This window comes from Streptomyces sp. DF42, from assembly GCF_058267695.1.
This window is the reverse complement of record NZ_CM177859.1, coordinates 6,151,842-6,264,859: the sequence shown is the minus strand read 5'-3', so window position 1 is coordinate 6,264,859 and position 113,018 is coordinate 6,151,842. Positions and strand designations below refer to the sequence as shown.

Genomic DNA, 113,018 nt, shown 5'->3' with positions numbered 1-113,018 from the left:
GCACGACGTTCTCGTCCTTGAAGGCGCGGATGACCTGGCAGATCGCGTCGGACTCACGGATGTTCGCAAGGAACTTGTTGCCCAGGCCCTCACCCTCGGACGCGCCCTTCACGATGCCGGCGATGTCGACGAAGTCGACCGTCGCCGGAAGGACCCGCTGGGAGGAGAAGATTTCGGCCAGTTTCGTCAGCCGGGCGTCGGGGACGCCGACCACGCCCACATTGGGCTCGATCGTGGCGAACGGGTAGTTGGCCGCGAGCACGTCGTTCTTGGTCAGGGCGTTGAACAGGGTCGATTTGCCGACATTCGGCAGACCGACGATTCCGATCGTGAGCGACACGTTGCGACTTCCCGTACGTGAGAGACATCAGGGGACTGGGGCTGTGGGCCCGGTCCTTCTTCGGTGCGCGGGCGGGCCGATCCACCAGTCTACGGCGTACCGGTCGCCGCTCCGGCGCCCCGTCGAACGCTTGGCCAAGCTCGTCCCATCGGCGTGTCTGATGGGCGATTGGGCACATAAGCCGACCTAAGTTGGTCGGGTGGAGCAACACAGGTCGCGACCCCCGCACAACGGAACGCACCGTGGCACGCACCCGCTGCCGCCACAGGCGAGGCGCGAGGGAAGGGGCGGCGGTGCGGACGGCGGCGGGCGGCCTGCCGCACAGAGTCCCGCGACCGCCCGTCCCGCGGATCGGCCGTCGGGGGCACGCCGGCCGGGTCCGCCGCTGTTCGAGGCGGTGCGGCGGATGCCCAACCCGCGGCTGACCGGGTTGGGAAGCGGTCTGTTCTGCGCGGCGCTGATGTTCGTGCTCGGATGTCTCGACCAGCTGCTGTTCGGGGCGTCGCTGACCTTGTACGGCCTGCTGTTCCTGCCGGTGTGCCTGCTGACCGCGATCTGGACACGCAAGGGCGACCTGTTGACCGCCCCCGTCGTCGTACCGATCGCCTTCGCGGTGGGCCTGCTCCCCGTCGCCGACAGCGGCGGCGGGCTGCCCGGCAGGCTGATGGGTCTGGTGACGGCGCTGGCCACCCAGGCCGGGTGGCTGTACGGGGGGACGCTGGTCGCGGGTGTGATCGCGACCGTACGGAAGGTGGTCCTGCTGCGCCGCCGGACCGACCGGCACCGTCCCCCCGCGCGCTGACGCGGGTCCTGGGCCTGTTGCGAAAGTGGCGTCTGCCGCGCGACGCCCGGCACGCACTCTCGCCGCACCGCCCTAGTGCCCCGAGCCGTCCGCCGCGTGCATCGCCGCTCCCACGATTCCCGCGTTGTTCTGCAGCTGGGCCGGGACGATCTCCGCCTTGATGCCCTCGATGAAGTGCAGGAACTTCTCGGACTTACGGCTGACGCCGCCGCCGATGACGAACAGCTCGGGCGAGAACAGCATCTCGACGTGGGCGAGGTACTTCTGCACGCGGTGGGCCCAGTGCTCCCACGTCAGCTCGTGGTCCTCCTTGGCTTTGCTGGAGGCGCGCTTCTCCGCGTCGTGGCCGTGCAGCTCCAGGTGGCCGAGCTCGGTGTTGGGCACGAGGACGCCGTCGGTGAACACGGCGCTGCCGATGCCGGTGCCGAAGGTCAGCAGGATGACCGTGCCCTTGCGGTCCTTGCCCGCGCCGAAGTGCACCTCGGCGACGCCCGCCGCGTCCGCGTCGTTCACCACCGTCACCGGGAGGCCGGCCAGCCGCTCGCTGAACAACGCGCGCGCGTCCGTGTCGATCCAGCTCTTGTCGACGTTCGCCGCCGTACGGATGGTGGCTCCGCCGGTCACCACACCGGGGAAGGTGAGGCCGACGGGGCCGGTCCAGCCGAAGTGGTCGACGACCTGCTTCACGCCGTCGGCCACACCGTCGGGCGTCGCCGGTTGCGGAGTGAGCACCTTGCAGCGCTCCTGGGCCAGGTCGCCCTTGTCCAGGTCCACAGGGGCGCCCTTGATCCCGGATCCACCGATGTCAATGCCGAAGATCTGCATGGCTCTACGTTACGGCGTACGACTGACAGTCACTCGCGCGAGGTGCCCGTTCGCTCCGCGATCAGGGCCGCGGCCTCGTCGCGCAGATCGCGGCGCAGCTCCTTGGGCAGCGAGAACGTGATGGACTCCTCGGCCGCCTTGACGATCTCCACGTCCTCGAAGCCGCGCTGCCCGAGCCACTCCAGGACCTGCTCGACCAGGATCTCGGGGACGGAGGCGCCGGAGGTGACGCCGACCGTGGACACGCCCTCCAGCCAGGCCTCGTCGATCTCGTCGGCGAAGTCCACGAGGTAGGCCTCGCGGGAACCGGCGAGCTTGGCGACCTCGACCAGGCGCTTGGAGTTCGAGGAGTTGCGGGAGCCGACCACGATCACGAGCTCCGCCTCGGCGCCCATCTGCTTCACCGCGAGCTGGCGGTTCTGCGTGGCGTAGCAGATGTCGTCGCTGGGCGGCGAGATCAGCTGCGGGAACTTCTCCTGCAGCGCGTCGACGGTCTCCATCGTCTCGTCGACGGAGAGGGTGGTCTGGGACAGCCACACGACCTTGGAGGGGTCGCGGACCTCCACCTTGGCGACGTCCTCGGGGCCGTCGACGAGCTGGATGTGCTCGGGGGCCTCGCCGGAGGTGCCGATGACCTCCTCGTGGCCCTCGTGCCCGATCAGGAGGATGTCGTAGTCCTCGCCCGCGAAGCGGACGGCTTCCTTGTGGACCTTGGTGACGAGCGGGCAGGTCGCGTCGATGGTGGCGAGCTTGCCCCGTGCGGCCTCCTCGTGGACGACGGGAGCGACTCCGTGCGCGGAGAACATGACGATGTTCCCCTCGGGGACCTCCTCCGTCTGCTCGACGAAGATGGCGCCCTTCTTCTCCAGGGTCTGCACGACATACTTGTTGTGCACGATCTCGTGCCGGACGTAGATCGGAGCCCCGTACTGCTCCAGGGCTTTCTCGACGGCGATCACGGCGCGGTCCACACCCGCGCAGTAGCCACGGGGAGCGGCGAGCAGGACACGGCGGCCAGGCGAAGCAGTCATGCGAACCATCGTAAGGCCGTGTCAGGCGAGTCGAAGATCGCGCCCCTGGGGAGACCGGTCAGGGAGCGGGAGGGGTGGGGAAGGACACGACGGGCGAGGCTCCGGCGAAGGCATGGTGTCCGGCACCGGCGCGGCGGCGCGCACCACCGGCGAGGCGGACGGCCTGCGGCGCTGCCTGGGCTTCCGGGATCCGGTGGTCTACGCCGCCCCTGCCCGGGACGGCCTCGCCCTCGCACGCCGGACGGGCTGAACTGTCGGTGTCGGCCTATACGCTCGCGGCATGGCTCTCAACACGTCCGCGGAAGCTCCGCTGCCCGTCGGTGAGGTGTCGCGGCTCATCGGGGGATGGATCGACCGGCTCGGTGCCGTCTGGGTCGAGGGGCAGATCACCCAGCTCTCGCGGCGGCCCGGTGCCGGCGTGGTGTTTCTGACGTTGCGTGATCCCTCGCACGACATCTCCATCAGCGTCACCTGCTACCGGCAGGTGTTCGACGCGGTCGCCGATGTCGTCAGCGAGGGCGCGCGGGTCGTCGTGCTCGCCAAGCCCGAGTGGTACGCGCCGCGTGGGCAGTTGTCGCTGCGGGCCGCCGAGATAAGGCCCGTGGGTGTCGGCGAACTCCTCGCCCGGCTGGAGCAGTTGAAGAAGACACTGGCCGCCGAGGGACTGTTCGCACCTGAGCGGAAGACGGCGCTGCCCTTTCTTCCGCAGCTCATCGGGCTCGTCTGCGGCCGCGCCTCCGCCGCCGAGCGGGACGTCCTCGAAAACGCCCGGCACCGCTGGCCCGCCGTCCGCTTCGAGGTGCGCAACGTCGCCGTTCAGGGCGTGCACGCCGTCCCTCAGGTCGTGCAGGCCGTGAAGGAACTCGACGAACTCGCGGACGTGGACGTGATCATCGTCGCGCGCGGCGGTGGCAGCGTGGAGGACCTGCTGCCGTTCTCCGACGAGCAGCTCGTCCGCACCGTCGCCGAGTGCCGTACGCCGGTGGTCTCCGCCATCGGGCACGAGCCCGACACCCCGCTCCTGGACTACGTGGCCGACCTGCGCGCCTCCACCCCCACCGACGCCGCCAAGAAGGTCGTACCGGACGTGGGCGAGGAGTACGAGCGGGTTCGGCTGCTGCGCGATCGGGCACGGCGGTGCGTCGAGGCCGTCGTCGAGCGGGAGGAGCGCGGGCTCGCGCATGCCCTCGCGCGGCCCTCCATGGAGGATCCGCACCGGATGATCGACGAGCGGGCCGATCATGTCGCCTCGCTGCTCGACCGCTCCCGGCGCACGCTCCGGCACCTCCTCGACCGCGCCGACTCCGAGCTGACGCACACGCACGCGCGCGTGGTGGCCCTCTCCCCCGCCGCCACCCTGAAGCGCGGGTACGCCGTGCTGCAGAAGGCCGACGGGCATGTGGTCCGCGACCCGGCCGAGGTCGATGCGGACGAGACGCTGCGGGCGCGGGTCTCCGAGGGTGAGTTCTCCGTACGAGTCGACGCATAGGGTGGCCGGATGACCAGCAAGGTGGCGGAAGAGACGCTCGGCTACGAGCAGGCCCGGGACGAGCTGATCGAGGTCGTACGGCGGCTGGAGGCGGGCGGCACGACGCTTGAGGAGTCCCTCGCGCTCTGGGAGCGGGGCGAGGAGCTGGCCAAGGTGTGCCGGCGCTGGCTGGACGGGGCGCGGGCACGGCTGGACGCGGCGCTGGCCCAGGAGGAAGCGGCCGCGGAAGAGTCCGGCGAGTAGCCGTACCGACGGTGATCTGCTGTGAGGCGGATCACCACGCCCAGAATTTCGTTGAAGCTTTAACTTCCCTCGTTCTTCGCGTACCTTCGTGTCGTCAGCCTATCCGGACCGCGGTCCGGTTGTAGCCCGGATGCCACCCCGAGGAAGTTCACGCATGTCTCTCGTCCTTGACCCCGCCGCCCAGGACCTGCTGTTCCGCGAGGCCCGTACCGCCAACACCTTCACCGACGAGCCGGTGACCGACGAGCAGGTCCAGGCGATCTACGACCTGGTCAAGTACGGCCCGACCGCCTTCAACCAGTCGCCGCTGCGCATCACCCTGGTCCGCTCCGCCGAGGCCCGTGAGCGCCTGGTGAAGCACATGGCCGAGGGCAACCAGCCGAAGACGGCCACCGCCCCGCTGGTCGCGATCCTCTCCGCCGACAACGAGTTCCACGAGGAACTGCCCACGCTCTTCCCGCACTTCCCGGCCGCCAAGGACGTCTTCTTCTCCGAGCGTCCGGCCCGCGAGGGTGCCGCCGGGCTGAACGCCGCGCTCCAGGCCGCGTACTTCATCATCGGTGTCCGCGCCGCCGGCCTCGCCGCCGGCCCGATGACCGGCCTCGACTTCGCGGGCGTCCAGAAGGAGTTTCTGGACGGCGACCACACCCCGCTGATGGTCGTCAACATCGGCAACCCGGGCGAGGACGCCTGGTTCCCGCGCTCCCCGCGCCTGGCCTACGACGAGGTCGTCACCACGGTCTGAGCGGCCACCGCGCGTGACGAAGGCCCCCGGCGACCACGCCGGGGGCCTTCGTCACGCACGTACGCCTACGACGCCTTCAGCGCCTGCACCAGCTCCGTCAGCTGCTGGAACGAGCCCGTGCCCGCGACCACGGTCGTCGAGCCCTTCCCCGTGAGCACGAGGGCGTCGTAGCGGCCGCCGGTGTAACGCGTCCACGTCCTGCCGTCGATCCGCTGGGTGGCCTTGGTCGCCGACGCGCCCTGGCTGGCGTCGTCGATGAACTCGGACGGCCGCTGAGTCGACTGCTCGATCTGCACGTACTGGGCGTCGGGGGTGTGGAAGCCCAGGTGCCATGCGTCGAAGTTGTCACCCTGGAAGCGGACCGAGGTGGCCTTCCAGCCCTTGGACAGGCCCTCGGGGGCGGCCACCGGGTAGGCCGCGGCGCGGCGTGCCGTGAGCAGCTCGACGCGGTAGTCGACCGGCTTGATGTCCGGAGCCGAGTCCTCGTGCGGGATGAAGACGTAGATGAGCGCCGCCGCGATCCCGATCAGGCCCAGGGAGAGGATCATGTCCCGGACCGTCTTCTGCTTGCCGTTCGAACCTGCCACGCCTTCTATCGTCGCAGGTGCCCGGCCCGCTCATCCGTGGGGTCCCCTGCTCATTTTGTCGGACTGACGATAGAGTCGTGGATCGAACCCTCATCCGGCCGTCGTCGTATCAGAAAGGTGCGCCTCGATGACCGAGAATCATCACTTGCCGTCCGAACTCGAAGTTCCCCGCGAAGCCCCTGACCGCAACCTTGCCCTGGAACTCGTCCGGGTGACCGAAGCCGCCGCGATGGCCGCGGGCCGCTGGGTCGGGCGGGGCGACAAGAACGGCGCCGACGGTGCCGCGGTACGCGCCATGCGCTCCCTCGTCTCCACCGTGTCGATGAACGGCGTGGTCGTCATCGGCGAGGGCGAGAAGGACGAGGCCCCGATGCTCTTCAACGGCGAGCGCGTCGGTGACGGGACCGGGCCCGAGTGCGACATCGCCGTCGATCCGATCGACGGCACGACGCTGACGGCCAAGGGCATGCCGAACGCCATCGCCGTGCTGGCCGCCGCCGACCGCGGGTCGATGTTCGACCCGTCCGCCGTCTTCTACATGGACAAGCTGGTCACCGGCCCCGAGGCCGCCGACTTCGTCGACATCGACGCGCCCGTGTCCGTGAACATCCGCCGGGTCGCCAAGGCGAAGCGCTCCACGCCGGAGGACGTCACCGTGGTGATCCTCGACCGGCCGCGGCACGAGGGGATCATCAAGGAGATCCGGGAGGCCGGCGCACGCATCAAGCTGATCTCCGACGGCGATGTCGCCGGTTCGATCTACGCGCTCCGCGAGGGCACCGGCGTCGACATGCTGCTCGGCATCGGCGGTACGCCCGAGGGGATCATCTCCGCCTGTGCGGTGAAGTGCCTGGGCGGGACGATCCAGGGCAAGCTGTGGCCCAAGGACGACGAGGAGCGGGCGCGGGCGATCGACGCCGGGCACGACCTCGGCCGGGTGCTGACCACCGACGACCTGGTGTCCGGGGAGAACGTGTTCTTCGTGGCGACCGGGATCACCGACGGCGAGCTCCTGCGGGGTGTGCGGTACCGCTCGGAGACCGCGACGACCGACTCGATCGTGATGCGGTCGAAGTCGGGGACGGTGCGCAGGATCGACTCCGAGCACCGGCTCAGCAAGCTGCGGGCCTACAGCGCGATTGATTTCGACCGCGCCAAATAGCTCGGTCTCCGGCGTGCGGCGGAGCCACTCGGTGTGCGGAAAAGGGGCGCCCCCTGGTGCGGTAGGGGGCGCCCCTTTCGCGTGCGGGGGGCCGGTCAGCCGGCGGCCGGTATGCGATCCACCCGCGCCGTCTTCTTCAGTTCCATCTCGCGGCGGCGGCGGCGGGCCAGGACGACGCGGCGCTCGGCGGCGGTGAGGCCGCCCCAGACGCCGTAGGGCTCGGGTTGCAGCAGCGCGTGCTCGCGGCACTCGACCATGACCGGGCAGCGGGCACAGACACGCTTGGCGGCCTCCTCACGGGAGAGCCGGGCGGCTGTGGGTTCTTTGGAGGGGGCGAAGAACAGGCCGGCCTCGTCGCGCCGGCACACCGCCTCGGTGTGCCATGGAGCGTCTTGGTCCCTGTCCCGCACTGGCACCCGCTGGGCCAAAACGGCAGCTACCTGCAGGGACGAATGCGGCGGTTGCAGCACGGTCTACTCCTGACGACGGCTTCGCGAGCGAGCGACGATGCAGCAAGGCCTACCCGCTGTGCGCGTGCCTATGCACTGAGTTCCCAACCGCTGGGTTTCGGGTGCTCGGGCACGCCGCCGCAATCCCGGCCGGGGTGAACCGATTCCCCGGAAGCACGGCCGGATTCACAACCGTCAACGATCCAGATGTTTGCGCAAACTCCTGTCGACCTTGTGCTGGACACGGTCGAGGATGTCGGCGAGGAGCTTGCCGCGCTTCGGCCGCGCCTCGACATTGCCGAGGACGGCCCATCCGTCGACGTAGACGACCGGGGCGTCCGGATCCGTCGAGTCGAGGGTGTCCACCTCGAAGTTGCCGAGGACGCCGCCGCCGGTGCCTCGCAGCGACACGTTCTCCGGGACTCGGACCTCGACGTTGCCGAAAACGGAGATCGCCTTGATCACGACCTGCTGGTACTCGAAGAGCGCCTCGCTGAGGTCTATCTCAACGGTGCCGAAGATCGCGTGCGCGTGGATACGGCGGCCCGCGCGCCAGCGGCCCTTGCGGGCGGCGCTGCTGAACACCGCCACCACATGGTCGTCGGGGTCCGCCGGGATCGCGCCCACCGTGGGCCGGTTCGGGGCCGCGGCGAAGGCGGGGGCCGCGCGGTGCCGGTGGGCGACGGGCAGGTCCCGTATGAAGACCTCCAGCTCGCCGACCGTCTTGGCGGCGAGCGCACCCTCCACCCGCTCGGCGTGCTCGTCGGCGGTCAGGCGCCCCTCGGCGAGGGCGTCGCGCAGGAGGTCGGCGATACGGTCGCGGTCGGCGTCCGAGGCACGCAGGTCGGCCACCGCGGGCGCGGGTTCGGTGTGCTTGTGAAGGTCCACGGCAGCAGCGTACCGAAACGCGATAGATCGCGACTACCCCCGTTCGGGCCTGTGGAAAACCCACACGGATCTCGAACTGAGCCTTACCTCACAAGCTCCCTGTCGGCGGCAGGTTCTACGCTGGTGAGCGCCCGCCAACGTCGGCGGGCCGTCGTCTGTCGAGTGAGGAATGGGCTGCGATGCCTGAGTTCGCGTACACCGATCTGCTCCCCATGGGAGAGGACACCACCCCCTACCGGCTGGTGACCGCCGAGGGTGTCTCCACCTTCGAGGCCGACGGGCGGACGTTCCTCAAGGTGGAGCCGGAGGCGCTGCGCAAGCTCGCCGAGGAGGCCATCCACGACATCCAGCACTACCTGCGCCCGGCCCACCTCGCCCAGCTGCGGCGCATCATCGACGACCCCGAGGCGTCGGGCAACGACAAGTTCGTGGCCCTGGACCTGCTGAAGAACGCCAACATCGCGGCCGCCGGCGTGCTCCCCATGTGCCAGGACACCGGCACGGCGATCGTCATGGGCAAGCGCGGACAGAACGTGCTCACCGAGGGCAGCGACGAGTCGGCACTGAGCCGCGGGATCTACGACGCGTACCTGAACCTCAACCTGCGCTACTCGCAGATGGCCCCGCTGACCATGTGGGACGAGAAGAACACCGGCTCCAACCTGCCGGCCCAGATCGAGCTGTACGCCACCGACGGCGGCGCCTACAAGTTCCTGTTCATGGCGAAGGGCGGCGGCTCCGCCAACAAGTCCTTCCTGTACCAGGAGACGAAGGCCGTCCTGAACGAGGCCTCCATGATGAAGTTCCTGGAGGAGAAGATCCGTTCGCTGGGTACGGCCGCCTGCCCGCCGTACCACCTGGCGATCGTCGTCGGCGGTACGTCCGCCGAGTACGCGCTGAAGACCGCCAAGTACGCCTCCGCGCACTACCTGGACGAGATTCCCGCCGAGGGCTCCGAACTCGGTCACGGCTTCCGGGACAAGGAGCTGGAGGAGAAGGTCTTCGAGCTGACGCAGAAGATCGGGATCGGCGCACAGTTCGGTGGCAAGTACTTCTGCCACGACGTGCGGGTGGTACGGCTGCCGCGGCACGGTGCTTCGTGCCCCGTCGCCATCGCCGTGTCCTGCTCCGCCGACCGGCAGGCCGTCGCGAAGATCACCGCCGAGGGGGTCTTCCTGGAGCAGTTGGAGACGGACCCGGCGCGCTTCTTGCCGGAGACGACGGACGAGCACCTCGACGAGGCCGGTGCCGTCGTCAGGATCGACCTCAACCAGCCGATGGACGACATCCTCGCCGAGCTGACCAAGTACCCGGTGAAGACCCGGCTTTCGCTCACCGGCCCGCTGGTCGTGGCCCGCGACATCGCGCACGCCAAGATCAAGGAGCGGCTGGACGCGGGCGAGGAGATGCCGCAGTACCTGAAGGACCACCCGGTGTACTACGCCGGCCCGGCGAAGACCCCCGAGGGGTACGCGTCCGGTTCCTTCGGGCCGACCACGGCCGGGCGCATGGACTCCTACGTCGAGCAGTTCCAGGCCGCCGGCGGCTCCAGGGTGATGCTCGCCAAGGGCAACCGGAGCAAGCAGGTCACGGACGCGTGTGACGCGCACGGCGGCTTCTACCTCGGCTCCATCGGCGGGCCGGCCGCCCGGCTCGCCCAGGACTGCATCAAGAAGGTCGAGGTCGTCGAGTACGAGGAGCTCGGCATGGAGGCCGTCTGGAAGATCGAGGTCGAGGACTTCCCGGCGTTCATCGTGGTCGACGACAAGGGCAACGACTTCTTCCAGGATCCCGCTCCGGCTCCGACGTTCACGTCGATTCCGGTACGGGGGCCCGGGCTCGCGTAGTGCCTTTCGGGGCGGCCGGGGACGGAACTCGCCCCCGCCGCCCCTGCCCGTCCCGCCCCGTCCCGTCCCCAGGGGCTCCGCCCCTTCGCCCCCGCTGGGGCTGCGCCCCGGACCCCGCTTAGGCCCGGACGGCCTCGTCCTCGAACGCCGGACGGGCTGGGTGGTCGGACCCGTGCGGCCTCGACGGCCTGGTGCTCGGACGGCCGGCGGCCTGGAGGGCGCCGCGTCCGCGCGGCGGGTGTGAGATGTGCGTCACAGGGGCCGGTCGGGGTGTGGGCCGGAACATCCCCACCCTCCCGTTCGCTATACGGGCATGACCGAATACCGCATCGAGCACGACTCCATGGGCGAGGTCCGCGTCCCCGCCGACGCCAAGTGGCGGGCCCAGACCCAGCGTGCCGTCGAGAACTTCCCCGTCTCCGGACAGCGCATCGAGCGCGCCCACATCGAGGCCCTCGCCCGCATCAAGGGCGCCGCCGCGAAGGTCAACGCGCGGCTCGGCGTGCTCGACAAGGACATCGCCGAGGCGATCCAGGAGGCCGCCGGGGAGGTCGCCCGGGGAGACTGGGACGAGCAGTTCCCGATCGACGTCTTCCAGACCGGTTCCGGCACCTCGTCGAACATGAACACCAACGAGGTCGTCGCCACCCTCGCCACGGAGCGGCTCGGCAGGGACGTACACCCCAACGACCATGTGAACGCGTCCCAGTCGTCCAACGACGTCTTCCCCTCCTCCATCCACATCGCCGCCACGGCCGCCGTGACGCGGGATCTCATCCCGGCTCTGGAGCATCTCGCCGGCTCGCTGGAGCGCAAGGCGGAGGAGTTCGGCGATGTCGTGAAGTCCGGGCGGACCCATCTGATGGATGCCACGCCCGTGACTCTGGGGCAGGAGTTCGGGGGATACGCGGCGCAGGTCCGGTACGGCGTCGAGCGGCTGTACGCCTCGCTCCCCCGCCTCGCCGAGCTGCCCCTCGGCGGGACGGCGGTCGGGACCGGCATCAACACCCCGCCCGGGTTCTCCGCGGCGGTCATCGCGGAGGTCGCCCGGGTCACGGGGCTGCCGCTCACCGAAGCCCGCGACCACTTCGAGGCGCAGGGCGCGCGGGACGGGATCGTCGAGACGAGCGGGCAGCTCAGGACCGTCGCGGTGGGGCTGACCAAGATTGCCAACGATCTGCGGTGGATGGCCTCCGGACCCCGGACGGGCCTCGCCGAGATCGCTCTCCCCGACCTCCAGCCCGGGTCCTCGATCATGCCCGGCAAGGTCAACCCCGTCATCCCCGAGGCCGTGCTCATGGTCGCCGCCCAGGTCATCGGGAACGACGCGACGGTGGCCACCGCGGGCGCCGCCGGCAACTTCGAGCTCAACGTGATGCTGCCGGTCATCGCAAGGAACGTCCTGGAGTCCGTCCGGCTGCTGGCGAACGTCTCCCGGCTGCTCGCCGACCGCACCGTGGACGGGATCACCGCGAACCGGGAGCGGGCGCGCGAGTACGCCGAGTCCTCGCCCTCCGTGGTCACGCCGCTCAACAAGTACATCGGGTACGAGGAGGCCGCCAAGGTCGCCAAGAAGGCACTCGCCGAGCGCAGGACGATCCGCCAAGTCGTCCTGGACAGCGGGTACGTAGAGCGCGGCGACCTCACACTGGAGCAGCTCGACGAGGCGCTGGATGTCCTGCGGATGACGCATCCGTAACCTTTCGCCGCGCCCCCGTGAACCGCGACGCGCAGCGCAGCGTCGTATGCCTGTGGCACCTAATATCTCTTCATGGCGGACGGTGGAGCGGTGAGAGCGGAAGTGGAAGCGGGCGGATCGACGGGCTTCTGGGCCGCCGGGACCCAGATCCTGTGGCGGTACCGGGAGAACGGCGGCAAACGCTGCCACATCGCCCGCCCCGTCACCGTCGTCCGCGACGACGCCGACGTGCTCGCCGTCTGGCTGGCGCCCGGCACCGAGTGTGTGAAGCCGGTGCTGGCCGACGGCACGCCCGTGCACGTCGAACCGCTGGAGACCCGCTACACCAAGCCTCGCACGGTCCAGATCGACCGCTGGTTCGGCACGGGCGTGCTGAAGCTGGCCCGGCCCCGCGAGCCCTGGTCGGTGTGGCTGTTCTGGGAGCCGGGCTGGCAGTTCAAGAACTGGTACGTGAATCTTGAGTCACCGCTGGTGCGTTGGGACGGCGGGGTCGACTCCGAGGATCACTTCCTGGACATCTCGGTGCACCCGGACCGCAGTTGGCACTGGCGGGACGAGGACGAGTTCGCGCAGGCCCAGCGGGACGGACTGATGGACGCCCGGGTCGCCGAACGGGTGCGGGAGGCGGGGCGGTCCGCGGTGGAGGTGATCCGCGCCTGGGGCCCGCCGTTCTCGGACAGCTGGCAGCACTGGCGCCCGGATCCGTCCTGGGCTGTACCGTCTTTGCCGGAGGACTGGGACCGTACGCCCGCGCACGTGTCCTCATGAGACCCTTGATGCGCCCCCGGTCCACAACCGTAGGATCGTCCTCCACAAGTGTTCAGAGGTCGGTGCGCAGCACCGTCGTTGAGGGGCGGTGTTCGGGTGACGGGTGGGCACGCAGCAGCAACTCCCGGAGCCCGCACTGGGCTTGACCGATCGTCACCGAGGGGCGGCAGGACGTGAGCGAGGGTTACGACGGCGGCGGCGCTGCTAGCCGCAGACGGTTCACCGACGGCACAGAAGCAGCCTCTGACCACGCGGGAATTCCGTTCCGGGGACACGTATTCCGGGTATCGGGATTCCTGCGGGACGAACTGCGCACCCGAGGCGCAGCCCCGGACGGACGGATTCGACACGCGTGACGGAGCACCCCATGTCCTTCGAGCGCCCACAGCCGGGCGCCGCCCCCGCGGACCCCCGCGGGGCGCTCCTGCACACCCCGACGCCGGCGCCCTCCGCCCCCGCAGCCGCCTTACCGGCACAGGGGCGCACCGGGGAGACACCGTCGACGCCGGGTACGGCCACGCCGTGCAGCAAAGGAAAGGATCCGGCCTCGCCCCCCTCCGACATCACCGGCCCCGAGCACTCGCAGCCCGCCGCCGTAGAACCGGGCACCCATCGCCCGCGCCCCGTGCCCGAGTCCATCCCGGACCAGCCCGGCACCCAGCAGGACCGGACGCAGGACGCCGGCGGCCAGGAGCGGCGTACCGGGCAGGGGCTGCTTCCCGGGCGCCCCACCCCCATGCGACGGGACGGCGACCGGCTGCGCTTCGTGGGCGCCGCGACGCGGCGGATCGCCCGCGGCATCGACCTCGACGAGATCGTCATGGGGCTGTGCCGGGCGACCGTGCCGACCTTCTCCGACGCGATCCTCGTCTATCTGCGCGACCCGCTGCCCGTCGGCGACGAACGCCCCACCGGCCCGCTGCTGCTGCGTCTGAGGCGCACCGACCGGATTCCGGCCGAGCGGGACACCGAGGGCGGGTTCTCGCCGGCCCTGCAGCCCGAGCCGCACGAGGTCTCGGGGCTCCACACGGTCGGCGCCGAGCTGTGCGAGGTGCGGCCGGGCAGCGCGCTGGCCGACGTGCTGCGCGGGGTGCGCCCGGTCTTCACGGACGCGCCCGCCGCCCGCGCCGCCCTGCCAGAACTCCTGGGCGAGGGTGGAGAGTTCGCCGTACCCGGCGGGCAGCGCGCGATCCTCGCCCCGCTGCGCGGCCGGCGCCGTGTGATCGGCGCCGCGCTCTTCCTGCGCCGCCCCGAGCGCATCGCCTTCGAGGCCGACGACCTCCTGGTCGCCGCCCAGCTCGCCACGCACAGCGCGCTCGGCATCGACAAGGCGGTCCTGTACGGCCGCGAGGCGTACATCGCCGACGAGCTGCAGCGCACCATGCTCCCCGAGACGCTGCCGCGCCCCACGGGCGTACGCCTCGCGTCCCGTTATCTGCCCGCCGCCGAGACCGCGCGGGTGGGCGGCGACTGGTACGACGCCATCCCGCTGCCGGGCAGCCGCGTGGCCCTCGTCGTCGGCGACGTGATGGGCCACTCCATGACGTCGGCGGCCATCATGGGCCAGCTGCGCACCACCGCCCAGACCCTGGCCGGACTGGACCTGCCTCCGCAGGAGGTGCTGCACCACCTGGACGAACAGGCGCAGCGCCTGGGCACCGACCGTATGGCGACGTGCCTGTACGCGGTCTACGACCCGGTCTCGCACCGCATCACGATCGCCAACGCCGGCCATCCGCCGCCGGTCCTGCTGCACCTGGGCGGCCGCGCCGAGGTACTGCGGGTGCCGCCGGGGGCGCCGATCGGTGTGGGCGGCGTCGACTTCGAGGCCGTCGAGCTCGACGCGCCGGCCGGGGCGACCCTGCTGCTGTACACCGACGGGCTGGTGGAGTCCCGTCTGCGGGACGTGTGGACCGGGATAGAGCAGCTGCGCGAGAAGCTCGCCGCGACCGCGCAGCTGACCGGACCCGACCATCCGCCGCCGCTGGAGGCCCTGTGCGACGAGGTGCTCGACATGCTCGGCCCGGGCGACCGGGACGACGACATCGCGCTGCTCGCCGCCCGCTTCGACGGGATCGCGCCGAGCGACGTGGCGTACTGGTTCCTGGAGCCCGAGGACGCGGCGCCCGGCCGGGCCCGCCGGCTCGCCCGGCACGCGCTGTCCCGGTGGGACATGGAGGACCTCAGTGACTCCGTGGAGCTACTCGTCAGCGAGGTCGTGACCAACGCGGTGCGGTACGCGACCCGGCCGGTCACGCTTCGTCTGCTGCGCACCGACGTGCTGCGGTGCGAGGTCGGCGACGACGTGCCGCAGCTGCCGCGCCTGAGGCAGGCGCGGGCGACGGATGAGGGTGGGCGTGGGCTCTACCTCGTCAACAAGCTGGCCCGGCGCTGGGGGGCGACACGGCTGAGCACCGGGAAGGTGGTCTGGTTCGAGCTGGGCAGGAGCGCTCCGCAGGGCTGAACCACCGTTTCGAAGGCGCGAAGGGCGCCCGGCATCTGCCGGGCGCCCTTTCTTGTCGCTTGCCGCTGATTGTTCGGGTTACTGCCGACTATCCCGTCGCTGATAGTTGTCCCGGTTACTGCTGGCCGTTCGGGTTGAGCGGATCCACCGGGCCCTGTCCGTTCGTCGGCGTCGGCGGCGGCGTCCGTGAGGGCGTCTGGGACGGCGTCTGCGACGGCGTCTGGGACGGGGTCTGCGACGGCGTCTGGGACGGGGTCTGGGACGGTGACGGACTCGTCGGTGCCTGCGACGGCGTCGGGCTGGGCTTCTTCGTGGGCGTCGGCGTGTACGTCGGCTGCACGGCCGCGCCCTGCGTGGTGTTCAGTTCGAACTTGAGGCCCGTGGCGGAGACGCCGAAGGTGTACGCCGCCCAGATCTGCGCCGGGAAGGTACCACCGTTGACGCGGGGCAGTCCGCCCGCCTTGTACATCGACACCTGCGCGAAGGTCTTGTGGTTCTCACCGAACAGGCCGACCGAGGTGACCAGGTCGGGCGTGAAGCCGGTGAACCAGGCCGAGCGGTTCTCGTCGGAGGTACCCGTCTTGCCGGCGACCTTGCGGCCGTCGCGGTTGGCGTTCTCCTGCACCGACCGCTTGGCCGTACCGTCGTCGACCACGCCCGTCAGCACCGAGGTGACCGTGTCGGCGGCCTCGGGGCTGATGACCTGGTCGCCGATCGGGTTCGGCAGGGTGACCGAATGCCTGCTGTTCTCCACGGACTTGATGATGCTCGGGGTGACCTGCTTGCCGTGGTTGTCGAGGGTCGCGTAGACGCCTGCCATCTGCAGCGGGCTCGCCCCCATGGTGCCGAGGGTCTGGGCAGGCACCGCCCTGAGGTTGGCGGTGTCCATGCCGAGCTGGCCGCCGACCTTGAGCACCTTGCGCATGCCGACGTCGACGCCCATCTGCGCGAAGACGGAGTTGACGGACTGGTTCATCGCCGTCTGGACGGTGATGGGGCCGTAGTTCTGGTCGTCCTCGTTCTCGGGAGCGAAACCGACCTTGGCGCCCTTGTCCACGACCTGGCGCTTGCTCGTGCCGTCGTAGATCGTGTTCGCACCGATGGCCTGGCCGGTCTGTGTCTCGGCGGCCCCGTCCAGTGCGGCGGCGAGGATGACCGGCTTGAACGTCGACGCGGGCTGGTAGTCCGTGCGGGTCGCGTTGTTGCGGTAGTGCTTGTAGTAGTCCCGCCCGCCGTACATCGCCACGACCGCGCCCGTCTTCGGGTTCACGGACGCGGCACCGGCCTGGACGTCCGCGTCGACCGAGCGCTTCTTCGGGTCGAGCTTGCTGATCAGCTGCGCCTTGGCGGCCTTCTCCAGCGCCGTCTGCTTCTTCTTGTCGATGTTGAGCGTGATGGTCCAGCCGCCCGCCTTGACCATGGTCAGGGCGTCGTTGAAGTTGTCGGCCGTGCCCTGGGTCACCAGCCGCCTGGCCAACTGGTTGTTGGCCGCGTCCACCAGGTAGCCGGTCTGGCCGCCCATACCGGGCGCGGCCTTGGGGGCCAGCGGCGTCGGGAACTTCATGTTCTCGCGCTCGGTCTTGTCCAGCCAGTCCTCCTCGACCATGTTGTCGAGGACGTAGTTCCAGCGCGCCTTGACCAACCGCCGGCCGGTGTCGGACGCGATCGCCCAGTCGTACTGGTTCGGCGCCTGGAGGAGCGCGGCGAGGTAGGCACCCTGCTCGACCGTGAGCTTCTCGGCGTCGCGGTGGTAGTAGGCCTGCGCCGCTGCCTGGATGCCGTACGCGCCGCGGCCGTAGTAGCTGGTGTTGATGTAGCCGGCGAGGATGTAGTCCTTGGACTTCGTGCGGTCCAGCTTCAGGGAGATGACCAGTTCCTTCAGCTTGCGCGTGACGGTCTGGTTCTGCGTCAGGTAGTAGTTCTTGACGTACTGCTGGGTGATCGTCGAACCGCCCTGCGCGCCCTTGCCGGACAGCGTGTTGAGCAGACCGCGGGCGGTGCCCCTGAGGTCCACGCCGTTGTCCTTGTAGAAGGTCTTGTTCTCGGCGGCGACGAAGGTGTGCTGAACGGGCTTGGGCACCTTGGCCAGGTCCACGATCTCGCGGTTGCGCTGGCCGTCACGGGTCAGCAGCGAGCCGTCGCCGTACTTGTAGACGTTGCTCTGCAGCGTGGCGTCGGAATTGCCGCCCTTGGGGATGCTGATCATCATGTACAGCGCGACGAACGCGCCCATGCCGAGCAGGCACAGCCCGAAGAAGGTTCCGACGATCTTCTTCCAGGTGAACAGCCGGCGTATGAAGCTCCTGCCGTCCTTGCCCGTCTTGCCCGCCTTGCCCTTGGCCCTGCCCTTGCCCTGGGCCGCCCGGCGTGCCGCGGCCCGACCGCCGACGACCGTGACCGGCTCCTCCGCGGACGCGGTGGATATGGATGCCGTGGACGAGCGCGTGGGCGCCGCGCGGCGGCCACCGCGCTGTCGCGCTCGTCTGTCTTCCGCTCGTCCCATGAGTCCGATCCGCTCCGCTTCGTTCATGTGTGCCCACACGTCACACAGGTTCGCCGCTCAAGTCAGCTCAGAAAGCTAACACCGGGACATGTGGCAAAGGTCCGTCGATCCGGCCTTTTGTGGACGTGACAATCAGCACCCGCCCCAACGGAACCGACGGCCGAGGGGGGTTCAAGGTTGCCCCAGGGGGTAAAGTGATATCACTTAGCTAGTTCAGTGCTTTCACGGAAACGCACCGCGGGAGCGCACCACGAGAACGGGGGCCACCCATGTCCGCACACGACTCCACACCCGCCGCCGACGTACCCGAGATGCCCGCACCCCGCGTGCGGGAGACGGCCGCGCACAGCATCGGCGGCGCGCTCGCGCTGCTGCTCGGGCTGCTAGGCCTGCTGGCCGCGGTCGCCCTGTTCGTGGCCGCCTCGGTGAACCCCGGCTTCGCCGTCGGCGGTGTCGTCGTCCTGGTCGCCGCGGTGATCTCGCTGCGCGGGCTCAACACCGTGGCGCCGGGTGAGGCCAGGGTCGTGCAGCTCTTCGGCCGCTACCGCGGGACGATCCGCCAGGACGGGCTGCGCTGGGTGAACCCCTTCACCTCGCGCACGAAGATCTCCACTCGCGTGCGCAACCACGAGACCGCCGTCCTCAAGGTCAACGACGCCTACGGCAACCCGATCGAGCTCGCCGCGGTCGTGGTCTGGAAGGTGCGGGACACCGCGCAGGCCACGTTCGAGGTGGACAACTACCTGGATTTCGTGGCGACGCAGACGGAGGCCGCGGTACGGCACATAGCCATCGAGTACCCCTACGACGCCCACGAGGAGGGCGGGCTCTCGCTGCGCGGCAACGCGGAGGAGATCACGGAGAAGCTGGCCATCGAGCTGCACGCGCGCGTGGAGGCCGCCGGTGTCCAGATCATCGAGTCTCGCTTCACGCACCTCGCGTACGCTCCCGAGATCGCCTCGGCGATGCTCCAGCGGCAGCAGGCGGGGGCGATCGTCGCGGCCCGGCGGCAGATCGTGGACGGCGCGGTGGGCATGGTCGAGGCGGCGCTCGCACGGATCTCCGAGCGGGACATCGTGGAGCTGGACGAGGAGCGGAAGGCGGCGATGGTGTCCAACCTGATGGTGGTGCTGTGCGGGGACCGCGCACCGCAGCCCGTCCTCAACACCGGGACCTTGTACCAGTGACGGAACCTTCCGAGAGCTCCTCGGCCAGGCGCCGGCCGCAGCAGCGCAAGCAGGTGCTGCTGCGGTTGGACCCTTTAGTGTACGACGCGTTGGCTCGGTGGGCCGGTGACGAGTTGCGTTCCGCCAACGCGCAGATCGAGTTCTTGCTGCGGCGGGCCTTGAACGAGGCGGGGCGGCTGCCCGGGGAGGCTGGGCCACTGCCTCGTCGGGGTCGCCCTCCCGGAGGCCCCACCCCCGGACCCCCGTCGGCCTGACGGCCTCGTCCTCGGACGCCGGACGGGCGGGGATGCCGATCCGGCCTCCGAAGCGCGGGACGGGTGCCGGAAACACCGAGGCGGCCTCCAGTGCGCCGGACCCGCGGGATTGCGGGCGTCGTTAGTAGCAGAACCGTGACAATCCGCGCCCACCTGCGCACTCCCACCCCCCGCCACGGTCTAGACACGGTGCGTATACACAGGGCGTATACATCCGCGTAGAGTCCTTGGCATGTCCATCGGTCACACTCTCCTAGGGCTCCTGGAGTCCGGGCCCCGCCATGGCTACGACCTCAAGCGGGCCTTCGACGACACGTTCGGTCACGACCGGCCGCTGCACTACGGCCAGGTCTACTCGACCATGTCCCGCCTGCTGAGGAACGGGCTCGTCGAGGTCGACGGCATCGAGGCCGGAGGCGGCCCCGAGCGCAAGCGGTACGCGATCACCGACGCCGGGATCACCGACGTGGAGCGCTGGCTCGCGACACCGGAGACGCCCGAGCCGTATCTGCAGTCCACGCTGTACACCAAGGTCGTCCTCGCGCTGCTCACCCACCGCAACGCGGCCGACATCCTCGACACGCAGCGCTCCGAGCACCTGCGCATGATGAGGATCCTGACCGACCGGAAGCGGAAGGGGGACCTGGCCGACCAGCTCATCTGCGACCACGCCCTGTTCCACCTCGAAGCCGACCTGCGCTGGCTGGAACTGACCGCCGCGCGCCTCGACAAACTCGCGGAAGCGGTGACCCGATGACTCCCGCAGGTTCTCTGCTCGTCGCGGACGAGCTGCGCAAGGCCTACGGGCCGACCGTCGCCCTCGACGGTGCCGAGTTCTCCATCCACCCCGGTGAGGTCGTCGCCGTCATGGGTCCCTCCGGGTCCGGCAAGTCGACCCTGCTGCACTGTCTCGCCGGGATCGTGACGCCCGACTCGGGATCGATCACGTACAGCGGACGCGAGATGGCGACCATGAGCGACGCCGAGCGCAGCGCGCTGCGACGCTCGGAGTTCGGGTTCGTGTTCCAGTTCGGGCAGCTCGTGCCGGAGCTGACGTGCGTGGAGAACGTCGCCCTGCCGCTCAGGCTGAACGGCACCCCCCGCAAGGAGGCCGAGCGGACCGCGCTGACGTGGATGGAGCGGCTCGAGGTCGACGGCCTGAGGAAGAAGCGGCCCGGTGAGGTCTCCGGCGGTCAGGGGCAGCGCGTCGCCGTCGCCCGGGCCCTGGTCACCAGTCCCCGGATGCTGTTCGCCGACGAGCCGACCGGCGCGCTCGACTCGCTCAACGGCGAGCGCGTGATGGATCTGCTCACCGACGCCGCCCGGTCCACCAACGCCGCCGTCGTCCTCGTCACGCACGAGGCACGGGTCGCCGCCTACTCGGACCGCGAGATCGTCGTACGGGACGGGAAGTCCCGGGACATGGAGCGGGCTGTATGAACGTACGGCAGTGGGCCGACGATCTGGCCATGGGGCTGCGGTTCGCCTTCGCCGGCGGGCGTGAGGGCTGGACCCGGGCGCTGCTGACGGCCGTCGGTGTCGGGCTCGGCGTGGCGCTGCTGCTGCTGACGACGGCGATACCCAGCGCACTGTCCGAGCGCAACCACCGCTCCAACTCCCGCGACGACTTCACGTACAGCGGGAAGGTGCTGCCCAGGGCGGACGACACGCTGATCGTCGCCAGCACCGACACGACGTTCCACGGCGCGGACGTACGCGGCCGGCTCCTGGAGCGGGAGGGGTCGCGGGCGCCGATGCCGCCGGGCGTCGCAAAGTTCCCGGCCAAGGGCGAGATGGTCGTCTCGCCGGCGCTGAAGAAGCTGCTCGCGTCGGACTCCGGCAAGCTGCTGCGGGGGCGCATCCCCTACCGCGCCGTCGGCACCATCGACGACTCCGGGCTGATCGGGCCCGCCGAACTCACCTACTACGCGGGCGCCTCGGGCCTGGAGAACCATCTGGCCGGCGGCCGCATCGAGCGCATCAACTACTTCGGGCCCTCCTCCGGGAACCGCGATGACGCGCTGGACCCGATCCTGATCCTGCTCGTCACGATCATCTTCGTGGTGCTGCTCCTGCCCGTCGGTGTCTTCATCGCCGCGGCCGTCCGCTTCGGCGGCGAGCGCCGCGACCGTCGGCTCGCGGCGCTGCGGCTGGTCGGCGCGGACGGCAGGATGGCCCGCCGGATCGCGGGCGGCGAGGCGCTCGCCGGGGCGCTGCTCGGGCTCGTCCTCGGCACCGTCTTCTTCCTCACCGGACGTCAGCTGGCGGCCCTGCTGGAGGTACGGGACATCAGCGTGTTCCCGAGCGACCTGAACCCCTCGCCCGCGCTCGTCGCCCTCGTCGCCGTCGCCGTACCGGCCGCGGCCGTCCTGGTGACGCTGTTCGCGCTGCGCGGGGTCGTCATCGAGCCGCTGGGCGTGGTGCGTACGGCGAAGCCGCCGCGGCGCCGGCTGTGGTGGCGGCTGCTGCTGCCGCTGGGCGGCCTCGCGCTGCTCTACCCGATGATGGGGCAGGGCAACTCCAACGGCGACTTCAACCAGTGGATGGTGATCGGCGGCACCGTGCTGCTGCTGATCGGCGTCACCGCCCTGCTGCCGTGGATCGTCGAGGCCGTGGTCGCCCGGCTGAACTCGGGCTCGGTCTCCTGGCAACTGGCCGTCCGCAGACTGCAGTTGAGCAGCGGCTCGGCCGCCCGCATGGTCAACGGCATCGCGGTCGCCGTGGCCGGCGCGATCGCGCTGCAGATGCTGTTCGCGGGGGTCGAGCAGGACTACACCAAGTGGACGAAGAACGACCTCGACCGGGCGCAGGTGGAGATCTCCGTGCGCGGTGACGTCCCGCTGTCCGAGGTGGACCGCAAGCTCACCGGGACGGAGGGCGTGAGCCGGGTGACGGCGATCTCGCTGGGCTCGGTCGGGACCGCGCCGAAGGACCCGGACGACGAACTGGAGATGGCCGCCGGCAGCTGTGCGCAGCTGCGCGAGCTGGCCCGGCTGGCGTCCTGCCGGGACGGCGACGTCTTCCGCATCGTCGGCGACGAGTACGGCAGCAACACGAAGAAGTGGGTCACCGCGGGCCGCACCCTGTACTTCGACCCGGCGTACAGCGGGGCGTCCCACCACACGGCAGCCTGGAAGGTGCCCTCCGGCGTGAAGACGGCGGCACAGCGCAAGGACCCGACCGGCTATGAGCGCGGTGGCGTGCTCATCACCTCGGGCGCGCTGCCCGCGGCGGCGAACGCCGGCCTGACCCAGAAGGTGTACCTCTCCCTGGACCGGTCGATGGCGGACGCCGACGAGTACGCGCGCAACACCGCGGCTCGGCTGGATCCGCTGGCGGACGTGTTCAACCTGACGTCCGCCAAGCAGTCGCTGCAGTTCCAGTCGATCCGCACCGGGCTGTTCGTCGGTGCCACCTGCGTCCTGCTGCTGATCGGCGCGAGCCTGCTGGTCTCCCAGCTGGAGCAGCTGCGCGAGCGCAAGAAGCTGCTGTCGTCGCTGGTCGCCTTCGGAACCCGGCGCCGCACGCTGAGCCTGTCGGTGCTGTGGCAGACGGCGATCCCCATCGCGCTGGGTCTGCTGCTGGCGTCGGTGGTCGGACTGACGCTGGGCACGGTGCTGCTGAGGATGACCGGCGACACGGTGAGCGTGGACTGGGCGAGCGTGCTCTCGATGACGGGCATCGGCGCCGGGGTCGTCCTCGGCGTGACCCTGCTCAGCCTGCCGCCGCTGCTGCGGCTGATGCGGCCGGACGGTCTGCGCACCGAGTGAGAGCGCACGCGGAAGGGCCCCTCCCCGAAGGGAGGGGCCCTTCCGCGTTCTCACAGGCTGTACTCCCGCACCACCCGCCGCACTTGGGCGAACAGCATGCCCACGTTGACCGACTTGCGGCAGACGACGACGGCGACGACGTCCTGCTGCTCGTTCATGCGCACGAACAGATGGGTGAGGTTCTCGCTGTTGACCAGGATCTCCTGGAAGAAGTGGTTGTCGCTCTGCATCCCCCGGCGTTCCTTGAAGACGTCCTCGATCATCACGACCGTGCGGCCCTGGAACAGGTCGAGGGTCGCGCCCGCCAGCAGGTCCAGGACCTCGGGCGGATGGTTCTCGACGGTCTCGTACGACAGCAGCATGCCGGTGGACATGTCGACGACGCCCGAGGCGACACAGTCGGGGGCGTCGGTACGGAGAGATTTGACCAGGCCCATCACCTGATCGGAGAAACCGGTGGCCATACGCTTCGTCGCCATCCCTTCAGACTCCTTCTGCCGTTGTGTGCCGGAGGATCGAGCCGATGCGATCCAGAGCGGGCCCGGTCGCCCGGTGCAGGCCGTCGACGTCCAGGCCCTCGTCGCCCAGGACGACCATCAGCGCGGTGTCGCCGACGGCGTAGAAGGCGGCACAGCCGTGGCTGCCGTAGGTCACGGTCTGCCGCAGGGTGCCGCGCGCGGTCGCCTGGGCGGTGCGGCGGGCGAGGCCCAGGCCGGCCGCTGCCAGGGCAGCGAGGCCTTCCGGGTCGATCGAGTCGGCGGTGTCGGCCGCGATCAGCAGCCCGTCGGACGCCGCGACCGCGGTATCGGTGATTCCAGTCACCTGCTCCCGCAGACCGCGCATTTCGAGCGCCAGAGCTTCACGATCCATGTGCTCAACTCCCCTATTTCTCTTCGCATTTCTCGTCGTATGTCGCTTCGCATGTCGTTTCGCATGGTGTTTCGGATCTGTTCGGCCTGTTCATTTCGGGGTTCCGTTCCGCAGGCGGAAGAAGCCGTTCGATCTGCGGCGGGGCAGGTCGACGGGTGCCGGCTCTTCGGGCGGGGGCGGTGCGGGCGGCGGCGGGGTGCGGTGGCGGATGCCGTCGGGGGGTGCGCGGACCGGGATGGGCGCGGGCCCGGCGGGGCACTCCAGAAGCCCCTCGCCGAGCATCCGCGCGACCTCGACCGTGACGGTGTAGACGCCTCGCCCGGTACGGAAGGCGAGATCACGGGCCGTACGGCGGCCGTCGGCATGCTCGACCAGCTCGCGTCGCAGCGTGGTGAGCGGGCCGTCGAACCCCGGTGCCGGGACGGGCCGTTCGCGGTCGGGGTCGACGGGGTGGGGCAGGGCGGCGACGGCGGCCAGCTTGCGGACCGCGTCCTGCAGGAGCCCGGCGGGCGGCTCGCCCACGGTGACCGGGGCGGGCGGCTCGACGCGGGCCTCGGCACGCTCACAGCCGTCCACGCGGCCCGCGACGATCGCGAACACCGCGTCCTGCAGCGCCATCACGCACACCACCGCGAGCTGGGCGGCACCGGCGTATCCGCGGGCGATCAGCCCGGCCGCCGGCCAGCGCGCACCCCGGGCCTCCCGCACCAGCGCGGCCCACTGTTCGCCGTCCACCCGCCCGGACCGCAGCAGCAGCGCCTCCGGCCCCGGCGCCCCGGGGGATTCGGCGGCGACGACGAGTCCGTCCCTGAGGTGCAGGATGCCGCCGGGCGACCCGGACACACGCAGGACGCCGGTCCACCCCTCGCGCCCGCAGGCGGCCAGGGCTCGTGCCAGCAGGTCGAAGCCCGACATCACGCCCCCCTGTCGCATAGCGCTGAGGGAGGAAGGTGTATCAGGCCGGACGCATATTCCGGCGGGAGATTTCCGACCTGTTCCCAGGTGACGGAAGTTGAGCCCCAAGCCGGTTCAAATAGCTTTGTTCGGCGCTCATTTGACCGATTCCGGGGCGGTTTTCAGGCGGCGGCGCCTCAGGCCTTCCCGGCGTCCTCGGGGCCGTCGCCGGGGGTTGCGCCCCCGGCCTCCCCTTCGGACTCGGCTGCCTCGTCCTCGATCGTCGGACCGGTTGGAAGCGGCTGGTCGTCGCCTGCGGGATCGTGTTCCAGGGAGTACACCCTCAGGTAGCCGACCACCGTGTTCGTCACCGCCACCAGCGGTACGGCGACCACCGCGCCGCCGATCCCGGCCACCATGCCGCCCGCCGCGACCGACAGGACCACCGCGAGCGGGTGGACGCGCACCGCACGGCCCAGGATGAACGGCTGCAGGATGTGGCCCTCGATCTGCTGGACCGCGAGGACCACGAGGAGCGTCATGACCGCCGTGAACACGCCCTGGGTGACCAGTGCGACGACCACGGCCAGCGCGCCGGACGCCACGGCGCCGACGAGCGGGATGAAGGAGAACAGGAAGATGAAGACGGCCAGCGGTACGGCCATGGGGACGTCGAGGAAGTAGATGCCGAGGCCGATGAAGATGGCGTCGATCAGGGCGACGAGCACCGTGCCGCGCACATAGGCCGTCAGCGTCCGCCAGGCCCTCGGACCCGCGCCCGCGACGCCCGGCCGGGCCGCCGCCGGGACCAGCTTCAGCGTCCACTCCCAGATGCGCCGGCCGTCGTAGAGCAGGAACAGGGTCGAGAAGAACGTCAGCAGGATGCCGGTCAGCGCCTCGACCACGACCTGCACGCCCTCCAGGCCCGCGGAGGTGATCTGGTCGGTGTTCGCGCCGACCGCTTCCCGCAGGTTCTTGGCGATCTGGTTGATCTGCTTGTCGGTGACGTGGAAGGGGCTCTTCAGCAGCCAGTTGCGCAGGTCGTCGATGCCGCTCTGGATCTGGCTGGAGAGGTTGTCGATGTTCTCCATGACCTGCCAGGTCACGAACCAGCCGATCAGCCCCATGACGACGAAGCCGAGGATCGCGGTGAGGGCGGTCGCGAGGCCGCCCGGCACGCCGTGGCGCTTGAGACGGGCCACGGTCGGCTGGAGCAGCGCCGTGATGAGCAGGGCGACGACGAAGGCGAAGACCACGAGCTGGACGGCGCTGATGACCCGCATCAGCACCCATACGGTGCCCGCGAGCACCAGCAGACGCCAGCCGGCCTCGGCGGCGACGCGTACGCCCCAGGGCACGGCGTGCGCGGGGTCGGGGCGGGTGGCCGGCGGGAGTGGAGGCTCGGGGGTGCGGTCGGCGGGTGGCGGAGCCTTCACGGTCTTGCGCGGCTGAGCGGGTTCGCCGTGCCCGGCGTTCTCCCGTTCCACCTCGGCGCGGCGCTCGTCCAGCCGCTCACTCACCTCGGTGAGTCCGGCGCCGATCCGACCGAGCCACCCTGGCACTCGCGACATGATCCGTCCTCTTCCCCCGTCTTTCCCCACCACTCCCCCCTGGAGCCGTCGCGAACGACCGTACAGGGCGAAAGCCCCTCCCCCTATGACGGGGAGGGGCTGCGCAAGGTTGAGAGGTGAGGCCGCCGCCTCGCGGCTCAGTACCAGTGGTTGGCCGACCAGAACGACCAGGCCTCGCACGGGCTGCCGTACCGGCTGTTCATGTAGTTCAGGCCCCACTTGATCTGGGTGCCCGGGTTCGTCTGCCAGTCGGCGCCGGCGGACGAGTACTTGGAGGCGGGCAGGGCCTGGAAGAGGCCGTATGCGCCGGAGGAGGCGTTGACCGCGTGGTAGTTCCAGCTGGACTCGTGGTCCACGATGTTGCTGAAGCACTGGAACTGGCCGCTCGGCACCATCTGCCGTGCCATCGACTGGATCTCGCCGACGGAGTACGAGCTCTGGACCGGGAAGTCGGCGCTGCTGCGGCTGGCCGCGGCCTTCGTCCGGGCGCGCTCCTTGGCTTCCTTGGCCGCCTTCTCCGCCGCTTCCTTCTTGGCGATGGCGGTGTCCGCGGCGGCCTTGCGGGCAGCCTCTTCGGCGCCCTTCTTGGCGCTCGCGTCGGCCTGGATGGCCTGGGCGTCGGCCTGACGCGCCAGGGACACGGTCTGGACCTGGGCCTGCTGGCCCGTGGGTATGTCCGCCAGGAGCGTCGCGTCGCTTGCCGTCGCCTCGGCGTCGTTGGGCTGGGCGGTGCTGCCCGAGGCAACTCCGACAACGCTTCCGACGGCGGTGACCGCGGTGGCCGAGGCCACTGCGAATCCCCGGACCGAAATCCGGCTCACACGGTTTCCTTCCAGCATCGTCCGCTTCGGTGACCCTGGCGGACGCAATCGTGCCCCTGGCGCTGTCCTCCCAACTACGCGGTCACGGGAGGCACGGACCCGATGGGCAACTCCCCCGAGGGGAGCACCGCGTGGAGCACGGGCGGCATACGACGACGCTGTGGAGTTAGCTGTGATGCTTCTGTGGTGCCGTACCGCTGGGGGTACAGATGTGTCGTATGCGGGGCCTGACAGGACTGAGACTCTGCCGTAACCAGACACCGGGTGGCAATTCTGAGTTGCGTGTGAAAGCTCACATCCCGTTTGGCCCAGGTGATTTCGAGAAACAGCAACACGCGAAGACGCCGCCCCGCTAGGCTCACAGCCTTTGCGAGACGGCGCCAACGGGCCTGAATTACCTCAGATTTGGCCGTCCTCCAGCATTTCGGTCACAAGCGCCGCGATCTGGGACCTCTCGGACCTCGTCAGGGTCACGTGCGCGAAGAGCGGATGCCCCTTCAGCTTCTCCACGACGGCGACGACACCGTCATAGCGGCCGACGCGCAGATTGTCCCTTTGCGCCACGTCATGGGTGAGAATCACCCGTGAATTGGAGCCGATTCGGGACAGAACAGTCAGCAGGACATTCCGTTCCAGTGACTGCGCCTCGTCCACGATCACGAACGCGTCGTGCAGCGAGCGCCCGCGGATGTGGGTGAGCGGAAGGACTTCGAGCATCCCGCGCGAGGTGACCTCTTCGATGATCTCGCGGCTGGCGACCGCGGACAGCGTGTCGAAGACCGCCTGCGCCCAGGGGCTCATCTTCTCGGACTCGGAGCCCGGCAGATAGCCGAGTTCCTGCCCGCCGACCGCGTACAGCGGCCTGAAGACCATCACCTTCTGGTGCTGGCGCCGCTCCAGCACCGCCTCGAGTCCGGCGCACAGCGCGAGCGCCGACTTGCCGGTGCCGGCCCGGCCGCCCATGGAGACGATCCCGACGTCCGGGTCGAGGAGCAGATCGAGCGCGATCCGCTGTTCCGCGCTCCTCCCCTTGATACCGAACGCCTCCCGGTCGCCGCGCACGAGGCGGATGTTGCCCTCGGGCGTGACTCGGCCGAGAGCCTTGCCGCGCTCCGACTGGATCGTCAGTCCCGTGTGCACGGGAAGGTCCGAGGCCTCGGGCACATGCACGTGCCCTTCCTCGAAGAGGATGTCCACCTGCTCGCCGGGCAGGGTCAGTTCGGACATTCCGGTCCAGCCGGAGGAACCCGTGATGGCGAGCTCGGCCCGGTACTCCTCGGCGAGGAGTCCGACCGAGGACGCCTTGATCCTGAGCGGCAGGTCCTTCGACACGACCGTGACGTCGAACCCCTCGGCCTGCAGATTGCGGGCGACCGCGAGGATGCGGGAGTCGTTGTCCCCCAGGCGGTAGCCGGTCGGCAGCACGCTGGGGTCCGAGTGATTGAGCTCGACACGCACCGTGCCGCCGAGTTCCCCGATCGGGATGGGGGCATCGAGGCGACCGTACCGGACCCGGAACTCGTCGAGCAGACGAAGGGCCTGCCGGGCGAAGTAGCCGAGTTCGGGATGGTGCCGCTTGGCCTCCAGCTCTGTCACCACGACGATCGGCAGCACTACCTCGTGCTCGTCGAAGCGGTTCAGGGCGTTCGGGTCGGCCAGCAGGACGCTGGTGTCGAGAACATAGGTGCGCCGGTCAGGCATGCGGCGCTTTGTGCTGGTCACCACGGAAGGACGTACCCCCTCGGATGAGGTCGGGGAGCGACGGAGTGGAGCTGGACCGGTCGTCGGCCGCCCTGCGAGGGCCGAGAACCGGCCCTCCGCCTTTTCGTCCGTGCAGTGACCGCACGATCGAGCTGGTGCAAAGGGCCTCCCGGGCGGACGGCCCCGTGCCGTCCGCTGAGATCCGACACCCGTGGTTCGGGCATCGACCTGACTGGCTTATGCCCTCGAACTCGCGGTGCCATGCCGACGCATATGACGGCGCCCTGGTGAACTCCTGGGGGTGCGGGGGTATCGCTCCGGAAAGCGCGGCGCTTCCGCCCCACCGTGGGGCGGTCGCGGCGCCGCTCAGCAGGCGTGATGTGCGTCAGCCGCCGTAGCGGCGGTGGCGCGCCGCGTAGTCACGCAGGGCGCGCAGAAAGTCGACCTTGCGGAAGGCCGGCCAGAAGACCTCACAGAAGTAGTACTCCGAGTGAGCGGTCTGCCACAGCATGAAACCGGACAACCGCTGCTCTCCGCTGGTGCGGATCACGAGGTCGGGGTCGGGCTGTGCGCCGGTGTAGAGGTGACGGCCGATCATGTCGACGTCGACGGCCTCGGCGAGCTCCTCCATCGAGGTGCCCTTGTCCTGGGCGTCGACGAGCATCGAGCGCACCGCGTCGGCGATCTCCTGGCGTCCGCCGTACCCGATGGCGACGTTGACCAGTATTCCGTCGATGTGGGCGGTGGACTCCTCGGCCTCCTTGAGGGCGTTCCGCATCTGCGAGGGCAGCAGGTCGGGGGTGCCGACGTGGTGCACACGCCAGCGGCCGTCCGCGGCGAGGGTCCGTACGACGTCCTCGATGATGCCGAGGAGCGGGCCGAGTTCGTCCTGGGGCCGGTCGAAGTTGTCCGTCGACAGCAGCCAGAGGGTGACGACCCCGACGTCCGTCTCGCTGCACCAGCCGAGGAACTCCTCGATCTTCTCGGCGCCGGCCCGGTGACCGTGCACGGTGGTGGAACCCGCGGCCTTCGCCCAGCGCCGGTTACCGTCCATGATGACGCCGATGTGCTTGGGCACCTGAGCGTGGTCCAGGTGACCTTCCACCCGGCGCGCGTACAGCCTGACCAGCAGGCCGCGCAGCTTGTCGCGCAGGTTCACGTGATTGTCAGCCCCTCCGTACGGATCGGACAGGCGCGGCCCGGGCTCGGCGGCTCGGCCGAGGGCGGGCCCTGTCCGTATGGCGGTCCGGGATCTCCGTATGACGGTCCCCGAAGGCGAGCCTACCCCTGCGAGACCGGGCCGCCGCCAACGGGGACCGGGCGCAAGGGCTTCCACCGGGCTTCCACCACGCCGCCGCAAGGACCTCTCCCGCGCCGTGTGCCAAGGCGCCGGTGCCGGGCGCGGGGTGGCGGCGCACACACGCCGGACAGAGAAAACGGGCCGGTCCGTGGGGGGGATACGGACCGGCCCGAGGGGGGGGTTTCCACCATAACCCTTCGTAAGTGCTGCTGGCTGCATCGGCGTGCCACAACTACTCTCCGGAATCGAACGGCGACGCGCCGATGGGCACGAAGCGGCCCCCTCATGGCCGGTTCACGGCCGAAACACAGCGGATTCCAAGGAAATCGGGCGGGAAGCGGAGCAATCCGGAGCGTTTGACGTCCCCCGCGCCGCGGCCCTGCGAGTTGCCCCCACGTCCCCCAACCGGGTGACCCGGCCCGCGAACAACGGCTTGACGCAGAAAAAGCACCGCGCAGCCCCCTCCGCTGCACGGTGCCGCCCGCGCAGCTTTGCTGACGCGAATTCCTTTGGTCTGAACTTACGCGAGGCTTACCGCGGAGGCGAGCGAATCTCGATAACAATGCGGAAACCCACCGCCACCTGCGAATGTGCGAGCGCGATCCGCCGTTGATGCGTCGATTGTCCGGTACGACGCCCAGCCGGACCTCGATAGCGGACAGTATCCGACCTACTTCCGGCCTACCGTCGGCTCATGACCCTGCAGATCACGTGGAACGAGGCGAGCGCCCGCCGGCTGGAACGGCAGTTCCTGGCCACACCCGCCGGTGACGGCACTCCGGTCGCCGAGGTCGTCGGCGCGATGCTCGGCGCGCATGCCCAGGTGCTGTCCGCGGCGGAGGTGTCGGTGGGGATACGGGCCGCGGGCGCGACGCGGGCCGACGTGCGCGCCGCGCTGTGGGGCGCCCCCGCACCTGACTCGCTGGTGAAGATGCACGGGCCGCGCGGGACCGTGCATCTGCTGCCCGTGCGTGAACTGCCTTTGTGGTGTGCGGCGTTGTCCGCCGTGCCGTCGGGCGCGAGCCAGTCCGCACCGGACGTGCGGGTCACCGAGGAGCAGGCACGGCAGATCGTGGCGGCGATCGGGGACGCCCTGGAGGGCGTGTGCCTGACCGTGGACGAGCTGAGCGAGGAGGTCGTCGCCCGCACCGGTTCCTGGGCCGGCGACCGGGTGATGCCCGCGTTCCAGGACCTGTGGCCGCGCTGGCGGCAGGTGATGCACCGGGCCGGCCAGTCCGGTGCGATGTGCTCCGGCCCGAACCGGGGCCGCAAGGTGACGTACACCCGCCCGCCGCACTTCACTCCGCTGCCGCCACAGGAGGCGCTGCGCGAGCTGGTACGCCGCTACCTGCACGCCTACGGTCCGGCGTCACCCCAGAACTTCGCCAAGTGGCTGGCGGCACCGGGTGGTTGGGCAGGGAAGCTGTTCGCGGAACTGGCCGGGACGGGGGAGATCGAGGAGGTCGTGTTCGAGGGGGCGGAGGGGTGCTGGGTCGTCGCCGGTGACACGGAGTTCCCCGAGGGCCGGGTCCGCGGCGTCCGTCTGCTGCCCTACTTCGATGCCTACGCCATCGCCGCGCAGCCCCGCCGGACGCTGTTCCCGGGTGCCGCCTACCAGCGGGCGCTGGCCGGCGGACAGGCGGGCAACTACCCCGTGCTGCTGGTGGACGGTGTGGTGGCGGGGGTCTGGCACCAGCGGCGCCGGGGACGTCGTACGACCGTCACGGTGGAACCGCTCGGGCGGCTGGCGGCGCGCCAGGAGCGGGAGTTGGGCGAGCAGGCGGAGCGGGTGGGCGAAGTGCTGGAGGCGAAGGCCGAGTTGGTGATCGGGGAGGTGGCCGCGGGTCCGCACGCGTAGGGCTCATCGGTGGTGTGGCCTGCGGGCCTCGAAGAGGTGCCGGGTGCTGTGCGCGACGAACGGGCCCTCGGACTCGATCCGTTCGTGCAGGGCACGGAGGCGGTCCCCGTATGCCTCGACGGTGAAGCCGGGGACCATCCAGACCACCTTGCGAAGGAAGTGCACGACGGCCGCGATGTCGTGGAACTCGATGCGCAGCCGCTCGGCGCGCAGGTCGACGATCTCCAGGCCGGCGGCCTCGGCGCCGGCGCGTTCGCCGTCGGGGCGGCGGGCGCTGCGCGACTGGTCGGGCTGCGGTCCCAGGAAGTACTCGACCAGCTCGTACACGCTGCCCGGGCCGACGTGCTGGGCGAAGTAGGTGCCGCCGGGCTCCAGGACGCGGGCGATCTCCGCCCAGTGCGGGGTCACCGGGTGCCGGCTGCTGACGAGGTCGAAGGCGCCGTCCGCGAACGGAAGCGGCGCGTCCTCGGGCAAGGCGACGACCACGGTGCCGCGCGGGCGGAGCAGGGCCGTGGCCCTGTCGACGTTCGGCGGCCAGCCCTCGGTCGCGGCGATGAGCGCCGGGACCTTCACCGCCCGGCCGAGGGCGAACGCCAGGACCTCACCTCCCCCGGTCTGGATGTCCAGTGCGGCGGTGGCTGCGGCGAGTCGGTCGGCCAGGGCGACGGCGTATCCCCATGAGGGCCGCTCCTCCGTGGCCCGGCCCTCGAACCAGGAGAAGTCCCACCCTTCCGTGGGCACGGCGACGCCCTCGGCGAGGAGGTCCTCGAAGCTGCGGGGCCTGCCGTGGAGTCTGTCCCCGCGAAGTGTGTCCCCGCGAAGTGTGTCGCCGTGGGGTTCTTCGTGGGGCATGGGGTGGTCAGTCCTGTCAGAGGTGGGGGGTCAGAGGTGGGGGCGGGGAGCAGTTCGTGCGGGCCGCTCGTGTCGGGCACGGCCCGCACGGCCCGTTCACTTGACGAGAGGTCTGACCTCTTCTGCCACGAACCGCACGAAACCCTCGGGGTCGGGCTCGTCTCCCGTCGGCTGGAGGATCACCGTGTCCGCGCCCGCCTCGGCGAGTCGTTGTACGGCCTTGGCGACGGCACCGGCGTCCCCGGCGACACCGAGGTCGGGGACGGAGTCGAGCCCCTCGTCGGCCAGTTCGGACCGGATCCGGGAGGCGGCGTCGGGCCCGGTGGCGGCGAGCAGGTAGACGACGACCTCGTGCGGATCGCCGGCCCGCCCGGCCGACTCCCGCCCCTCGTCGATGAGTTGACGGGCCCGCCGCACCCCGTCGGCCGTGGTGGACGCGGTAAGGACGGTGCCGTCCGCGGCCTCACCGGACAGCCGCAGCGAACGCGGCCCGGTGGCACCGGCGAAGACGGGCACGGGCCCGGAGGGCGGCCAGTCGAGGCCGACGTCGTCGAGGTGGACGTAGCGTCCGTCGGTCGTGAGCCGCTCCCCGCGCAGCAGGGCGCGCAGCGCGTCGAGATGCTCGCGAAGCAAGGTCACCGGTGACTCGACACGCGCCCCGACCTGCCCCATCCAGTCCTGCACGCCGTGCCCGACGCCGACGACGGCCCGCCCCGGGAACATCCGGTGGAGGGAGGCGGCCTCCATGGCGGTGATGGCGACGTTCCGCAGCGGCACGGGAAGCAGTCCGACGCCGACCCGCACTCGCTCGGTCCAGGCGAGGGCGGCCGCGGCGGTCGAGATCCCGCCCTCCCGGAAACAGTCCTCCCACAGCCAGAGCTCCTCGAGCCCGCTCTCGTCGGCGATACGGGCGACGGCGCGCAGTCGCTCGGGCGGCAGTTGGGGCCGGAACACAGCACCGAGTCCAGTCATGCCGTCCTTCCTACCCGCGCCGAGCCGAGCGGGACAACTCCTTTACGAGGCACCGCCGGTGTCGCTTCGCTCGTACCGCAGCTGTACGACGCCGTTGCCGAAGGTGCGGCTCTCGACGAGCCGGAGGGAGGCGGCGATGTCGGCCTCCGGGAAGAGCTTCGTGCCGCGTCCGACGACGGCGGGGTGGACGCAGATCGAGTACGCGTCGACGAGCCCGAGCCGCAGGAACTCCTTGGCGACCTCGGCCCCGCCGAGCCCGAGATCCCGCTCCGACCGCTCCTTGAGCGCCCTGACCTCCTCGGGGACGACGTCCCGCACGACCGTCGTGTTCCACTCGGCCCGCTCCAGGGTCCGTGAGTACACGACCTTCGGGATGTCCCGCCAGATCGCGGCGAACTCGGCGGTGGTGGCGGAGGCGTTCGGGTCCGCGTCCGCGGTGGGCCAGAAGTCGGCCATCAGCTCGTAGACGCGGCGGCCGCTCAGCAGTGCGCCGTAGCCTCTGACCTCGTCGTTGAGGTGCTGGTGCAGTTCCTCGTCGACGCGGTGCCAGCTGATGTCGTGGTCGGGGCCCTCGATGTAGCCGTCGAGGGAGACGCCCATCATCAACACGATCTTCGACATCGGAGTCCTCGCCCTGGTTCGTCCCTCAGCGGTCGTTCTTCACCGTACGCCGTCCCTCTACGGTCACGCCCCCGCAGACGCGCCCAGCAACAGCCCCGTGAACGCGCCGCCCAGCATGAACGGCCCGAGCGGAATCGCCGACTTGCGGCCCGCCCGGCGTACGACGAGCATCCCGAGGCCGTACAGCGCGCCGTAGAGCAGCCCCGCGAAGGCGCCCGTCAGCAGGATCCGCCAGCCGTACCAGCCGAGGGCCGTACCCAGGGCGAGGGCCAGCTTCACGTCGCCGAAGCCCATGCCGGAGGGGTTGGCCAGGAAGAGGAGGAGGTAGGCGGCGCCCAGGGTGAGACCGCCGAGGAGAGCGATCGGCCAGGAGCCCGTGGCGGCGGGGAGGGCGCAGGCGACGCCCAGGAGCGCGGCGGTCGTGGCGGCCAGCGGAAACGTCAGGACGTCGGGCAGGCGGTGGACCCGGTAGTCGACGAGGGCCAGCAGGACCGCGACGGGCGCGAGGAGAACCCAGACCGCCGTCTCGGGGTGCGGGCCGCCCGCCGCGGCGGCCAGGGCGGCGCAGACGAGTGCGGTCACCGAGGCGACGGTGCGGGTGCTCGGACCGTACGTGCCGCAGGGACCGGCTCCTTCCGCGCCGCCAGGGCAGTTCGCCCGGCCCAGCCATCCCCCGTACGCACCCGCGATCAGATGGCCGGCCGGGCAGCGAGAGCTCCAGGGCTCACCCTGCTCGACCGAGAGACGGTGGGCTGCGCGGGGCAGCACGAGGCCCGTTCCCGCTCCCCAGAGGGCGGCCGCGACGATCAGGAGGACGCGCACGGCGGGACCCTATGGCCACGGCGACGGGGAGAGCATGGGCCCGTGGGCCCATGTGGGACCTACTTCCCTGCGGATACGTTCGGTTCGCACGGCAGGCCGGCAGGCAGGCCGGCTGTCAGGCAGGACATTCGGGCCGGAGGTTCCCTGGTATGGCGCGGCGGTGGCGGGACGGGCGGGGGAAGTTGGTCGTGCGGGCGGGAGGCGTGGAGGCTGCGGTCGTGGCCGTTCCGCTGGAGGTGGCCACCTCCTATCGGGCCCGTACCAAAGGCCTGTTGGGGCGGGACTCGGTCGACGGCGCCATCCTGCTCTCCCCCGCCAACAGCGTGCACACCTTCCGTATGCGTATCCCCATCGACGTCGCCTACCTCGACCGCGACCTCGAGGTCATCGCCGTACACACCATGAAACCCTGGCGGTTGGGCCTGCCCCGACTCCGTTCCCGGCATGTGCTGGAGTCGGAGGCCGGGGCGATGGCGAGTTGGGGGCTCGGGCGGGGGGTCCGGGTGGAAGTGACGGTCGACGCCTGAACGGGCCACGGTTCCCCGTCGTTCAGTCCTGAGGGCTCTCCCGCTCCCAGCGCCGCATGTCCTCGGCGTTCCCGATCCTGATGCCGAAGGTCCAGGTCGGGTCGAAGAAGAGCCAGTAGTGGGACTCGAGTTCGAGGGCGAGGCACTTGATGACGCCCTCGGCGGGGTTCGAGCGGGCGTCCGTGTACCGGCGGACGGTGGTGCAGCGGAGCCGGGACCAGCCGTCCCCGAAGAACTGCTCGCCCAAGGAGGCGTGGGCGACCTCGTCGTCCGTCTCCTCCTCGACGCGGGCGAAGAGCTCGACACCGTCCAGGGACACGGAGTCCACCAGTCGGGCCTCCAACTGGTCGTACTGGCCGACCGATTCGAGCCGCAGCGCTCCCTTCCCCGCGTCCTCGCCCCCGTCGAGCAGGACGTGGACGACGAGCGGCTGCGGACGGAACACGGAGACGGGGACCGGTTCCTCGTCCCGGTCGATCAAACCGGGGACGAGGATGTCTGTGACGTATCGCTGCCGCAGGACGTCCTCGACGCGGTCCCATGGCGTCACCACGAGAGGTTCCCCGTGCTCCGGTCCCACCACCAGCGTTCGGTCTCCGCCTGCGGGCCGGGCTTGGTCGACCTCCGGAAGTCGTCGTCGAGCCGGGCCAGGACCGTTCGCAGTCCGTCCGCGTGTTTCTCGTCGACCTCCGTGACCAGCTGCGCCAGGTCGTCCCGGGCCTTGAGGTCACGCTGGAAGAGGGTCTTGTGGTAGCGCTCGGAAGGACCCCACTGCGCCGCGGTCAAACGGCGAACGAGCCGTTCCCATACGCGCAGGCTGTAGTGGACGCGCCCTTCGGCACTCGCCGTCGTGCCCGTGGGAAACGTGGCGAGGAAGGCGTCGGAGAGAGGCGTTTCCACGAATTCGTGATCGAGGACCTCGGTGAGCATCTCGACCTTGGCCCGGGGGAGATCGGCCACCTTCCCCTCCACCGTGTCGACCCGGTACGTCGTGTCCTCGTCCGAGTCGATCGCCTCCAACCGGCATCGCACGGAACGTCCGTCCGGCGTCGCGACCCAGTAGGCGCTGTCCAGGTCGAGGTCCGGGGCGGGGTGGAGGACCGAGGTGGCCGTCCGCGCCGCCAGCCCGAGCGCGAGGTCCTTCTCCGTGCGGGCGCCGGCGGTCACGTCGTCGATGTGGATGTCGATTTCCAGCGCCAGGTCACCGGGCGGCAGCACGCGATACGTGCACAGGACCGGTGAATCCCAGCGTCGCGCGTCCTGGTCCCCGTCCGTGTCGGCGACGTCGACCGCTCCGTCCGTCAGGGCCAACAGCTCCGCCAGTGCCCGCCGCAGGCTCGACGACTCCAGCTCCGCGACAGTGAAGAGATTCGCGATCACTTGTACGTCCCGTCGTACACCTGCTTGGCCTTCGCGACCTTGTCCGGATTGTTGACGAACTTGGGGTCGCGCTGCAATTGCTGTGACTTGCTGAGATCGCCCTTGTTCCGCGCGATCTCCTTCAGGGCAGCGTATTCAATGCGGTCCATGTCGACCAAGCCCGGCCCGGACTTGGGGAAGACCGTCCCGCTGTCCTCGATTCCGTACTGCCGGCCGTTGATCTCGTAGGTGTTTCCGTCCGGCAGCAGCTTGGCGCGGCCCTTCGCTATTCCCTCGATGTCCTCGCGGACCAGGTCCTCGTTCCCCCGGAGGATCACGGTGTTGCGTTCCTTGACCTGTCCGCTGCCGGATCCGCCGACGGTGTGCCGCTTGTTCGGGTACCTCAGCGTCTTCCCGGCCGCCGGACCGGCCACGTCGTCGTCCGCCTGCCACCGGTCCGCCGCCTTGTCCGCCTCGTCGGCCTGCTTGCGGGCCTCCTCGGCCTCCTTCTTGGCGTCCTCGTCGCAGCCGTCCTCGGCGAGGACGACGTACGGGGAGCCGGACGCTCCGGCGGCGAGGACGGTGGTGCCGGTGCCCGAGGAGCCGGTGAAGGTGCCGCCCTGGCCGGCCGGGGCCGTGCCGTCGTACGGGATACGGCGGCTCGGTGCGGAGATCGTGCAGCCGCTCTGCCTGGCCTTCTTCTCCGCCTCCTCGGCCGCGTCCTCGGCCTCCTTGGCGGCCTTCTCCGCGCCTGCCACATCACCGGCCTTGGCCGCCTTCTTGGCGTCCTCCGCCGCCTTGCCCGCCTTCTCCGCGAGCTTGCCCAGCTTGCCGAGTTTGCCGAGCACGCCGATCTTCTCGGCGACCTTTCCGACGTCGTAGCCGGGGATGAAGAGCGAGCCGACGTTCCAGAGGACGGTGGTGACGGCACGGGTGTGGTTGCCGTTGTTCCACTGGTCGGCGACGTCCTTGCCGATGAACATGTCGTAGAGGACGGTTCCGCCGGTCTTCAGCGAGGAGCCGCCCCAGCCCAGGACCGCGCCCAGGTAGTCGCCCTTGGACCACTTGTCGCGGGCGTCCTTGGAGTTGTCCATCCAGTCGTGGCCGAGCTGCTTGCCGTAGTCGCCGATGCCGCTGAGCGTGTCGAGCGGGTGGCGGACCATGTCGTAGATGCCGGTCAGGTCGCCCCAGACGCCGTCGACGAAGAGGCCCTGGCCGACCTGTTTGACCTGGTTGCCGGCGCAGCCGAAGAAGGCACCGAAGCCGGAGAAGCAGCCGTCGTCCTTCTTGTCGTCACCCTTGCTGTCGTCACCGGTGTCATCGGTGCCGCTGTCGTCGCCGCCGTTGTCGTCGGTGGTCCGGGTGTCGTCTGCGGGACCGTTGTCGTTGCCGGCCGTGGTACCGCCGTCGGTCTGCTGGGGGTTGGTCTTACGGTTCCCCTCCCCGGCCGTGACGTCCGTGCCGCCGCCCGACGGAGCCGGGCAGCCCATGCCGGCGACCTTGCAGACCTGCGCCTGGATACCGCCGTAGATCTGCGTACCGAGCCCGCTGACCAGCAACGCCGTGACAATCGCGGCGACGATGGCGACAAGACCGGCGTACTCGATCGCGGTCTGCCCGTCGTCCCGGCGCCAGCGGATCATGCGGGCCAGGGAGAAGGGGCGGTGCTCGGCGCGTTCGAGCTGGGGGAGCTCGTACCAGCGGCGGCTCTCCGAGCGGAGCAGGAAGCAGAGGATGAGGACCGGCAGGACGAGCTGCATTCCGCCGCGGGCCGACCCCGCGACGAGGTTGGCCAAGCCGCCGAGGACCAGCCACACCTGCACGGCGACCAGCCCGCCCCAGACCCGGACCCCGCCCTCCCAACTCCGCCTGGCGAGCCACCAGCCGACGGTGCCTGGAGCTGCCGCGTAGGCGAGCAGGGCGAGTACGCCGCCGTCGAGGGCGTCGTACGACGTCGCGGTGAGCAGGAGGCCGAGGCCGCCGAGAACCGTGAAACCGAGGAGGGCGTGCGTGAGGACGAGGGCGGTCGAGAGAGCGGTGGGCATACTCCGGCGCCCGCCCGGCCCCGAGGACCACGCTGCCTCGAACTCCGACACTCCCCCGATCGACGCCATGACCGCCCCCTTCTCAACCGCCCGCGGTCCCCCCGCTGTTGGTCACTACTCCGTCCGAGCGTAGGGAGGGGCTGCCTGCCCGAGATGGGCCCGTGGGCCCAAATCGGTGCCCAATCAACGCCAGAGGCGCGCTACCGGAGGGATGCCGCCACCGGGCCGCGGGCTCAGCTCAGCCGAGTCGCGGCACATGGTGAGCAAGCCCGTGGCGACCATCGCCGCCGTCTGAGTTTTCCCGACCCCACTGAAGGCCAGGTGGCGGGCGGGGCCGATGCTGTTCGAAGCGCTTCGACGGTGAAGGGCCGCAAGTGAAAGGAATGTGTCTTCCTGCGCAGGGTCTTGCTGTTCAGGCGCCCCATTATTACTGTCCGCAGACGCAAGCGCTTCGACAATTCGCACCTGCGTCTGGCAGGCCCGGTGCTTGAAAGTAAGGGGACCGAGCACCGTTCCCGCAGTTCTTGAGCGCGCCACCTCGACGACACGAGCCACCCACCATTGCGAGCAGCACCGCATGCGAACGGAGCGAAGGTGTCAACACGTCAGCTGATCGACCGTCTCGGCCGCCTCGCTTTCGGCGGGGACTCCAACTGCGAGCAGTGGAAGGAACCACTTCGCCCAGGGCCGGCCATCGAGCCGATCAGTCGGCCAACTGCGCAAGCACCTCGGACGGGGCTGAGTCGCGCCGTCCCGAGCACGGACTCGCCGGCGAGCGATACCTCGCGGCGCCAGAGTCCGCCACCAGACCGGGGGGCCGGAAAAAAACCAATCGCCGTCCTTGGAGGGACACATGAGATGGCAAGCCTCTCAATCCAACAGCAGCAAGTCGGCCGGGTTCGGTCGGCTGGCCCTGATCGTCGCCGTGATCGCCGGGTTCCTGAGCTTCGCGTCTCCGGCGCAGGCCCAGGTTTCCTCCACCTGCGACCGGTGGGGTCAGTACACCCAGGGCAGCTGGACGATCTACAACAACATCTGGGGCGACAACAGCGGAACCCAGTGCCAGACCGTCAACAGCATCAAGTCCTGGTACGTCGACGCCAACCACTCCGGCGGCGGGATCAAGTCCTACCCGAACACCTCGGTCCGGCCCCAGACGCCGCTGTCGCAGTTGAACTCGGCCGGCTTCTGGTACAACACGTCGTCGGCTCCCGTCGGCGGCAGTGACCACTGGAACTGGACGAGCGACCTCTGGTCGACCAGCAACCAGGACGAGATCATGGTCTTCACCAGCTGGGCCAGCGGGATGGCAGGCGGCTGGGGACGGCAGATCGCGTCCAACGTGACCATCGGCGGCGTGCTGTACGCGTCGGTCTGGCAGGCCGATCCCGGCTGGAACGTCCTGCAGCTCATCCCCGCCCAGCAGAGCAACACCGGCACCGTCGACGCCTCGGCGGTCTGGCGATGGGCCGCGTCGCAGAACCTCCTGCGCAACACCAACTTCGACACGATGCAGTTCGGCCTTGAGATCACCTCGACCAGCGGCGTGCAGAAGCGGTACTCGCTGAACGCCTACAGCGCCTGGTGGAACAACACCTCCGGCGGCGGATCAAGCATCTAGCCGCAATACGCGCGACACGACGGTGAACTCCGTCCGCGCATAGAGACGAACGCCGGAGCAATTCCCAAACGCATGCCTTGCCGCCGGGCCTCGAACGACGAATTCCGGCGGCAAGGTTTGCGGAGTCTTCGAATGTGGGCGGGTGGAGGCGGCCTCGGGCCCGGCGAGTGGTGACGCAGCGTGTGCCCAGGCGTTGGTCGGTGGGGTTGCGGAAGCCGTGGGCGGCTCGCGCGGCGGGCTTGATCATGCGGTTGATGCCTTCGCTCTTGGCGTTGCTGCCGGAGGCGATGAACGCTTGGATCTCGGGCCACCAGCGGTCGATGCAAGCCGAAGGCGTCGTTCAGGGGGTCCAGGGCAAGGGCGTGTTCGCCATCGCTCTGCCGACCACCCCTTCCGAGAACGACGAGGCTGACACCTGACAGCCCGCGCAGGACCGGGGGCCCGTCCCCTCGCCTCTGGCGGCGTGGAACAGGCCCCGGTTCGTTCCCGTGCGTCGCACCGTCTGCGTCAGTTGCCGCTCTCGCTGCGCGGGAACGTGACCTCCACCCGGCGGTTCTTCTTGCGGCCCTCTTCCGTCGCGTTGTCGGCGATCGGGTACTGCTCGCCGTAGCCGCGCACCTCGAAGATGATGCTCGGGTCGTTCAGTTGCTGGTCGATGACTCCCTGGACCGCGTCGGCACGCTGCTTGGACAGGATGTCGCCGTGGGCGGAGGAACCGAGGTTGTCCGTGAAGCCGAAGACCCGGACCTTCGTCGCGTGCTGGTTCTTGATCTCGTCGGCGATCGCGGCGATGCGCGACTTCGCCTCGCCGCTCAGTTTCGCGCTGTCCTTGCCGAACAGCACTTCGGCCTGGAGCGCGAACGTGACGTCGGTGTTGGTGTCCTCACGGCGTTCTTCGCCGCCCTGGTCCTCCACGACGGACTTGATGTCCAGGACTTTGGGGTCGGCGAGGGTGGCGCCTTCGGGGAGTTTGAGGTCGGGGTCGTTGGCGTCGACCTTGACGGGGGCGGAGGCGGAGGCCTCGGTGCCCGGCGGGGTGCTGGGGCTTGCGTCGGCGTGGGCCGACACGGCACCGTAGAGGTTCGCGGCGACCATGACGGCGGCCGATGCGACGACCAGGGCGAGACGCGGTGGCGCCGTCCGGGTGGGAGTACGGGTCACGGCCTGCCTCACCCGGAGATCTTGATCGTGCCGCTGGAGAAGGTCGGGACCTGAAGGTCGACGTCGGTCGTGCCCGCTGGTGGGGCGGGGAACTGCATGAAGACCGGGAGTGTCTGCCCGGCTTCGAGGTTCCCCAGGCCGGTCGTCGTCAGGGGCCGTCCTTCCGTGTCGCGCAGCACGTAGTAGCGCTTCTTCCCCTTGGAGTCGACGAGGGTGGCACCACCGAGTGAGGGGCCGTGCGCGATGACCTCCGTCTCGTCACCGCTCGTCTGTGGCGGAATGACGACCGACTTGGCCCCGTCGTTCTTCACGATCCCGTTCACAGTGACGAATCCGCCGGAATCCCGCTTGGCGGAGGTGATCTGTAGGAGCAGTCCGTCCGTGCCCTTGAGTTCGGCCAGAGGTGTCTCCGACTGCCCCTCCTGCGCGCTCGGACCGGATCCACTGTCCTTGGAGGACGACGCGGACGTGTCGGGCTTCTTGTCGTCGCCTCCGCCGCCGCAGCCGGCCACACCGAGGGCCAGACCGGCCGCCACGGTCAACGCGACCATCCCCCTGCGGGCCTGCGCAGTGAACCGAATGCTCATCACTCTGCTTCCTTCGTCACTTGTCGTTCGCTTGTCAGTCGGCCAGATGGACGTCGAAGAGGTCCTCGGGTCCCGGGAGATCGGTGAGGTGGTCCGGGTTCAGGTCCCAGTACCTGCCGCCCCTGCAGGTGAGTCGTGGCAGCACGTCCTCCCCGGCTCCCTCAGCCGGGGGTTTGAACGTGCAGAGCGGCTCGATCACGGCCCGCGCGGACGCATGCGCGTAGTGGCGCTCCGTACCGGGAACGATGGATTCTCCGACGGGCTTGTCGGTCTGGACCTCGACCCGGTAGTCCAACGGGCCCGCGTCGCAGCCGGTTGTGTGTGCGTCGTTCTGCGCGGCGAATTGGTCGGCTCGCCAGCAGTATCCGACCGCTCCCTCACCGTCGAAGACGTCCTGCCACTTCGTCGGGTCGAGTACGTCCCCCACCCACATTCCCGCGAGTTGATCCCGGGTCTTCTGGGCCGCCGCGAGCGCCGCCGCGTCGGCGGCAGTCTGGGCGCCGTTCCGATTCACCGCGGCCTGGCCGACCGCGAGGTAGGCGAACGCAAGGAAGAGCAGGCCCCCCACCACCGTGATGTAGATGGGGAAGGCCTGCCCTGCGTCGCCGTACCGGCGAGGTCGGATCAAGGAGCGACCTTGGCGATCTGCGCCTGAATCTTGCCGAGAATCGTCTGCCCGAGGTTGGTACCCGTGATCGCCAGCACGATCGCCACGACCACCGCGATGATGCCCAGGTACTCGACCGCCGTCTGGCCCTTGTCGCCGGCGCGGCGCTGCATGGCCTCGACCGTCGTGTTCTTCCACCCGTTCACGCGGACCTTGGTCGCAACGGCGGTCTTCAGCATCAGGTCGCTCATGGTGTTCCCCTCCGGGTTCGGCCGGCCGGTGAGCGGCCGACTGCTGCGTCTCTGTGCCGTTCGCGTTACCGGCTTCCTCCTTGCCGGTGCCGCTTTCGACACGAGAAACGTACGGCGGAACACCTCTCCCGCCGGAGGGTCCCAGGGCCCAATCAAGGGCCCAAAACGAGGCCCAGCCCCTGCGGTGGGACCGCATGCCGGTGGTGTGGGCCCGCAGGCCCGGCTTCCCGCTCCCCCTTACCGTCATCCCCGGTCACCCCAGCCCTCGGCCTGAACCGGGTGCTGTACCGAGCCACTTGGCGGCGGCTTCGGAGCGGCTGGTGCTGTGAAGTTTCGCGAAGATGCGGTTGATGTGGTTCTTGACCGTCTTCTCGCTGATGAAGCAGGTGGCGGCGATCTGCTGGTTGTTCATGCCGGACGCGATGTGGTCCATGATCTCCGCCTCCCTCGTGCTCAGTTGGAACCGCGACCTGTCGGGAGCGACCGGACGGCCGCTCATCCATCCTGACGAGGACTGTCCCACATCCGGTTGCACTTGCGAAAGGTTTTCTGAAGAAGTTGCGGGGGCGGGACGGTGGGGAGGCATGAAAACCCGTGGTGGAGCGGGTACTTCGGGTTGCGCATACGTCGGCACTGGCGCCGAATTTCCGTATGCACTCGCATCCGCCTGGCCCAAACCCTCGGGGAGGGGCGGGCCGTCGGCCGGTCCCTGGCCTTGTCGGAGCTGGGCCAGTAGTGCGCCTGCTGCTGTCGGGCTGAAGTGGGGCCTGCCCTGCTTGGTGTCCCGTACCGCTGCCACCAGTTGGTCCGCCGTGAACTCTCCGTGGACCAGATAGCCGCCGGCGCCTCGGCGCAGGGCCTCCTGGACGATCTCGGACTCGCGGCTGTACGTGAGCATCACCACGGGGGCGATCCGGACCAGGTACGGAAGCGCCGAGATGCCGTCCACGCCGGGCATGCGGACGTCCAGGAGGACCACGTCGGGGTGGTGCAGGAGAGCCGCCTCGTACGCCTGGCGGCCGTCCGCCGCTTCCGCCACCACGGTGATGTCGGCGCGGCCGGAGAGCAGTGCGGTGAGCCCTGCGCGGACCACCGGATTGTCGTCTGCCACCACGACTTTGAGCGGTGCGGCCGGCGGGAACGCCTCGAACGGGTTCTGGGGTGGCGGCTGCTGAGGGCCGGGGTGGGGAGTCGTGTGGTCCGGCATCGGACGGCCTCCTCTCTTCTCGTGGGGGACGTGTGCGGCGTACTCGTACGGGCATGGTTCCCGTGCCTGGATGTCTATGTCGTCAGGGCCGCCAGGGGGAGCTCCAGGCGGACTTCCGTGCCCTTGGGGTGGGCGCCGCGGCCGATGCGGATGCGGGCGCCCACGGACGCGGCTCGTTCGACCATTCCCACCAGGCCGAAGTGGCCCGCCCTGCGCAGCTGTTCGAGGGTGGTGCCGGAGGGCAGGCCCCGGCCGTCGTCGTACACGCTGATGCGCAGGAGGCCGCCGTGGACGCCTGCGCTGACGTCCACTCGGGTCGGGACCGCGTGGCGGTGGGCGTTCTCCATCGCTTCCGAGGCGATGGTGAGGAGTTGGCGGGCGACGGCCGGGGGGACGGGCGGCACGGCATGCTCGCCGGTGGGCCGGTAGGCGGCCCGGACGCCGGTACGGGTGCTGAAGTCGCGGGTACGGGCGGCCAGTTCGACCAGGACGTCCGTGGCGTGGTCCGGGTCCGACTCGCGGCGCAGGTCCGCCAGGAGTTCGCGGGATTCCGCCGCGGCCCGGCGGGCGGAACGGGCGACCAGCTCCGCTTGTTGCTTGACCAGCTTCGCGTCCATGTGGGGCGCGCCCGCGGAGCCTGCCAGGCCGTCGGCCGCCAGCGCCACGCCGTGGAGGGTCTTCGCCACCGAGTCGTGCATCTCCCGGGCCAGCCGGGCCCGTTCGGCGCTCACCGCCTCCGTCACCGCCAGGCGGGCCTGCACGGTGGTCAGCGCCTGGGTCGCGGAGCCGAAGCGGAGCATGAGGTTGCGCAGGGCCGAGCCGACCGCGCCCGCGATCACGCACAGGCCCGGGAGGAGCAGGGTCTCGGCGGGGGTGGAGTGCGCGTGCTTCGAGGTCGCGTAGACCAGGAAGAGGATCAGGGACTGCAGCGACGCGAACGCGGCGGCCCCTCGCCAGCCGTAGACGATGCCTGCCAGGAGCGGGGTGCACACGCTGACGTAGGCGAGGGTGGTGTCCGGGCCCGCGGAGATGAGGAGCAGGGAGCCGAAGAGGGTGTCCAGGGCCAGGAGGGTGGGGTGGCGCAGGAGCAGGGGGCCGAAGCGTTCCCAGTCCCTGAACAGGACGTAGGAGCCCATGAAGGTGACCACTACGGCCGCGCCCACGAGGCGGGTCGCCAGGCCCGGGGAGGCGTTGAGCAGGGCGGCGGGCGCGGACAGGGCGATCATCGCCAGGCGGAAGCCGAACACCTGGCGGCACATGGCTTGCAGGGCGTTGATCTGGAGGGGGATGGCCGGGTCTTTGGCGGCGGGTGCGGGCGTCGGGGCGGATGCGGGAGTGGGGGCGGGCGCGCGGGTCGGTGCCGGTGCGTGGGCGGGGACCCGGTCTTCGGCCAGGATCGGGTCGCCACCTGTACCACCCGTGTGGGCATCGCGGTCGGGCGCGGATGGCCCCTGTGGCTCCCCGCCATGCGCCCCCTCGGCGGTCCCGCGGTCCCGCGCCTCCGCCCCGGCACCGGCACCATTGCGCCGCCCCGTCCGCGTGATCCGTACCGTCCGCTCGGACGTGCCCACGGCCGTCGCCCCGGACGGCCATGCCATCCCCCGGGGATCCGGCTGCGCGGGCATGCCGGGCAGCGGGGCGTGTGCCGGTTCCCAGCCCGGTGGCAGGGCCGGGGTCGCCGAGGTCACCGGGATGTCGGGGGCGCCCGTGCGGACGTGCGGTGGGAGGACCGTGCCCGCGGGAGGGGTGGTGATCTCCGGCGTCTTCGGGCGTCGTCGTAGCAGCCCTGTGCGTTCCTTGGTCGTGGCCATGGCCGTCGTCCCCGTTCCTACTTGCCCGTGAGCGAGCCGAAGTCCGTGCCGGAGCCGAGGATCAGCCCGGCGCCGAGCAGGATCATGGTGGCCGGGACCATGAAGGTCGTGATCATCATGGTGGCCTTGGGGACCGCGCGGGCCGCCTTGCGGCGGGCGTTCTGTGCGTCCGTGCGGCGCATGTCCTTCGCGAGGGAGACGAGCGTGTCGACGATCGGCGCGCCCAGTTCCTCGCCCTGCTGCAGCGCCGTCACGAACATCGCCACCTGTTCGGAGTCGTTCCTGCGGCGCAGCTCCGCGAAGGCCTGGCGGCGGCTCATGCCGAGGTCCATCTGGCGCAGGGTGATGCGGAGTTCGTCCGCCCAGGGGCCCTCGTACTTCGAGGCGACCCGGTCCAGTGCCTGGCGGAAGCCGAGGCCCGCGCTGACCACGACGGCGAGCACGTCGAGGAAGTCCGGCAGCGTGCGCTCGATGACGTCCTTGCGGATGCGGATCGCCGACCAGATGCCGACCTCCGTCCAGAACGCGCCGAACGCGAACAGGATGACGGCGACGACGAAGTTGCCCTTCATCAGGAAGACGAGTCCCCCCACGCCGCCCAGGAAGCCGTAGACCGCGCGGCGGGCCGCGTAGCGGTCGATGGTCAGGCCGCCCGGGTTGCCCGCGAGGTCGATCTTGCGGCGGTACCTGGCGACCATCTTGGGGCCCATCAGGCGCAGGACGGAGGGCGCGTACCGCATGCCGAGGCGGTCGACGAGCGAGTCGACCGCGCCGGTGCGGGTGGCGCCGACCTCCAGGGCGAGCGCCAGGTCGCCGGGCAGCCGGGCGTCCGCCCGGTACATACGGATGCCGGCGAAGATGCCCCACACGCTGAGGCCCGTCACCAGTGCGAGCAGAAGTCCCATGGTCGTCCTCCCTCCAGGCTTCTCGGACGTCTCAGACGTCGATACGGGACATACGGCGGATGAGGATGAAGCCGACGGCGTAGAGCGAGAAGGCGATGATCACCGCGCCCTGGCCGATCGGGGAGCCGGTCATGCGCTCCAGGGCGCCGTCCTTGACGCCGTTCATGAGGAAGAGCGAACCGACGCCCAGCACCGGCACCGCGTACGACGTCATGTTCACCTGGGAGAGCTGGGTGCGGACCTCGCGGCGGGTCTCCTTCCGCTCCTCCAGCGTCTCCGTCAGGTTCCGCAGGGCGCTGACCACCTGTCCGCCCGCCCGGTTCGACAGCACCAGGGTGGTGACGAGAACGACCAGTTCGCGCGAGGGCAGGCGCTCCGCCAGCTCTCCCAGCGCGTCGTCCATCGACGCACCGACCGCCAACTGGTTGGCCACCTTGCCGAGTTCCTCACCGGCGGGTGCCTCCAGTTCCTCCGCCGCCATCCCCACGGCCGTACGCAACGCAAGCCCGGCCTGGGTCGCGTTCGCCAGGATCCGCGCCAGTTCGGGGAGTTGGTTGATGAACTTCTCGATGCGCTTCTGCCGCTGCCAGTTGAGGAACTGCAGCGCCACCCAGATGCCCAGCAGTCCGGCGATCGGACCGAAGAAGGGGGCCAGGGATGCCTGCCCGATCAGCCACAGGCCCGCCACCGTCGCGAGCATGTAGACGAAGAACTCGCCCGGCGTGATGTCCAGGCCCGTTGCCGCCAGCCGCAGTTCCAGCTTCTTGCCCGGCTTCGTACGGCGAAGCCGGCGGTCCAGGTTGCGGAAGCGGCGCCGACGGCCGCCGACCTGGATCTGGCCGGTGGCCGAGAGGCGGTCCACCAGAGCCTGGCGCTGGGCCTTGCCCGTGGCGTACGCGTGCAGGCCCATGACCGCCAGTACGCAGGTCAGCAGGGTGATGCCGGTGGTGAGCGTGACTAGGGTTTGCAGATCCATCGTGCGGTTCCTACCTGGATTCCATGGGGACGATTACTGCCTGCCTGGCTTCTCGGGGCTACCTGGCTTCTCGGGTGGCGAGTTGGTCTGCGGACTGGGCGACGCCGAATGCCTGGGGGACGGGCTGGCTCGCCATGTAGAGGCGGTCCGCGGCCCGGCGTGGGAGCGGGAAGTACTCGAAGGCGCCGTGGATACGGCCGTCGGAGGCCATCGGCCGGGCGTTGAACCGGGCCACCGTCGCCAGCCGGTACCGCTCGCTGCCGTGGCTGTCGAGGAGCGCGACCTCGGTGATGCGGCGGGCGCCGTCGGCGAAGCGGGTGAGCTGGATGATCACGTCGATCGCGCTGTTGATCTGGTCGTGCAGTGCCTCGAAGGGGATCTCGACCTCCGACATCGACGCCAGGGTCTTCAGCCTCATCAGCGCGTCCTCCGCGCTGTTCGCGTGCACGGTGGCGAGGGATCCGTCGTGGCCCGTCGACATCGCCTGGAGCATGTCGAGGGACTCGCCGCCGCGGACCTCACCGACGACGATGCGGTCGGGGCGCATGCGCAGTGAGTTGCGGACCAGGTCGCGGATGGAGACCTGGCCCTTGCCCTCGACGTTCGGGGGCCGGGACTCCAGGCGGATGACGTGCGCCTGCTGCAGCTGGAGTTCGGCGGAGTCCTCGATGGTGATGATGCGTTCGCCTCCCGGGATCAGTCCGGAGAGGGCGTTGAGGAGGGTCGTCTTCCCGGTGCCGGTCGCGCCCGACACGATCACGTTGAACTTCGCCTGCACCAGCCCCGCCAGCAGGTACAGCATGGGCTCGTCCAGCGAGCCGAAGCCGATCATCTCCTGGAGCGTGAAGGAGCGGGGGAAGCGGCGGATGGTGAGGGTCGCGCCGGTCAGGGACAGCGGGGGGATGATCACGTTCACGCGCTCGCCGGACGGCAGGCGTGCGTCCACCATCGGATTCGACTCGTCCACCCGCCGGTTGACCGTCGAGACGATCCGCTCGATGGTCTGCATCAGCTGGTCGTGGGAGGGGAAGCGGAGGGGCAGTTGCTCGACCCTGCCGCCCCGTTCCACGAAGATCGCGTCCGGGCCGTTGACCATGATCTCCGTGATCGAGGCGTCTTCGAGGAGCGGTTCGAGGATGCCGAGGCCGAGGGCCTCGTCGACGACCCTGCGGATCAGCTGCGAGCGCTCGACCGTCGACAGCACCGGGCCCTCGCGGCTGAGGATGTGCCCGAGCACCCGCTCGAGGCGGGCGCGCCGCTCGGCCGCGGCCAGCCCGCTCATCTCCGCGAGGTCGATCTCCTCCAGGAGCTTGGCCCGGTACGAGGCGACCATGTGGCCGTCCTCGCTCCGATGGCCGTTCTCCTCGGGGGAGTTGATACGTGCCCGCAGGCTCATGGTCCGGTGCTCCTGTCGTGCCTTGGTTCCTCAGTGGTCGAGCGGCATGGTGGCGGTCTTGTGGGCCGGGTCGAAACTCCAGAAGGGGACGATCGACGGGATGTCCACGGTGGAGGTGACGGTGACGGCGCCGCCTCCGAACGCGGCCCGGCAGTTCGTGCCGTCGGCCAGAAAACCGCTGACCGCGTTCCGGCAGTCCTGCCCGTAGTCGTCCCGCAGCGAGGCACTGCGCGCCCCGGTGCGGGCCGCGGTGCCGGCCTGCTGCGCGGTGTAGGCGATCAGGCCGAGCTGTACGGCGGCCATCGCGACCAGGAGCAGGATCGGAAGGAACCCCAGGTATTCGAGGGCGACTTGGCCGCGGTCGCGGTCGCGGACTCTCCTGCCGTACGACATCTCAGTTCTTCGCCTCCTCTACGGCGCCCGCGTGACCCTTCACGGTGAACGGGAAGTTGATGGTGCCGGGGAAGAGGACGGGGACCTTGATGCTGACGTCCGAGGTGATGTAGCCGGTGCCGAACCCGCCACACCCCGCCGTCGCGCCCTCCTTCCACGCGCCCGACAACTTGTCCAGGCCCGCAGCCCTGCACTTCGCGTCGCCGTCGTACTCGGCCGCAGTCCCCGCCCGCACCGCCTCATCCGCAGCATTCCCCGCGAGCGTGAACGCGTACCCCACCAGCACGAGCTGCCACAGCGCCACCAGTGTCACGATGATCGTCGGCGTCATGCCGAGCAACTCGATCGTGACCTGGCCCCTGTCCCGGTCTCCCCGCAAGGCCCGCATCCCTATCCCCCGCTCTCCTTGCGCCGTCGAAAGCTCACCGATCCCCGGTCCCCCCGCAACCGCCCGCCCTTCTGCGCCCCCTCGACCGCCTTCACCAGCCCGAGCTCCCCCGCCAGCGCCCACAGCGCCTGCTTCACCACGCTCTTGCTGTCCAGTTCGTGGATGCGTCCGGCGTCCACCGCCCCCTGCAGCTCCTTGAAGTTGGCGGGGATCGCGGTGCCGGCGACCGCCGTGCCCGTGATCTTCTGGATGAGCGGCGGCTGGATCTCCGTGCCGCGCGTGTGCCGGTTGACGACCACCGTCGTCTCCTCCGCCTTGCGGATCTGCAGCCGGTCCCACATCCGCACCGTCCGCTTGGCGCCGCGCACCGCGACCACGTCCGGTGTCGTGACCAGCAGCGCCCGGTCGGCCATCTCCACCGCCGCCGCGCCCGCCCCGCCGAGCTGCGCGCCGCAGTCGATGACGACGACCTCGTAGCGGGAGCGCAGGGCGCTGACGATCTGGCGGGCCGACCGGTCCGTCACTTCTTCGCCGCGCTCGCCCTCGCCCGGTGCGAGCAGCAGGGCAAGGCCCGTGTCGTGCCGGAAGACGGCGTCCGCGAGCACTCTCGGCGAGATGTCCGTGATCGCCGCCAGGTCCACCACCGAGCGCCGGAACTGGACGTCCAGATACGAGGCCACGTCCCCCGCCTGCAGATCCATGTCCACCAGTGCGGTGCTGCGTCCCGACGCCTGTGCCGCCAGCGCGAGTTGGATGGAGGTGAGTGTCGCTCCCACGCCGCCCTTGGCCCCGCTCACCGTGACGACCGTGCCGCCGACACCGGTGAAGACGTCGCCCCCGGAGCCGAGGTGGCGCCGTACGCCCACCGACCACTGGGCGACGGCCTGGACGCGGCTGGCCAGCTCCTCGTAGCTCAGTGGGAGCGCGGCCAGTCCCCGCGCGCCGTAGTCCATCGCCGCCTGGAACAGGCCGGGGCTGGCGTCCGACGTGACGAGGATGACGCCCACCGCCGGGAAGCGCAGGGCGACTTCACGGATCAGCTCCAGTGCCGGGACCGGGCCGATCCGCTCGTGCACCACCACGACCTCGGGCAGTTCGTCGACCGACTCGGCGGCGAGGCGCGCGAGGGTGTCGATGAGCTGGGTCGAGTCGCCGACCGGGGCCACCGGTTCGGCGTCCGGGAGCTGGCTGAGCAGTGTGGTGATGGACCGGACCGCGTCCGCGTCACCGACTGCCGGGAGGATCCTCGTGGGCATTCCGGCCTCTCACTTGTCCTTCGCGAGCTGGTACGTCCGGTCCCGGTCGGGAACCGTGGTGTCGCTGCCGGGCGCCACCAGCGCGAGCCGGACCCGTTGGGCGAACGACTCGGCGTACGTGATGCGCTGGGCGTCGATGGTGGAGAGGGCGAAGGTGATCGGGACGGCGTCGGTGGGCTGCTGCTGGTTCTTGTCGCTCTCGCTCGGTTCGAGTGCCTTGATCTCGCCTACGTCCAGGACCTTCGCGTTTGTTACGATGATCTTGGACTGGGCGGGGTCACCCTCCCGCTCGCCCGCGAAGGTCGCGTACACGTTGACGGTGGAACCCGGCGTGATCTTGCCGGCGACGCCGGTCGCCGCATCGATCATGATGGCGACCTCCTGCTGCCCGGGTTGCAGGGCGGGCTGGTTCACGATCATGTCGCTCTGCAGCAGGGAGCCCGCCCGCAGAGTGGTGACGGCGATCTTGCCCTGGATCTCGCGGAGACTGGTGACCGCGTTCGCCGACAGCCAGCGCTTGGGCATCTTGATCTTCTCGAACTGGCCCGTTTTCAGCTCGGCGTAGGGCACCACGTTCGTCTTGACCCGGTAGGCCGTGACCTCCGGGCCGACCTTGGACTTCACGTCGCTGATGACGGAGAGGACGCCGGCGAACGCGCCGAGGGCGCAGACGACCGACAGGAGCAGGAGTAGCACGCCGCGGCGCTGACGGGAGTTCATGAACCGTACAACCTCATTGGGGATATCGGTCGAGCGGACGGGAATCGTGCATGCGGTGCGTCTGGAGGTTCAGGACTCACCCGGCGGGGATTTGGTTCTCCAGGAGCGGTGGTGTTGCGGAACAGAAGACGCAGCGGTCGCCGATGACGTCGATGCCGCACCAGTGACAGACGCCCTGCCGCACCGACGTGACCAGCTGGTACAGCACTGACAGGTCGGGGAGATAGGCGACGAACTCGATCAGCTTGCCCGTGCCCCACCAGGCCGACGACTCGGCCGGCAGCGGCACCTCCCGCAGCCCCTGGACGCTCCACTCCTTGGCGAGGGTTCCGGTGACCCAGTCCGACTGCAGCTGTCCCTTGGCGACCAGCATCCAGGTGCCGAACTCCGGTCCGGGGAGCGTGACTCCGGGGGCCATCTTCACCAACTGCGGCTCCGGGTGCGCGAGTACGCCGAACTGGCTGCCGGGCACCCAGGACTTGGCGTGCGACTTCAGGCCCACGGGGACGCGGTCGAGCCGGGCCACGGAGCCGAGCAGGGCCCCGGCGTGGATGTAGTGGGTGAGCAGCCGGCCGGCGGAGGCGAGGACTCCGGGGCTGAGGTCGCAGGAGGCCAGCTGCCTCAACTGGCGGGCCAGGACGGCCAGTCCGAGCGGGGGCAGATCCGGGCGGAACAGAGCGATACGGTCGCTCTCCAGAAGCGAGCGGATGGTGTGCAGACGTCGCTCCACCCCGCGGGAGACCGCCTGTGAGCACACGACGATCACATGCCCGTGCTGGTCGATCAGGCTCTGCAGGCCGGCCAGTGCCTGTTCGAGCGGCTGTTTGTCCAGGTCCTGCAGGACGACGGCAGGCAGGGTCCGCTCGTCCTGCGCCGGCAGCGCCATGTCGGCACTGGTCACGGCAATGGCAGTTGGCACGCGCAGCTCCCCGTGTTATGCCGTCGGTCCACCGGAGTTACTCCGGTACACCGAGATGACTTCACTGCGTGACTACCTCAGCACTGTATCCAGGCCTCTGTGACCGGAGAACAGCGTTTCTGTAGCTGGTGGGCAACTGCCGTTTCACAAGATGCGTCAAAACGGGGCAGGTTGAGCATCTTGCCGGACCCAGTTCGACACTGGGCCTCCGTTTGGGTCCTCGGGCCCACGCCGCCCGACCCCGCCCGCACCTACCGTCACGGCCATCGGCAGCTACACCGATGACCAAGGAGGGGTGCGCATGTCTCGCGGGGGAGGCATACGGCCGCGCACACGACGGACGTACAGACACGCACGACGGGCTTTCGGACCCGTAGGGGGGACGCACCGCTACGACGACCGCGGCGCGACCGGCACCGAGTATCTCGGCATGGTCGTCGTCACGGCCGCGATCGTGCTCGGCGTCTCGGCCACCGGCGTCGGGCAGACGATCTACGACAGGATCGCGGCCGAGGTCTGCAAGGTGGCCGGCGGCGGCAACTGCGGTGCGGGCGGCCCCGGTCCGGGCACCCCCCTCACCGACGCCGACTACGAGCCGGCCCTGTGCCAGGTCTCCTCGGTCACCGACAAGGCGGGCTCCAAGGCGAAGATCCTGTTCTGGGAGATCGGCAAGGAGTACGGCTTCCAGGAACAGCACCTCAAGGCGAAGACGGACGTCAATCACGACGGCAAGGTCGACGACAAGGACGAACTCGTCTATCTGACCTTCACCGACGCCGCGTCCGTCGGTGCGAAGAAGGACTTCAAACCGGGTATGAAGGTCGGCAAGTTCGGCACCGACAAGGTCGAACTCGGCCTCGGCATCAAGGTCACCAACGGCGACACCTGGGTCTTCCAGAGCCCCGACGAGGCCAAGCAGTTCCGGGACGACATCGAGAAGCTGCAGATGTACGAGATCCGGCGCGAGTCGCCGGGCGGGGCCGAGGCCAGTCTCGGCGACAGCATCGCCTACCTCTTCGGCACGGGGCCGCTCAAGGACGAGGAGGAGACCGAGAACCGGGTCAAGGATCACCTCGGCGACAACCGCAAGATCACCTACGGCAAGGTGGGCCTGGAGGCGTCCGCGTCCGCGGGCATCAAGTTCTCCGCGGCCGACGAGAAGAAGCTCAGCGCCACGCTCGGCGGCAACTTCAAGTACTCCCCCGACGTGACCTGGACGGACAACTCGTACAAGAACACCAAGTCGTACACCTACTCCTCGTCGATCGAGTACGGCACCAAGGTCGGATACGAGGCCGGCCCGGTCAGCGGCGAGTACTCGGCCTCCCGTACCCAGACCGGCACCATCACCGTCACCTACGACAAGGGCACGGGCAAGCTGGTCCGTATCGACATGACCCGTACGGTCGAGGACGGCGGCCAGAAGGACGGCGTCAAGGTCGGCGGTGACAACGGCAAGGACAAGAAGGACAAACGGGGCGGCAGCGTCGGCGAGAAGGGTACCCACAGCTCCACCGGCATCGAGATCGTCACCAACTCCGTGAGCTTCGACCCGGGCCCCGAGGGCGACAGGGACCGGGCGATCGGCGAGCAGTGGCTGGACAGCAACAACGAGCAGATCGCGACGCCGTTCCAGTACATGTTCGACGACCACGCCCCGACCGGGCGCCCCGGCGCCGACGACCCCTTCGGGCAGCTGATGTTCGACAAGGGCCGGTCGAGCAGGATGAACTACACGGGCGAGGTCAACGCGGCCGAGTACGGCTTCGAGCTGAACCTCGGCCTGAGCCTCGGCCTGTCCGTCAGCACCGAGAAGAAGTCCGAGACGCTGACCGACGCGCAGTTCCTGGGCGCCCCTCGCGGCGACAGCCGCTCCTACCTTCCCTACAGCTACTGTGCGAACTGACGAGAGGGGAGTTCCCGCTGATGAAGACCCGCCGTACGTTCCTGGCCGCCGGCCTGCTGACCGCGTTGCTCGCCGGGTGCGGAGACGGGGGCGCGAACTCCGCCTCGGTGCCCGACGGCTGGGGGACGCTGAAGACGAAGGGCGTCGATGTGTCGTATCCGAAGGGGTCCGGCGGATACGAGGAACAGAGCGGCGCCGGGCGCAGCAAGTACAACGCGGCGGCCGCCGTCCGCACCGAGAGCGGCAGAACCGTCTCCATCATCACCGTCCAACTCGACTTCACCCAGGCGAGTTCGGCCGAGCAGGCGGCGATCGCCGCCGAAGCCGGGATCCAGATGGGCGCGAGCGTCAAGGGCGAGAAGGACGTGAAGGCGGCCGGCACCGACGAGGCCAAGCGGATCGACTTCACCTTCAAGTCGGCGGGCCAGGACGACGATCCACCCAAGGGCACACCGGTCAGGGGCGTGATAGTGACGGGCCTGGACTCCTCGGGCAAGACCTTCGCGGTGCGCGTCGACGCGGTGCGGGGGAAGCTCTCGGACACGGACCTGGCGAAGATCGTCGACTCGGTGGAGGTGCACTAGCCGTGCACGTGCCGGGCGGTGGCTACGTCGTACTCGTGCTGCTCGTCGCGCTCTTCGGCGCGATCGCGGTGAAGTACGCCAGGCGGCTGGTGACCATGGCACGGGTGCTGCGCCGCGGTGTCCACACATCCGGCGAATGCGTCCGCGTGGAGACCGAGCCGTACAACCGCTCGGACGCCACCCGTCACTTCTTCGCCTTCCGTACGGCGGACGGTACGCGGGTCGAGTTCGAGGACCTCGCGGGCTGGTGGACCGATGAGGGCACGCCGGTCACCGTCACCTACGACCCGCAGGATCCGCGGGGGACGGCGACCGTCGCGGGCCGGGGCAGCTGGTCCCCGGTCCTGCAGGCCCTGGCGCTGACGGCGGGCTGCGGGATGGCGGCGCTGGGCTTCACGATCCTGCTCTGCTACGAGGCTTTCGGAGGCGGCTGATGGCTCTCATGCGTTCCTGGGCCGTGGGCGTCCTGGTTCTCGTCGTCAGCGAGTACGTCCAGATCAGCGTGGTGTACGACCACCTGGTGGGACCAGCGGGGGTCGACTCCTTCGCCGCGGCGCTGGCCCTCGTCCACCTGCCGAACCTGCTCTGCGTCGTCCTCGCGACGTGGGCGGCCGCCCGGGTGCATCCGGAGCCGTGGCGCCGGGCGCCCGCCCGCCATGTGGCGGCGGCCTGCGCGGTACCGGCGTCGGGCCAGCTGCTGGTGCTGTCGCTGCGGCCGGACCTGACGAACGTGTCCGGTCTCGCCCTCTGGATGTCGACGGGCGTGTTGCTGGCGGGCTGCTCGATGGGCCTGCTGCTGGACAGGTGGTGGGAGGACCGGGAGGCCTGAGGGCCGCCGGCCGACCCCAAGTTGGTCTGGACCTCTTGACAGAGCAATTGGTCTGGACCAACTTGTTGTCATGTCCCCACACAGACGATCCATGCAACTCTGGTCGGGAGCGGTCACCGCCGCTCTCGCCCTGTCCATGACGGGCGCGGCTCAGGCGTCCGCCGCGGACATCAACAACGCCAGGAACTCCGGCTTCGAGTCGGGCCTGGCCAACTGGACCTGTACCGCGAACAGCGGCACGACGGTCACCTCCCCCGTGCACGGCGGCACGGCCGCGCTGAAGGCGACGCCTGCCGGGCAGGACAACGCCCAGTGCACCCAGTCGGTGGCCGTCAGGCCCAACTCGACGTACACGCTCGGCTCCTGGGTGCAGGGCGGATACGCGTACCTGGGCGTGACCGGCACGGGCACGACCGACGTCTCGACGTGGACCCCGGACTCGTCGAGCTGGAAACAGCTGTCGACGAGCTTCACCACCGGGTCCTCGACCACGTCGGTCACGGTGTACACCCACGGCTGGTACGGACAGGCCGCCTACTACGCCGACGACGTGTCGGTGTACGGCCCGGACGGCGGCGGTGGCAGTGACCCGGCACCGACGGTTCCGGCCACACCCGGTGGTCTGTCGGTGCCGGGTACGACATCGTCGTCCGTGTCCCTGTCCTGGAACCCGGTCTCGGGCGCCACGGGCTACAACGTCTACCGCGACGGCACGAAGGTGACGGCGGTGACGGGAACGTCGGCGACGGTGACGGGCCTCGCGGCCTCCACCTCGTACTCCTTCCAGGTCACGGCGACGAACTCGGCGGGCGAGTCGCCGAAGTCGGCCGCGGTCACCGGGACGACCACGGCCGGCGGCACAGGCGGGGGTGGCTCGCTGCCCGCGCACGCGGTGACCGGCTACTGGCAGAACTTCAACAACGGGGCGACGGTCCAGAGGATCTCGGACGTCTCCTCCCCGTACGACATCATCGCGGTGGCCTTCGCGGACGCCGCAACGACGCCGGGCGCCGTGACCTTCAACCTCGACTCGGCGGGCCTGGGCGGCTACACGGTCGACCGGTTCAAGGCGGACATCGCGGCGAAGCACCAGGCCGGCAAGAAGGTCATCGTCTCCGTGGGCGGCCAGAACGGCACGGTGTCGGTGAGCGACTCGACGTCGGCGGCGAACTTCGCGAACTCGGTGTACTCGCTGATGCAGACGTACGGCTTCGACGGCGTCGACATCGATCTGGAGAACGGCCTCAACGCGACGTACATGTCACAGGCACTGCGCTCGCTGTCGGCGAAGGCGGGCTCGTCCCTGATCATCACGATGGCGCCGCAGACGATCGACATGCAGTCGACGTCGAACTCCTACTTCCAGACGGCCCTGAACATCAAGGACATCCTCACGGTCGTCAACATGCAGTACTACAACAGCGGTTCGATGCTCGGCTGCGACGGCAAGGTGTACAGCCAGGGGTCGGTCGACTTCCTCACCGCCCTCGCCTGCATCCAGCTCGAAGGCGGCCTCTCCCCCTCCCAGGTCGGCCTGGGCCTGCCGGCCTCGACGAGCGGCGCGGGCAGCGGCTATGTGTCACCGGCGGTCGTGAACAACGCCCTGGACTGCCTCACCAAGGGCTCGGCCTGCGGCACCTTCAAACCGTCGAAGACCTACCCCGCCCTGCGAGGCGCGATGACCTGGTCGACGAACTGGGACGCGTCGGCGGGGAGTTCCTGGTCGAACGCGGTGGGGCCGCATGTGCACGGGCTGCCGTAGCTGAGAGGAACGTGGAGCGTGCGTGCGCCCCCGCCCCGGTGTCGTGGGCGGGGGCGTCGCACATGCCGGAACCGCACGCGAGGGAGATCTCACCGGGCGCCACGGCACTACCCGCAGACCGCACACAGCCCGAGCTCGAACCACACCGTCTTGCCCGGACCGTCCTGATGGCACCCCCAGCGCCGTGCGAGCGCGTTCACCAGGAACACCCCGCGGCCGCTCTCCGAGGCGCCGGCGTCCAGCACCTGCGGGGTGCGGCGACCGGTGTCGTACACCTCGCAGCGCAGGACGCCGTGCGCGGCGGACAGGGTGAGCCGGAAGCGGCTCGCGGAGTGCAGCAGGGCGTTGGTGGCCAGCTCGCTGACGAGCAGCTCGGCCACGTCCGCGAGGTCCTCCCGGTCCGTCAGGCCCCATTGCTCCAGCTGTCTTCGGACCTCCGTGCGCGCCTCTCGGACAGCGGTGGGGCGGGGGGCGTACTCGACGCTCAAGTGGCCTGCCCGCAAAGGCGGTTGGGTGTGCGCGGCGAATTGCGGGTCGGAGTCCGGGTGGAGGCTCCCGGAGAGATCAAGCATGCTCTCAGGGTCGCCTCCCCGCGCGCACGGCACACGGGGAGGACTACCTGTTTCCCTACCTGTCCGCGGGTAAGCGGTTACCCGTACTGAAGCCGTACGGTCGACCCCTCGTCGTCGTCCCGGACGTCGACGTAGGCGCACACCTGCCGGGAGAACCAGAGCCCCTGGTCCGGATCCAGTTCGGGTGTGGGCGGGGGGACGAAGCCCGCCAGCGGATCACCGATCCGGCGTGCGGTGCGCAGTTCGCAGACGCAGGCGGGCGCCTCGCCCCACAGGCGGGCGTGGATGACGGGGCCGAGCGCGGCGGCCGCGGCGATGACCGCCTCGGTGAACAACTCCGCGTCCGCGGGCGCCAGTCCACGCAGCGCCGTCGCCCCGCGTACGGCGTCGGCGTGCGGCTGCCTGAACAGCTCGGCCCCGGCCGGGGGTAACGGCAGCGGCGCGGCGTCCAGTTCCGCCGTGAGACGGACCGGGTCCTCGTAGACGCCGGTGTCCGGGTGCGCGCGGCGGGCGGCCTCGACGACGGCCGTGCCCGCGGTGCGGGTGTCGTAGGCGCACAGGGCCGTCGTCGCCATCGGGGCGAAGAGCAGGTTGGCGAGGGCCTCGTAGCGGATCCACTCGGCGCTCTCCCGGACGGAGCGTCCCGCGCGGCCGTTCCAGACGGGTTCCATGAGGAGATGGATACGGCCGCCGGGGCCGGTGTGGGCGGCGAGGTAACCGGCGCTCTGGGCAACGGCGTTGGCGGCCGAGCCCGTGTACCACTCGGTGTGCGGGACGAGCACGGCGCTCTTCGCGTCGCCCCCGAGCGCGTCCCGCAGGAGGTCGAGCTTGTCGGGGGCGGCGATGGCCACCGGCGGGGGTTCGCCGGGGGCGCCGAGCCCTTCGGCGAGAAACGGCACGGCGGCGGCGACGAACTCGTCGTCCGCTCCGTAGACGGCCATGCGATGGTCGAACGGGGTGGGCGTGGGGGTGGGTTGTGTGCGGGGCATGGGTTCTCCTCTCAGTGGGGTCGGTCGGGGCCGGGAGGGGAGCCTGGACGTGGCTCAGCGCCGGGCCGTCACCCAGGCGGCGATCTGGCTGCGGTTGCTGAAGCCGAGCTTGCTGAGGATGCGCTCCACATGGCCTTCGGCGGTGCGGCGGGCGATGACGAGCCGGTCGGCGATCTGCTGGTTGGCGAGTCCCTGGGCGACGAGTTCGGCGACCTCGGCCTCGCGGCGGGTGAGAGCGGTGCAGGGGGTCGTACGCGTGGCGCGGCGGCTGTCAGTCCTCCGTGCCGGGGCAGGCTGTCCCGGCCGCCCGTCCTCGGTCGCGTACGCGACGATCTCCGCGAGCCCGAGGGCGCCTCCTTTCTCGTACGACCGCTCGAAGGCGGCCTGTCCCAGGGCGCCCAGCACCCGCTCTCCGCTGCTGCGCCGGATGGAGTCGAGGGCGGCCGAGCCCCAGCGGTCCCGGTCGATGTCGGCCCAGGTGCGGTCGGCGCCGCCGAGCAGGACGGCCGCGTGGGCGTGGGCGCCGGCCTCGGTGGCGATGCGGGCCAGCAGGTCGAGGGTGAGGGCGATGCCGGTGACGTCGTGGACGGCGAGTTTGAGGCGCAGGGCCTCGCGGGCATGCCGTTCGGCCTCCTTCCAGTCCCGTTTGACGGTGTGGGCGAGGGCCAGCATCCGCAGGACGTACGAGCGCACCCATTCCTCGCCGTGCTCCTCGCACAGCCGGCGCGCCCGTTCGCAGACCTCCACGGCGCGGTCGGCCTCGCCCAGGAAGCCCAGGGTGCAGGCGAGTTCGACCTGGTCGAGGCCGTACAGGCTGAGGTGCTGGCCGGGGACGCGGCCGCGGGCGACGGCGGCCTCGAAGTGTTCGAGCGCGGCGGGCAGTTCGTCGCTGAACATGCGGATGACGCCGATGACGTAGGCGGCGTGGGCGGCCTCGGCCTGGTCGCCGAGCCGGCCGGCCAGGGCGTGGGCGTCGCGGGCGCGCCGCAGGCCTTCGGCCATGTCCTGGGTGGCGGCCGCGAGGAGGCCGGACACCCACAGGCCGCGGGCCCGCTCGCGGGTCGGTCCCGGGTTGGCGTCGAGGGCCCGCTCCAGCCAGTAGCGGCCCTCGCGGGGCGCCCCGCAGGCGTGCCAGTAGAACCACAGGGTGCCCGCGAGGCGCAGCCCGGCGAGGCGTTCGCCGGGGGCGTTGAGGCTGAAGTCGAGGGCGGCCCGCAGATTGTCCTGGTCGGCCCTCAGCCGGGCGACGATCTTCCGCTGTCCGGGCCCGAACCAGACGCGTTCGCAGTCGGTGGCCCGCCGCTGTGTCCAGTCGCGCTGGCGGCGCCGGGTCGCGCTCTCCTCGCCCGCCCGCTGCCGCAGCCGGTCGAGCCCGTAGTGCCGCAGCGTGTCGAGCAGCCGGTAGCGCACGCCGTCCGGTCCCTGCTCCCTCCCCAGTACCGACTTGTCGACGAGCCCGGCGACGGCTTCCAGGACGTCCTGCGGCCGCACCCTCCCCCAGCCTCCGGCCGGGGGGACCCCCATCTCGCTTCGCTCGCCGTCCGCGCACACCGCCTCCGCCGTCTCCAGGTCGAAGCCGGCGACCAGGACGGAGGCCCGCTCCCATACCAACTGCTCCTGCTCCGTGCACAGTTCGTGGCTCCAGTCGACGGCTGCGCGCAGGGTCTGGTGGCGGGGCAGGACCGCGCTGCTGCCGGCGGTGAGGAGGCGGTAGCGGTCGTCGAGGCGCTCCAGGAGCTGTTCGACACCGAGGACGCGCATGCGTACGGCGGCCAGTTCGATGGCGAGCGGGAGACCGTCCAGGCGGCTGCACAGGCGGGCCACGGCGGCCCTGTTGTCGGCGGTGAGCCTGAAGCCGGGGACCACTGCGGCGGCGCGGTCGGCGAAGAGGGCGAGAGCGGGGTGGGCGTCCGGTGCGCCGAGGTCGCCGTCCGGGTCGGGGACGGGTAACGGCCGTACCTCCATGAGGTGTTCCTCGGTGAGGGCGAGGCGGTGCCTGCTGGTGGCGAGGATGCGGATGCCGGTGGTGCCGCGCAGGACGGCGGCGGCGAGGTCGGCGCAGGCCTGCAGCAGGTGTTCGCAGTTGTCCAGGACGAGCAGGAGGCGCCGGTCCCTCACCTGCTCCACCAGCGCGTCGAGCGGCGGCTGCGCGGAGTGGTCGTGCAGGCCGAGCGCGTCGGCGGCGGCGAGGGGCACGAGCGCCGGGTCGTGCAGTCCGGCCAGGTGCACGAAGCGCACGCCGTCCGGGAAGGCGCGCTCGACGCGGGCCGCGACGCGTGCGGCGAGGCGTGTCTTGCCGACGCCGCCCGGCCCGGTCAGCGTCACCAGGCGCGCCCTGGCGAGCAGTTCGCGGCCTTCGGTCTGTTCGCCGCGCCGGTCGACGAAGCTGGTCGTCTCGACCGGCAGGTGACGGTCCCGTCGCGGCGCTGATCCGCCCATGATCAGCCAGTCCTCTGGAGGGGTGGGGTCGAGAATCCGGAGGGCCCGAATCCTCTCGCGCGAACCTTCACTCTGCTCGGTTTACGGCATATATGCACGCGCCGGTCACACCCGCGAGTGCACTTTGCCGGAGGCCTGTGCGCGGGTTACGGGCATGCGTACACTGCGCGGCCGACGACCGAAAGGTCCACGCCCCGGCCCCTCGGACCGGGGAAAGGCTCTAGTACTGCGGCTAGTTGGCGTCCTTGGCCGAGGCGTTTTTGGCCGAGGCGTCCTTGGCCGAGGCGTCCTTGGCCGAGGCGTCTTCTTCCTCAGCGCCCTCTACCTCAGCGCCCTCTTCCTCAGCGCCCTCTTCGAAGTAGGCGTCGAGGACCGCGTCCAGCTCTTTTTCCCACTCGTCGAAGCGCGCGCGGGCCATCGCCTCGATCTCGATCGGGTACCAGCGGCGCTCGGGGGTGTGGACGGTGATGGTGAACCGCTTGCCGAAGCGCGGGGATTCGGTCTCCACGGCGCCGATCTCGTCCCAGCGGAACTCGCACTCCTGGTCGTCCAGGGTGAGCCGTACGCCCTTGTGGTCGGCGACGATCTTCGCGCGTCGGTCGGACGCCTCGAAGACGGGGCCTTCGGGGGCCTCCTCACCGTCCGCGGAGGCGTCGCCGTCGGCAGAGTCCTCGTCGGCGGCCGGTTCTCGCTCCGCGGCCTCGGTCTTCACTCCCTCGGGCTCGGCGTCCTCGGACTCGGACTCGACGTCCTGCGCCTCGACCTCCTCCGGTTGCTCGGACGCGGGTGAGGTGAGCCCGGGGATGAATGCCGGGTCGAACCCGGCGCCCTGCACGGGCTCGCCCTTCAGGGGCTGGCTGCTCGATCCTATGCGCTGCTCCACAGCGGGCAGTATGGTCGAAGATCCTGTGCCCGGCACAGCCAGCCCCTACTTCGTTATCAGACGCCTACACGAACACGCCCAACATCGCGGCGCGCTACGGCGGGAAGACCGCTGGAGCGTACGCGGCCGGAGCGGGCGGTGAGCAGCCCCGCGATCGCCTCCGGCACCACCGGAGCGACGTCGGCACCCTCGTCCGGACCTTCCGCCGCCGCCTCACCACGAGCCCGGGTGAGTACCGGGCCAGGTTCCACCCCGGCCCGGCCCGACCTCCTACACGAACAGGCTCACCACACCCGCCACCACGAACCCCGTCACCGACAGCACCGACTCCAGCACCGTCCACGTCTTCAGGTTGTCCCGCTCGCTCACCCGCCGCAAGGCGAGCGCGGGGCGGGCAGGTGGCGCAACCCTGCCGCACCAGCGGCAGACGGAAACGAGAGACCGTACTCAAGCCGAGCCCCTGACGCTCTGGTGATGAGACGGACCTTCCGGGCCGAAATACCCGGAATGCTGAGACCTGACTGCGGTCTCGGCAACGGGCGCCGCACCGTGATGACGTACGGGGTACGGGAGTTGCGGGGGCGTCAGCCGAGGACGGCCAGCGCGTCGATCTCGATGAGGAGCCCCGCGGGCAGACCGACGTACACCGTCGTGCGGGCGGCGGGCGGCTGGGTGAGGCCCTGCTCCTCGAAGTAGGTGTTGTAGATGCCGTTCATCTCGGCGAAGTGGTCCACATCCGTGAGGTAGACACGGATCATCATCACGTCGTCCCAGCTCGCGCCGCCCTCTTCGAGGATCGCCTTGACGTTGGCGAGGGTCTGGAGGGTCTGCTCGCGCAGGGTCGGGCCGGCGGGCGTGGGGGCCTTGCCCTCCTCGGCGGGCAGGAAGCCGACCTGCCCCGCGACCTGAAGGATGTTGCCCTTCCTGACGCCGTGGGAGAACTTCGCGGGCGGGGTGGTGTGCGTCTTCGGGGTGAGCGCGATCTTCTCGGTCATGCGATGCCCTTCGTTGCGGGGGTCCTCATTCGGTGTCCTTCACAGGCGTGCGTCCCGAGTACTCCCCGCTGATCGCGTCGGCCGTGCGGCGCACCAGCGGGAGCAGGGTGAGGAGTTCGTCGGCGGTGACGACGACGTTCGGCGCGGAGACCGACATCGCGGCGACCACCCGGCCGTCGGCACCGCGGACCGGTGCGCCGACGCAGTTGATGGACTCCTCGTGGCCACCGAGGTCGGTGGCCCAGCCCTGATCGCGCACCTTCTCCAACTCCCGTAGAAAAGCAGGAGCGTTGGGGGTGGAACGGGATGTGTACATGGGGTAGTCGAGCCTGTCGGCGACGGCCCGGCGCTCACCTTCGGGCAGATCTGCGAGCAGCAGCTTCGCCACCGCCGCGACGGTGATCGCCACCGGCTTCCCTATGCGCGAGTACATCCGGACCGGGTACCGGCTCTCCACCTTGTCGATGTAGAGGACCTCGGACTCCTCGTACACCGCGAGATGGACGGTGTGCCCGCACTGCTCGTTGAGGCGGACGAGGTGGGGGTGGGCGATCTCGCGGATGTCGAGGTTCTCCATGGCCTCATGGGCGAGCGCGATGAGGCGGGCGCCGAGGCGGTAGCGCTGGTCGGACTGCCGGTAGACCAGGCCGTGCTCGTGCAGTGTCCTGAGCAGCCGCAGTGCCGTGGACTTGTGCACGCCGAGCCGGTCGGCGACCTGGCCGAGGTCGGCGGGCCCCTCGGCGAGTAGCGGCAGGATGCTGAGCGCGCGGTCGACGGTCTGGCTCATGGCGTACGTGCCTCCTTCTCGGCCCGGTCGCTGGCGTGATCGACGGCTTGTTGCGTCCAGCCGGGGCCGAGTCGAAGTCTCCCCCACGCGTCGTCGTCCAGGGCCGCGAGGCGGTCGGCGTGGTCGCGGGCAGGAGGCGCGGCGAGGTCGCCGGGGGCGGTGAGGGCGGCGGCGGCCCAGAGGTGGCCGTGGCGCAGGCGGGCCCGAACGGGCAGCCCGCGCAGGGTGGCCGACAGGAAGCCGGCGGCGAAGGCGTCCCCGGCACCGACGGCGGCCACCACGTCCACCCGCGGGGCGGGAACGAAGGTGGCGGCGCTCCCCTTGTCGAACACGGTCGCCCCCCGGCCGCCCTGCTTGACGACGAGCACCTCGGGATCGGGGAAGGCGGCCCGGACGGCCTCGGCGCCCCGGAGCGCCCACACGTCCTCGGCCTCGTCCTCGCCCACGAACACCAGGTCGGCGCCGCGCGCCGGCTCCAGCAGCACGCCGGGCCCGTCGGCCTGCCGCCACACCGCGGGCCGGTGGTTGATGTCGAAGGAGACGAGCGGCCGGTCCGGGCGGGGCGCGGTCAGTTCTCGTACCAGGCCGAGACAGGCGTCGGACAGCATCGGCGTGATCCCCGACAGGTGCAGCACCCGCCCCGCCCGCACCGCGTCCAGGTCCGTGTTCCCGACGGACATCGCGGAGGCGGCCGACCCGGCCCGGTAGTACGCCACCTCGTGGGCGTCGGTGGCCCGGTCACCGGCCGTGCGGAAGTAGACGCCGGTCGGCCGCGCCGGGTCCCGTCGCACGGCGGTGACATCGACGCCGTGGGCCCCGATCGCCTCGACCAGGTGGTCGCCGAACCCGTCGGCGCCGACCCTGCTCACCCATCGCGTCGAGTGCCCGGCGGCCGCGAGCGCGCACGCCACGTTGGACTCCGCGCCGCCGATGGCGCGGTCGAAGGAGGGGACGTCGGCGAGGCGGCCCGGGAGGGTGGGCAGGAACGTGACCATGGACTCGCCGAGCGCGACGACGTCCACGACGTCGGGGACATTCACGATGGTCGTGGCTCCTTGCGGTCCGGGGTCGCGGCGGCTCCATTGACCCGGCGTTGGCCTGGATGTTAGACAGCGGTAAGCGACATACGCAATGGACGTTGCAGATGCTGCAACTCACCTGATCAGGGAGGCCTCGTGTCCCTCGACACCGGTACCGAAGCGCTCGCTCGCCTCGCCGAGGAACGCGTCGACCACCGCTTCAAGGGCCTCCCGCCGGACGCCGACGGCCTGACCGTCGGCGAGCTGGCCGCCCAGCGCCGCAACCTCTTCACCGACGGCTTCGCGACCCCCGTACTCGCCCTGTCCGCCGAGCGCCTGGAGCACAACCTCGCGCTCATGGAGACCTACGCGGCCCGCCACGGCCTGGCCTTCGCCCCGCACGGCAAGACCTCCATGGCACCCCGGCTGTTCCGGCAGCAGATCGAGCGCGGGGCGTGGGGGATCACGCTCGCCGTACCGCACCAGGTGCGGGTGGCGCGGGCGTTCGGGATCCGGCGGGTCTTCCTCGCGAACGAGCTCGTGGACCCCTCGGCCCTGCGCTGGATCGCCGGCGAGCTGGAGTCCGACGGCGACTTCCGCTTCGTCTGCTACGTCGACTCCGTGCACGGCGTCCGGCTGATGGACGAGGCCCTGCGGGGGACGTCCCGCCCGGTGGACGTGGTGGTCGAGCTCGCCGCCGGGGAGGGCGCCCGTACCGGTGTCCGTACGGAGGCGGAGTGCGCGGCGGTCGCGGACGCGGTGGCGGCGGCCGGGACGCTGCGGCTCGCCGGTGTCGCGGGCTACGAGGGCGAGGTCCCCGGGGCCGACCCGGAGCGGGTGCACGCGTGGCTGCGCCGGCTGGTCGCGCTGGCCGTGGACTTCGACAAGGCGGGGCGGTTCGCGGGCCTGGACGAGATCGTGGTGAGCGCGGGCGGCAGCGCCTGGTTCGACGCGGTGGCAGACGTGTTCGCCGCGCTTCCCGAACTCTCCGCGCCGGCCTTGAAGTTGCTGCGCTCGGGGGCGTACGTCTCGCACGACGACGGCCACTACCGCAAGATCACCCCCTTCAACCGCGTCCCCGGCGAGGGCGCCCTGGAGCCGGCCTTCCGCCTCTGGGCACAGGTGGTCTCCCGCCCCTCCCCCGATCAGGCCTTCGCCAACGCGGGCAAGCGGGACGCGGCGTACGACCTGGACCTCCCCCTCGCGCAGGTCGTCCGCCGGGACGGCGCCGAGCGCCCGGCGACGGGTGTCTCGGTGACCGGCCTGTCCGACCAGCACACCTGGCTGCGGACCACTGCCGAGGCGGACCTGGACGTCGGAGACTGGGTGGGGATGGGTCTGTCCCATCCGTGCACGTCCTTCGACAAGTGGCAGCTGATCCCGCTGGTCGAGGCGGACGGCACGGTGGTCGACTACATCCGCACGTTCTTCTAGGAGGAGTCGTGGAGCAGCTCGTCATCCGGGACGCGGACGTGGTGGACGGCAGCGGTGAGCCGGCCTACCGCGCGGACGTGGTGGTCGACCGCGGCAGGATCGTGTCGATCGTCAAGGAGGCCGCGGCGGCGGGCTGCCAGCGCCCGAAGGCCATGCGGGAGCTGGACGCCGAGGGGCTCGTCCTCTCCCCCGGTTTCATCGACATGCACGCCCACAGCGATCTGGCCGTCCTGCGCGACCCCGACCACAGCGCCAAGGCCGCACAGGGGGTCACCCTTGAGGTCCTGGGCCAGGACGGGCTGTCGTACGCACCCGTGGACGACCGCACGCTCGCCGAGGTGCGCCGGGCGATCACCGGCTGGAACGGCCACGGCGACGACATCGACTTCGACTGGCGCTCGGTCGGCGAGTACCTGGACCGGCTGGACCACGGATTCGAGGGCCGGGGGATCGCCGTGAACGCGGCGTATCTCATCCCCCAGGGAACGGTCCGCATGCTGGCCGTCGGCTGGGAGGACCGGGAGGCGACCCCGCGGGAGCTCGACCGCATGTGCCGGCTGGTCGCCGAGGGCATGGAGCAGGGCGCGGTCGGCATGTCGTCCGGGCTGACCTACACACCCGGCATGTACGCCAAGGACTCCGAACTCACCGAGCTGTGCAGGGTGGTGGCGTCCTACGGCGGCTACTACTGCCCGCACCACCGCTCCTACGGCGCCGGGGCCCTTGAGGCGTACGAGGAGATGGTCGCCCTGACCCGGGAGGCGGGCTGCCCGCTCCACCTGGCCCACGCCACGATGAACTTCGGCGTGAACGAGGGCCGGGCACCGGAGCTGCTGACCCTGCTGGACGAGGCGCTCGCGTCCGGGGCGGACATCAGCCTGGACACGTACCCCTACACGCCAGGCTGCACCACTCTGGTGGCCATGCTGCCGAGTTGGGCGGGCGAGGGCGGCCCGGAGGCGATCCTCAAGCGGCTGGCGGACGAGGAGACGGCCGAGCGCATCCGGCACCACCTGGAGGTCGTGGGCGCCGACGGCTGCCACGGCGTACCCATCGAGTGGGACACGATCGAGATCTCGGGCGTGACGGATCCGGGGCTGGGCGGCTTCGTCGGCCGGACGGTCAGGGAGTCGGCGGACCTGCGCGGCGAGTCGCCGTGGGCGACGGCCCGTCGCCTGCTCCTCGAGGACCGGCTGGGTCCCACGATCCTGCAGCACGTGGGCCACGAGGAGAACGTCCGGGCGATCATGCGGCACCGCGTCCATACCGGCGGCTCGGACGGCATCCTGCAAGGCGCGAAGCCGCATCCGCGGGCCTACGGCACCTTCCCGCACTATCTCGGCCACTACGTACGGGAGTTGGGCGTGCTGTCGCTTGAGGAGTGCGTCGCCCACCTCACGTCCCGGCCCGCCGCACGGCTGCGGCTGCCGGACCGGGGTCTGGTCCGCGAGGGGTACCGGGCGGACCTGGTCCTGTTCGACCCGCAGGCGGTGGCGGCGGGGTCGACGTACGAGAATCCGCGCGCGCTCCCGACGGGCGTTCCGCATGTCCTGATCGACGGGCGGTTCGTGATCGAGGACGGGCGGCGCACGGATGTGCTGGCGGGGCGGGCGGTCCGTCGCAGTCCCGTGTGACGGAACGCCCCACCGCGCACTACGGCTTGGGCAGGACGCATCCGCTCTTGCTGAGGTCGAGCTTGTTTCCGGCGCCGAAGCAGGCCGGGATCTGGTAGGTCTCCTCGGCGTAGTTGATGCCCTTGCGGACCGTCACGTTGCCGCTCTGGTCGACCTCGCAGGGGTTGTTCTCGGTGCAGCGCTCGCCGTCCTCGTTGCCGGTGTTGTTGACGGCGACGACCTTGCCGGTGGCGTTGTCGATGACCGGCGAGCCCGAGGTGCCGCCGATGGTCTGGCAGGCGGAGGTGTAACGGACCGAGTCCTTCCAGGTCCAGTCGCCCTCCTTGATGCGGTAGACGAAGCCGTCGACGTTGCAGGCGTACGTGCGCTTCCAGTAGCCGGAGACGACGGTGATCGCGGTGCCGGCGGTCGGGTGCGTGTCCTGCAGGGTGAGCGGGCTGATGCCGTACGAGCTCTTGATCGCCGCGTAGGTGGTCGTCAGCCGGTAGATCGTGACGTCGGTGTCGGTCATGGTCGAGTAGACGACCTGGTTGGCCCGGAGCGTGGCGATCTTGCTTCCGGAGGAGTTCAGCAGTCCGAAGGTACGGCTGGAGGACTGGCCGGTGATGACCTCGCCGGGCTGCGGGAAGCCGGTCTCGAGGCAGTGGCCGTTGGACATGACGAGCGCCGGGTCGGAGTCCGCGGAGTTCGGGAAGCGGATGACGGAGCCGGAGCAGTTGCTGAGCGAGACGGTGCCGGCGAAGTTGACGGCCTTGACGGCGGGCGCGGCGGTGCCGTTGGTGGACACCGGTGCCGCGACCGCTGGTGCCACGCCTGCCCCGGCCATCACCAGGGCGAAGAGCACGGCGCCGAGAGGCTTCTTCATGTGGGGGTCCCCTCTTGCGACTTGGGCGACCGGAGATTTTCCGGCCGCCCATATTTGACATGTGCATTCTGAAGGGAAAGGAGTGGCTGGGCAAGGAGTTCTTTCCGGCGGGGGCGCCTCCGGCAGCGGGCGGCACACGTTCGGCGGCCCGTTCACCCACTCGGGCGACCCGGGCACGACCACGGCTCACGGAGACGCATGGGGCCCCTGGGACCGCCACCGGCGATAACCACCCAAATCGCCGCGTCTCACGTGGTGGAAAACACGGCCCAAGAGGCGTTACCGGGCCGTAAGCTCCCAGACATGCAGGTGATCCAGTCGACCAAGCTCGCCAACGTCTGTTACGAGATCCGGGGCCCGGTGCTCGAGGAGGCGATGCGGCTGGAAGCTGCCGGGCACCGCATTCTCAAGCTGAACACCGGCAACCCGGCGGCGTTCGGCTTCGAGTGCCCGCCCGAGATCCTGGAGGACATCCTCCGCAACGTGTCGACGGCGCACGGCTACGGCGACGCGAAGGGCCTGCTGGCCGCGCGCCGCGCGGTCGTCATGCACAACCAGACCCTCGGCATCGAGACGGACGTCGAGCACGTCTTCGTCGGCAACGGCGTCTCCGAGCTGATCGTGATGGCCATGCAGGGCCTGCTCGACGACGGCGACGAGGTCCTCGTACCGTCGCCCGACTACCCGCTGTGGACCGCCGCCGTCTCCCTCTCCGGCGGCACGGCCGTGCACTACCGCTGCGACGAGCAGTCGGACTGGATGCCCGACCTCGCGGACGTCGAGCGCAAGGTCACCGACCGCACCAAGGCGATCGTCGTCATCAACCCGAACAACCCGACGGGGGCCGTGTACGACGAGGCGATGATCAAGGGGCTCACCGACATCGCCCGCCGCCACAACCTGCTGGTCTGCTCGGACGAGATCTACGACAAGATCCTCTACGACGGCGCCACGCACACCCCGACCGCGAAGGTCGCCCCGGACCTGCTGACCCTCACCTTCAACGGCATGTCGAAGGCGTACCGGGTGGCCGGCTACCGGGTCGGCTGGATGTCGATCTCCGGCCCGCGCGCGCACGCGGACTCCTACATCGAGGGTCTGACGATCCTCGCGAACATGCGCCTGTGCGCGAACATGCCGGGACAGCACGGCGTGGTCGCCGCACTGAGCGGCCGGCAGACGATCAACGATCTGGTGCTGCCGGGCGGACGGCTGAAGGAGCAGCGGGACGTCGCGTACGAGCTGCTCACCCAGATCCCGGGTGTGACCTGCGTGAAGCCCAAGGGCGCGCTGTATCTCTTCCCGCGCCTCGACCCCAAGGTCTTCAAGATCAAGGACGACCGGCGGATGGTCCTGGACCTGCTGCGCAGGGAGAAGATCATGGTCGTGCAGGGGACCGGGTTCAACTGGATGGAGCCCGACCACTTCCGGGTCGTGACCCTGCCGTCGGTCGGGGATCTGCGGGACGCGGTCACCAGGATCGGGAACTTCCTGGACGGCTACGGCCAGCCGTAGATCTTTTGCGTTCGCTCAACTTTAGACGAAATCTAAGCTAGGATGGTTTCCTGACAGCACGGGAGGCCATCCATGTACGAACCGATCCGCACCAAGTCGGTGCACAGCGCGATGGCCGGCACGCCCTCCGACTTTCCGCACCGCTCGCGTGAGGAGGAGCTGGACATCCAGCTCGCCGGTCATCTCGCGGCGCTCCTCGCCGTCACGGACGAGCTGCGGACCCTGGCCCCCGCCGAGGACCTGGACACCGCGGCCGAGCGGCTCGCCGCGCAGGTGGCCCGGCTGCGCGGCGGGATGACGCCGGTCCGCACGTCCGTGGCAGCGTCCGACGGCGACTCCATGGTGCTGCACCGGCGGGCGCACGCCCTCGCCGGGCGCGCCCTGGTCGTGGCGGCCTCCCGCGCCGACACGGCGGCCGCGATCCTCGCCGCCGAGCAGATGGACGTGCACGCGGCGGCTCTGGAGCCACGCGAACTCGCGTCCCGCTGAGCCCTCCGGCTCCCCTTTGACGGCCCCGGTCCGCGCGCACCCGCAGAGACGCGCGGACCGGGCGCCATGCACTGCGTTGGCTTGGGCGGGGGGTGCCTAATCGCCGTAGGGGGCCGTGTCGTTCTGCGGGTGCGGGTTGAGTGTGGCTTGTCGCGCAGTTCCCCGCGCCCCCTGGGGGCGTGCGGTTGACGCGTGTTGTTCCGGGACCGGGGTGACACCCCCCGTTCACCCGCTGCGGCGGGGAATGTCGGGTTCCGGGAGCACGCTCCCGGCGTGAGACGAATCGCAGGGATTGTCCTCGCGGTGCTGCTGATCGGTGGCGTGGTGGTTGCCGTCGTCGCAGGCCGCAGTGACGGGGACACGGGCACGGCAACGAAGACCGTGCGCATGGTGATCGGGTCGGAGAAGGCCGAGTACTTCACCGATCCGGACGTGGTGAAGGCCCTCGCCACCAAGGGCTACACCGTCAAGGCCGAGACCTCGGGCTCCTGGGCCATGGAGGGACTCGACCTCAAGGGGTACGACCTCGCGTTCCCGTCCAGCCAGGCGCCCGCCGTCGAACTGGCCTCCCGTTACAAGGTGCACGGGACCCTCCCCCGGCCCTTCTACTCGCCGCTCGTCGTCGTGGCCCGCCGGGACGCCGCCCAGGTGCTCGCCGCGAACGGCCTCGCGACCCTCGACACCGGGCACCGCGGCACCCTGAAGATGGCCGCATATCTCGGCGCCGCCCAGCGCGACCGCACCTGGCAGCAGCTCAAGGGGTCAGGAAAATACGGCGAGTTGAGCGGGACGCTGTTCATCTCCAGTACCGATCCGGAGTCCTCCAACCCCGGCGCCCTCTATCTCGCCGACGCCTCCTACGTGGCCAACGGCGGGCGGGTCAACTGGTCCTGGTGCACGAGGAGTTGCGCAAGCTGGCGACCGTCCTGCGGGAGACCGAGGAGCGGCGCCAGGAGTCGCACACCCGGTATCTGGAGGACCGGGGGCGGGCGAACTGACCTCAGTGCAGCAGGCCCGCCACGACCACGAGGATCAGCACCGGCACGACCGGTCCGCACAGAGGTGATGGCGGAAGGAGACGAAGGCCTGTCGTCGCCTTCCCGTCGGGGCGGACGGGAACGCGACGACAGGCCCTGAGCCCCGCACGCCGTTGTGCGGAACCTCGCCGGTCGGTCACCGCGGCCGGCCGTGACGATCTGTGGTCAGGGCACATCCCAACCGGCCGCGGAGTCTCGGTGCGGGCTCAGCCCAGGCGCTCGACCAGCGCGCGGTACTCGTCCCACAGTTCCTTCGGGGTGTGCTCGCCGAAGGTGTTGAGGTGCTCGGGCACCAGCGCGGCCTCCTCGCGCCAGACCTCCGTGTCGACGGTGAGGAGGAAGTCCAGGTCCGCCTCGGAGAGGTCGAGGCCCTTGGTGTCGAGGGCACCCTTGGCCGGCAGGACGCCGATCGGGGTCTCGACGCCGTCCGCCTTGCCGTCGAGGCGGTCGACGATCCACTTCAGGACACGGCTGTTCTCGCCGAAGCCGGGCCAGACGAACTTGCCCTCGTCGTTCTTGCGGAACCAGTTGACGTAGTAGATCTTCGGCAGCTTCGCCTGATCCTTGTCCTTGGCGACGTCGACCCAGTGCCCCATGTAGTCGCCCATGTTGTAGCCGCAGAACGGCAGCATGGCGAAGGGGTCGCGGCGCAGTTCGCCGACCTTGCCCTCGGCGGCGGCGGTCTTCTCGGAGGCCACGTTGGCGCCGAGGAAGACGCCGTGGTTCCAGTCGAAGGACTCCGTCACCAGCGGGACCGCGGTGGCGCGCCGGCCGCCGAAGAGGATCGCCGAGATCGGCACGCCCTTGGGGTCCTCCCACTCGGGCGCGATGATCGGGCACTGGGCGGCGGGGGTGGTGAAGCGGGCGTTGGGGTGGGCGGCCGGGGTCTGGGACTCCGGCGTCCAGGAGTTGCCCTTCCAGTCCGTCAGATGGGCCGGCGTCTCCTCCGTCATGCCCTCCCACCAGACGTCGTTGTCGTCGGTGAGCGCGACGTTGGTGAAGACCGAGTTGCCCCACAGCGTCTTCATCGCGTTGGCGTTGGTGTGCTCACCGGTGCCGGGCGCGACGCCGAAGAAGCCGGCCTCGGGATTGATCGCGTACAGGCGGCCGTCCTCGCCGAAGCGCATCCAGGCGATGTCGTCGCCGATCGTCTCGACCGTCCAGCCGGAGATGGTGGGCTCCAGCATGGCGAGGTTGGTCTTGCCGCAGGCGGAGGGGAACGCCGCCGCCACGTACTTCGGCTCCCCGTGCGGCGGGGTGAGCTTGAGCACCAGCATGTGCTCGGCGAGCCAGCCCTCGTCGCGGGCCATCACGGACGCGATGCGCAGGGCGTAGCACTTCTTGCCGAGCAGTGCGTTGCCGCCGTAGCCGGAGCCGTAGGACCAGATCTCGCGGCCCTCGGGGAAGTGCGAGATGTACTTGGTGGAGTTGCAGGGCCACGGGACGTCCGCCTCGCCCTGGGCGAGGGGGGCGCCGAGGGTGTGGACGGCCTTCACGAAGAAGCCGTCGGAACCGAGTTCGTCGAGGACCGGCTGTCCCATGCGGGTCATCGTGCGCATCGACACGGCGACGTAGGCGGAGTCGGTGATCTCGACGCCGATCGCGGACAGGTCCGAGCCGAGGGGGCCCATGCAGAACGGGACGACGTACATCGTCCGGCCCTTCATCGAGCCGCGGAAGACGCCCTTCTCGCCCTGGAAGATCTCCCGCATCTCGGCGGGGTCCTTCCAGTGGTTGGTCGGGCCGGCGTCCGCCTCCTTCTCGGAGCAGATGAAGGTGCGGTCCTCGACGCGCGCGACGTCGCTCGGGTCGGAGGCCGCGTAGTAGGAGTTCGGGCGCTTGATCGGGTCGAGTTTCTTGAACGTGCCCTTCGCGACGAGCTCTTCGCACAGCCGCTCGTACTCGGCCTCGGATCCGTCACACCAGACCACACTGTCCGGCTGGGTCAGTTCAGCGATCTCGTTCACCCACGAGACCAGTTCCTGATGCTTGGTGGGGATGACGGTGGGAGCCGCGTTGTCGCGCGCCACGATTGCTCCTAAATGAGGGATTTTTTATTGGGAGGCCCCGTGGGGGCTGCGGCCCGGATGCTTCGTGGCTGGATCCTCAGCGCTCATCCGGTGCCGACCGCACTCATATGATCATCCGACGCCAGCGCCCATATGTCCAGAGGACCTCACAGGTGAGCGGAGTGGGGATCGTCACGCCGCCGTGTGTTTCCCAGCGTGTTTTTGCGTGCACGTTGAGTTCATCTGACGGTTCTTTTGCCTGACGGACGTGGACCCAACTCCCGTGAGAGGATGGCCACTCTTGACCGGTTCTCGGCCCGCGCTCATCCCTAAGTTACGGTTCCGTAGGTACGATTGAGCGCATGACTGCGCCTGTCCCCGACGCGCCCACGGACACGCCGGCCGCCGGCCGCGACTCCGGCGCCCCCTCCCTCCCGCACCAGATAAAGCAGCACGCCCAGCAGCTCGCCGAGCCGATCAAGCCGAAGCTCCGCGGCTGGCTGCATCTGGGCATGTTCCCGGCCGTGCTCATCGCCGGTCTGGTGCTCACCGCCCTCGCGGACTCGTCCAGAGGGCGCATCGCCTGCGGGATCTTCGCCCTGACGGCCTGCCTGCTGTTCGGCGTCAGCGCGCTGTACCACCGGGGCAACTGGAGCCCGCGCATGGACGGCGTCCTGCGCCGACTCGACCACGCCAACATCTTCCTGATCATCGCGGGCACCTACACACCGCTGACGATGCTGCTGCTGCCCGGCGCCAAGGGACAGTGGCTGCTGTGGGGCATCTGGGGCGCCGCGGCCGCGGGCATCATCTTCCGCGTCTTCTGGGTCGGCGCCCCGCGCTGGCTCTACACCCCCTGCTACATCGCGATGGGCTGGGCGGCCGTCTTCTTCCTGCCGGACTTCATGCACGCGGGCGGCATCGCCGTGCTGGTCCTGGTGATCGTGGGCGGTCTCCTCTACAGCGCGGGCGGCGTGATCTACGGCATCAAGCGGCCGAACCCGTCACCGCGCTGGTTCGGCTTCCACGAGGTCTTCCACTCCTTCACGCTGGCCGCGTTCGTCGTCCACTACGTGGGCATCTCGCTGGTGGCGTACCAGCACGGGTAACCGCTCCACCGCTTTCCCCATGGCCACGGCTCTCCAGCCGTGGCCATTTTCCTTGCCCCGATACCTACTGCCGATTGACAGCAGCTACATTTTGAGAGCTACTCTCATTTCATGGTTACTGTCACTCAGCTGGAAGAGGCTCCCCGGGACCCTCGGCGCTGGTGGGCCCTCGGGGCCCTGGTCGCGAGCTTGCTGACGCTCGGCTTCGACATGACGATCCTCAACGTCGCGCTGCCCACGATGACGCGGGAGCTGGGCGCCACCACCGGCCGGCAGCAGTGGATGGCGGACGCGTACGTCGTCGTCTTCGCGGCGCTGATGCTCCCGGCCGGACTGCTCGGCGACCGGTTCGGGCGGCGGCGGATGCTGATCGCCGGGCTCGGGGTCTTCCTGGCCGGCTCGCTGCTGGGCGCGCTGGCGCCGGACGTCAACTGGGTGGTCGCGGCCCGGGCGTTCATGGGCATCGGCGGCGCGCTCGTCACCCCGCTCGCCCTGTCCGTGCTGCCCTCGCTGTTCGGCTCCGAGGAGCGCACCAAGGCCGTCGGCGTCATCTCCGCCGCCTCCGCGCTCGGCATGCCGCTCGGTCCGATCATCGGCGGCTGGCTGCTGAACCACTTCTGGTGGGGCTCGATCTTCCTGGTCAACGTCCCGATGGCCGCGATCGGCATCGCCGCCTGCGTCTTCCTGCTCCCCGAGACGCGCGACCCGGCCTCCCCGAAGGTAGACGTCCTGTCCACCGCGCTCACCGCGACCGGGCTCGGCGCCCTCATCTACGCGATCATCGAGGGGCCCGGCCGCGGCTGGGGCGACCCGCTGGTCCTCGCCATGTTCGCCGCGTCCGTGGTCCTGATCACCGCACTGGTGCTGCGCGAGCGGCAGGTGGAGCGGCCGATGCTCGACATGACGCTGCTCGCCCAGCGCGGCTTCCTGTTCAACACGCTCGCCGCGACCCTGGTCATGTTCGTCCTGTCCGGCCTGCTGTTCGTGCTGCCCCAGTACCTCCAGGCCGTCCTCGGCCACGACGCCCTCGGCACCGGTCTGCGGCTGCTGCCGATGATGGGCGGTCTGATGGTCGCCGCGCGGGGCGCGCAGCCGGTCGTCGCCAGGTTCGGGTCGCGTGCCGTGGTCAGCGCCGGCCTGGTGGTGCTGGCCTTCGCCGCCCTGCTCGGCAGCCGTACGACGGCCGACTCCGGTTACGGCTTCACCGCGCTGTGGCTCTCGATCACCGGATTCGGCTTCGGTTTCTCCGTCGTGCCCGCGATGGACGGTGCCCTCGGCGCCCTGCCCCGTGACCGGGCCGGCAGCGGCTCGGGCCTGCTGATGACGCTGCGCCAGGTCGGCGCGGCGATCGGCATCGCCCTGCTCGGCAGCCTCCTGGCGAGCACCTTCCGGGACCGGCTCGACGTCACCGGGCTGCCGGCCCGGGCCGCCGACACCGCGGGGGACTCCGTGGTCGCGGCGCACCTCGTCGCCGGGCGGGCGGGCCCCGGCAACGCGGGCCGCCTGGCGGCCTCCGCGAACAGCGCGTACGTCCACGGCATGGGCGTCGTCCTGCTGGTGTGCGGCGTCGCGGCTCTCGTGGCGGCGCTGCTGGCGGCGGCCTTCCTGCCGAGGACGACCTCCGCGCGACCGGTGGCACGCCCCGAACCCGACATGGCCGCCGCCGCGGAGGATGCCTGACAATGAACCCCATGACGGCCGCACGATCCTCCTACTCCTCCCCCGCCGACCCCCCTCAGCCGGGCCTGCGGGAACGCAAGAAGATCAAGACCCGCAAGGCGATCCGCGCCGCGACATACGGGCTGATCAAGGAGCAGGGGTACGACGCCACGACCATCGAGCAGATCGCCGAGCGCGCCGAGGTGTCGCCGTCGACCGTCTTCCGTTACTTCCCGACCAAGGAGGACATCGTCCTCACGGACGAGTACGACCCCCTGATGGCCGAGGAGTTGCGCGCCCGGCCGGCCGGCGAGCCGTGGATGGAATCGGTGCGGCACGTGATGCACCTGGCCATCGGAGCGAACGACCGGGAGGACCCCGAGGTGACCCGCGTGCGGGCGCACCTCGCGGCCCAGATCCCCGCCGTCCGCTCCCGCATGGTCGAGAGCATGTCGTCGACCGGCCGCATGCTCCGCCAGGCCGTCGGCGAGCGCCACGGCCTGGAACCGGACAGCATCGAGGTCCGCGTCTACGCGATGTCCTTCATCGGCGGCCTCATGGAGGTCTACATGTACTGGGCCGAGAACGGCTTCGAGGGCGAGCTGAGCGACCTCGTGGACCGCGCCCTGGACGTCCTGGACCGCGGCCTCCCCACCGGCCACTGAGCCTCGGGGGGCGTCCGGCGGATCAGGCCGGCTATGAGCTGCGGCACCTCCGGACCGAGCCGAGCGGGGCCTGGTGCGTGCGGCTGCAAGGCGGAGGAGGGCGCCGACACGGAGGAGGGCGCCGATGCGGTGCATCGGCGACCTGCGTCGACGCCACTGAGGGTCCACCCGCGCCTTTGAGGGCAGGTGGGGAGTGCGTGCCAGGCCCCGCGACGCCGGGCTGATCCGCCGGACGCCCCCTGATCCCCGCCCGTGGCATCCTGACCGGGTGAACGGTCCCGAGATCCACGTCGAGTTCGCCCCCGACCTGGCCGTGTTCGTCCCGCACGAGCGCCGTAGCGCCGCCACCGCGCTCGTCACCGACGGCGTCTCCTCCCTCGGCCATGCCGTCGAGTCGACGGGCGTCCCGCTGACCGAGGTCGGCACGCTGTGGGTGAACGGCCGCGAGGTACCGCTGTCGTACGTCCCCGCCGCGGGCGACCGCGTGGAGGTCCGCTGCGTCGACCGCCCCCAGCGGGTCCCCGGCGCGCCGCTGCGCTTCCTCCTCGACGTCCACCTCGGCACCCTCGCCCGCCGTCTGCGTCTCCTCGGCGTGGACACGGCGTACGAGTCGACGGACATCGGCGACCCGGCCCTGTCCGCACGCTCGGCCGCCGAGCAGCGGGTCATGCTCAGCCGCGACCGGGGCCTGCTGCGCCGCCGTGAACTGTGGGCCGGCGCCTATGTCTACAGCACCCGCCCCGAGGACCAGCTCCGGGACGTCCTGGACCGCTTCCGGCCCGAGCTGAAGCCGTGGACGCGGTGCACCGCCTGCAACGGACTGCTCAAAGAGGCCACCAAGGAAGAGGTGGCGGACCAGCTGTCGGGCGGTACGCACCGGTCGTACGACGTCTTCGCGCAGTGCCAGGACTGCGGGCGCGCGTACTGGAAGGGCGCGCACCACGAGCAGCTGGTGGCCATCGTGGAGCGCGCCCTGGAGGAGTTCGCGGGATAGGGCCTGTTGTGAAAGTGGTGCCGTCGCCCGAAGTGCGGCCGCGCGCCCGCGGCGGCAGCGGCTGGTGTCACCGTCGGTGCGTGCTCCGGGGGTCGCCCCGGCCGGAGGCTGGAGGAGTGCCGTCCGGAAGCCGTCGTACCGGGCGTACCCGGGCTTTCGGCGGTGCGGCGAGTGGGGGCCGGCGGACACCACTTTCGCAACTGGCCCCAGTGCCCCGGCAGGCGCGGGGCCGTTTGCCGTGCCGGGTCCCGGGTAGCGCGACGGGCATGGGTATTTTGCGTTTCCTCAGCAGTCTCAGGGCCATGCGCGCGCAGCAGGCCGAACAGCGCCGCAACGAGGCGATCCTGGAGGCCAACGCCCTGGGTGCCACGCCCGAGCAGGCTCGGCGAGCGGGCGAGCGGGCGGCCCGCGGGAACACGAACGCCGCGATCACGGGCGCGAACAACAGCGGCGGCGGCAGCTGACGGAGCGGGGCGGACGGCACGGGCCGCCCGCCCCGCCGGTCATGAAGGGTCTACCGCTTCTTCAGGTCCGCCTTTGCGCACGCGAGGCCGTCCCCGCTCGGGTCGAGCCCCAGCGGGTCGTCCCCGCCGTTGACCTTCAGACGGCCGTAGTCGTTCTTCCTCAGCCAGTCGCAGCGCGCGGCCGTCGTCTTCTTCACGCCCTTCGGGAAGGCGGTCGGCACGCACACGTTGATCGAGCCGTAGTGCCGGTCGCAGCCGGAGACGGTGACGGAGACCTTCTGCGAGGTCCGCTTCTTGCCGGGCCCGGTCACCTTGCCGGAAAGGGAGTCCGCGAAGGAGTGGACGTGCGCCTCGGCGGTGTCGGCGCTCAGGGCCTGCGGACCCTGCAGATGCACCCACTTCGCCACCGAGGGCACCCCGTTGGCGTCGACCGCGAAGAGCATGTACCAGCCGGGCGGGGCCAGGTTGGGGTTGCTCGTCACGTTCAGGTCGACGTTGTTGCCGTCGACGGACAGCGGCAGGTCCACGAACCGCTGGTTCGGGTCGGACGAGTGCGTCACCGCGGCCGGGCGGATCAACTCGGCCTTGGCGATGGGCCGGTCGACCGTGATCCGCTGCGTGTCGCCGTAGTTCCACTCGGTGTCGATCACCGACGTGATCGTCGGACGCGTGCCCTTGAGCAGATAGGGCGGCGTGTAGATCGACACGTTGTGGTTCCAGGTGCCGTTGCCCGGGTTGTCGCCGGTGGCCATCACCCGTCCGTCGGGGAGCAGGAACGCCGACGAGTGGTAGCCGCGGGCCTCCGGGTCGGCGGCCACCGGGTCGAAGGTGCTGCCGGCCGGGTCGTAGATCGACGCCTCGAAGACCGGGTTGGCCCGGTTGTGCAGTCCGCCGCCCGTCTCCAGGACCTTGCCGTCGGGCAGCAGTACGGCGGAGACGTACATCTTGCCCTGGCTGCCGGTCTCGGGCACCTTGCCGTTTCCGAGGTCGACCGTGCCCTGCGGGACCGGGGGCCCGGCGACATAGGCCGGGTCGGCCTGCTTGAGGTCGATCACGTCCGTCAGGCGGTTGCCCTCCGGATTGGAGTCGATGTTGCCGCCGCCGATGGTGAGGACCTTCTGGTCCTGCGCCGGCGGCAGCAGCACGCTCGCCGACTGGTCGCGCTCGTCCTTCTTCTGCAGGCCCGGGACCTGCGTGACGGTGTTCGCGCCGTAGTCGTAGATCGCGCTGCCCGTGCCCGGGATGTTGTTGCCGAAGACATGGCTGCCCGAGTAGAAGAGGCGGCCGTCCTGCATCAGGATCATCGACGGGTACAGACCCCAGTACGACCAGGTCTGGTTGACCTGCCACAACGCCAGCCACTTCTGCTGGGCGTCCGACCAGTACTCGGCGGTGACCGAGCCGGTCGAGTCCTCGCGCAGACCGCCGAAGGAGACGACGTCGCCGTTGCCGAGCTCGGTCGCCGACGGGTACCAGTGGCCGTCGTTGAGGTCGTTGGTCTTGCTGTACGTCTCGGTCTTCGGATCGAAGACGTACGAGTCCTTGTAGCCCTCGTAGCCGTGCCCGCCCGCGACCGGGAACGCCTTGTTGCCGCTCAGCACCAGCACCCGGCCGTCCTGCAGCTGGATGTGGCCGGAGCAGAACATGTCCTTCGGAGTCGGGATCACCTTGTAGGTGCCGTCGGCCGGGTTGTAGACGGCCGAGGTGAAGGTGCCCGCGTTGAAGTTCTCCTCGCTGTTGCCGGACCCGGCGATCAGCAGCACCTTGCCGTTGTTGAGGACGACGGAGTGCATGGAGCGGACCGGGTTCTGCGTGGGCAGCACGTCCCAGCGGCCGTTCGCGCACTGGTCGGCGGTGCCCGTGCAGGTGGCGGGCGGTGTGACGTCCGGGACCTGGTCCATCGTGTAGTCGTCGGTGGTCGCCGAGCCGGTGCCGTAGACCGAGACGCCCCAGGTGATGCGGTCGGTACCGGCCGGGACCGCGGGGGTGCGGACCGTGGCCTGCGTCCAACTCCCCTGCATCTCCAGGGTCTTGAGGTCGGTCCAGTACTGCCAGCCGGCCGTGGCGTCGTGCCGGAACAGGGTGATGTTCGCGTCCGGCGTGGTCGTCTTGTACCAGAGCCCGAGGTCGTACTGCTTGCCCGCCGTGACCACCGGCGCGCACTGCGCGGACTCGGTGATCAGCGCCTTGCGGTCGCCCTCGACGCGGCGGGTGAGCGACACCTTCATCGCCTTGGAGCCGCTGTGGGCGTCGTTCGTCGTCTCGAAGGTGAAGTCGTTGTCGCCCCAGCCGGACTTCTCCCAGCAGGACGGCATACCGTCGGTGCCGGCCGTCTCGAAGCCCGCGTTCTTGACGAGGTTGGCGGCCTCGGCGGACTGGGGTGAGGTCAGGAGCAGACCGGCGGTCAGGGTCCCCACCCCGACCAGTGCGGTCCTTCTTCGGTTCCTGACCCAACTGCGTTTGTTCACACGGCTCTCCTTGCTGTGCTGCGACTGCCGCGCCCCCTGCGCGGCAGATAGACCAGCGCTTCGGTCCCCACGAAGCGCAGGACGAACGTCGTCACCAGCGCGAGCGCGGTGGCGGACAGGGCGCCCATCCCGAACCGGTGCACGAACAGCGCGATCAGCGGGATGCGCAGCACCAGATCGGCGTTGGCGAGCAGCGCGAACCGGCCGACGCGGTCCCACCAGCGACGGTGCTGCCGGCGGTCGCGGAACAACAGGTGCTCGATGAGTACGAAGTTCCAGGCGACGCCCAGCTGGTTGGCGAGGATCTCGGCGGGGACGTAGTGCATGCCCACGGCCATCAGCGCCCACAGGCCGAAGAGGTTGGGCAGGAATCCGCTCGCGCCGATCAGACCGAAGCCCACCATGCGGGCGAGGGGCGAGGCGGTGCGCAGACCGACCAGATGGCGCAGGAAGCGGAAGCCTTCCTGCGCGCTCGACTTGGACTCCCCCGCGAACCGGTCCTGGAAGACGAACGGCACCTCGGTGACCTGACGCGGACGGCTGCGGACCGCCAGCTCCAGAAGGATCTTGTAGCCGAGGGGCTTGAGGGCCTCGGCGGTGATGTCGCTGCGGCGGATCGCGAAGAAGCCGCTCATCGGGTCGCTGATGCCGTGCAGCTTGCGCGGGAACAGGGACTTGGTCAGCCAGGTCGCACCGCGCGAGACGGCCACCCGGTAGTTGCCGGCGAGCCCGGCCCGGCTGCCGCCCTTGATGTAGCGGGAGGCGACCACGAGTCCGGCGTTCGCGCGCTCTCCGGTGGCCACCAACTCCGGTACCAGGGACGGCGGATGCTGGCAGTCACCGTCCATGACGACGATCCAGTCCGACCCGGCCGCCTTCAGGCCCTCGACGACCGCGCCGCCCAGCCCGCCGACGGGCTCCTCGCGGTGCAGCACGGTCACCGGGAACGGGCAGTCCCTGGCCGCCTCGCGGATGACTTCGGGGGTGTCGTCGGTGGAGTCGTCGACGAAGACGACCTCACACGGCAGCCGGGAGGGCACCGAGTCGGTGATCTGGTGCAGGAGTTCACGGATGTTCGCGGACTCGTTGTACGTCGGTACGACGATGGTGACGGCACCGGGCTCGGCGACCTCGGCGCCGCGTACGGCGGGGTCGTTGAGTTCTCCGCGGGCGGTGTACTCGTGGGTCATCGGGTGCCTCCATCAGCCGTGCCGGTCGTCTGGATCTGCCGGATCTCGATCCGGTCCGCACCCGTACCGAACGTGGCGACCGGGGCCGAATGCTCAATGGCCGCCTCGACGTTGGGAAGATCCACCGCGTCGCGGCGCACCGTCGGGGAGGCGACGACGTAGTCGAGGTCCTTCCAGCCGTGCGGCATCGTCCGGGTCACCGCGGGGTCGAGGTCGGCCTTGTAGAACCAGATGACGCCGAGTCCGGGCCGGTATCCGCCGTGCACCAGGTCGAGCCAGAGCGCGTCGTCGACCAGGACGCGGGTGCCCTTCGGGTTCTCGACCTTCGTGGTCAGCCAGGTGGAGGCGGCCCGGTAGGGGGCGTTGGCGTCGACGGTGACGGCGGTGCGGTCACCCTCGTACCACTTCGGGACGACGTAGGCGCCGGCCGCGAGGGCGAGGACGGCCGCGAGGGCGTACCGGCCGCCCGTCCTCCATCGCTGCTCGTCGGTCCGCCGCCGCCTGCGCAGCACCGCGCGGGCGACGGAGGCGGTGCCGCCGGCGAGCACCAGGGCGAGGAACGGCAGCGCCTGGATGACGTACATCGCGGGCAGATAGCCGTTCGGGCGCATGGCCAGTGCGGTGAGGATCGCGACCGTGAGGGCCGGTCCGGCGAGGGCGCGGGCGGTGACCGACCAGCGCCAGGTGGCCACCAGCAGCAGCGCGCCGGCCAGGCCGCCGAGCGGCAGGACGCGGTCGTAGTACAGCCACGAGTGCAGGACGCCGTGCGAACCGGAGCCCTGATCGAGGATGAAGCCCGAACCCGGCCTGGTCATCTGGTACTTGACGCCGTCCCAGAGGGAGACGTGACCGCCGCCCGGGACCAACTCGCCCTTCAGCAGGGCGAAGAGCGGATAGCTGAAGCCGATCAGCACGCAGGCGGTGACGGCACCGGTCACCGCGAACTTCCGGGTGTCGCGGTGGCTGTGCCGCCACATGGTGACGAACAGCGCCGGCAGGACGACGAGCATCGTCTCCTTGGTGAGCACGGCCGTGGCGGCCGCGAGGCCCGCGCCGAAGTGGTGCCAGAGGTGACGGCTCGGGGAGGCGGCGAGGGTGAACGCGAGGAGCGTCCACATCACCGCGATGTTGTCGAGGAAGATCTCGCGCTGCAGGACGACCGAGAGCGGCGAGAGGCCGAACAGGGCCATGGCGAGCCCGGCGGCCCAGCGCGGCAGCGACAGCCGGCGCGCGAGGACGTAGACGAGGACCGCGCTGATCGCGGAGACGACCAGCATCGCGATCCGCATGCTGCCGACGGTCATCGAGCCGGGGCTGAGCCAGGACGGTATCCAGGTGAGCACGGCTATCTGGATCCAGCCGAGCGGCGGGTGGTCGTACCAGTACGTGTAGTGGGCCAGGCCCTTGCCCTGCTGGACCGCCCAGGCCTGCGCGAGGTAGGTGCCCTCGTCGTCGCTGAGTGTCGGGTAGTCGGCGATGTTCCAGCCCTGCACGACGAGGATCGCGACCAGGAGCGCGCCGCACAGGAGGAGGTCGGGGCGGGAGGAGCGGAGACGCCGGGGCGGGGCCGTTCGACCGGCCGAACCGGACTCGGGCGCAGGCTGCCGCTGCGCGGGGACCTTCGGAGTGGTCACCGCGGGAAGGGTGGAGGTCACGCAGGGACGTCCTCTCGGAGGTCACGGTTCGAGCCGGCTTCGGCGTGGGCGTCGACGCGGGTTCCGGCCCGGGTTTCGGCCTGGGCCAGGTGTGCGCCGACATGGCTGGTCAACTCCCAGTCGTTGCGGCCGCGTTGCTCACGCCATACGGCGCGGATCGCGGCCCCCGCGAGGAGGACCTGGTAGAAGGGACCGCCCACGACCAGCTTCAGGTAGTGCACGGGGCGGACGCGCAGCCCGTACTGCTTGCCGAAGTCGTGCAGTCCGACGACCTCGAAGACGAAGGTGACGGCGGCGGTGACCAGCGGCAGGAAGGTGAGGAAGGCGATCCCGACGGGCACGTCGAGGAAGAGTGCGACCGCCGCGTTCAGCGGGATGATCACACCGGAGAAGGCCTGCAGGAACGGCGTCATCAACGTGTACCGGGCGAGCATCCGCTGCCCGAGGCCCGGGAGTTGCTTCCAGTCCTTCTTCCGGTAGACCTGCAGGAAGCCCTGGTTCCAGCGGGTGCGCTGCTTGAGCAGCGACATCAGCGAGCCGGGGGTCTCCTCCCGGGTCACCATGTCGGAGTCGTAGGCGACGACGACCTTCTTGCCGACGCTGGACAGCCGCACTCCCAGGTCGCAGTCCTCGGCAAGGCAGTCGGGATCCCAGCCGTCGGCTTCCCTGAGCACGTCCGTCCGTACGAAGACGGTGTTGCCGCCGAGCGGGATGAACCCCTTCTGCGCGTGCAGGTGCAGGCGGGAGCGGAACCAGAAGAAGTACTCCAGGCAGTTGCGCAGGGAGTACCAGCTGGAGTGGAAGTTGATGAGCTGGACGCCGCCCTGCACGACATCGGCACCCGTCGTCCGGAAGGCGTGGTCGACGTGGGCGAGGAGCTCGGGGTGGACCTGGTCCTCGGCGTCGAAGACCCCGACGACATCGCCGCGGCAGTGCGGCAGCGCCGTGTTCATGGCCTTCGGCTTGTTCTTCTTCTCGTGGGTGTCGACGACGACCCGCACACGCGGGTCCCCTTCGGCGGCCTTCTCGGCCACCGCCGCGGTCTCGGGGTCGTCGTGCCCCACGATCACGATGATCTCGAAGTCGGTGTGCGTGGACTCCAGCAGCCGCTGGATCGTGTGGTCCAGCACGGCCTGCTCGTGCCGTGCCGGCAGCAGCAGCGAGAACGAGACGTGCTCGTCCCCGTCCGGTCTGCTGAAACGGGTGGAGGCCAGCACCTCGGGCGTACGCCACGCGTGCATCTGCCACCACAGGGTGAAAGCCGCCATCCAGAACAAGGCCAGCGAGACGGCAGCGATGAAGACAGACGTCAGCAAAAGATCCCCCCAGATCCCCAATGCCCCCTGCCGCGACATTCAGTCACTCTTGTCGCGTCAGGTGTAGACATTAGGGGGGATCTGTGAAGAGCGCAGGCTATTTCAATGAAGAGCACGTTTCGTCACAACGATGCCCCAGAGTGAACAATTCGAACACCGGTTGCGTGAACTCTCTTCGCTTTCCTGTCGTTTCAGCTGCTCAGCGCGGCGCGCAGGCCTTCCGGATCGGTGGTCGGAGCGTCGCAGGTGAAGTTACGGCAGACGTACGCGGTGGGCGCACCGCCGACGAGAGGCCGGTCGGCGAGCAACGGGAACTCGTCGCTCTCCGCAACCCCCACGGCGACCACGGCACCGGGCGCGAGCCCCAGAAGCGCCGTACGGTGCAGGGCCCTTGTCGCCTCGTCGTCCAGTGCGGGCCCGACGACCGCGACCTCCTTCGGCCCGTCGAGGAGGGCCTCGGCGACCGCGAGACCCCAGCCGATGAAGCGGGGCACGCGCGGGCCGAGCGCCTTGACGACACCCAGCGCCCGTTCGGCGGCGGTGCGATGGACGTGGCCGCCGGCCGCGGCTGCGCCACCGGTCTGTGCGGCATAGCTCAGCAGGGCACCCGCGGCGGCGGACCAGCCGGACGGCGTGGCGTTGTCGGTGGGGTCCTGGGGCCGGCGGATCAGCTTCTCGGCGTCGACGGCGGTGTCGTAGAGACTGCCGCTCTCCGGGTCGACGAAGCGGGTCAGGACATGGTCGAGCAGGAACCCGGCGAACTCCAGCCAGACGCCCTCTCCGGTGACGGACGCGAGCGCGAGGAAGCCCTCGGCCACGTCGGCGTAGTCCTCCAGCACGCCCGAGTTGGCGCCGACCTGGCCGTCCTTGCTGGTGCGGGCGAGCCGGGCGTGCTCGTCCAGGTGCAGCCGTACGAGGAGATCGGCGGCGCCGACCGCGGCCTCGACCAGGTCGGGGCGGTCGAAGTAGGCGCCGGTCTCGGCGAGCGCGGCGATCGCGAGGCCGTTCCAGGCGGCGACCACCTTGTCGTCCCTGCCCGGGGCCGGCCGCGCGTCCCGGGACCGCAGCAGCCGCTCCCTGACCCCCTCGATCCTCTCGGCGTCGAACACGCCCTCCTGCTGCGGGAGTTGCAGGACGGAGGAGCCCTGCTCGAAGGTGCCGTCCTCGGTGACTCCGAAGTACTGGGCGGCCAGTTCGGCGTCCTCGGCACCGAGGACCTCGGTGAGCTGCCGCGGAGTCCACACGTAGTACGCGCCCTCGACGTGAGCGCCCGCGCCGTCCTCACTGTCGGCGTCGAGAGCGGAGGCGAACCCGCCCTCGTTCGTGCGGAGTTCACGCACCATGAAGTCGGCGGTCTCCAGCGCCACCCGGCGGGCCGGCTCGGAGCCGGTGCTGCGCCACAGGTGAGCGTAGGCACGGCACAGCAGGGCGTTGTCGTAGAGCATCTTCTCGAAGTGCGGAACCAAGGGTCCATCGGGCCTCGGCGTGAGAACGTACCGGTGGAACCCGCCTCCCACCTGGTCGTACAGGCTCGAACGAGCCATCGCGCCGCACAGCCCTTCTGCCATCTCCAGCGCGGCCACGGAACCGGCCCGCACGTGATGGCGCAACAGGAACTCGATCACCATCGACGGCGGGAACTTGGTGTCTCCCTTGAACCAACCACTCGCGGGATCGATGTCCCGGGTCAGCTGGAGCAGAGCCAGGGCCTGGGTCTCCTCGGTGGGCGTCCCGGCATCCTCGATACCCAGCTCCCGGTCGGCAAGGTCCCGAGTGATCTTTCCCGCGACTTCCCCCACCTCGTCCCGGCGGTCCCGCCAGGCCACCGTGACGCCCTCCAACACCTGCCGGAAGGACGGCATGCCCTGACGCGGGCCGGGCGGGAAGTAGGTGCCGAAGTAGAACGGCTCCCCGTCCGGCGTCATGAAGACCGACATGGGCCAGCCCCCTTGCCCGGTGGCCGCCTGCACCGCCTCCATGTAGACGGCGTCCACGTCGGGGCGTTCCTCACGGTCGACCTTGACGGACACGAAGTGCTCGTTCATGTAGGCGGCGGTGTCGTGGTCCTCGAAGGACTCGTGCGCCATGACGTGGCACCAGTGGCAGGCGCTGTAGCCGACGCTCAGGAAGACGGGGACATTGCGTCGGCGGGCTTCTTCGAACGCGTCCGTCTCCCATGGCCACCAGTCGACGGGGTTGTCCGCGTGCTGAAGGAGGTACGGGGACGTGGCGCGCGCGAGTCGGTTGGGCATGCCCCCATCCTTACGCACCCGCCGCCACCCCGCCCACGCGCCACGGGACAGCGCACAGACGGAGCAACCGACCCGGCGACGGAAAAGGCCGGGCCCGAAGACCCGGCCCTGAGCTTCGACTCACTTCTTGTTGATCGCGTCCTTCTTCGACAGCCAGCCGAACTCAGGCTCGTTCCAAGATCGGGGTGTGATCCCCCTGCCGTGTGGCAGGTGTGACCGTGATGCCCTTCTGGAAGAAGGGCATGCACTGGCGGGGACGGGCGGAAACAGGTGCCGAAGCAGAGGGGGTTCGGCGTCGGGCGTGAGGAGCACGGGCGTTCCCTCTCACTACGCCACCCGATCCGCTCAACGCCGGACAGGCGCCGCCCGCCGCGACCGCCGCCGCTGCCGCTGCCGTTGTATACGTCGACCACCGCGAATGATCCGAAAGTCACCCAAGCCGAACCCGGTGATCGCCGCCCCCTCGCGCGAACGCCTTCCCCGAAGGACACTCATAGGCAAAGGAGTTGCTGCCGGAGGGGGACGTGACATGCGGGACAGCCATCGGGCGGACGCCGAACGGCTGTTGGCACGGGCCGTGGAGGAAGAGGTACGACGCTCCGGCGGGCACACCGACGGAACGGTGCTGCTGTCGCGCTCACGCAGCGCCCTGGACGCGATGGCGGAGACATCCGCCGAGGAGTACGAGGCCTACACGCGCGCGCTCGACGAGGCGGCGGCCGGCCGGCTCACCTTCGCTCAGCGGTACGCCAAGGAGGGTTCGGGAACCGCCCTGCTGGTGGCCGGCGTCGCCGCGGTCACAGCGGCGGTGGCGGACATGGCTCTGGGCACCGACACGGGCACGGCACTCGGCGCGGGTGTGACCGTGGGCGTCGTGGGCGCGGCGGCGACCGTCATCAAGGTGGCCGGCTCCCATCTGCCCGCGGCCCATCACGACGCCGGCGCCGCGAGCCAGCCGGGCGGCCCCGAGCAGTTACGGCTGCAGTGGCTGACGGCCCTGGAGGTGCGCGGCATCCGCCCGTTCCTCGATCAGCAGCGGGTGAGCGCCGCGTCCACGGGCCCGAAGAAGAAGGGACCGTCGCTGCGCGGCACGGACAAGAGCGCGGCGGCCCGCGGGCGCACCGTACTGGCCCAGTCGTTCGGTCAACTGCCGGAGCCGGCAGGCGTGTTCGCCGGACGCCGGGCGGAGATCGCCAGGATCCGGCAGTGGGTACAGGCGTCCCGCGCGAGCACCGAGACCCGCCCGACGGTCGTGGTGCTGCACGGAGCCCCCGGCAGCGGTCGTACGACACTGGCCGTGCGCGCCACCCACGACCTCAAGGACTACTTCCGCGGCGCCTGCGTCGTGGACCTGCGCGGCGGCAGTCCGGAGGAGCCGCCGCTGTCCACCCGCGACGCCCTGCTGCACCTGCTCAACCGGCTCGGCGCGCCGCGCGAACAGCTGCTGTTCCGTGAGCGCTCCTCCCCCGACCAGCAGGTCAAGCGGCTGAGCGAGCTGTACCACCAGCATCTGACGGGCCTGGCCGTCACCATCGTCCTGGACGACGCCTCGGACCCCGAACAGGTCCGTACCCTCGTCCCCGAGCGCTCCGACAGCCTGGTCCTGGTCACGGCCCGCGAGCCCCTGGAACTGCCGTCCGACCTTCCGGCCCATGTCCATGAACTGCCGGTCGAGGCACTGGACTCGGCGGGCGCCGAGGAGTTGCTGGACGCGACGGCACAGGACAGTTCCGGGCCCTACGACGCCGATGCGGCCGACAGGATCAGGGAGTTGTGCGGCGGTCTGCCGCTGGCGCTGAGCATCGCGGGCTCGTCGCTGGGCCCGCGCTCCCCCCGTCAACTGGCCACGGATCTCGGGGCGTACGGCCCTGTGGAGCCGATCGAGCGTGTGCTGTGGCTGCGCTACACGGACCAGTCGGACACGGCCCGACGGCTGCTGCGCCGGCTGGCCCTCGCCGGCCGCGCCTCCCTCGGTGGCGCCGCGGCCGCCTCCCTCCTGGCGACGAACGAGGGGGAGGCGACCCGTCACCTGGTCGCGCTCTCCCGGGCCGGCCTGATCGACCATGTGCGCGGCAACCGCTACCGCCTGCACGACCTGGTGCGCGCCTTCGCCCAGGCCCGCCTCCTGGACGAGGAGGAACCCTCGGAGCGCACGGCCGCGCAGGAACGCCTGATCGTGAACTACGCCGACCTGGCCGAGTCGGTGCTGCGCCTGGTCGACGGCAACATGTCGACCCGCTCGGACCGCTTCAGCCCGCACGGCTTCACCTCCCTGGACGAGGCGCTGCGCTGGCTGGACGACGAGTCGAGCTTCATCACGTCGACACTGCGGCACGCGGAGGGCGTGAACCAGGCGGCGGTGCTGAACCTGCTCGGCGCCCTGTGCGACTACTGCCTGCTGCGCGGCGACCTCTACCGTCTGGGCGAGATCAGCGAACTGGCGCAGGCCGTGGACCAGGGCCTGCTGGTCCGCTCGGTGCAGTGGCGCACCGGTATCGCGGCCCGTCAGCTGGGCGAGCTGGACAAGGCGCGTACGACGCTGACGTCGGTCGTCGATCTGTACATGGAGGCCCATCACGACGCGGGCGCGGCCCGTGCCCTGTGCTCCCTGGGCATCACCCTGCACCACCAGGGCAACCTCACGGAGGCGGCGGCGAAGCTGCGGGAGGCGCTGGATCTCCAGGCGGCCCCCGAGCTGGCCACGGACCGCGGCTGGACGATGCACGCACTGGCGGCGGTGGAGCGCGACCGCGGCCATGTCTCGGAGGCGCTGCATCTGCTCACCGAGTCCCTGGTCCTGCACCACGCGGGCGAGTCCGTGCATGGTGAGGCCTGGGCCCACTTCCAGCTGGGCCAGCTGTCACTGCGGATGGGCGACGTCCCGCGCGCGGAGTCCGAGCTGAGTGCGGCCCTCGACCGCTACGGCCGTACCCGTGACGCCCGTGGCGAGGCCTGGGCCCTCACGCAGCTGGCCCGCGCCCGTCTCGTCGCCTCAGACGCGTCCCCGGCGGTGGACGGACTGCGCCAGGCGGCCTCCCGGCACCGCGAGAACGAGGACGCCCGCGGCGAGGCCTGGACGGTCTACTACCTGGGCCAGGCCCTGGAGGAGACGGGCAACCTCGATCAAGCGGTGCGCGAACTGGAGCGCTCCCGCACGATGTTCTCCCGCATGCGTGACGTCTACGGCCTCGCCTGCGCCCGTCACCACTCGGCCCGGGCGACCCGGGACCAGCGAGCGGCCCAGACGGGCTCGCTGCGCAACTCCGGCTTCGCCCGCCAGCTCCTGGTCGACGCCCGAGCCGACTTCCAGCGCATAGGCGTGGCCCATGGCGAGGCGTGGACCTGCCTGGAACTGGCGGTGGTGGACGCGGGCAACGCCCGTACCCAGCAGGCGCTGGCACTGTGCGACGAGGCGGTGGACCTGTTCACCTCGTACGGCGACCGCCGCGGCGAGGACTGGGCCCGCTTCCTGCGCTGCACCCTGCTGCCCTACGCGGCCCCCGGCGGCGTGGACGTCGGCACGGCGGTCGCCCAGGAGGAGCTGACCCAGCTGTCCCGCTCGAGTCACTCGCTGCGGGACGAGAAGCTCGACGACTACGTGGACGCGTATCAGCTGCTGCTGGAGCGGGGGGTGAGCCTGGAGGCCGGCTGGCAGGCGTGGCGCCTGGGCATGGTGCCCAGCCGCCATGCGCGGGAGGTGATGGGGGTGGCGGTGCCGGCCACGCACTGACCGTCGGCCACCCTCCGTCCCGCGACGTCAGCCCTGACGCCCCTTGGGACCGGTCTCGGGGCCGGCGGAGGCATCCGCGGACCCGGCGTCCGAGTCCGCCGTCTCCTGGAACTTCACCCTCCCCATGTGCCGGTTCATGGACTTCATCAGCACCCACACCGCCAGGGCCATCGCCGCGAAGACGACGAAGCCGAGGACGCCGGGGGTGACCTTGTTCTTGTCCACCTCCTTCGCGAGGGGGACGAGATGCGTCATTGCCAGGCTCACGCTTGCGCTCATGTCAGGCATTGTCGCGGATGCCCGCAAAGAGGTCGTCCTCGGGGAGGGAGGTATCGACGAGCGACTTCGCGAGCTCGTACTCCTCCGTCGGCCAGACCTCCTTCTGGATCTCCATCGGCACCTTGAACCAACCGCCGTCGGGGTCGATCTGCGTGGCGTGGGCGATCAGCGCCTTGTCGCGGATCTCGAAGAACTCGGCGCAGGGAACGTGCGTGGTCAGCGTGCGCTCGACGCGCTCGAACTCGCTCCAGCGCTTGAGCCAGTCCCCGTACGGCGACTCCAGACCGCGGTCCAGCAGCGCGTTGTGCAGGGCCTCGGTGCGGGGGCGGTTGAAGCCCTGGTTGTAGTACAGCTTCCGCGGCTGGTAGGCCGGGCCGAACTCCGGCTCCGGGTACTTCTCGGTGTCGGCTGCGCCCTCGAAGGCCACCATCGAGATCTTGTGGGTCATGATGTGGTCGGGGTGCGGATAGCCGCCGTTCTCGTCATAGGTGGTGATCACCTGGGGACGGAAGGAACGGATCTGCTTCACCAGCTCACCGGCCGCCTTGTCCACGTCCTCCAGGGCGAAGCACCCCTCGGGCAGCGGCGGCAGCGGGTCGCCCTCGGGCAGGCCGGAGTCGACGAAGCCGAGCCATTCCTGCGTGACCCCGAGGATCTCCCGGGCCTCGTCCATCTCCTTCTTGCGTACCTCGTGGATGTGCTCCTCGATGTACTTGTCGCCCTGCAGCTTCGGGTTGAGGATGGAGCCGCGCTCCCCACCGGTGCAGGTCACGACCAGCACGTCCACCCCCTCGGACACGTACTTCGCCATGGTGGCCGCGCCCTTGCTCGACTCGTCGTCGGGGTGGGCGTGGACGGCCATCAGTCGCAGCTGGTCAGTCAAGACTCAATCCTCGATAAGTCGGCGCCCGGTGTGAACCGGCGCGATCGGCGGCTTCTATAGTGACCGAATCGGGGGGCGAAAAATTCCGGGGTCCGGTTTCCGAGGGGACGATCATGAGTACGGCGAGCACGCGACTGCCCGAGGGCCGTTACGGCCGCTCCTCGGACGAGCGCGCCGACCACAAACTCAAGATCATCGGAGCCGTTCTGGCGGCGGGGCTGCTCGCGCTCGTCGGCTACTTCGCCTACCACTACGTCGGCCAGAACAAGATCAGCGCCGAGGTGATCACCTTCGATGCGCACAAGAACGCGGTGACGGTGCATCTGGAGGTCCGCAAGGACGCCGACGTCACCGGTTACTGCACCCTCCGTTCCCAGGCGGCGGACGGGGCCGAGGTGGGCCGGGCCGACTTCGGCTTCGGCGGGCACGCCACACGCATCGACCGGGCCGTCACCCTCCGTACGACGTCCGCCGGCACCACGGCGGAGCTGCTGGGCTGCCACGCCGGCTGACACCGGACCGTCTCGGTCTGAATGCATAGGCTCTGACCTGCGTGGACGTAATTCTGATGGCTTATGTCCTCCCCCTTCAGCCGCGGAATTGTTAGGCTCGTGGTTTCGCCCATCCATGGAGGAACATTCTTCTGGGTAGGGCGATGCTTTGTATTCCCAGTACCTACGAGGAGCACCTGTGACCCAGACCAGCGAGAACGTCACCTGGCTGACCCAGGAGGCGTACAACCAGCTCAAGGCGGAGCTGGAGCACCTGTCTGGTCCTGCGCGCACGGAGATCGCCGCCAAGATCGCGGCCGCGCGCGAGGAGGGCGACCTGCGTGAGAACGGCGGGTACCACGCGGCCAAGGAAGAGCAGGGCAAGCAGGAGCTCCGTGTGCGCCAGCTGACCCAGCTCCTGGAAAACGCCAAGGTCGGCGAGGCCCCGGTGTCGGCGGACGGCGCCGTGGCGCCCGGCATGGTCGTGACGATCGCCTTCGACGGCGACGAGGACGACACGACGACCTTCCTGCTCGCCTCGCGCGAGTACGCGAGTTCCGACATCGAGACGTACTCGCCGCAGTCCCCGCTGGGCTCCGGCGTGATCGGGCACAAGGTCGGCGAGGACGCGGAGTACGAGCTGCCGAACGGCAGGAAGGCCTCCGTGAAGATCCTCAAGGCCGAGCCCTACAACGGCTGACCCGGTCGCCTGCCGATCCCGGCACCCCGCACGCCCTTGACGAGCCCCCGGTGTCCTGGTGACGCCGGGGGCGACGTCATGCTGCGCCGGGCAGGCGGTTGTCGGACGGCCGGTCAGGCAGAAGGTCAGGCGGTCGCCGAGCGGTACTTGCGCACCGCCGGCGTCCTGAATATGACGATGATCAGGGCCGAGTACACCAGTGAGGCCCAGACCGGATGCACCATGGGCCAGGCGTCCGACGGTGACTGTCCCGGGTTCCCGAACAGCACACGGCAGGCCTGGACCGTGGCGCTGAAGGGGTTCCACTCGGCGATGTGGCGCAGCCACGGCGTCGTGTGGCTGGTGTCCACGAAGGCGTTCGAGATGAACGTGACCGGGAAGAGCCAGATCAGACCACTGGACGTGGCCGCCTCGGGCGTGCGCACGGACATGCCGATCAGGGCGCCGATCCAGGTGAACGCGTAGCCGAGCAGGAGCAGCAGGCCGAAGGCGGCGAGCACCTTCGCGGCGTTCGTGTCACCGTCCGTCCCGACGCGCCAGCCGACGAGCAGGGCCACCAGAGCGAGGACGACCAGAGTCAGGGCCGTCTGCACCAGGTCGGCGAGCGTGCGTCCGGTCAGCACCGCGCCACGCGCCATGGGCAGGGAGCGGAAGCGGTCGATGAGTCCCTTGTGCATGTCGTCGGCGATGCCCGCGCCGGAGCTGGCGGTGGCGAAGGTGACGGTCTGCGCGAAGATCCCCGCCATCAGGAAGTTCTTGTAGTCGATGGCGCTGGTGCTGCCACCGATCTGCATGGAACCGCCGAAGACGTAGGTGAAGAGCACCACGAACATGATCGGCTGGATCAGGCCATAGATGATCATTTCGGGAATCCGGGACATACGGATCAGGTTGCGTTTCGCTACGACCATCGAGTCCCGGAAGGACTGGCTGAGGGGGTTCGCGGTCGGTGCGACCCGCAGGGCGTCGGTGACGGCGCTCACTTGGTGGTCTCCTTCTTCTGCCTGCGGTCCTTGGCGGGTGTGCCCGTAGTCGCGCCGTTCTCCTGGAGTTTCTCTTCTGCCGTGTGTCCGGTCAGGGACAGGAACACGTCGTCGAGGGTGGGGCGGCGCAGGCCGATGTCGTCTATCTCGATGCCGCGGACGTCCAGCTCCCGGATGACCTCGGCCAGCAGCTTCGCGCCGCCGGTGACGGGGACGGTGAGCTTGCGGGTGTGCTCCTCGACAGTGAGCTCGCCCTTGCCGAAGCCGGTGAGGACCTCGCGGGCGGTCGGTATGTGCTCGCGCTCGTGCACCACGACCTCCACGCGCTCGCCGCCGGTACGGGCCTTGAGCTGGTCGGAGGTGCCGCGGGCGATGACATGGCCGTGGTCGATGACCACGATGTCGTGCGCCAGGTGGTCGGCCTCTTCCAGGTACTGGGTGGTCAGCAGCAGGGTCGTACCACCGGAGACGAGGTTCTTGATGACCTCCCACAGCAGCTGGCGGTTGCGCGGGTCGAGGCCGGTCGTCGGCTCGTCCATGAACATCACGGGCGGCGAGACGACCAGGGCGGCCGCGAGGTCGAGCCGGCGGCGCATGCCTCCGGAGTAGGTCTTCGCGGTGCGGTCGGCGGCGTCCGCGAGGTCGAACTGGTCCAGCAGTTCCGCGGCCCGGGCCTTCGCGGCCTTGGCCTTCATCTGGTAGAGCTGGCCGACCATCTGGAGGTTCTCGCGGCCGGTCAGGTATTCGTCGACCGCGGCGAACTGGCCGGACAGGCCGATGGAACGCCGCACGTCGTTGGGCTGCTTGAGGACGTCGATGCCCGCCACGACCGCCCTGCCGCTGTCGGGGCGCAGCAGAGTGGTCAGGCAGCGGACCGCCGTCGTCTTGCCCGCGCCGTTCGGCCCGAGCAGGCCCAGCACGGTGCCCTCGGGGACATCGAGGTCGACGCCGTCCAGAGCCCTTACGTCGCCGAAGGTTTTGACCAGGCCTTCGGCATAGATGGCGCCTGGCATATGAGTCTCCACGTCGTCGGGGAATCTTCGAAAAGCCTAGGTTTGCGCTCTTCGCTCCGCCTGATGCTGACTCGGCAGGCGACCACAGGACACACCGTAACGCGATGTATCGCGTCTCTCAACGCATTTACTCGATCGAGTGACGAAGAGCCCCTGAGCTGGGCGTTCCGCTTAAAGTACGGGCGTCCGGCACCTCAGCCGATGACCGTGTGACCCGCCTCGCGCAGGGCCCGGCCGACCTCGGCGCAGTGCTCCGGCCCCTTCGTCTCCAGGTGCAGCTCGACCTCTGCCTCCGTGAGCCCGAGCCGTGGATCGGTCCGCACGTGACTCACATCGAGGACGTTAGCGTCCACCACTGACAACACCCCGAGAAGTGTGGCGAGCGCCCCCGGGCGGTCCGTCAGCCGCAGCCGTACGGCCAGGTAGCGGCCCTGCGCGGACATGCCGTGCCGCAGGACGCGCTGCATCAGCAGCGGGTCGACGTTGCCGCCGGACAGCACGGCGACCACCGGGCCCTCGAAGGCGCCCGGCTCGCTCAGCAGCGCCGCCACCGGGCTCGCACCGGCCGGTTCGACGACCAGCTTGGCCCGCTCCAGGCACAGCAGCAGCGCGGTGGCCAGCTCGTCCTCGGAGACCGTGCGGACCTCGTCCATCAGCTCGCGGATGATGCCGAACGGCACGTCACCGGGCCGCCCGACCTTGATGCCGTCGGCCATGGTCGCCGGGTGCTCGATCGACATCGGGCGCCCGGCCGCGATCGAGGGCGGATAGGCCGCGGCGCCCTCGGCCTGCACGCCCACGATCCGCACGTCCGGCCGCAGCGCCTTCACCGCGGTCGCGATGCCGGCCGCGAGACCTCCGCCGCCGATGCCGACGACGATCGTGCGGACCTCCGGGCAGTGCTCCAGGATCTCCAGTCCGACCGTGCCCTGGCCCGCGATGATGTCGGGGTGGTCGAAGGGGTGGATGAACACCGCGCCCGTCTCGGCCGCGTGCTCCTGTGCGGCGGCCAGCGTCTCGTCGACCACCTGCCCGTGCAGGCGCACCTCGGCGCCGTACTCGCGCGTGGCGCTGATCTTGGGCAGCGGGGCGCCCTTCGGCATGAAGACGGTCGCCCGCACGCCGAGCAGCGAGGACGCGAGAGCGACACCCTGCGCGTGGTTGCCGGCGCTCGCCGCGACGACCCCTGCGGCCCGTTCCTCCGGCAGCAGCCCGGCGATCCGGACATACGCACCCCGCAGCTTGAACGAACCCGTCCGCTGGAGGTTCTCGCACTTGAAGTGCACCGGCGCGCCCACGAGCTGGGACAGGTGCCTGCTGCCCTCCATCGCCGTCACCCGCGCCACGCCCGAGAGCATCTTCTGCGCGCCCCGCACATCGTCGAGGGTCACGGGCCGAAAGGAGTCAGCCGTGCTGTAGCTCATGACTCAAGCATCGCAGTTCACAGGCGCACACGACCGCTGTGACCAAGCTCCGAGACTGGTTTGCGTAGCGCCGGTACACCCTGCCCCCCGGCCGCGTACTCTGTCCCCCATTATTCCAGGACCCCCTTCATGAAGTGAGCCTCCGGCCATGCCCACAACACCTGAAATGTCGATGGACATGACGACCGTCGGTGACAGCGGTCTCCTCGACACGCTGCAGCACGAGGTGGCGGTGTTCGCCCGTCGTGCCGAACAGACCCGGCTCGGCGGCGTCGGGCAGGTACGCAACTCCATGGACCGCGCCGCATACCTGCTGCTCAACCGCCTCGACAAAGAGGGCCCCATGGGTGTCAAGGCGCTCGCGGCGAGCATGGGCATCGACTCGTCGACGGTCACCCGGCAGGTGGCTCCGCTGGTCGACACCGGGCTCGTCAAGCGCACCTCGCACCCCGAGGACGGGCGTGCCGTGGTCCTTCAGCTGTCGCCGCGCGGGCTGTCCCGGCTGGAGGAAGTGCGATCGTCCCGGCGTCAGCTGATGGCGGAGCTGACACACGACTGGGCGCCGGAGGAGCGCGAGGCGTTCTGCACGCTCCTCACGCGCTTCAACACCGCGCTCTCCTCCCGGATGGCGGCGGCGGGAGTACCGGGGTCCGAGGCGCCGACCGCCTCGTAGGCGGCGTCCACGCGCGTGCCGCGGCCGGCCGTTACCGCGCGCGTGCTGCCTGACTCTTGACCGACAGGGCGCCCCTGGCCTCATATGAGACGGGGTCCCCGTCGTACGCGGTTCAGCATCCCGTACGCGACCGGGTCCCCGACCGGTCAGGGTCGCGGCAGGCGGGAGGCGCGGGGTGCGACAACGGCAGGCGTCCCAAGGCGCCCGCCGGGCCCGGGAGTTCGAGGCGTTCGTCGCGGGCGCGGCAGGGCGGCTGCTGCATGCCGCCACGCTGCTCACGGCGGAGGCGCCGGACGACAACCCACGCGCGCGGCGCCTGCTGACACTGGCCCTCGCGCACACGTACGTGCACTGGCACCGGCTGCGCGGCGAGGACCCGTACGACCGCGCCCGCCAGTACCTGGCCACCCGCTTCGCGCGCGCTGCGTGGCACCAGTACGGCGGCTTCGGCCGGGCTCGCGCGCATCCCGACAGTCCACTGGGCGGGCTCGTGCCGCAGGAGCGCCTGATCCTGGTTCTCAGGCTGTACGAGGGGGTCGCCGAGGAGCAGACGGCGGCGCTGCTCGGCCTGCCCACGGAACGCGTCCGCACGCTCTGCGAGCGGGCGACGGCCACGCTGCTGCAGCCACCCCGCAACCCCGCACCGGCGGTCACCGGGGCGAAGGTGGCCCCGTCATGAGGCGCGCACGCGACAGGAGGCGCACATGAACCGGGCGGAGCGTGAGGCGGCCGCACGGCGGATCATGGAGCGGGTGCCGCCGCCGGTGCCGCCGGAGCTGTACGGGGACGTCCTGCGCCGCGGTGCCCGCGGACTGCGCCGCCGGACGGTCGCCCGCAGGCTGTTGTGGCTACTGCTGTGCGCCGCGACCGTGGCGTTCGTCGTCTGGGCCGTGATGGCCCGCCCGTGGGTGGAGCCGCCCTCGCAGACGACTCCCCCGTACACGGGCTGGTGAGCGGGCCCGCTGCTAGGCGAGCGCCTGCTGCAGGTCCTCCAGCAGATCTTCGACGTTCTCGATGCCCACGGAGAGCCGGACGAGATCGCCGGGCACTTCGAGGGCCGAGCCGGCCACGGACGCGTGCGTCATGCGCCCGGGGTGCTCGATCAGCGACTCGACGCCGCCCAGGGACTCGCCGAGGGTGAACACCTTGGTGCGGTTGCAGACCTCGACGGCCGCCTCCTCGCCGCCCTCGACCTGGAAGGAGACCATGCCGCCGAAGGCCCGCATCTGCTTGGCGGCGACCTCGTGGCCGGGGTGCTCGGGCAGCCCCGGGTAGAGGACCTTCGTCACGCGCGCGTGCCGGGTCAGCATGTCGGCGACCCTGGTGGCGTTCTCGCTGTGCCGGTCCATGCGCACCGACAGCGTCTTGGCGCCGCGCAGGACCAGCCACGAGTCGAAGGGACCGGCGACCGCGCCCATCGCGTTCTGGTGGTAGGCCAGCTCCTCGCCGAGTGCTTCGTCGGCGGCGATCAGCGCACCGCCGACGACGTCGGAGTGGCCGCCCATGTACTTCGTCAGGGAGTGCACGACGACGTCCGCGCCGAGGGCCAGCGGCTGCTGCAGGTACGGCGTGGCGAAGGTGTTGTCGACGACGAGCTTCGCGCCCGCGTCCCGGGCGACCTGGGCGACCGCGGCGATGTCGGTGATGCCGAGCAGCGGGTTGGAGGGGGTCTCCACCCACACGGCCTTGGTCTTCGGGGTGATGGCGGCCCGTACGGCGGACGGATCGCTGGTGTCGGCGACCGACCACTCCACCCCCCACCGGGCGACGACCTTCGCGAACAGCCGGAACGTGCCGCCGTACGCGTCGTTGGGGATGACCACGTGGTCACCGGGGCTGAGCAGCGTACGCAACAGGCAGTCCTCGGCCGCCAGTCCGGACGCGAACGCGAGACCTCGGCGGCCGCCCTCAAGGGCTGCGAGGTTCTCTTCCAGGGCGGTCCTGGTGGGGTTGGCGCTACGGCTGTACTCGTAGCCGCCGCGCAGGCCGCCGACGCCGTCCTGCTTGTAGGTCGAGACCTGGTAGATCGGCGGGACGACCGCGCCGGTGAGGGGATCGGCGGTGTTGCCCGCGTGGATCGCGAGGGTCTCGAAGTGCTGACTGATGTGCCTGTCGCTCATGGGCACCGAGGGTAGTGCGCTCGCGGCGCGGGCGTCGGACGGCGTGGCGCGGGAGGCCGTGCCGGCGGGTTTTCCCTCGGTCGAGGCACCGGGCCCCGGAGTTTTCCACAGGGAGCCGACCGGGTTGGCCAATTGTCGGTGGCGTCTGGAACGCTTGAGCCATGGAATTTCTCTGGGTCCTGATCGCGCTGGTCATGCTCGGCTTCGTGCTGCTCCCGGTCATGCGGCGCAGGAGGGGCATGATCGAGCAGGTTCCGGCCGGCCACCCGGACGCCGCCGACCCCGCGACCTACGGCTTCGCGCGCGAGGAGGAGCTGGACATCCGTCTGCCCGGCCCCGACCAGGACCTGCTGGACGTCCTGGACCTGGTGCAGCGCACCCAGGACTACCGCGCGGCAGCCCAGCTGCTGGCGGGCACGGAGGCCGAGGGTGAGCTGCGCTGGCAGCGCGTGCAGGCCTTCGCGGGCGCCGCGTCGTTGGAGCTGCAGCAGCGGCCGGGCGGGGTGAGCGAGACGCCCGGCGGGCAGTGGCTGCGGGTGTGGCGGGCCGAGCAGCCCAAGGACGCGGGCGGCGCGGCCGTGCACGCGGAGTTCCTGGTCCAGCAGGCGTGGCGGACGTCCACGCCGGGCACGGACGAGTTCCGGATCATCATGGAGGAGTCGAAGGCGGCCTGCGGCGACGCGGCGCTGCTCGCTCCCGGTGACCCGATCCCGTACGTCGTCGAGCTGTCGGTGGCCCGTGGACTGGCCTACTCCCAGCCGGAGTTCGAGCAGCTGTGGCTGAGGATCCTCGACCGCGCCCCCACGCACATGGGCGCCCACCTGGCCGCCCTGCACTACTGGTGCGAGAAGTGGCACGGCTCCCGGGAGCTGGCGTACTCCTTCGCGGAGGCGGCGGCCGCGCGGGCTCCCCAGGGCTCGCTCCTCGCCGCCATGCCCCTGTTCGCGGTCTTCGAGCACCTTCCCGAGGTGAACTTCGTCAGGAGCTTCTACCAGAGCGAGGTCGTGACGAAGGCGATCCACGGAGCGCTCCACGCCGTCCACTCGGCCCGCCCCGACGACCCGATGCTGGCGCACGTACGCCATCTCCTGGTGTTCTTCCTGGTCCGCGCCGAGCGCTGGTCCGAAGCCATGAACCAGCTCATACACATCGACGGCCATATCGGGGCCCTCCCCTGGACCCTGTCCGCCGACCCGGCCGCGGAGTTCGCGGTGTACCGGGCACTGGCGGTGGCGGGCTACGAGGCGAACGGCGGGAGCCCGGCGACGCTGCCGAACTGAGCGGATGGACGGGCCGGCGTGCTGAGCCGGCGTGCTGAGCCGGCGGAATTCTGGAGGGTCTCCGTGCTTCGATCCGCGGAGACACTCAAGAGCCCTCTTGGAGACGGGCAGCGGTCGAAAATCGCCGCCACGCGGCTGCTGCCCCAGGAACGCCCGTATCCCGCTGGAGATCAATGCCTTCCCCATCTCCTGGGATGACGGGCCGGCTCACCCGACGGATCGCCCGCGGCGTCGCCAAGGCCGTTGGCTGGGACGTACACGTCGGGGTGTGCCTCGTCTCAGTGCGAAGACGGCCCGGCTGCGGAGCCTTTGGCGGGCAGGTTTCGGCTTGCCGCCGGGCCGTCTTGTGGTCAGCCGTCCGTGCGGGCGGGCAGTCGCCATCCCGGGCGGGGGAAGTGGCAGGTGTAGCCGTCCGGGTAGCGCTGCAGGTAGTCCTGGTGCTCGGGCTCGGCCTCCCAGAAGGGGCCGACCGGCTCGACCTCGGTGACGACCTTGCCCGGCCACAGGCCGGAGGCGTCCACGTCCGCGATCGTGTCCTCGGCGATCCGCTTCTGCTCGTCGTCCACGTAGTAGATCGCCGAGCGGTAGCTGAGGCCGATGTCGTTGCCCTGACGGTTCTTGGTGCTCGGGTCGTGGATCTGGAAGAAGAACTCCAGGAGCGTGCGGAAGTCGGTCTTCTCGGGGTCGAAAAGGATCTCAATGGCCTCCGCGTGCGTGCCGTGGTTACGGTACGTCGCGTTCGGTACGTCACCCCCGGTGTATCCGACCCGGGTCCCCGTCACGCCCGGGAGCCGGCGGATCAGCTCCTCCATCCCCCAGAAACATCCGCCCGCCAGCACGGCCCTCTGCGTCTGCGCAGCCATTGCGGCCCCTCCAATACTTGTCAGCGTGGTCACTCGGGCTACTCGGCTCGCACACCACCGGCATCTGATGCCCACCCCCCTCAACGCTGGAGGGTTCCCGGCGATTCCGTGCCCCGGGACCGGGCGGCGTCCACAGCGCCAGGTCGCTGCTGGTCGCAACGGCGAGGGGTGCGAGCGGGGCGCTCCGGCAGCGTCTCGCCAGGAGCGCCCGGCCGCAAATTCGGTTGCCTCCCACGGGCCGATGCGGGCTAATGCCACGCATGGCTGACATTCAGGGCTCGTACGACGATCTGTTCTCGGCGGTGCCCAGTGCGCTGGCGGCGTTGCTGGACGGCGGAGACGCCGGCGGCTCGGTGGCGGTGTTCGTGGACGGCGAGCCCGTCGTGGACGTGTGGGGCGGGTTCGCCGACGCGGGCCGCACGGTCCCCTGGGAGCGGGACACGATCGTCAACGTCTGGTCCGTCACGAAGACGATGACGGCGTTGTGCGCGCTCGTCCTGGCCGATCGGGGCGAGCTCGACCTCGACGCTCCGGTGGTCCGCTACTGGCCGGAGTTCGCCGCGGCGGGCAAGAGCGGGGTGCTGGTGCGGCATCTGCTGTCGCACACCGCCGGTCTGCCCGACTGGGACGGGCCGGTCGAGGAGATCTACGACTGGTCCTCCGCCACGGCACGCCTCGTCGCGCAGGCTCCGCAGTGGGAGCCCGGCACCGCGGCCGGGTACCACTCGCTCACCCAGGGGTTCCTCGTGGGCGAGCTGGTGTGGCGGATCACGGGCCGGAGCGTGGGCGAGTTCTTCGCCGACGAGGTGGCCGGGCCGCTGGGCGCGGACTTCCACATCGGGCTGGCCCCCGAGCACGACCACCGCGTGTCGCTCACGATCCCGCCGCCGTCCCGGGACGAGGACTACGCCGCGAGCGCGCCCGGCAACGACGCGGCCGCCGGGACCCGGATCCGGCTCCGCGACGGCAACAGCGTCGCCTGGCGCCGTGCGCAGATCCCCGCGGCGAGCGGATTCGGCAACGCCCGCTCGGTCGCCCTCGCCCAGTCGGTCATGGCGTGCGGAGGGGCGGTGCGCGGGGTGCGGGTGCTGTCGCAGGCGGGCTGTGACCGGGCCCGGGAGGAACAGTTCAGCGGCGATGACCGGGTCCTGGGCATGCCGATGCGCTGGGGGCTCGGTTACGGGCTGTTCGGCAGCACGTACGGGTGGGGCGGCTGGGGCGGCTCCCTGGTGATGGTCGAGCCGGAGGCCCGGATGGTGGTGGCCTACGTGACGAACCAGATGCGCGAACCGGCGGACGACACCAGGGGGTTGGAGCTCGTCATGTCCTCCTACGACGGCCTCACGGGACTGCGGGCCTGAGAAGGGGCGCCGTCAGGCTCAGGCCACTCGGTCCGGACGCCGTCAGGCCACTCGGTCCGCCAGGAACTCCTCCCACGTCCGCTTCCCGACCTCCGCTCCCTCCAACGTGAGGTTGTCCCCCGCCCGGTATGCCCGCCCCGCCTTCCCCGGGATGCGGACGGGCAGCTTCGGGCGGGGGCGCCTACCGCGGAGTTCGAGGTACGGGCGGACCAGGGCGGGGATGTCGTAGAGCCTGGGGCCTGCCATGTCCGGGACCGGGCCGGAGAGAAAGTCCGGGGCGAATGTGGGGGAATCTGAGGGGACCGATGGGTGGTCGTACGTTTCTGATCGGTGGCGGATGGGACGCGACGGCCGCGCGCGCCGTTTATGAGCCCTTCCTCCGGGCGGCCACGGGGCCGCGCATCGGCTGTCTCGTCCTGGACGAGGGCGACGGCCGGGAGCAGTTCGGCCGGTACGACGCCGTGCTGCGGAAGGTCGCCGACTGCGCTCCCGTACCGCTGCTCGTGCCGCTGGGCGGGGAGTTCGATCCGGGCGACGTGCAGGGGCTGGACGGGCTGCTGGTCTGCGGTGGGCTGACGCCCGCGTATCAGGAGGCGTTCGCCGGATGTGCGGGCCGACTGGGGCCCGTACTGGCCGAGCTCGGCGTTCCGTATGCCGGTTTCTCCGCCGGTGCCGCCGTCGCCGCGCTCCACGCCGTCGTCGGCGGCTGGCTCGACGACGGTGTTCCCGTGTGCCATGAGGACACCGCCGAGGATCTGGCGGAGGTCGAGGTGCGGGCCGGGCTCGGGCTCGTGCCCTTCGCGGTGGACGTGCACGCCGCCCAGTGGGGGACGCTGCCGCGACTGATCGCCGCGGTCACCCGGCACGGGCTCCGGCACGGCGTCGCCATCGACGAGAACACCGTCGTGGAGGTCGGGGCGGACGGGCGCGCCCGGGTATCGGGACTGGGACGCGCGCATTCCGTACGGCCGTCCGCCGACGGGAGTGTTCTCGTACGGTCCTTCCGGGCCGGCGGGTTCGTGCCGGCCGGTTGATGAACTCCCGCTGTCGCCCGCCTCGCTCGTCAGCGGGCCGTATCCGCGGGGGCGGCAGCGTGCGGGCGCATGCTGAAGGGCCCCGGCGGGACCTCCGCCGGGGCCCTTGGGCACGGATCAGATCGTGGCCGCGTCGATCACGAAGCGGTAGCGGACGTCACTCGCCAGCACCCGCTCGTACGCCTCGTTGATCTCGTCGGCGCGGATCAGCTCGATCTCGGCGCCGAAGCCGTGCTCGGCGCAGAAGTCCAGCATCTCCTGGGTCTCCCGGATGCCGCCGATGCCGGAGCCGGCGAGGGTCTTGCGGCCGCCGATCACCGAGAACAGGTTGAGCTTGACGGGCTCCTCGGGTGCGCCGACGTTCACGAAGGCGCCGTCCGTGCGGAGCAGGGACAGATACGCGTCGAGGTCCAGCGGGGCCGACACCGTCGACAGGATCAGGTCGAAGGTGCCCTTGAGGTCCTCGAAGGTCTTCGGGTCGCTGGTGGCGTAGTAGTGGTCGGCGCCCAGCTTCAGCCCGTCGTCCTGCTTGCGCAGGGACTGGGAGAGGACGGTGACCTCGGCGCCCAGCGCGTGCGCGATCTTGACGCCCATGTGGCCGAGGCCGCCCATGCCGAGGATCGCGACCTTCTTGCCGGGGCCGGCGTTCCAGTGGCGCAGCGGGGAGTACGTGGTGATGCCGGCGCACAGCAGGGGAGCGGCCACGTCCAGCGAGATACCGTCGGGGATGCGGAGGACGTAGTTCTCGTCGACGACGATCTTCTCCGCGTAGCCGCCGTAGGTGGGCTCGCCGTTCTTGTCGAGGGCGTTGTAGGTGCCGACGCCGCCGCCGGTGCAGTACTGCTCCAGACCGGCCTTGCAGTTGTCGCACTCACGGCAGGAGTCGACCAGGCAGCCGACGCCCACACGGTCGCCGACCTGGTACTTGGTGACACCCGGGCCGACCTCGGAGACGATGCCCGCGATCTCGTGGCCCGGGACCATCGGGAAGATGGCCTCTCCCCAGCCCTCCCGGGCCTGGTGGATGTCCGAGTGGCAGATGCCGGCGAACTTGATGTCGATCAGAACGTCGAACTCACGGACGGCCCGGCGCTCGATCGTGGTGCGCTCCAGGGGAGCCTTCGCGGCGGTGGCGGCGTACGCAGCAACAGTGGTCATGCCGAGGGTCTCCTAGCAGTGGTTACCCGCCCGGCTGCCTTCTGATCTTCCGACCGGGCGTGCTGCCCAGCATGCCGGAGCCTGCGAGGTCCACCCAGCCCACCCCTTTGCATACGTCCGCTGTGCCTACCACCGGTGGGGTCAGGATGGTGTGCGTACGACGGTGAATACTTGACGCATGGACCAACAGCCCGATCCCGTACAGGAGCCGGCCGGCGCGCTGGACCGGCGTGCCGAGCTCAGCGAGTTCCTGCGCACCCGGCGCGCCCGGCTGAAGCCGGAGGACGTGGGGCTGCCGGACTTCGGGCGGCACCGGCGGGTACCGGGGCTTCGGCGCGAGGAGCTGGCGCAGCTGGCGGGCGTCTCGGTGGCGTACTACACGCGCCTGGAGCAGGGCAACGGGCGGAACGTGTCGGCGGAGGTGCTCGACTCCATCGCGCGGGCGCTCAGGCTGACCGACGCCGAGCACGCCCATCTGACGCATCTGGCGAAGCCGAAGCAGCACAAGAAGAAGCCGGCCGGGCGCAGCCAGCAGGCGCGGGCCTCGCTGCAGCAGCTTCTCGACACCATGGACGGGGTTCCGGCCTACGTCGTGGGGCGGCGCGCGGAGATCCTGGTGTGGAACCGGATGGCGGCGGCCGTCTTCGGGGACTGGGCGGAGCTGCCGGTCCAGGAGCGGAACTGGGCTCGGCTGGTGTTCCTGCGCCCGGCCTACCAGGAGCTGTTCATCGACTGGGAGCAGAAGGCGATCGACATCGTCTGCGCGCTGCGCATGGAGGCGGGCTGCTATCCGGACGACCCCCGGCTTTCGGCGCTGGTCGGCGAGCTGTCGGTGAAGAGCGAGGGCTTCCGGCGGCTGTGGGCCACGCACGACGTCAAGGAGAAGAGCCACGGCCTCAAGCACCTGCACCATCCGCTCGTGGGTGAACTGTTCCTGCAGTTCGAGTCGTTCAGGCTCGCAGGCGACGGGGATCAGGGGCTGGTGACGTATCACGCGGAACCGGGGTCGCCGTCCGCGGAGGCGTTGCGGTTGCTGGCCAGCTGGGGGGCGGATGCGACGCGTTCGGGGACCGGTGCGTCGGCCTGAGACGGCCTGCACCGGTGTTGGTGCGGCCGTCACTGAGGGCTGCCGCCCCCAGGCCCCCGCTTCGGCCTGAACGGCCTCGTCCTCAAACGCCGGACGGGCTGAGATCCTGAACCGGCCCTGAGGACGCGCCGAGATTCCTGAACCGGCGCCGGAAAGGGCCCTCACCACACCCCCGCAAGAGGCCCCTCACCCCTGATACGGCGGCATCGCCCCCCAGTTCCACTTCGGTACCGGCTGCTCCGTCGGCGGCTTCGCGTCCGGGCTGGAGAAGTACACGGCCAGCCTTGTGCCCCATTCCACGTAGGCGAGGAAGGCCGAGCGGAACTCGGCGTCCGTGGGCAGGCCCGCCTCGTCCGCCGCGTCCTGGATGAGGTTGACCCAGCGGCGGCGCTGGGGCTCGGTGATGTGCTTGCCGAAGTGCTTGGTGACCATGTGGCCGTGGCCGCCCTGGGTGAGGGAGTAGCTGGAGGGGCCGCCGAACACCTCGGCGAGCCACAGCGCCACATGCTCGGCGTGGTCGGGGGCGAGGTCGGTGAAGAGGGGGGCCAGGAGGTCGTCCTTGAGGACCTTGTCGTAGAAGGCCGAGGTGAGGCGGGAGAAGGCCTCGGCGCCGCCCGCCCAGGCGTACAGCGTCGGCACGGACGAGCCCGTGCCGCGCACGGTCGTCGGCTTGTAGTGGCGCATCTCGTCGATGTTCTCGACGTACGGGCGGATCTCCGCGAGGAAGTCCGGGAACAACTCCGACTGTCGGAAGCCCTTCAGGTGGTCCTCGGTCGACGTCCAGACGATGCGCAGGACGTAGTGCTCGAAGTCCTCCTCGCAGCGCGCCAGTTCGTAGTCGACGCACTGGGGTGCCGCCGCCAGTTGGACGGCGGCCCGTGTGTAGGCGGCCAGGAACTCCGCCGAGCGGTCTTCCGGGATGCGGTAGCGGATGTACTCGACGGTCTGAGTGGTCATGCGCCCACGGAAACACGGACGGCCCGCCGGAAGCTGTACTTCCGGCGGGCCGTTCGCTCATGGCCTACTTCAGCGGACTACGGGACTCACTTGCCGTAGTACGCGTTGTAGATCGAGATCGTCGACTTGTTGTTCTTCTTGTCGGTGATCTTGGCGTGGAAGGAGATGGCCTTCCCCTTCTCCGGGTTCTCGACCTTGATCCTGCCGCCCACGACGTCGACCTTCTTCCAGGTCTGGCCGTAGTCGTAGGACACGTACACCGACAGCGACTTGAGGTTGCTGCCCTTGGCCGAGCCCTCGACGACCACCGGGATGCTGACCGTCCTGCCTGCCTCGACCTTGCTGCCCAGGTCCGTGGTCGCGTTGAAGCGGACCGTGGACGCGGGGAGCTTGCTGAGGTCGGACGGCTTCTTGGAGCGGAAGGTCCAGCTCGCGTCGATGCGGGTGGAGGCCGCCGCGACCTTGACGCTCCGCTTGACCGACGTCGTCAGCTTGTAGGACGCGTCGGCCGACGGGACCTTGAACCCCTTCTCGCCGAACAGCGGGTCGTCGTTGGAGCCGACCTTGGTGCCGTTGCGGTAGAGGGTCGTGTCGACCGCGGTGAAGACCGAGGAGCCCGCGTGGGTGTTGCCGTCGGCGAACAGCGGGATGCTGCCGTAGATGTTGTTGCCGTCGCGGTACAGGCCGAAGTCGGCGTTCAGGTGCGGTCCGAAGACGGCCGTGTTGAAGGTCTTCGAGTAGGTCTTGCCGCCCTTGAACGTCTGCCCCGCGCCGAGGGTGTACGAGGCGTCGGTGAGCGGGAAGCCGTCCGGGTCGGTGCCGCCGTACTGCTCGAACCTCATCTCCCACCGCACGCCGTTCGCGGTGGACAGGTGCAGCTTGCGGGTGCCGGGCAGGGTCTGCGGGACGCCGATCGAGGAGCCGCTGCTGCTGAAGGGCAGCCAGCCCACCGCGTTGACCGCGCCCTTCTTGCCGCTCGCCGCGGCGCCGAGACCGACCTTCACCGTGGCGAGCTCGCTCGCCTTCCAGTGCTTGGTGTAGCCGGTGGCGAGCTGCTTGACGACGGCACCGGTCGTGACGTCGTACTGCTCATCGGCACCCTTGGTCCAGTGGCCGTCCCACTGCTGGCTCAGCGAACCGTCGGTGATCTGCGGGCCGAGGCCCTTGGAGCGGAAGTTGTCGTACGTGTCCGCCAACCAGCCGAAGGACCAGCCGGAGTCGCCGACCTCACGGTCATAACCGGGCGCCGCGAACTCCGACTTGGCGGCCGCGTCCGGAACGGTGATGTCGACCGGCTTCGCGGTCCGCGCGTCCAGCGTGATCGTCGTGTCCTTGGTGATGTCCAGCTTCGGCTGGGCCAGCCAGTCGATGCCCTTGGTGCCGTCCTCCGGGTCCACGAAGACGCTGCTGTCGAGGATGTAATCGCCCTTGGCGACACGCGCGGTGACGGTGCCGGAGGCGTCGTAGGGCGAGTAGAACTTGCCCTTGCCCAGGCCGGAGACGCCGGCCAGGGACGCGCCGTAGTTCTTCGTCGGCTGCCCGTCCCGCCCGATGAACTTCAGTGTGACGCTGTACGACTGGATCTCGCGCTGCACGGCCGCGGCCGTACGGACGCTCTGGCCGTCGCCCGTCGCCGTCACGTACGCCGAGTACGCGCCGTCCAGCGTGCCGCCCAGCTTGGTGTTGACGGTCAGGTTCACCGAGGCCTTGCCGCCCGCCGGGACGCTCACCTTGGTCGCACCGAGCTTGAAGAAGCCGGACGGTGCCGCCTGACCCTTCGGATCGGTGGCGGTGGCGGCCAGGTTCAGCGTGACGTCCTTCGTACCCAGGTTGCGGTACGTGACCTGCTTGGTGACCGGCTTGTCGTCCGTGTGCGGCCACTGCTGCACACCGAAGCTCACCGACACCGGGTCGGCGATCACCGTCTGCTTGATGGCCTTGTCGACCGCGATACGACCCGAACCCTGCTGGAACGCCGTGTACTTACCGCCCTTCGCCGAGCCCGTCAGCGCACCCTTCAACTCGGAGAACGTCCAGTCCGGGTGCTGCTGCTTCAAGATCGCCGCCGCGCCCGCCACGTGCGGGGTCGCCATCGACGTACCGGAAATGGTCAGGTAACCCGGCGGCTTCTCACCGACCTCCTGGTCGATGACGCTGCCGGGCGCGGCCGCCGCCGTGATGTCCACGCCGGGAGCGGTCACATCCGGCTTGATGGTGCCCTCGACGGTCGGACCGGCCGAGGAGAAGTCGGCCAGCTTGTCCTTGTCATCGACCGCGCCGACCGTGAGCGCGTCCTCCGCGCTGCCGGGCGAACCGATCGACTCCGGACCGGAGTTGCCCGCGGCGATCGCGAACAGGATGCCCTTCTCCTCGGACAACTTGTTGACCTCGGCCTCAAGCGGGTCGATACCGGGAGTGTCACCGCCGCCCAGACTCAGGTTGACAACGTCGGCGCCCTGCCCGGCCGCCCACTCCATGCCCGCGAGGATCTGCGAGTCGTCGCCGGCGCCGGTGTCGTCGAGGACCTTGCCGTTGAGCAGCTTGGCGCCGGGCGCGACACCCTTGTACTTGCCGTTCGACTTCGCGCCGGTGCCGGCCGCTATGGACGCGACATGCGTGCCATGGCCGAAGTGGTCGGTGGCGTCGGCGGCGGCGGAGAAGTTCTTGGACTCGATCACCTGGGTCTTGAGGTCCGGGTGGGTCGCATCGACTCCCGTGTCCAGGACGGCGATCTTGACACCCTTGCCGGTGTAGCCGGCGGCCCACGCCTTCGGTGCGCCGATCTGCGGCACGGACTTGTCCAGGCTGGCCTTGCGGACGCCGTCGAGCCAGACGTGCGCGATACCGGAGGCGGTCTTGTCACCGTTGGTGACCGCGTCCCACAGCTCGGGCGTTTCCTTCTGCGGGGTCTGAACAGCGTCCGCGTTCAGGGACTTGAGCGTCTGGCGGAGGGTGCCCGCGTCGCGTACGTCGGCCTTGGTCGCCGAGGCGGCACCCTGGTAACCGACGATGACCTTCAGGCCCTGCTTCTGGGACTTGCGGGTCGTGGACTTGTTGAGCTCGGTGATGTCGAACAGCCGCTGGTCGACCTTGCCGGTGGAGACCAGCCGGGCCGCGTCCGCCGGAACCACGAGCGTGTGCCCGTCGGCCTTGCGGAACTGAACGGGTATGTGCTCGCGCCCCTTCGCCCGCTCCAGGCCGACGACCCGGCCCTTGGCGTCGACGACCACACGGTCGCCGGTGATCAGGGTGATGCGGTGCTTGGACGTGAGCTGAGTCTGCGGAGCAGTCGTCGACCGCTCCGCCTTCGCGGACGCCGGGGTGGTCATTCCCGCCGCCAGGGCCACGGCCGCAGCCGTGGCGATCGTGCCCGCGCACGCTCTCTTCACTTGTCTACGCAAGTCTCCCCCTGGAGATGAAGTACCGGGTGATTACCCCTGTCACCCGACCGGGGGTGGTCTCGCACGCATGCGCGTACACCCCCGGATTACGCAGTATGCCGGGGGGTGATCAGGCACCTCAATAGGTGAGAGGAAGGTGAGAGACAGCCTTCACGACTGTTACGAGCCTGTCGGAAAGCCGTTACTGTTCCGCAGAGTTACGCGCCCGCGTTCTCCTTGACGGTGAGCTTTCCCTTGCGGATCGTCGCCACGCGCGGGGCCCTCTTCGCGATCGCGGAGTCGTGGGTGACCATGATGAAGGTCAGCCCGAGCTCCTTCCACCTGCGCTCCAGCACCTCCATGATCTCGTCGCGCATCGACTCGTCCAGGTTTCCGGTGGGTTCGTCGGCGAGCAGGACCTTCGGTTCCTTCACCAGTGCGCGGGCGATGGCGACACGCTGCTGCTGTCCTCCGGACATCTCCGAGGGGAGATGTCCCAACCGCTCCCCGAGGCCTACGGACTTGAGCGCCTCGACGGCCCTCTCGCGCCGGTCCTTCGCCTTCACGCCGAGGGGTACGAGGGCGGTCTCGACGTTCTCCTGCGCGGTGAGGGTCGGG

General features: G+C 70.1%; 105 protein-coding genes and 1 pseudogene (2 of these 106 cut by a window edge). 44 read left to right on the top strand and 62 right to left on the bottom strand.

Translation table 11 applies throughout. The features are described 5' to 3' along the window. Positions 1-340, bottom strand: partial view of a redox-regulated ATPase YchF gene (ychF, locus tag ACYUED_RS28865; protein ID WP_266520996.1) — the start only. 749 nt of this gene lie to the left of the window's left edge; the window shows 340 of its 1,089 coding nt (coding positions 1-340); its start codon is at positions 338-340; its stop codon lies beyond the left edge, outside the window. Positions 341-539: 199 nt separating this feature from the next. Between ychF and ACYUED_RS28860 the strand changes: the two genes are divergently transcribed. Further along, positions 540-1,142, top strand: a complete 603-nt coding sequence (locus tag ACYUED_RS28860) for a DUF6542 domain-containing protein (protein ID WP_491286535.1) — start codon at positions 540-542, stop codon at positions 1,140-1,142. A 72-nt stretch (positions 1,143-1,214) separates the two neighbouring features. On the opposite strand, the gene ppgK is transcribed toward ACYUED_RS28860, so the two are convergent. After that, positions 1,215-1,967, bottom strand: a complete 753-nt coding sequence (gene ppgK, locus ACYUED_RS28855) for a polyphosphate--glucose phosphotransferase (protein ID WP_491286531.1) — start codon at positions 1,965-1,967, stop codon at positions 1,215-1,217. A 29-nt stretch (positions 1,968-1,996) separates the two neighbouring features. Then, a complete protein-coding gene (locus tag ACYUED_RS28850; RefSeq protein ID WP_491286529.1) occupies positions 1,997-3,007 on the bottom strand; it encodes a 4-hydroxy-3-methylbut-2-enyl diphosphate reductase in 1,011 nt (336 codons plus the stop codon). 103 nt (positions 3,008-3,110) lie between these two features. On the opposite strand from ACYUED_RS28850, the gene ACYUED_RS28845 reads away from it, so the two are divergent. The 4 genes from ACYUED_RS28845 to ACYUED_RS28830 all read left to right on the top strand — a co-directional run bounded on the left by ACYUED_RS28845 (position 3,111) and on the right by ACYUED_RS28830 (position 5,475). Continuing rightward, positions 3,111-3,248 carry a hypothetical protein gene (locus tag ACYUED_RS28845; RefSeq protein WP_491286525.1) on the top strand — a complete coding sequence of 46 codons (138 nt, stop codon included), beginning with the start codon at positions 3,111-3,113 and terminating at the stop codon, positions 3,246-3,248. A 30-nt stretch (positions 3,249-3,278) separates the two neighbouring features. Next, a complete protein-coding gene (gene xseA, locus ACYUED_RS28840) occupies positions 3,279-4,487 on the top strand; it encodes an exodeoxyribonuclease VII large subunit (RefSeq protein WP_491286523.1) in 1,209 nt (402 codons plus the stop codon). A gap of 9 nt (positions 4,488-4,496) precedes the next feature. Then, positions 4,497-4,730: an exodeoxyribonuclease VII small subunit gene (locus ACYUED_RS28835; RefSeq protein WP_491286521.1), complete on the top strand. Its 234-nt coding sequence runs from the start codon at positions 4,497-4,499 to the stop codon at positions 4,728-4,730. A gap of 154 nt (positions 4,731-4,884) precedes the next feature. Further along, positions 4,885-5,475, top strand: coding sequence for a malonic semialdehyde reductase (locus tag ACYUED_RS28830; RefSeq protein WP_266520979.1), 591 nt, complete (start codon positions 4,885-4,887; stop codon positions 5,473-5,475). A gap of 65 nt (positions 5,476-5,540) precedes the next feature. Here the strand turns inward: ACYUED_RS28830 and ACYUED_RS28825 are convergent, their stop codons facing one another. Then, the gene (locus ACYUED_RS28825) at positions 5,541-6,062 is read right to left on the bottom strand and encodes a DUF4245 domain-containing protein (RefSeq protein WP_491286519.1); all 522 of its coding nucleotides are present in this window, start codon (positions 6,060-6,062) and stop codon (positions 5,541-5,543) included. A 127-nt stretch (positions 6,063-6,189) separates the two neighbouring features. Here ACYUED_RS28825 and glpX point away from each other — a divergent pair, with 127 nt between their 5' ends. Next, a complete protein-coding gene (gene glpX / locus ACYUED_RS28820; RefSeq protein WP_266520975.1) occupies positions 6,190-7,224 on the top strand; it encodes a class II fructose-bisphosphatase in 1,035 nt (344 codons plus the stop codon). A gap of 95 nt (positions 7,225-7,319) precedes the next feature. Here the strand turns inward: glpX and ACYUED_RS28815 are convergent, their stop codons facing one another. Together ACYUED_RS28815 and ACYUED_RS28810 are read right to left on the bottom strand one after the other, a co-directional pair. Beyond that, entirely contained in the window at positions 7,320-7,694 is a 375-nt protein-coding gene (locus tag ACYUED_RS28815; protein ID WP_491286516.1) for a WhiB family transcriptional regulator, read from the bottom strand. Positions 7,695-7,868: 174 nt separating this feature from the next. Continuing rightward, positions 7,869-8,561: a DUF1707 SHOCT-like domain-containing protein gene (locus ACYUED_RS28810; RefSeq protein ID WP_491286514.1), complete on the bottom strand. Its 693-nt coding sequence runs from the start codon at positions 8,559-8,561 to the stop codon at positions 7,869-7,871. A 179-nt stretch (positions 8,562-8,740) separates the two neighbouring features. Here ACYUED_RS28810 and ACYUED_RS28805 point away from each other — a divergent pair, with 179 nt between their 5' ends. From ACYUED_RS28805 to ACYUED_RS28790, 4 genes are all read left to right on the top strand, one after another. After that, a complete protein-coding gene (locus ACYUED_RS28805) occupies positions 8,741-10,408 on the top strand; it encodes a fumarate hydratase (RefSeq protein ID WP_491286512.1) in 1,668 nt (555 codons plus the stop codon). Between the two features lie 313 nt (positions 10,409-10,721). Then, positions 10,722-12,107, top strand: a complete 1,386-nt coding sequence (locus tag ACYUED_RS28800) for a class II fumarate hydratase (protein WP_491286510.1) — start codon at positions 10,722-10,724, stop codon at positions 12,105-12,107. A 72-nt stretch (positions 12,108-12,179) separates the two neighbouring features. After that, on the top strand, positions 12,180-12,875 hold the full coding sequence (fomD, locus tag ACYUED_RS28795) for a cytidylyl-2-hydroxypropylphosphonate hydrolase (RefSeq protein ID WP_491286508.1): 696 nt from the start codon (positions 12,180-12,182) through the stop codon (positions 12,873-12,875). Positions 12,876-13,242: 367 nt separating this feature from the next. Beyond that, positions 13,243-15,339 (top strand): SpoIIE family protein phosphatase, encoded by a 2,097-nt coding sequence (locus ACYUED_RS28790; protein WP_491286506.1) that lies wholly within the window; start codon positions 13,243-13,245, stop codon positions 15,337-15,339. A 115-nt stretch (positions 15,340-15,454) separates the two neighbouring features. Here ACYUED_RS28790 and ACYUED_RS28785 read toward each other — a convergent pair whose 3' ends face one another. Beyond that, positions 15,455-17,842 (bottom strand): transglycosylase domain-containing protein, encoded by a 2,388-nt coding sequence (locus tag ACYUED_RS28785; protein WP_491286503.1) that lies wholly within the window; start codon positions 17,840-17,842, stop codon positions 15,455-15,457. A 269-nt stretch (positions 17,843-18,111) separates the two neighbouring features. On the opposite strand from ACYUED_RS28785, the gene ACYUED_RS28780 reads away from it, so the two are divergent. The 5 genes from ACYUED_RS28780 to ACYUED_RS28760 all read left to right on the top strand — a co-directional run bounded on the left by ACYUED_RS28780 (position 18,112) and on the right by ACYUED_RS28760 (position 23,053). Beyond that, positions 18,112-19,029, top strand: coding sequence for an SPFH domain-containing protein (locus ACYUED_RS28780; protein ID WP_491286502.1), 918 nt, complete (start codon positions 18,112-18,114; stop codon positions 19,027-19,029). Then, positions 19,026-19,283, top strand: coding sequence for a type II toxin-antitoxin system antitoxin (locus ACYUED_RS28775; protein ID WP_491286500.1), 258 nt, complete (start codon positions 19,026-19,028; stop codon positions 19,281-19,283). Before ACYUED_RS28780 ends, ACYUED_RS28775 begins: the two co-directional genes overlap by 4 nt. A gap of 232 nt (positions 19,284-19,515) precedes the next feature. Next, positions 19,516-20,040 carry a PadR family transcriptional regulator gene (locus tag ACYUED_RS28770; RefSeq protein WP_491286498.1) on the top strand — a complete coding sequence of 175 codons (525 nt, stop codon included), beginning with the start codon at positions 19,516-19,518 and terminating at the stop codon, positions 20,038-20,040. Continuing rightward, on the top strand, positions 20,037-20,723 hold the full coding sequence (locus ACYUED_RS28765) for an ABC transporter ATP-binding protein (protein ID WP_491286496.1): 687 nt from the start codon (positions 20,037-20,039) through the stop codon (positions 20,721-20,723). Before ACYUED_RS28770 ends, ACYUED_RS28765 begins: the two co-directional genes overlap by 4 nt. After that, on the top strand, positions 20,720-23,053 hold the full coding sequence (locus ACYUED_RS28760) for an FtsX-like permease family protein (RefSeq protein WP_491286494.1): 2,334 nt from the start codon (positions 20,720-20,722) through the stop codon (positions 23,051-23,053). Before ACYUED_RS28765 ends, ACYUED_RS28760 begins: the two co-directional genes overlap by 4 nt. A gap of 50 nt (positions 23,054-23,103) precedes the next feature. On the opposite strand, the gene ACYUED_RS28755 is transcribed toward ACYUED_RS28760, so the two are convergent. The 7 genes from ACYUED_RS28755 to ACYUED_RS28725 form a co-directional block, all read right to left on the bottom strand. Next, positions 23,104-23,532, bottom strand: a complete 429-nt coding sequence (locus ACYUED_RS28755; protein ID WP_491286492.1) for a hypothetical protein — start codon at positions 23,530-23,532, stop codon at positions 23,104-23,106. 4 nt (positions 23,533-23,536) lie between these two features. After that, on the bottom strand, positions 23,537-23,923 hold the full coding sequence (locus tag ACYUED_RS28750; protein ID WP_266520947.1) for a roadblock/LC7 domain-containing protein: 387 nt from the start codon (positions 23,921-23,923) through the stop codon (positions 23,537-23,539). A gap of 90 nt (positions 23,924-24,013) precedes the next feature. Further along, positions 24,014-24,838, bottom strand: a complete 825-nt coding sequence (locus ACYUED_RS28745) for a MarR family transcriptional regulator (RefSeq protein WP_491286489.1) — start codon at positions 24,836-24,838, stop codon at positions 24,014-24,016. 176 nt (positions 24,839-25,014) lie between these two features. Next, positions 25,015-26,388, bottom strand: a complete 1,374-nt coding sequence (locus ACYUED_RS28740) for an AI-2E family transporter (RefSeq protein ID WP_491286485.1) — start codon at positions 26,386-26,388, stop codon at positions 25,015-25,017. 137 nt (positions 26,389-26,525) lie between these two features. Next, positions 26,526-27,209, bottom strand: a complete 684-nt coding sequence (locus tag ACYUED_RS28735; RefSeq protein WP_491286482.1) for an aggregation-promoting factor C-terminal-like domain-containing protein — start codon at positions 27,207-27,209, stop codon at positions 26,526-26,528. A gap of 399 nt (positions 27,210-27,608) precedes the next feature. After that, positions 27,609-28,934, bottom strand: a complete 1,326-nt coding sequence (gene phoH2 / locus ACYUED_RS28730; RefSeq protein WP_491286480.1) for an RNA 5'-3' helicase PhoH2 — start codon at positions 28,932-28,934, stop codon at positions 27,609-27,611. Positions 28,935-29,295: 361 nt separating this feature from the next. Then, positions 29,296-30,069: an isoprenyl transferase gene (locus ACYUED_RS28725; RefSeq protein WP_266520936.1), complete on the bottom strand. Its 774-nt coding sequence runs from the start codon at positions 30,067-30,069 to the stop codon at positions 29,296-29,298. An 835-nt stretch (positions 30,070-30,904) separates the two neighbouring features. On the opposite strand from ACYUED_RS28725, the gene ACYUED_RS28720 reads away from it, so the two are divergent. Further along, entirely contained in the window at positions 30,905-32,068 is a 1,164-nt protein-coding gene (locus ACYUED_RS28720) for a winged helix DNA-binding domain-containing protein (RefSeq protein ID WP_491286477.1), read from the top strand. Between the two features lie 3 nt (positions 32,069-32,071). Here ACYUED_RS28720 and ACYUED_RS28715 read toward each other — a convergent pair whose 3' ends face one another. From ACYUED_RS28715 to ACYUED_RS28700, 4 genes are all read right to left on the bottom strand, one after another. After that, a complete protein-coding gene (locus ACYUED_RS28715; protein WP_491286475.1) occupies positions 32,072-32,920 on the bottom strand; it encodes a methyltransferase domain-containing protein in 849 nt (282 codons plus the stop codon). Between the two features lie 96 nt (positions 32,921-33,016). Continuing rightward, the gene (locus ACYUED_RS28710) at positions 33,017-33,892 is read right to left on the bottom strand and encodes an LLM class flavin-dependent oxidoreductase (RefSeq protein WP_491286472.1); all 876 of its coding nucleotides are present in this window, start codon (positions 33,890-33,892) and stop codon (positions 33,017-33,019) included. 42 nt (positions 33,893-33,934) lie between these two features. Further along, positions 33,935-34,513, bottom strand: a complete 579-nt coding sequence (locus ACYUED_RS28705; protein WP_491286469.1) for a dihydrofolate reductase family protein — start codon at positions 34,511-34,513, stop codon at positions 33,935-33,937. Positions 34,514-34,576: 63 nt separating this feature from the next. Continuing rightward, positions 34,577-35,335, bottom strand: a complete 759-nt coding sequence (locus ACYUED_RS28700) for a prepilin peptidase (RefSeq protein WP_491286467.1) — start codon at positions 35,333-35,335, stop codon at positions 34,577-34,579. Positions 35,336-35,484: 149 nt separating this feature from the next. Here ACYUED_RS28700 and ACYUED_RS28695 point away from each other — a divergent pair, with 149 nt between their 5' ends. Further along, positions 35,485-35,862, top strand: coding sequence for a DUF192 domain-containing protein (locus tag ACYUED_RS28695; RefSeq protein WP_491286465.1), 378 nt, complete (start codon positions 35,485-35,487; stop codon positions 35,860-35,862). A gap of 22 nt (positions 35,863-35,884) precedes the next feature. Here ACYUED_RS28695 and ACYUED_RS28690 read toward each other — a convergent pair whose 3' ends face one another. The 3 genes from ACYUED_RS28690 to ACYUED_RS28680 are packed head-to-tail and all read right to left on the bottom strand — an operon-like array spanning position 35,885 to position 39,266. Continuing rightward, the gene (locus tag ACYUED_RS28690; protein ID WP_491286462.1) at positions 35,885-36,415 is read right to left on the bottom strand and encodes a hypothetical protein; all 531 of its coding nucleotides are present in this window, start codon (positions 36,413-36,415) and stop codon (positions 35,885-35,887) included. Then, entirely contained in the window at positions 36,409-37,242 is an 834-nt protein-coding gene (locus tag ACYUED_RS28685; RefSeq protein WP_491286460.1) for a hypothetical protein, read from the bottom strand. The genes ACYUED_RS28690 and ACYUED_RS28685 overlap by 7 nt, the downstream gene beginning before the upstream one ends. After that, a complete protein-coding gene (locus ACYUED_RS28680) occupies positions 37,239-39,266 on the bottom strand; it encodes a Flp family type IVb pilin (RefSeq protein ID WP_491286458.1) in 2,028 nt (675 codons plus the stop codon). Before ACYUED_RS28680 ends, ACYUED_RS28685 begins: the two co-directional genes overlap by 4 nt. 853 nt (positions 39,267-40,119) lie before the next feature. On the opposite strand from ACYUED_RS28680, the gene ACYUED_RS28675 reads away from it, so the two are divergent. Then, the gene (locus tag ACYUED_RS28675; RefSeq protein WP_491286456.1) at positions 40,120-40,887 is read left to right on the top strand and encodes a glycoside hydrolase family 12 protein; all 768 of its coding nucleotides are present in this window, start codon (positions 40,120-40,122) and stop codon (positions 40,885-40,887) included. On the opposite strand, the gene ACYUED_RS28670 is transcribed toward ACYUED_RS28675, so the two are convergent. Then, the gene (locus tag ACYUED_RS28670; RefSeq protein ID WP_491294479.1) at positions 40,796-41,176 is read right to left on the bottom strand and encodes a hypothetical protein; all 381 of its coding nucleotides are present in this window, start codon (positions 41,174-41,176) and stop codon (positions 40,796-40,798) included. The genes ACYUED_RS28675 and ACYUED_RS28670 overlap by 92 nt on opposite strands. Between ACYUED_RS28670 and ACYUED_RS28665 the strand changes: the two genes are divergently transcribed. Continuing rightward, a complete protein-coding gene (locus ACYUED_RS28665; protein WP_491286454.1) occupies positions 41,142-41,306 on the top strand; it encodes a hypothetical protein in 165 nt (54 codons plus the stop codon). The genes ACYUED_RS28670 and ACYUED_RS28665 overlap by 35 nt on opposite strands. An 88-nt stretch (positions 41,307-41,394) precedes the next feature. Here the strand turns inward: ACYUED_RS28665 and ACYUED_RS28660 are convergent, their stop codons facing one another. The 14 genes from ACYUED_RS28660 to ACYUED_RS28595 all read right to left on the bottom strand — a co-directional run bounded on the left by ACYUED_RS28660 (position 41,395) and on the right by ACYUED_RS28595 (position 53,431). Then, positions 41,395-42,048: an OmpA family protein gene (locus tag ACYUED_RS28660; protein WP_491286452.1), complete on the bottom strand. Its 654-nt coding sequence runs from the start codon at positions 42,046-42,048 to the stop codon at positions 41,395-41,397. An 8-nt stretch (positions 42,049-42,056) separates the two neighbouring features. Next, positions 42,057-42,635, bottom strand: a complete 579-nt coding sequence (locus tag ACYUED_RS28655) for a hypothetical protein (RefSeq protein ID WP_266799178.1) — start codon at positions 42,633-42,635, stop codon at positions 42,057-42,059. Positions 42,636-42,669: 34 nt separating this feature from the next. Beyond that, on the bottom strand, positions 42,670-43,260 hold the full coding sequence (locus ACYUED_RS28650) for a pilus assembly protein TadG-related protein (protein ID WP_491294477.1): 591 nt from the start codon (positions 43,258-43,260) through the stop codon (positions 42,670-42,672). After that, positions 43,260-43,493 carry a hypothetical protein gene (locus tag ACYUED_RS28645; protein ID WP_016437724.1) on the bottom strand — a complete coding sequence of 78 codons (234 nt, stop codon included), beginning with the start codon at positions 43,491-43,493 and terminating at the stop codon, positions 43,260-43,262. The genes ACYUED_RS28650 and ACYUED_RS28645 overlap by 1 nt, the downstream gene beginning before the upstream one ends. A 253-nt stretch (positions 43,494-43,746) precedes the next feature. Continuing rightward, positions 43,747-44,700: a response regulator gene (locus tag ACYUED_RS28640; RefSeq protein ID WP_491286449.1), complete on the bottom strand. Its 954-nt coding sequence runs from the start codon at positions 44,698-44,700 to the stop codon at positions 43,747-43,749. Positions 44,701-44,774: 74 nt separating this feature from the next. Then, a complete protein-coding gene (locus tag ACYUED_RS28635; protein ID WP_491286446.1) occupies positions 44,775-46,511 on the bottom strand; it encodes a sensor histidine kinase in 1,737 nt (578 codons plus the stop codon). 17 nt (positions 46,512-46,528) lie between these two features. Further along, on the bottom strand, positions 46,529-47,416 hold the full coding sequence (locus tag ACYUED_RS28630; RefSeq protein WP_491286444.1) for a DUF5936 domain-containing protein: 888 nt from the start codon (positions 47,414-47,416) through the stop codon (positions 46,529-46,531). Between the two features lie 31 nt (positions 47,417-47,447). Then, positions 47,448-48,392 (bottom strand): type II secretion system F family protein, encoded by a 945-nt coding sequence (locus tag ACYUED_RS28625; protein ID WP_491286442.1) that lies wholly within the window; start codon positions 48,390-48,392, stop codon positions 47,448-47,450. A gap of 58 nt (positions 48,393-48,450) precedes the next feature. Continuing rightward, a complete protein-coding gene (locus tag ACYUED_RS28620) occupies positions 48,451-49,788 on the bottom strand; it encodes a TadA family conjugal transfer-associated ATPase (protein ID WP_491286440.1) in 1,338 nt (445 codons plus the stop codon). A gap of 30 nt (positions 49,789-49,818) precedes the next feature. Continuing rightward, positions 49,819-50,181: a TadE family protein gene (locus tag ACYUED_RS28615; protein ID WP_491286439.1), complete on the bottom strand. Its 363-nt coding sequence runs from the start codon at positions 50,179-50,181 to the stop codon at positions 49,819-49,821. A 1-nt stretch (position 50,182) separates the two neighbouring features. Then, positions 50,183-50,569: a pilus assembly protein gene (locus tag ACYUED_RS28610; protein ID WP_491286436.1), complete on the bottom strand. Its 387-nt coding sequence runs from the start codon at positions 50,567-50,569 to the stop codon at positions 50,183-50,185. 2 nt (positions 50,570-50,571) lie between these two features. Continuing rightward, positions 50,572-51,825, bottom strand: a complete 1,254-nt coding sequence (locus tag ACYUED_RS28605) for a CpaE/TadZ family protein (RefSeq protein ID WP_491286434.1) — start codon at positions 51,823-51,825, stop codon at positions 50,572-50,574. 9 nt (positions 51,826-51,834) lie between these two features. Further along, positions 51,835-52,545: a Flp pilus assembly protein CpaB gene (gene cpaB, locus ACYUED_RS28600; protein ID WP_491286432.1), complete on the bottom strand. Its 711-nt coding sequence runs from the start codon at positions 52,543-52,545 to the stop codon at positions 51,835-51,837. Between the two features lie 76 nt (positions 52,546-52,621). Continuing rightward, the gene (locus ACYUED_RS28595; protein WP_491294475.1) at positions 52,622-53,431 is read right to left on the bottom strand and encodes a hypothetical protein; all 810 of its coding nucleotides are present in this window, start codon (positions 53,429-53,431) and stop codon (positions 52,622-52,624) included. Positions 53,432-53,765: 334 nt separating this feature from the next. Here ACYUED_RS28595 and ACYUED_RS28590 point away from each other — a divergent pair, with 334 nt between their 5' ends. From ACYUED_RS28590 to ACYUED_RS28570, 5 genes are all read left to right on the top strand, one after another. Continuing rightward, the gene (locus tag ACYUED_RS28590; protein WP_491286431.1) at positions 53,766-55,370 is read left to right on the top strand and encodes a hypothetical protein; all 1,605 of its coding nucleotides are present in this window, start codon (positions 53,766-53,768) and stop codon (positions 55,368-55,370) included. Positions 55,371-55,390: 20 nt separating this feature from the next. Beyond that, the gene (locus ACYUED_RS28585) at positions 55,391-55,954 is read left to right on the top strand and encodes a hypothetical protein (RefSeq protein ID WP_491286428.1); all 564 of its coding nucleotides are present in this window, start codon (positions 55,391-55,393) and stop codon (positions 55,952-55,954) included. A 2-nt stretch (positions 55,955-55,956) separates the two neighbouring features. Then, entirely contained in the window at positions 55,957-56,388 is a 432-nt protein-coding gene (locus tag ACYUED_RS28580; RefSeq protein WP_491286426.1) for a DUF3592 domain-containing protein, read from the top strand. Next, the gene (locus tag ACYUED_RS28575; protein ID WP_491286424.1) at positions 56,388-56,783 is read left to right on the top strand and encodes a hypothetical protein; all 396 of its coding nucleotides are present in this window, start codon (positions 56,388-56,390) and stop codon (positions 56,781-56,783) included. The genes ACYUED_RS28580 and ACYUED_RS28575 overlap by 1 nt, the downstream gene beginning before the upstream one ends. A gap of 70 nt (positions 56,784-56,853) precedes the next feature. Next, on the top strand, positions 56,854-58,545 hold the full coding sequence (locus ACYUED_RS28570; RefSeq protein ID WP_491286422.1) for a chitinase: 1,692 nt from the start codon (positions 56,854-56,856) through the stop codon (positions 58,543-58,545). Positions 58,546-58,652: 107 nt separating this feature from the next. Here the strand turns inward: ACYUED_RS28570 and ACYUED_RS28565 are convergent, their stop codons facing one another. The 7 genes from ACYUED_RS28565 to ACYUED_RS28535 form a co-directional block, all read right to left on the bottom strand. After that, positions 58,653-59,117: an ATP-binding protein gene (locus ACYUED_RS28565; RefSeq protein WP_491286420.1), complete on the bottom strand. Its 465-nt coding sequence runs from the start codon at positions 59,115-59,117 to the stop codon at positions 58,653-58,655. Between the two features lie 77 nt (positions 59,118-59,194). Then, entirely contained in the window at positions 59,195-60,106 is a 912-nt protein-coding gene (locus ACYUED_RS28560) for an anti-sigma factor RsbA family regulatory protein (protein ID WP_491286417.1), read from the bottom strand. Between the two features lie 54 nt (positions 60,107-60,160). After that, on the bottom strand, positions 60,161-62,545 hold the full coding sequence (locus ACYUED_RS28555) for an ATP-binding protein (RefSeq protein WP_491286415.1): 2,385 nt from the start codon (positions 62,543-62,545) through the stop codon (positions 60,161-60,163). Positions 62,546-62,777: 232 nt separating this feature from the next. Then, positions 62,778-63,428 carry a hypothetical protein gene (locus ACYUED_RS28550; RefSeq protein ID WP_491286414.1) on the bottom strand — a complete coding sequence of 217 codons (651 nt, stop codon included), beginning with the start codon at positions 63,426-63,428 and terminating at the stop codon, positions 62,778-62,780. A 584-nt stretch (positions 63,429-64,012) separates the two neighbouring features. After that, positions 64,013-64,423 carry a RidA family protein gene (locus tag ACYUED_RS28545; RefSeq protein WP_491286412.1) on the bottom strand — a complete coding sequence of 137 codons (411 nt, stop codon included), beginning with the start codon at positions 64,421-64,423 and terminating at the stop codon, positions 64,013-64,015. A gap of 25 nt (positions 64,424-64,448) precedes the next feature. Then, positions 64,449-65,210 carry an IclR family transcriptional regulator gene (locus ACYUED_RS28540; protein ID WP_491286410.1) on the bottom strand — a complete coding sequence of 254 codons (762 nt, stop codon included), beginning with the start codon at positions 65,208-65,210 and terminating at the stop codon, positions 64,449-64,451. Further along, positions 65,207-66,250, bottom strand: a complete 1,044-nt coding sequence (locus tag ACYUED_RS28535) for a sugar kinase (RefSeq protein ID WP_491286408.1) — start codon at positions 66,248-66,250, stop codon at positions 65,207-65,209. Before ACYUED_RS28535 ends, ACYUED_RS28540 begins: the two co-directional genes overlap by 4 nt. A 135-nt stretch (positions 66,251-66,385) precedes the next feature. On the opposite strand from ACYUED_RS28535, the gene ACYUED_RS28530 reads away from it, so the two are divergent. Continuing rightward, positions 66,386-67,663, top strand: a complete 1,278-nt coding sequence (locus ACYUED_RS28530) for an amino acid deaminase (RefSeq protein ID WP_491286406.1) — start codon at positions 66,386-66,388, stop codon at positions 67,661-67,663. An 8-nt stretch (positions 67,664-67,671) separates the two neighbouring features. After that, entirely contained in the window at positions 67,672-69,297 is a 1,626-nt protein-coding gene (locus tag ACYUED_RS28525; protein WP_491286404.1) for an N-acyl-D-amino-acid deacylase family protein, read from the top strand. Between the two features lie 19 nt (positions 69,298-69,316). Here the strand turns inward: ACYUED_RS28525 and ACYUED_RS28520 are convergent, their stop codons facing one another. Then, complete coding sequence (locus ACYUED_RS28520; RefSeq protein WP_491286402.1) at positions 69,317-70,162, bottom strand: S1 family peptidase; 846 nt, start codon at positions 70,160-70,162, stop codon at positions 69,317-69,319. A gap of 303 nt (positions 70,163-70,465) precedes the next feature. On the opposite strand from ACYUED_RS28520, the gene ACYUED_RS28515 reads away from it, so the two are divergent. The 3 genes from ACYUED_RS28515 to ACYUED_RS28505 all read left to right on the top strand — a co-directional run bounded on the left by ACYUED_RS28515 (position 70,466) and on the right by ACYUED_RS28505 (position 73,303). Beyond that, positions 70,466-71,677: a pyridoxal phosphate-dependent aminotransferase gene (locus ACYUED_RS28515; RefSeq protein ID WP_491286400.1), complete on the top strand. Its 1,212-nt coding sequence runs from the start codon at positions 70,466-70,468 to the stop codon at positions 71,675-71,677. Between the two features lie 72 nt (positions 71,678-71,749). Further along, positions 71,750-72,166, top strand: a complete 417-nt coding sequence (locus ACYUED_RS28510; protein ID WP_491286398.1) for an SCO4983 family protein — start codon at positions 71,750-71,752, stop codon at positions 72,164-72,166. A gap of 273 nt (positions 72,167-72,439) precedes the next feature. After that, positions 72,440-73,303, top strand: a complete 864-nt coding sequence (locus ACYUED_RS28505; protein WP_491286396.1) for a hypothetical protein — start codon at positions 72,440-72,442, stop codon at positions 73,301-73,303. 106 nt (positions 73,304-73,409) lie between these two features. On the opposite strand, the gene ACYUED_RS28500 is transcribed toward ACYUED_RS28505, so the two are convergent. Further along, the gene (locus tag ACYUED_RS28500; protein WP_491286394.1) at positions 73,410-75,233 is read right to left on the bottom strand and encodes a phosphoenolpyruvate carboxykinase (GTP); all 1,824 of its coding nucleotides are present in this window, start codon (positions 75,231-75,233) and stop codon (positions 73,410-73,412) included. 341 nt (positions 75,234-75,574) lie between these two features. Between ACYUED_RS28500 and trhA the strand changes: the two genes are divergently transcribed. The 5 genes from trhA to ACYUED_RS28475 all read left to right on the top strand — a co-directional run bounded on the left by trhA (position 75,575) and on the right by ACYUED_RS28475 (position 80,103). Next, positions 75,575-76,321, top strand: coding sequence for a PAQR family membrane homeostasis protein TrhA (gene trhA, locus ACYUED_RS28495; RefSeq protein WP_491286392.1), 747 nt, complete (start codon positions 75,575-75,577; stop codon positions 76,319-76,321). Between the two features lie 111 nt (positions 76,322-76,432). Continuing rightward, the gene (locus ACYUED_RS28490) at positions 76,433-78,001 is read left to right on the top strand and encodes an MFS transporter (protein WP_491286390.1); all 1,569 of its coding nucleotides are present in this window, start codon (positions 76,433-76,435) and stop codon (positions 77,999-78,001) included. Between the two features lie 11 nt (positions 78,002-78,012). Beyond that, a complete protein-coding gene (locus ACYUED_RS28485) occupies positions 78,013-78,645 on the top strand; it encodes a TetR/AcrR family transcriptional regulator (RefSeq protein ID WP_491286388.1) in 633 nt (210 codons plus the stop codon). Between the two features lie 268 nt (positions 78,646-78,913). Then, positions 78,914-79,639: a Mut7-C RNAse domain-containing protein gene (locus tag ACYUED_RS28480; RefSeq protein ID WP_491286386.1), complete on the top strand. Its 726-nt coding sequence runs from the start codon at positions 78,914-78,916 to the stop codon at positions 79,637-79,639. A gap of 302 nt (positions 79,640-79,941) precedes the next feature. Next, positions 79,942-80,103, top strand: a complete 162-nt coding sequence (locus ACYUED_RS28475; RefSeq protein ID WP_491286384.1) for a hypothetical protein — start codon at positions 79,942-79,944, stop codon at positions 80,101-80,103. Between the two features lie 50 nt (positions 80,104-80,153). Here the strand turns inward: ACYUED_RS28475 and ACYUED_RS28470 are convergent, their stop codons facing one another. The 5 genes from ACYUED_RS28470 to ACYUED_RS28450 all read right to left on the bottom strand — a co-directional run bounded on the left by ACYUED_RS28470 (position 80,154) and on the right by ACYUED_RS28450 (position 88,984). Continuing rightward, positions 80,154-82,571 (bottom strand): galactose oxidase family protein, encoded by a 2,418-nt coding sequence (locus ACYUED_RS28470; RefSeq protein ID WP_491286382.1) that lies wholly within the window; start codon positions 82,569-82,571, stop codon positions 80,154-80,156. Then, positions 82,568-83,761 carry a glycosyltransferase gene (locus tag ACYUED_RS28465; protein WP_491286380.1) on the bottom strand — a complete coding sequence of 398 codons (1,194 nt, stop codon included), beginning with the start codon at positions 83,759-83,761 and terminating at the stop codon, positions 82,568-82,570. The genes ACYUED_RS28470 and ACYUED_RS28465 overlap by 4 nt, the downstream gene beginning before the upstream one ends. Further along, the gene (locus tag ACYUED_RS28460; protein ID WP_491286378.1) at positions 83,758-85,416 is read right to left on the bottom strand and encodes an ArnT family glycosyltransferase; all 1,659 of its coding nucleotides are present in this window, start codon (positions 85,414-85,416) and stop codon (positions 83,758-83,760) included. Before ACYUED_RS28460 ends, ACYUED_RS28465 begins: the two co-directional genes overlap by 4 nt. Further along, complete coding sequence (locus tag ACYUED_RS28455; protein ID WP_491286376.1) at positions 85,413-86,732, bottom strand: glycosyltransferase; 1,320 nt, start codon at positions 86,730-86,732, stop codon at positions 85,413-85,415. The genes ACYUED_RS28460 and ACYUED_RS28455 overlap by 4 nt, the downstream gene beginning before the upstream one ends. A 191-nt stretch (positions 86,733-86,923) precedes the next feature. Continuing rightward, complete coding sequence (locus ACYUED_RS28450) at positions 86,924-88,984, bottom strand: thioredoxin domain-containing protein (protein ID WP_491286374.1); 2,061 nt, start codon at positions 88,982-88,984, stop codon at positions 86,924-86,926. A gap of 529 nt (positions 88,985-89,513) precedes the next feature. Between ACYUED_RS28450 and ACYUED_RS28445 the strand changes: the two genes are divergently transcribed. After that, positions 89,514-92,714, top strand: coding sequence for a tetratricopeptide repeat protein (locus ACYUED_RS28445; protein ID WP_491286370.1), 3,201 nt, complete (start codon positions 89,514-89,516; stop codon positions 92,712-92,714). A gap of 27 nt (positions 92,715-92,741) precedes the next feature. On the opposite strand, the gene ACYUED_RS28440 is transcribed toward ACYUED_RS28445, so the two are convergent. Together ACYUED_RS28440 and mca are read right to left on the bottom strand one after the other, a co-directional pair. Beyond that, positions 92,742-93,002, bottom strand: a complete 261-nt coding sequence (locus tag ACYUED_RS28440; RefSeq protein WP_491286368.1) for a hypothetical protein — start codon at positions 93,000-93,002, stop codon at positions 92,742-92,744. After that, positions 92,995-93,876, bottom strand: coding sequence for a mycothiol conjugate amidase Mca (gene mca, locus ACYUED_RS28435; RefSeq protein ID WP_491286366.1), 882 nt, complete (start codon positions 93,874-93,876; stop codon positions 92,995-92,997). The genes ACYUED_RS28440 and mca overlap by 8 nt, the downstream gene beginning before the upstream one ends. Before the next feature lie 113 nt (positions 93,877-93,989). On the opposite strand from mca, the gene ACYUED_RS28430 reads away from it, so the two are divergent. Then, positions 93,990-94,388 (top strand): DUF4307 domain-containing protein, encoded by a 399-nt coding sequence (locus tag ACYUED_RS28430; RefSeq protein ID WP_491286364.1) that lies wholly within the window; start codon positions 93,990-93,992, stop codon positions 94,386-94,388. Between the two features lie 178 nt (positions 94,389-94,566). After that, complete coding sequence (gene greA, locus ACYUED_RS28425; protein ID WP_491286362.1) at positions 94,567-95,067, top strand: transcription elongation factor GreA; 501 nt, start codon at positions 94,567-94,569, stop codon at positions 95,065-95,067. 125 nt (positions 95,068-95,192) lie between these two features. Here the strand turns inward: greA and ACYUED_RS28420 are convergent, their stop codons facing one another. The 3 genes from ACYUED_RS28420 to ilvA form a co-directional block, all read right to left on the bottom strand. Continuing rightward, complete coding sequence (locus ACYUED_RS28420) at positions 95,193-96,050, bottom strand: ABC transporter permease (protein ID WP_491286360.1); 858 nt, start codon at positions 96,048-96,050, stop codon at positions 95,193-95,195. Continuing rightward, positions 96,047-97,063 carry an ATP-binding cassette domain-containing protein gene (locus tag ACYUED_RS28415; RefSeq protein ID WP_491286358.1) on the bottom strand — a complete coding sequence of 339 codons (1,017 nt, stop codon included), beginning with the start codon at positions 97,061-97,063 and terminating at the stop codon, positions 96,047-96,049. Before ACYUED_RS28415 ends, ACYUED_RS28420 begins: the two co-directional genes overlap by 4 nt. 194 nt (positions 97,064-97,257) lie before the next feature. Next, positions 97,258-98,487 (bottom strand): threonine ammonia-lyase, encoded by a 1,230-nt coding sequence (gene ilvA, locus ACYUED_RS28410; protein ID WP_491286356.1) that lies wholly within the window; start codon positions 98,485-98,487, stop codon positions 97,258-97,260. Between the two features lie 166 nt (positions 98,488-98,653). Between ilvA and ACYUED_RS28405 the strand changes: the two genes are divergently transcribed. The 3 genes from ACYUED_RS28405 to ACYUED_RS28395 all read left to right on the top strand — a co-directional run bounded on the left by ACYUED_RS28405 (position 98,654) and on the right by ACYUED_RS28395 (position 100,113). Further along, positions 98,654-99,160, top strand: coding sequence for a MarR family winged helix-turn-helix transcriptional regulator (locus tag ACYUED_RS28405; RefSeq protein WP_491294473.1), 507 nt, complete (start codon positions 98,654-98,656; stop codon positions 99,158-99,160). A gap of 175 nt (positions 99,161-99,335) precedes the next feature. Next, the gene (locus tag ACYUED_RS28400; RefSeq protein WP_491286354.1) at positions 99,336-99,839 is read left to right on the top strand and encodes a sigma factor-like helix-turn-helix DNA-binding protein; all 504 of its coding nucleotides are present in this window, start codon (positions 99,336-99,338) and stop codon (positions 99,837-99,839) included. 25 nt (positions 99,840-99,864) lie between these two features. Further along, positions 99,865-100,113 carry a hypothetical protein gene (locus ACYUED_RS28395; protein WP_491286352.1) on the top strand — a complete coding sequence of 83 codons (249 nt, stop codon included), beginning with the start codon at positions 99,865-99,867 and terminating at the stop codon, positions 100,111-100,113. A gap of 12 nt (positions 100,114-100,125) precedes the next feature. On the opposite strand, the gene ACYUED_RS28390 is transcribed toward ACYUED_RS28395, so the two are convergent. Then, positions 100,126-101,280 carry a cystathionine gamma-synthase gene (locus tag ACYUED_RS28390; RefSeq protein WP_491286350.1) on the bottom strand — a complete coding sequence of 385 codons (1,155 nt, stop codon included), beginning with the start codon at positions 101,278-101,280 and terminating at the stop codon, positions 100,126-100,128. A 161-nt stretch (positions 101,281-101,441) separates the two neighbouring features. On the opposite strand from ACYUED_RS28390, the gene ACYUED_RS28385 reads away from it, so the two are divergent. Further along, a complete protein-coding gene (locus ACYUED_RS28385) occupies positions 101,442-102,560 on the top strand; it encodes a hypothetical protein (RefSeq protein WP_491286348.1) in 1,119 nt (372 codons plus the stop codon). A gap of 350 nt (positions 102,561-102,910) precedes the next feature. Here the strand turns inward: ACYUED_RS28385 and msrA are convergent, their stop codons facing one another. After that, the gene (gene msrA / locus ACYUED_RS28380; RefSeq protein WP_491286346.1) at positions 102,911-103,423 is read right to left on the bottom strand and encodes a peptide-methionine (S)-S-oxide reductase MsrA; all 513 of its coding nucleotides are present in this window, start codon (positions 103,421-103,423) and stop codon (positions 102,911-102,913) included. Positions 103,424-103,683: 260 nt separating this feature from the next. On the opposite strand from msrA, the gene ACYUED_RS28375 reads away from it, so the two are divergent. After that, on the top strand, positions 103,684-104,784 hold the full coding sequence (locus ACYUED_RS28375) for a serine hydrolase domain-containing protein (RefSeq protein WP_491286344.1): 1,101 nt from the start codon (positions 103,684-103,686) through the stop codon (positions 104,782-104,784). Between the two features lie 42 nt (positions 104,785-104,826). Here ACYUED_RS28375 and ACYUED_RS28370 read toward each other — a convergent pair. Further along, positions 104,827-105,048 (bottom strand): annotated as a pseudogene (locus ACYUED_RS28370) (NAD-dependent epimerase/dehydratase family protein); the annotation flags it as partial. Positions 105,049-105,089: 41 nt separating this feature from the next. On the opposite strand from ACYUED_RS28370, the gene ACYUED_RS28365 reads away from it, so the two are divergent. Beyond that, the gene (locus tag ACYUED_RS28365) at positions 105,090-105,818 is read left to right on the top strand and encodes a type 1 glutamine amidotransferase family protein (protein ID WP_491286341.1); all 729 of its coding nucleotides are present in this window, start codon (positions 105,090-105,092) and stop codon (positions 105,816-105,818) included. A 117-nt stretch (positions 105,819-105,935) separates the two neighbouring features. On the opposite strand, the gene ACYUED_RS28360 is transcribed toward ACYUED_RS28365, so the two are convergent. Continuing rightward, positions 105,936-106,976, bottom strand: a complete 1,041-nt coding sequence (locus tag ACYUED_RS28360; RefSeq protein ID WP_491286339.1) for an NAD(P)-dependent alcohol dehydrogenase — start codon at positions 106,974-106,976, stop codon at positions 105,936-105,938. A gap of 178 nt (positions 106,977-107,154) precedes the next feature. Between ACYUED_RS28360 and ACYUED_RS28355 the strand changes: the two genes are divergently transcribed. Further along, complete coding sequence (locus ACYUED_RS28355; RefSeq protein ID WP_491286337.1) at positions 107,155-108,063, top strand: helix-turn-helix domain-containing protein; 909 nt, start codon at positions 107,155-107,157, stop codon at positions 108,061-108,063. Between the two features lie 186 nt (positions 108,064-108,249). On the opposite strand, the gene ACYUED_RS28350 is transcribed toward ACYUED_RS28355, so the two are convergent. The 3 genes from ACYUED_RS28350 to ACYUED_RS28340 form a co-directional block, all read right to left on the bottom strand. Continuing rightward, complete coding sequence (locus tag ACYUED_RS28350) at positions 108,250-109,020, bottom strand: group II truncated hemoglobin (protein WP_491286335.1); 771 nt, start codon at positions 109,018-109,020, stop codon at positions 108,250-108,252. Between the two features lie 86 nt (positions 109,021-109,106). Next, positions 109,107-112,409 (bottom strand): S8 family peptidase, encoded by a 3,303-nt coding sequence (locus ACYUED_RS28345; protein ID WP_491286333.1) that lies wholly within the window; start codon positions 112,407-112,409, stop codon positions 109,107-109,109. Between the two features lie 209 nt (positions 112,410-112,618). Next, positions 112,619-113,018, bottom strand: partial view of an ABC transporter ATP-binding protein gene (locus ACYUED_RS28340; protein WP_491286331.1) — the 3' portion only. The gene runs 284 nt beyond the window's last position; 400 of the gene's 684 nt are visible here — the last part of the coding sequence; the start codon falls outside the window, past its right edge; it ends in the stop codon at positions 112,619-112,621.

Excerpts from the sequence above, each read along its gene's own strand:
- ppgK (WP_491286531.1), bottom strand. The coding sequence starts at position 1,967 with ATGCAGATCTTCGGCATTGACATCGGTGGATCCGGGATCAAGGGCGCC.
- ACYUED_RS28850 (WP_491286529.1), bottom strand. The coding sequence starts at position 3,007 with ATGGTTCGCATGACTGCTTCGCCTGGCCGCCGTGTCCTGCTCGCCGCT.
- ACYUED_RS28845 (WP_491286525.1), top strand. The coding sequence starts at position 3,111 with ATGGTGTCCGGCACCGGCGCGGCGGCGCGCACCACCGGCGAGGCGGAC.
- xseA (WP_491286523.1), top strand. The coding sequence starts at position 3,279 with ATGGCTCTCAACACGTCCGCGGAAGCTCCGCTGCCCGTCGGTGAGGTG.
- ACYUED_RS28835 (WP_491286521.1), top strand. The coding sequence starts at position 4,497 with ATGACCAGCAAGGTGGCGGAAGAGACGCTCGGCTACGAGCAGGCCCGG.
- ACYUED_RS28830 (WP_266520979.1), top strand. The coding sequence starts at position 4,885 with ATGTCTCTCGTCCTTGACCCCGCCGCCCAGGACCTGCTGTTCCGCGAG.
- glpX (WP_266520975.1), top strand. The coding sequence starts at position 6,190 with ATGACCGAGAATCATCACTTGCCGTCCGAACTCGAAGTTCCCCGCGAA.
- ACYUED_RS28805 (WP_491286512.1), top strand. The coding sequence starts at position 8,741 with ATGCCTGAGTTCGCGTACACCGATCTGCTCCCCATGGGAGAGGACACC.
- ACYUED_RS28800 (WP_491286510.1), top strand. The coding sequence starts at position 10,722 with ATGACCGAATACCGCATCGAGCACGACTCCATGGGCGAGGTCCGCGTC.
- fomD (WP_491286508.1), top strand. The coding sequence starts at position 12,180 with ATGGCGGACGGTGGAGCGGTGAGAGCGGAAGTGGAAGCGGGCGGATCG.
- ACYUED_RS28790 (WP_491286506.1), top strand. The coding sequence starts at position 13,243 with ATGTCCTTCGAGCGCCCACAGCCGGGCGCCGCCCCCGCGGACCCCCGC.
- ACYUED_RS28785 (WP_491286503.1), bottom strand. The coding sequence starts at position 17,842 with ATGGGACGAGCGGAAGACAGACGAGCGCGACAGCGCGGTGGCCGCCGC.
- ACYUED_RS28780 (WP_491286502.1), top strand. The coding sequence starts at position 18,112 with ATGTCCGCACACGACTCCACACCCGCCGCCGACGTACCCGAGATGCCC.
- ACYUED_RS28770 (WP_491286498.1), top strand. The coding sequence starts at position 19,516 with ATGTCCATCGGTCACACTCTCCTAGGGCTCCTGGAGTCCGGGCCCCGC.
- ACYUED_RS28765 (WP_491286496.1), top strand. The coding sequence starts at position 20,037 with ATGACTCCCGCAGGTTCTCTGCTCGTCGCGGACGAGCTGCGCAAGGCC.
- ACYUED_RS28760 (WP_491286494.1), top strand. The coding sequence starts at position 20,720 with ATGAACGTACGGCAGTGGGCCGACGATCTGGCCATGGGGCTGCGGTTC.
- ACYUED_RS28755 (WP_491286492.1), bottom strand. The coding sequence starts at position 23,532 with ATGGCGACGAAGCGTATGGCCACCGGTTTCTCCGATCAGGTGATGGGC.
- ACYUED_RS28750 (WP_266520947.1), bottom strand. The coding sequence starts at position 23,923 with ATGGATCGTGAAGCTCTGGCGCTCGAAATGCGCGGTCTGCGGGAGCAG.
- ACYUED_RS28745 (WP_491286489.1), bottom strand. The coding sequence starts at position 24,838 with ATGTCGGGCTTCGACCTGCTGGCACGAGCCCTGGCCGCCTGCGGGCGC.
- ACYUED_RS28740 (WP_491286485.1), bottom strand. The coding sequence starts at position 26,388 with ATGTCGCGAGTGCCAGGGTGGCTCGGTCGGATCGGCGCCGGACTCACC.
- ACYUED_RS28720 (WP_491286477.1), top strand. The coding sequence starts at position 30,905 with ATGACCCTGCAGATCACGTGGAACGAGGCGAGCGCCCGCCGGCTGGAA.
- ACYUED_RS28715 (WP_491286475.1), bottom strand. The coding sequence starts at position 32,920 with ATGCCCCACGAAGAACCCCACGGCGACACACTTCGCGGGGACACACTT.
- ACYUED_RS28710 (WP_491286472.1), bottom strand. The coding sequence starts at position 33,892 with ATGACTGGACTCGGTGCTGTGTTCCGGCCCCAACTGCCGCCCGAGCGA.
- ACYUED_RS28705 (WP_491286469.1), bottom strand. The coding sequence starts at position 34,513 with ATGTCGAAGATCGTGTTGATGATGGGCGTCTCCCTCGACGGCTACATC.
- ACYUED_RS28695 (WP_491286465.1), top strand. The coding sequence starts at position 35,485 with ATGGCGCGGCGGTGGCGGGACGGGCGGGGGAAGTTGGTCGTGCGGGCG.
- ACYUED_RS28680 (WP_491286458.1), bottom strand. The coding sequence starts at position 39,266 with ATGCCCACCGCTCTCTCGACCGCCCTCGTCCTCACGCACGCCCTCCTC.
- ACYUED_RS28675 (WP_491286456.1), top strand. The coding sequence starts at position 40,120 with ATGAGATGGCAAGCCTCTCAATCCAACAGCAGCAAGTCGGCCGGGTTC.
- ACYUED_RS28665 (WP_491286454.1), top strand. The coding sequence starts at position 41,142 with ATGCCTTCGCTCTTGGCGTTGCTGCCGGAGGCGATGAACGCTTGGATC.
- ACYUED_RS28655 (WP_266799178.1), bottom strand. The coding sequence starts at position 42,635 with ATGAGCATTCGGTTCACTGCGCAGGCCCGCAGGGGGATGGTCGCGTTG.
- ACYUED_RS28645 (WP_016437724.1), bottom strand. The coding sequence starts at position 43,493 with ATGAGCGACCTGATGCTGAAGACCGCCGTTGCGACCAAGGTCCGCGTG.
- ACYUED_RS28640 (WP_491286449.1), bottom strand. The coding sequence starts at position 44,700 with ATGCCGGACCACACGACTCCCCACCCCGGCCCTCAGCAGCCGCCACCC.
- ACYUED_RS28635 (WP_491286446.1), bottom strand. The coding sequence starts at position 46,511 with ATGGCCACGACCAAGGAACGCACAGGGCTGCTACGACGACGCCCGAAG.
- ACYUED_RS28630 (WP_491286444.1), bottom strand. The coding sequence starts at position 47,416 with ATGGGACTTCTGCTCGCACTGGTGACGGGCCTCAGCGTGTGGGGCATC.
- ACYUED_RS28625 (WP_491286442.1), bottom strand. The coding sequence starts at position 48,392 with ATGGATCTGCAAACCCTAGTCACGCTCACCACCGGCATCACCCTGCTG.
- ACYUED_RS28620 (WP_491286440.1), bottom strand. The coding sequence starts at position 49,788 with ATGAGCCTGCGGGCACGTATCAACTCCCCCGAGGAGAACGGCCATCGG.
- ACYUED_RS28615 (WP_491286439.1), bottom strand. The coding sequence starts at position 50,181 with ATGTCGTACGGCAGGAGAGTCCGCGACCGCGACCGCGGCCAAGTCGCC.
- ACYUED_RS28610 (WP_491286436.1), bottom strand. The coding sequence starts at position 50,569 with ATGCGGGCCTTGCGGGGAGACCGGGACAGGGGCCAGGTCACGATCGAG.
- ACYUED_RS28605 (WP_491286434.1), bottom strand. The coding sequence starts at position 51,825 with ATGCCCACGAGGATCCTCCCGGCAGTCGGTGACGCGGACGCGGTCCGG.
- cpaB (WP_491286432.1), bottom strand. The coding sequence starts at position 52,545 with ATGAACTCCCGTCAGCGCCGCGGCGTGCTACTCCTGCTCCTGTCGGTC.
- ACYUED_RS28595 (WP_491294475.1), bottom strand. The coding sequence starts at position 53,431 with ATGGCGCTGCCGGCGCAGGACGAGCGGACCCTGCCTGCCGTCGTCCTG.
- ACYUED_RS28590 (WP_491286431.1), top strand. The coding sequence starts at position 53,766 with ATGTCTCGCGGGGGAGGCATACGGCCGCGCACACGACGGACGTACAGA.
- ACYUED_RS28585 (WP_491286428.1), top strand. The coding sequence starts at position 55,391 with ATGAAGACCCGCCGTACGTTCCTGGCCGCCGGCCTGCTGACCGCGTTG.
- ACYUED_RS28575 (WP_491286424.1), top strand. The coding sequence starts at position 56,388 with ATGGCTCTCATGCGTTCCTGGGCCGTGGGCGTCCTGGTTCTCGTCGTC.
- ACYUED_RS28570 (WP_491286422.1), top strand. The coding sequence starts at position 56,854 with ATGTCCCCACACAGACGATCCATGCAACTCTGGTCGGGAGCGGTCACC.
- ACYUED_RS28565 (WP_491286420.1), bottom strand. The coding sequence starts at position 59,117 with ATGCTTGATCTCTCCGGGAGCCTCCACCCGGACTCCGACCCGCAATTC.
- ACYUED_RS28560 (WP_491286417.1), bottom strand. The coding sequence starts at position 60,106 with ATGCCCCGCACACAACCCACCCCCACGCCCACCCCGTTCGACCATCGC.
- ACYUED_RS28555 (WP_491286415.1), bottom strand. The coding sequence starts at position 62,545 with ATGGGCGGATCAGCGCCGCGACGGGACCGTCACCTGCCGGTCGAGACG.
- ACYUED_RS28545 (WP_491286412.1), bottom strand. The coding sequence starts at position 64,423 with ATGACCGAGAAGATCGCGCTCACCCCGAAGACGCACACCACCCCGCCC.
- ACYUED_RS28540 (WP_491286410.1), bottom strand. The coding sequence starts at position 65,210 with ATGAGCCAGACCGTCGACCGCGCGCTCAGCATCCTGCCGCTACTCGCC.
- ACYUED_RS28520 (WP_491286402.1), bottom strand. The coding sequence starts at position 70,162 with ATGAAGAAGCCTCTCGGCGCCGTGCTCTTCGCCCTGGTGATGGCCGGG.
- ACYUED_RS28515 (WP_491286400.1), top strand. The coding sequence starts at position 70,466 with ATGCAGGTGATCCAGTCGACCAAGCTCGCCAACGTCTGTTACGAGATC.
- ACYUED_RS28510 (WP_491286398.1), top strand. The coding sequence starts at position 71,750 with ATGTACGAACCGATCCGCACCAAGTCGGTGCACAGCGCGATGGCCGGC.
- trhA (WP_491286392.1), top strand. The coding sequence starts at position 75,575 with ATGACTGCGCCTGTCCCCGACGCGCCCACGGACACGCCGGCCGCCGGC.
- ACYUED_RS28490 (WP_491286390.1), top strand. The coding sequence starts at position 76,433 with ATGGTTACTGTCACTCAGCTGGAAGAGGCTCCCCGGGACCCTCGGCGC.
- ACYUED_RS28485 (WP_491286388.1), top strand. The coding sequence starts at position 78,013 with ATGACGGCCGCACGATCCTCCTACTCCTCCCCCGCCGACCCCCCTCAG.
- ACYUED_RS28475 (WP_491286384.1), top strand. The coding sequence starts at position 79,942 with ATGCGCGCGCAGCAGGCCGAACAGCGCCGCAACGAGGCGATCCTGGAG.
- ACYUED_RS28465 (WP_491286380.1), bottom strand. The coding sequence starts at position 83,761 with ATGACCCACGAGTACACCGCCCGCGGAGAACTCAACGACCCCGCCGTA.
- ACYUED_RS28450 (WP_491286374.1), bottom strand. The coding sequence starts at position 88,984 with ATGCCCAACCGACTCGCGCGCGCCACGTCCCCGTACCTCCTTCAGCAC.
- ACYUED_RS28445 (WP_491286370.1), top strand. The coding sequence starts at position 89,514 with ATGCGGGACAGCCATCGGGCGGACGCCGAACGGCTGTTGGCACGGGCC.
- ACYUED_RS28440 (WP_491286368.1), bottom strand. The coding sequence starts at position 93,002 with ATGCCTGACATGAGCGCAAGCGTGAGCCTGGCAATGACGCATCTCGTC.
- ACYUED_RS28430 (WP_491286364.1), top strand. The coding sequence starts at position 93,990 with ATGAGTACGGCGAGCACGCGACTGCCCGAGGGCCGTTACGGCCGCTCC.
- ACYUED_RS28415 (WP_491286358.1), bottom strand. The coding sequence starts at position 97,063 with ATGCCAGGCGCCATCTATGCCGAAGGCCTGGTCAAAACCTTCGGCGAC.
- ilvA (WP_491286356.1), bottom strand. The coding sequence starts at position 98,487 with ATGAGCTACAGCACGGCTGACTCCTTTCGGCCCGTGACCCTCGACGAT.
- ACYUED_RS28405 (WP_491294473.1), top strand. The coding sequence starts at position 98,654 with ATGTCGATGGACATGACGACCGTCGGTGACAGCGGTCTCCTCGACACG.
- ACYUED_RS28395 (WP_491286352.1), top strand. The coding sequence starts at position 99,865 with ATGAACCGGGCGGAGCGTGAGGCGGCCGCACGGCGGATCATGGAGCGG.
- ACYUED_RS28390 (WP_491286350.1), bottom strand. The coding sequence starts at position 101,280 with ATGAGCGACAGGCACATCAGTCAGCACTTCGAGACCCTCGCGATCCAC.
- ACYUED_RS28385 (WP_491286348.1), top strand. The coding sequence starts at position 101,442 with ATGGAATTTCTCTGGGTCCTGATCGCGCTGGTCATGCTCGGCTTCGTG.
- msrA (WP_491286346.1), bottom strand. The coding sequence starts at position 103,423 with ATGGCTGCGCAGACGCAGAGGGCCGTGCTGGCGGGCGGATGTTTCTGG.
- ACYUED_RS28375 (WP_491286344.1), top strand. The coding sequence starts at position 103,684 with ATGGCTGACATTCAGGGCTCGTACGACGATCTGTTCTCGGCGGTGCCC.
- ACYUED_RS28365 (WP_491286341.1), top strand. The coding sequence starts at position 105,090 with ATGGGTGGTCGTACGTTTCTGATCGGTGGCGGATGGGACGCGACGGCC.
- ACYUED_RS28360 (WP_491286339.1), bottom strand. The coding sequence starts at position 106,976 with ATGACCACTGTTGCTGCGTACGCCGCCACCGCCGCGAAGGCTCCCCTG.
- ACYUED_RS28355 (WP_491286337.1), top strand. The coding sequence starts at position 107,155 with ATGGACCAACAGCCCGATCCCGTACAGGAGCCGGCCGGCGCGCTGGAC.
- ACYUED_RS28350 (WP_491286335.1), bottom strand. The coding sequence starts at position 109,020 with ATGACCACTCAGACCGTCGAGTACATCCGCTACCGCATCCCGGAAGAC.